Annotated in this window: 92 protein-coding genes, 6 tRNA genes and 2 pseudogenes (1 of these 100 running past the window's edge); 49 read left to right on the top strand and 51 right to left on the bottom strand. The window is 35.3% G+C overall.

What is annotated here, in order from left to right; translation table 11 throughout:
* Positions 1–1,493 carry the 5' portion of a sensor histidine kinase gene (locus DF185_RS21860; protein ID WP_110363688.1) on the bottom strand. The gene continues 1,231 nt to the left of window position 1, outside the view, so only the first 1,493 of its 2,724 coding nucleotides appear in the window; the start codon lies at positions 1,491–1,493; its stop codon lies off the left edge, out of view.
* 217 nt (positions 1,494–1,710) lie between these two features.
* Positions 1,711–3,351 carry a dipeptidyl-peptidase 3 family protein gene (locus DF185_RS21855; RefSeq protein ID WP_110363686.1) on the bottom strand — a complete coding sequence of 547 codons (1,641 nt, stop codon included), beginning with the start codon at positions 3,349–3,351 and terminating at the stop codon, positions 1,711–1,713.
* Positions 3,352–3,539: 188 nt separating this feature from the next.
* Here DF185_RS21855 and DF185_RS21850 point away from each other — a divergent pair, with 188 nt between their 5' ends.
* The gene (locus tag DF185_RS21850) at positions 3,540–4,733 is read left to right on the top strand and encodes a C1 family peptidase (RefSeq protein WP_110363684.1); all 1,194 of its coding nucleotides are present in this window, start codon (positions 3,540–3,542) and stop codon (positions 4,731–4,733) included.
* A gap of 400 nt (positions 4,734–5,133) precedes the next feature.
* Here DF185_RS21850 and DF185_RS21845 read toward each other — a convergent pair whose 3' ends face one another.
* On the bottom strand, positions 5,134–6,744 hold the full coding sequence (locus DF185_RS21845; protein ID WP_110363682.1) for a SulP family inorganic anion transporter: 1,611 nt from the start codon (positions 6,742–6,744) through the stop codon (positions 5,134–5,136).
* Positions 6,745–7,096: 352 nt separating this feature from the next.
* Between DF185_RS21845 and DF185_RS21840 the strand changes: the two genes are divergently transcribed.
* Positions 7,097–7,363: a hypothetical protein gene (locus DF185_RS21840; RefSeq protein WP_110363680.1), complete on the top strand. Its 267-nt coding sequence runs from the start codon at positions 7,097–7,099 to the stop codon at positions 7,361–7,363.
* Here the strand turns inward: DF185_RS21840 and dxs are convergent.
* Positions 7,360–9,273: a 1-deoxy-D-xylulose-5-phosphate synthase gene (dxs, locus tag DF185_RS21835; protein ID WP_110363678.1), complete on the bottom strand. Its 1,914-nt coding sequence runs from the start codon at positions 9,271–9,273 to the stop codon at positions 7,360–7,362. The genes DF185_RS21840 and dxs overlap by 4 nt on opposite strands.
* 154 nt (positions 9,274–9,427) lie before the next feature.
* Between dxs and DF185_RS21830 the strand changes: the two genes are divergently transcribed.
* The 8 genes from DF185_RS21830 (at position 9,428) to DF185_RS21795 (ending at position 15,554) form a co-directional block, all read left to right on the top strand.
* Positions 9,428–10,438: an OmpA/MotB family protein gene (locus DF185_RS21830; RefSeq protein ID WP_110363676.1), complete on the top strand. Its 1,011-nt coding sequence runs from the start codon at positions 9,428–9,430 to the stop codon at positions 10,436–10,438.
* A 61-nt stretch (positions 10,439–10,499) separates the two neighbouring features.
* Positions 10,500–10,850: a four helix bundle protein gene (locus DF185_RS21825; protein ID WP_110363674.1), complete on the top strand. Its 351-nt coding sequence runs from the start codon at positions 10,500–10,502 to the stop codon at positions 10,848–10,850.
* A gap of 76 nt (positions 10,851–10,926) precedes the next feature.
* Entirely contained in the window at positions 10,927–11,715 is a 789-nt protein-coding gene (locus DF185_RS21820; protein WP_110363672.1) for a BtpA/SgcQ family protein, read from the top strand.
* A gap of 229 nt (positions 11,716–11,944) precedes the next feature.
* On the top strand, positions 11,945–12,319 hold the full coding sequence (locus DF185_RS21815; RefSeq protein ID WP_110363670.1) for a BlaI/MecI/CopY family transcriptional regulator: 375 nt from the start codon (positions 11,945–11,947) through the stop codon (positions 12,317–12,319).
* A 12-nt stretch (positions 12,320–12,331) separates the two neighbouring features.
* Entirely contained in the window at positions 12,332–13,606 is a 1,275-nt protein-coding gene (locus tag DF185_RS21810; RefSeq protein ID WP_165836097.1) for a M56 family metallopeptidase, read from the top strand.
* A gap of 373 nt (positions 13,607–13,979) precedes the next feature.
* Complete coding sequence (locus DF185_RS21805) at positions 13,980–14,393, top strand: HU family DNA-binding protein (protein ID WP_110363666.1); 414 nt, start codon at positions 13,980–13,982, stop codon at positions 14,391–14,393.
* Between the two features lie 398 nt (positions 14,394–14,791).
* Complete coding sequence (locus DF185_RS21800) at positions 14,792–15,346, top strand: hypothetical protein (RefSeq protein ID WP_110363664.1); 555 nt, start codon at positions 14,792–14,794, stop codon at positions 15,344–15,346.
* Between the two features lie 25 nt (positions 15,347–15,371).
* Positions 15,372–15,554: a hypothetical protein gene (locus tag DF185_RS21795; RefSeq protein ID WP_110363662.1), complete on the top strand. Its 183-nt coding sequence runs from the start codon at positions 15,372–15,374 to the stop codon at positions 15,552–15,554.
* A gap of 72 nt (positions 15,555–15,626) precedes the next feature.
* Here the strand turns inward: DF185_RS21795 and frr are convergent, their stop codons facing one another.
* The 6 genes from frr to rplM form a co-directional block, all read right to left on the bottom strand.
* Positions 15,627–16,190: a ribosome recycling factor gene (gene frr / locus DF185_RS21790; RefSeq protein WP_110363660.1), complete on the bottom strand. Its 564-nt coding sequence runs from the start codon at positions 16,188–16,190 to the stop codon at positions 15,627–15,629.
* Between the two features lie 209 nt (positions 16,191–16,399).
* Positions 16,400–17,110 (bottom strand): UMP kinase, encoded by a 711-nt coding sequence (pyrH, locus tag DF185_RS21785; RefSeq protein ID WP_110363658.1) that lies wholly within the window; start codon positions 17,108–17,110, stop codon positions 16,400–16,402.
* 176 nt (positions 17,111–17,286) lie between these two features.
* A complete protein-coding gene (gene tsf, locus DF185_RS21780) occupies positions 17,287–18,111 on the bottom strand; it encodes a translation elongation factor Ts (RefSeq protein WP_110363656.1) in 825 nt (274 codons plus the stop codon).
* A gap of 29 nt (positions 18,112–18,140) precedes the next feature.
* Positions 18,141–18,950, bottom strand: coding sequence for a 30S ribosomal protein S2 (rpsB, locus tag DF185_RS21775; RefSeq protein ID WP_110363654.1), 810 nt, complete (start codon positions 18,948–18,950; stop codon positions 18,141–18,143).
* Between the two features lie 102 nt (positions 18,951–19,052).
* A complete protein-coding gene (rpsI, locus tag DF185_RS21770; RefSeq protein ID WP_054715526.1) occupies positions 19,053–19,439 on the bottom strand; it encodes a 30S ribosomal protein S9 in 387 nt (128 codons plus the stop codon).
* Between the two features lie 5 nt (positions 19,440–19,444).
* Entirely contained in the window at positions 19,445–19,900 is a 456-nt protein-coding gene (gene rplM / locus DF185_RS21765; protein WP_110363652.1) for a 50S ribosomal protein L13, read from the bottom strand.
* A gap of 415 nt (positions 19,901–20,315) precedes the next feature.
* Between rplM and DF185_RS21760 the strand changes: the two genes are divergently transcribed.
* Positions 20,316–20,828 carry a DNA-3-methyladenine glycosylase gene (locus DF185_RS21760; RefSeq protein WP_110363650.1) on the top strand — a complete coding sequence of 171 codons (513 nt, stop codon included), beginning with the start codon at positions 20,316–20,318 and terminating at the stop codon, positions 20,826–20,828.
* Positions 20,829–20,832: 4 nt separating this feature from the next.
* Here the strand turns inward: DF185_RS21760 and DF185_RS21755 are convergent, their stop codons facing one another.
* A complete protein-coding gene (locus DF185_RS21755; RefSeq protein ID WP_110363648.1) occupies positions 20,833–21,966 on the bottom strand; it encodes a lipid A deacylase in 1,134 nt (377 codons plus the stop codon).
* A gap of 307 nt (positions 21,967–22,273) precedes the next feature.
* Here DF185_RS21755 and DF185_RS21750 point away from each other — a divergent pair, with 307 nt between their 5' ends.
* The gene (locus tag DF185_RS21750) at positions 22,274–25,210 is read left to right on the top strand and encodes a M16 family metallopeptidase (protein ID WP_110363646.1); all 2,937 of its coding nucleotides are present in this window, start codon (positions 22,274–22,276) and stop codon (positions 25,208–25,210) included.
* A gap of 140 nt (positions 25,211–25,350) precedes the next feature.
* Here DF185_RS21750 and DF185_RS21745 read toward each other — a convergent pair whose 3' ends face one another.
* The 5 genes from DF185_RS21745 to DF185_RS21725 form a co-directional block, all read right to left on the bottom strand.
* On the bottom strand, positions 25,351–25,548 hold the full coding sequence (locus DF185_RS21745; RefSeq protein WP_110363644.1) for a PspC domain-containing protein: 198 nt from the start codon (positions 25,546–25,548) through the stop codon (positions 25,351–25,353).
* Positions 25,549–25,563: 15 nt separating this feature from the next.
* Positions 25,564–26,058, bottom strand: a complete 495-nt coding sequence (locus DF185_RS21740) for a DUF4252 domain-containing protein (protein WP_165836096.1) — start codon at positions 26,056–26,058, stop codon at positions 25,564–25,566.
* A gap of 91 nt (positions 26,059–26,149) precedes the next feature.
* Positions 26,150–27,727, bottom strand: coding sequence for a PspC domain-containing protein (locus tag DF185_RS21735; protein ID WP_110363640.1), 1,578 nt, complete (start codon positions 27,725–27,727; stop codon positions 26,150–26,152).
* Positions 27,728–27,747: 20 nt separating this feature from the next.
* Entirely contained in the window at positions 27,748–28,071 is a 324-nt protein-coding gene (locus DF185_RS21730; RefSeq protein WP_110363638.1) for a PadR family transcriptional regulator, read from the bottom strand.
* Between the two features lie 20 nt (positions 28,072–28,091).
* Entirely contained in the window at positions 28,092–28,508 is a 417-nt protein-coding gene (locus tag DF185_RS21725; protein ID WP_110363636.1) for a hypothetical protein, read from the bottom strand.
* 208 nt (positions 28,509–28,716) lie between these two features.
* On the opposite strand from DF185_RS21725, the gene DF185_RS24250 reads away from it, so the two are divergent.
* The 4 genes from DF185_RS24250 (at position 28,717) to DF185_RS21705 (ending at position 32,002) form a co-directional block, all read left to right on the top strand.
* On the top strand, positions 28,717–28,938 hold the full coding sequence (locus tag DF185_RS24250) for a ferredoxin (protein WP_110363634.1): 222 nt from the start codon (positions 28,717–28,719) through the stop codon (positions 28,936–28,938).
* Positions 28,939–29,069: 131 nt separating this feature from the next.
* Positions 29,070–29,897: an Omp28-related outer membrane protein gene (locus DF185_RS21715; protein WP_110363632.1), complete on the top strand. Its 828-nt coding sequence runs from the start codon at positions 29,070–29,072 to the stop codon at positions 29,895–29,897.
* Positions 29,898–29,912: 15 nt separating this feature from the next.
* Positions 29,913–30,410, top strand: coding sequence for a TlpA family protein disulfide reductase (locus DF185_RS21710; RefSeq protein WP_207784723.1), 498 nt, complete (start codon positions 29,913–29,915; stop codon positions 30,408–30,410).
* A complete protein-coding gene (locus DF185_RS21705; protein ID WP_110363630.1) occupies positions 30,407–32,002 on the top strand; it encodes a DUF6029 family protein in 1,596 nt (531 codons plus the stop codon). The genes DF185_RS21710 and DF185_RS21705 overlap by 4 nt, the downstream gene beginning before the upstream one ends.
* 76 nt (positions 32,003–32,078) lie before the next feature.
* Here DF185_RS21705 and typA read toward each other — a convergent pair whose 3' ends face one another.
* Positions 32,079–33,878, bottom strand: coding sequence for a translational GTPase TypA (gene typA / locus DF185_RS21700; RefSeq protein WP_110363628.1), 1,800 nt, complete (start codon positions 33,876–33,878; stop codon positions 32,079–32,081).
* 745 nt (positions 33,879–34,623) lie between these two features.
* Between typA and DF185_RS21695 the strand changes: the two genes are divergently transcribed.
* From DF185_RS21695 to DF185_RS24245, 4 genes and pseudogenes are all read left to right on the top strand, one after another.
* Positions 34,624–37,200, top strand: coding sequence for a TonB-dependent receptor (locus DF185_RS21695; protein WP_110363626.1), 2,577 nt, complete (start codon positions 34,624–34,626; stop codon positions 37,198–37,200).
* An 18-nt stretch (positions 37,201–37,218) separates the two neighbouring features.
* Positions 37,219–38,415, top strand: a complete 1,197-nt coding sequence (locus DF185_RS21690) for a hypothetical protein (RefSeq protein ID WP_133250124.1) — start codon at positions 37,219–37,221, stop codon at positions 38,413–38,415.
* 201 nt (positions 38,416–38,616) lie between these two features.
* Positions 38,617–39,330 (top strand): DNA-binding domain-containing protein, encoded by a 714-nt coding sequence (locus tag DF185_RS21685; protein WP_110363622.1) that lies wholly within the window; start codon positions 38,617–38,619, stop codon positions 39,328–39,330.
* 291 nt (positions 39,331–39,621) lie between these two features.
* Positions 39,622–39,672: pseudogene (locus DF185_RS24245) on the top strand (hypothetical protein); the annotation flags it as partial.
* Here DF185_RS24245 and DF185_RS23995 read toward each other — a convergent pair.
* Positions 39,661–40,644 (bottom strand): annotated as a pseudogene (locus DF185_RS23995) (endonuclease/exonuclease/phosphatase family protein); the annotation flags it as partial. The pseudogenes DF185_RS24245 and DF185_RS23995 overlap by 12 nt on opposite strands.
* Positions 40,645–41,293: 649 nt before the next feature.
* Here DF185_RS23995 and DF185_RS21675 point away from each other — a divergent pair.
* The 3 genes from DF185_RS21675 to DF185_RS21665 all read left to right on the top strand — a co-directional run bounded on the left by DF185_RS21675 (position 41,294) and on the right by DF185_RS21665 (position 47,466).
* Entirely contained in the window at positions 41,294–43,969 is a 2,676-nt protein-coding gene (locus DF185_RS21675) for a carboxypeptidase-like regulatory domain-containing protein (RefSeq protein ID WP_133250123.1), read from the top strand.
* A gap of 27 nt (positions 43,970–43,996) precedes the next feature.
* Positions 43,997–46,450 (top strand): DUF5689 domain-containing protein, encoded by a 2,454-nt coding sequence (locus DF185_RS21670; protein WP_110363619.1) that lies wholly within the window; start codon positions 43,997–43,999, stop codon positions 46,448–46,450.
* A gap of 71 nt (positions 46,451–46,521) precedes the next feature.
* A complete protein-coding gene (locus DF185_RS21665; RefSeq protein ID WP_110363617.1) occupies positions 46,522–47,466 on the top strand; it encodes an endonuclease I family protein in 945 nt (314 codons plus the stop codon).
* 83 nt (positions 47,467–47,549) lie between these two features.
* Here the strand turns inward: DF185_RS21665 and DF185_RS21660 are convergent, their stop codons facing one another.
* The 5 genes from DF185_RS21660 to DF185_RS21640 form a co-directional block, all read right to left on the bottom strand.
* Complete coding sequence (locus DF185_RS21660) at positions 47,550–48,194, bottom strand: hypothetical protein (protein ID WP_110363615.1); 645 nt, start codon at positions 48,192–48,194, stop codon at positions 47,550–47,552.
* A 79-nt stretch (positions 48,195–48,273) separates the two neighbouring features.
* Positions 48,274–49,998, bottom strand: a complete 1,725-nt coding sequence (locus DF185_RS21655; RefSeq protein WP_110363613.1) for an endonuclease — start codon at positions 49,996–49,998, stop codon at positions 48,274–48,276.
* A 235-nt stretch (positions 49,999–50,233) separates the two neighbouring features.
* On the bottom strand, positions 50,234–51,673 hold the full coding sequence (locus tag DF185_RS21650; RefSeq protein WP_110363611.1) for an MFS transporter: 1,440 nt from the start codon (positions 51,671–51,673) through the stop codon (positions 50,234–50,236).
* Positions 51,674–51,714: 41 nt separating this feature from the next.
* Positions 51,715–52,458, bottom strand: coding sequence for a phosphatase PAP2 family protein (locus DF185_RS21645; RefSeq protein ID WP_110363609.1), 744 nt, complete (start codon positions 52,456–52,458; stop codon positions 51,715–51,717).
* Between the two features lie 120 nt (positions 52,459–52,578).
* Positions 52,579–53,502 (bottom strand): helix-turn-helix domain-containing protein, encoded by a 924-nt coding sequence (locus DF185_RS21640; protein ID WP_110363607.1) that lies wholly within the window; start codon positions 53,500–53,502, stop codon positions 52,579–52,581.
* Between the two features lie 346 nt (positions 53,503–53,848).
* Here DF185_RS21640 and DF185_RS21635 point away from each other — a divergent pair, with 346 nt between their 5' ends.
* On the top strand, positions 53,849–55,183 hold the full coding sequence (locus tag DF185_RS21635) for an isocitrate lyase/phosphoenolpyruvate mutase family protein (RefSeq protein WP_110363605.1): 1,335 nt from the start codon (positions 53,849–53,851) through the stop codon (positions 55,181–55,183).
* Between the two features lie 128 nt (positions 55,184–55,311).
* Entirely contained in the window at positions 55,312–56,070 is a 759-nt protein-coding gene (locus tag DF185_RS21630) for an SPL family radical SAM protein (RefSeq protein WP_207784722.1), read from the top strand.
* A 49-nt stretch (positions 56,071–56,119) separates the two neighbouring features.
* On the opposite strand, the gene DF185_RS21625 is transcribed toward DF185_RS21630, so the two are convergent.
* The 3 genes from DF185_RS21625 to DF185_RS21615 form a co-directional block, all read right to left on the bottom strand.
* Positions 56,120–56,193: transfer RNA gene (locus DF185_RS21625), tRNA-Asn, on the bottom strand.
* Positions 56,194–56,242: 49 nt separating this feature from the next.
* Positions 56,243–56,316, bottom strand: a tRNA-Asn gene (locus tag DF185_RS21620).
* A gap of 48 nt (positions 56,317–56,364) precedes the next feature.
* A tRNA-Asn gene (locus DF185_RS21615) sits at positions 56,365–56,438 on the bottom strand.
* 380 nt (positions 56,439–56,818) lie between these two features.
* Between DF185_RS21615 and kbl the strand changes: the two genes are divergently transcribed.
* A complete protein-coding gene (kbl, locus tag DF185_RS21610; RefSeq protein WP_110363603.1) occupies positions 56,819–58,009 on the top strand; it encodes a glycine C-acetyltransferase in 1,191 nt (396 codons plus the stop codon).
* A gap of 86 nt (positions 58,010–58,095) precedes the next feature.
* Positions 58,096–58,752, top strand: coding sequence for an outer membrane beta-barrel protein (locus tag DF185_RS21605; RefSeq protein ID WP_110363601.1), 657 nt, complete (start codon positions 58,096–58,098; stop codon positions 58,750–58,752).
* Here DF185_RS21605 and DF185_RS21600 read toward each other — a convergent pair.
* The 4 genes from DF185_RS21600 to DF185_RS21585 all read right to left on the bottom strand — a co-directional run bounded on the left by DF185_RS21600 (position 58,749) and on the right by DF185_RS21585 (position 62,389).
* Positions 58,749–59,363: a deoxynucleoside kinase gene (locus DF185_RS21600; protein WP_110363599.1), complete on the bottom strand. Its 615-nt coding sequence runs from the start codon at positions 59,361–59,363 to the stop codon at positions 58,749–58,751. The genes DF185_RS21605 and DF185_RS21600 overlap by 4 nt on opposite strands.
* A 24-nt stretch (positions 59,364–59,387) precedes the next feature.
* Complete coding sequence (locus DF185_RS21595) at positions 59,388–60,002, bottom strand: deoxynucleoside kinase (protein ID WP_110363597.1); 615 nt, start codon at positions 60,000–60,002, stop codon at positions 59,388–59,390.
* Positions 60,003–60,103: 101 nt separating this feature from the next.
* Positions 60,104–60,874, bottom strand: a complete 771-nt coding sequence (locus DF185_RS21590; protein WP_110363595.1) for a hypothetical protein — start codon at positions 60,872–60,874, stop codon at positions 60,104–60,106.
* 3 nt (positions 60,875–60,877) lie between these two features.
* Positions 60,878–62,389, bottom strand: coding sequence for a GH3 auxin-responsive promoter family protein (locus DF185_RS21585; protein ID WP_110363593.1), 1,512 nt, complete (start codon positions 62,387–62,389; stop codon positions 60,878–60,880).
* A gap of 134 nt (positions 62,390–62,523) precedes the next feature.
* Between DF185_RS21585 and DF185_RS21580 the strand changes: the two genes are divergently transcribed.
* The 4 genes from DF185_RS21580 to DF185_RS21565 all read left to right on the top strand — a co-directional run bounded on the left by DF185_RS21580 (position 62,524) and on the right by DF185_RS21565 (position 66,012).
* Positions 62,524–63,066 (top strand): CvpA family protein, encoded by a 543-nt coding sequence (locus tag DF185_RS21580; protein WP_110363591.1) that lies wholly within the window; start codon positions 62,524–62,526, stop codon positions 63,064–63,066.
* Positions 63,066–64,085, top strand: coding sequence for a DUF3667 domain-containing protein (locus tag DF185_RS21575; RefSeq protein ID WP_110363589.1), 1,020 nt, complete (start codon positions 63,066–63,068; stop codon positions 64,083–64,085). Before DF185_RS21580 ends, DF185_RS21575 begins: the two co-directional genes overlap by 1 nt.
* Positions 64,086–64,186: 101 nt before the next feature.
* Entirely contained in the window at positions 64,187–65,479 is a 1,293-nt protein-coding gene (gene tyrS / locus DF185_RS21570) for a tyrosine--tRNA ligase (RefSeq protein WP_110363587.1), read from the top strand.
* Positions 65,480–65,553: 74 nt separating this feature from the next.
* A complete protein-coding gene (locus DF185_RS21565) occupies positions 65,554–66,012 on the top strand; it encodes a DUF4625 domain-containing protein (protein WP_110363585.1) in 459 nt (152 codons plus the stop codon).
* A gap of 48 nt (positions 66,013–66,060) precedes the next feature.
* Here DF185_RS21565 and DF185_RS21560 read toward each other — a convergent pair whose 3' ends face one another.
* The 9 genes from DF185_RS21560 to DF185_RS21520 all read right to left on the bottom strand — a co-directional run bounded on the left by DF185_RS21560 (position 66,061) and on the right by DF185_RS21520 (position 75,714).
* Positions 66,061–67,281, bottom strand: a complete 1,221-nt coding sequence (locus tag DF185_RS21560; RefSeq protein WP_110363583.1) for a GAF domain-containing SpoIIE family protein phosphatase — start codon at positions 67,279–67,281, stop codon at positions 66,061–66,063.
* Between the two features lie 129 nt (positions 67,282–67,410).
* The gene (gene efp / locus DF185_RS21555; protein WP_110363581.1) at positions 67,411–67,980 is read right to left on the bottom strand and encodes an elongation factor P; all 570 of its coding nucleotides are present in this window, start codon (positions 67,978–67,980) and stop codon (positions 67,411–67,413) included.
* 148 nt (positions 67,981–68,128) lie between these two features.
* Positions 68,129–68,893, bottom strand: coding sequence for a DUF3108 domain-containing protein (locus tag DF185_RS21550; RefSeq protein WP_165836095.1), 765 nt, complete (start codon positions 68,891–68,893; stop codon positions 68,129–68,131).
* A 17-nt stretch (positions 68,894–68,910) separates the two neighbouring features.
* A complete protein-coding gene (gene tsaB, locus DF185_RS21545) occupies positions 68,911–69,624 on the bottom strand; it encodes a tRNA (adenosine(37)-N6)-threonylcarbamoyltransferase complex dimerization subunit type 1 TsaB (RefSeq protein WP_110363577.1) in 714 nt (237 codons plus the stop codon).
* A gap of 207 nt (positions 69,625–69,831) precedes the next feature.
* Positions 69,832–71,181, bottom strand: a complete 1,350-nt coding sequence (locus DF185_RS21540) for a TolC family protein (RefSeq protein ID WP_110363575.1) — start codon at positions 71,179–71,181, stop codon at positions 69,832–69,834.
* A 99-nt stretch (positions 71,182–71,280) separates the two neighbouring features.
* Entirely contained in the window at positions 71,281–72,414 is a 1,134-nt protein-coding gene (locus DF185_RS21535) for an efflux RND transporter periplasmic adaptor subunit (protein ID WP_110363573.1), read from the bottom strand.
* 29 nt (positions 72,415–72,443) lie between these two features.
* Positions 72,444–73,694, bottom strand: coding sequence for an ABC transporter permease (locus DF185_RS21530; protein WP_110363571.1), 1,251 nt, complete (start codon positions 73,692–73,694; stop codon positions 72,444–72,446).
* Positions 73,695–73,719: 25 nt separating this feature from the next.
* Positions 73,720–74,973, bottom strand: a complete 1,254-nt coding sequence (locus tag DF185_RS21525; protein ID WP_110363569.1) for an ABC transporter permease — start codon at positions 74,971–74,973, stop codon at positions 73,720–73,722.
* A gap of 21 nt (positions 74,974–74,994) precedes the next feature.
* Positions 74,995–75,714, bottom strand: a complete 720-nt coding sequence (locus DF185_RS21520; RefSeq protein WP_110363567.1) for an ABC transporter ATP-binding protein — start codon at positions 75,712–75,714, stop codon at positions 74,995–74,997.
* Positions 75,715–76,114: 400 nt separating this feature from the next.
* On the opposite strand from DF185_RS21520, the gene DF185_RS21515 reads away from it, so the two are divergent.
* The 3 genes from DF185_RS21515 (at position 76,115) to DF185_RS23650 (ending at position 78,270) form a co-directional block, all read left to right on the top strand.
* Positions 76,115–77,458 (top strand): deoxyguanosinetriphosphate triphosphohydrolase, encoded by a 1,344-nt coding sequence (locus DF185_RS21515; RefSeq protein WP_110363565.1) that lies wholly within the window; start codon positions 76,115–76,117, stop codon positions 77,456–77,458.
* Positions 77,459–77,461: 3 nt separating this feature from the next.
* Positions 77,462–77,983, top strand: coding sequence for a hypothetical protein (locus DF185_RS21510; RefSeq protein WP_110363563.1), 522 nt, complete (start codon positions 77,462–77,464; stop codon positions 77,981–77,983).
* Positions 77,984–78,120: 137 nt separating this feature from the next.
* On the top strand, positions 78,121–78,270 hold the full coding sequence (locus DF185_RS23650) for a hypothetical protein (RefSeq protein WP_165836094.1): 150 nt from the start codon (positions 78,121–78,123) through the stop codon (positions 78,268–78,270).
* 94 nt (positions 78,271–78,364) lie between these two features.
* On the opposite strand, the gene DF185_RS21505 is transcribed toward DF185_RS23650, so the two are convergent.
* The 4 genes from DF185_RS21505 to DF185_RS21480 all read right to left on the bottom strand — a co-directional run bounded on the left by DF185_RS21505 (position 78,365) and on the right by DF185_RS21480 (position 84,212).
* Positions 78,365–79,468, bottom strand: a complete 1,104-nt coding sequence (locus DF185_RS21505) for a CotH kinase family protein (RefSeq protein ID WP_110363561.1) — start codon at positions 79,466–79,468, stop codon at positions 78,365–78,367.
* A 25-nt stretch (positions 79,469–79,493) separates the two neighbouring features.
* Positions 79,494–81,368 (bottom strand): metallophosphoesterase, encoded by a 1,875-nt coding sequence (locus DF185_RS21500; protein WP_110363559.1) that lies wholly within the window; start codon positions 81,366–81,368, stop codon positions 79,494–79,496.
* A gap of 230 nt (positions 81,369–81,598) precedes the next feature.
* Positions 81,599–82,306, bottom strand: coding sequence for a hypothetical protein (locus DF185_RS21495; protein ID WP_110363557.1), 708 nt, complete (start codon positions 82,304–82,306; stop codon positions 81,599–81,601).
* 1,033 nt (positions 82,307–83,339) lie between these two features.
* Positions 83,340–84,212: a mechanosensitive ion channel family protein gene (locus tag DF185_RS21480; RefSeq protein WP_207784721.1), complete on the bottom strand. Its 873-nt coding sequence runs from the start codon at positions 84,210–84,212 to the stop codon at positions 83,340–83,342.
* A gap of 77 nt (positions 84,213–84,289) precedes the next feature.
* Here DF185_RS21480 and corA point away from each other — a divergent pair, with 77 nt between their 5' ends.
* Positions 84,290–85,360 (top strand): magnesium/cobalt transporter CorA, encoded by a 1,071-nt coding sequence (gene corA, locus DF185_RS21475; protein WP_165836093.1) that lies wholly within the window; start codon positions 84,290–84,292, stop codon positions 85,358–85,360.
* 259 nt (positions 85,361–85,619) lie between these two features.
* Here the strand turns inward: corA and DF185_RS21470 are convergent, their stop codons facing one another.
* Complete coding sequence (locus DF185_RS21470; RefSeq protein WP_110363550.1) at positions 85,620–86,024, bottom strand: DUF2391 family protein; 405 nt, start codon at positions 86,022–86,024, stop codon at positions 85,620–85,622.
* 541 nt (positions 86,025–86,565) lie between these two features.
* On the opposite strand from DF185_RS21470, the gene DF185_RS21465 reads away from it, so the two are divergent.
* From DF185_RS21465 to DF185_RS21455, 3 genes are all read left to right on the top strand, one after another.
* Entirely contained in the window at positions 86,566–87,009 is a 444-nt protein-coding gene (locus DF185_RS21465) for an Hsp20/alpha crystallin family protein (RefSeq protein ID WP_110363548.1), read from the top strand.
* A 172-nt stretch (positions 87,010–87,181) separates the two neighbouring features.
* A complete protein-coding gene (locus DF185_RS21460; protein WP_110363546.1) occupies positions 87,182–88,699 on the top strand; it encodes a Do family serine endopeptidase in 1,518 nt (505 codons plus the stop codon).
* Between the two features lie 67 nt (positions 88,700–88,766).
* Entirely contained in the window at positions 88,767–88,964 is a 198-nt protein-coding gene (locus DF185_RS21455) for a hypothetical protein (protein WP_110363544.1), read from the top strand.
* A 66-nt stretch (positions 88,965–89,030) separates the two neighbouring features.
* Here DF185_RS21455 and DF185_RS21450 read toward each other — a convergent pair whose 3' ends face one another.
* Complete coding sequence (locus DF185_RS21450; RefSeq protein WP_110363541.1) at positions 89,031–89,909, bottom strand: radical SAM protein; 879 nt, start codon at positions 89,907–89,909, stop codon at positions 89,031–89,033.
* Between the two features lie 191 nt (positions 89,910–90,100).
* Here DF185_RS21450 and yccX point away from each other — a divergent pair, with 191 nt between their 5' ends.
* On the top strand, positions 90,101–90,373 hold the full coding sequence (yccX, locus tag DF185_RS21445) for an acylphosphatase (RefSeq protein ID WP_110363539.1): 273 nt from the start codon (positions 90,101–90,103) through the stop codon (positions 90,371–90,373).
* Between the two features lie 46 nt (positions 90,374–90,419).
* Here yccX and DF185_RS21440 read toward each other — a convergent pair.
* Positions 90,420–90,490: transfer RNA gene (locus tag DF185_RS21440), tRNA-Gln, on the bottom strand.
* A 155-nt stretch (positions 90,491–90,645) separates the two neighbouring features.
* Between DF185_RS21440 and DF185_RS21435 the strand changes: the two genes are divergently transcribed.
* The gene (locus DF185_RS21435; RefSeq protein WP_110363537.1) at positions 90,646–91,011 is read left to right on the top strand and encodes a hypothetical protein; all 366 of its coding nucleotides are present in this window, start codon (positions 90,646–90,648) and stop codon (positions 91,009–91,011) included.
* A 413-nt stretch (positions 91,012–91,424) separates the two neighbouring features.
* Here DF185_RS21435 and DF185_RS21430 read toward each other — a convergent pair.
* Positions 91,425–91,495, bottom strand: a tRNA-Gln gene (locus DF185_RS21430).
* 170 nt (positions 91,496–91,665) lie between these two features.
* On the opposite strand from DF185_RS21430, the gene DF185_RS21425 reads away from it, so the two are divergent.
* From DF185_RS21425 to DF185_RS21405, 5 genes are all read left to right on the top strand, one after another.
* Positions 91,666–94,719 carry a glycosyltransferase family 117 protein gene (locus DF185_RS21425; protein WP_110363535.1) on the top strand — a complete coding sequence of 1,018 codons (3,054 nt, stop codon included), beginning with the start codon at positions 91,666–91,668 and terminating at the stop codon, positions 94,717–94,719.
* 237 nt (positions 94,720–94,956) lie between these two features.
* Entirely contained in the window at positions 94,957–98,019 is a 3,063-nt protein-coding gene (locus DF185_RS21420; protein ID WP_110363533.1) for a glycosyltransferase family 117 protein, read from the top strand.
* Positions 98,019–98,636: a polysaccharide deacetylase family protein gene (locus tag DF185_RS21415; RefSeq protein ID WP_110363531.1), complete on the top strand. Its 618-nt coding sequence runs from the start codon at positions 98,019–98,021 to the stop codon at positions 98,634–98,636. Before DF185_RS21420 ends, DF185_RS21415 begins: the two co-directional genes overlap by 1 nt.
* A 148-nt stretch (positions 98,637–98,784) precedes the next feature.
* Positions 98,785–100,053: a phosphoribosylamine--glycine ligase gene (gene purD, locus DF185_RS21410; protein WP_110363529.1), complete on the top strand. Its 1,269-nt coding sequence runs from the start codon at positions 98,785–98,787 to the stop codon at positions 100,051–100,053.
* A 56-nt stretch (positions 100,054–100,109) separates the two neighbouring features.
* Positions 100,110–101,084 (top strand): hypothetical protein, encoded by a 975-nt coding sequence (locus DF185_RS21405; protein ID WP_133250122.1) that lies wholly within the window; start codon positions 100,110–100,112, stop codon positions 101,082–101,084.
* Between the two features lie 52 nt (positions 101,085–101,136).
* Here DF185_RS21405 and DF185_RS21400 read toward each other — a convergent pair whose 3' ends face one another.
* Together DF185_RS21400 and DF185_RS21395 are read right to left on the bottom strand one after the other, a co-directional pair.
* Positions 101,137–103,011: a DUF4114 domain-containing protein gene (locus DF185_RS21400; RefSeq protein WP_110363526.1), complete on the bottom strand. Its 1,875-nt coding sequence runs from the start codon at positions 103,009–103,011 to the stop codon at positions 101,137–101,139.
* Between the two features lie 156 nt (positions 103,012–103,167).
* Complete coding sequence (locus tag DF185_RS21395) at positions 103,168–104,250, bottom strand: lysylphosphatidylglycerol synthase transmembrane domain-containing protein (protein ID WP_110363524.1); 1,083 nt, start codon at positions 104,248–104,250, stop codon at positions 103,168–103,170.
* Positions 104,251–104,400: 150 nt separating this feature from the next.
* On the opposite strand from DF185_RS21395, the gene DF185_RS21390 reads away from it, so the two are divergent.
* Positions 104,401–106,623 carry an APC family permease gene (locus tag DF185_RS21390; RefSeq protein ID WP_110363522.1) on the top strand — a complete coding sequence of 741 codons (2,223 nt, stop codon included), beginning with the start codon at positions 104,401–104,403 and terminating at the stop codon, positions 106,621–106,623.
* Positions 106,624–106,932: 309 nt separating this feature from the next.
* Here DF185_RS21390 and DF185_RS21385 read toward each other — a convergent pair.
* Positions 106,933–107,006: transfer RNA gene (locus DF185_RS21385), tRNA-Ala, on the bottom strand.
* A gap of 558 nt (positions 107,007–107,564) precedes the next feature.
* On the opposite strand from DF185_RS21385, the gene DF185_RS21380 reads away from it, so the two are divergent.
* Both DF185_RS21380 and hflX read left to right on the top strand, forming a co-directional pair.
* Positions 107,565–108,248 carry an energy transducer TonB gene (locus tag DF185_RS21380; RefSeq protein WP_110363520.1) on the top strand — a complete coding sequence of 228 codons (684 nt, stop codon included), beginning with the start codon at positions 107,565–107,567 and terminating at the stop codon, positions 108,246–108,248.
* A 197-nt stretch (positions 108,249–108,445) separates the two neighbouring features.
* Positions 108,446–109,672, top strand: a complete 1,227-nt coding sequence (hflX, locus tag DF185_RS21375; RefSeq protein ID WP_110363518.1) for a GTPase HflX — start codon at positions 108,446–108,448, stop codon at positions 109,670–109,672.
* A gap of 56 nt (positions 109,673–109,728) precedes the next feature.
* Here hflX and DF185_RS21370 read toward each other — a convergent pair whose 3' ends face one another.
* The gene (locus tag DF185_RS21370; protein WP_110363516.1) at positions 109,729–110,718 is read right to left on the bottom strand and encodes an aspartate-semialdehyde dehydrogenase; all 990 of its coding nucleotides are present in this window, start codon (positions 110,716–110,718) and stop codon (positions 109,729–109,731) included.
* A 95-nt stretch (positions 110,719–110,813) separates the two neighbouring features.
* On the opposite strand from DF185_RS21370, the gene DF185_RS21365 reads away from it, so the two are divergent.
* Positions 110,814–115,343: lamin tail domain-containing protein (locus DF185_RS21365; RefSeq protein WP_133250121.1), on the top strand; the 4,530-nt coding region annotated here is incomplete at its 3' end.

Here is a 115,343-nt window from a genome sequence, read left to right as displayed (position 1 = left end):
AGATCTTCCGGATGAATTACCTTACATAGCAATTCTCGAGTATCTTTTTGGGTTACTGAATGGTAACCAAGTTTGTCCCAAATGGTTTTACTAATGAAAATCTCACCAGTCTTAAAATTGTGTTCCCATACACCATCCGAATTGGAATCGAGCATGTGAAGCAATCTATTCCTACTGCTTTTTAATTCCTCATTGGCATGTTCAAGGTTTTCGGTTCGTTCCTTTACCAACTCCAGGAGGTTATGACGGTGATGTTCAAGTTCTTTGTTTTGTTTTATAATTTGTTCTGTCTGTAATTCCAGTTTCTCATTAGCAAAAATGATTTCCTTGGTGCGTATGGCAACTCTTCTATCCAGTTCCTCATTTATTTTTTTCAACCTTCTTTCATTTCTTTCTCGCTTAATGGTTGTGTATCTAAGAATGAAAATAATTACAACAATAAAAATGGCAATAACAACAAGAGAGGTTCTGTATTGCTTTATGATTGAGGGAGGTTGATTGCTAATAAAGCTACCTTTTGGCAGTTGTTTGGGTAGGATTTTAAATCGCTTCATCTGTTCAAAATCAAACTTGAATTGATTATAGCCTTCCCTTACAATGGGGATATTCGAAGCATTTTTACCATTTAAAATCTTTAAGGCTGACTTAGCTGCCAGTTCTCCTTGTTTAAATCCGCTGGTGATCATTCCACCAACAATACCTTCGTTAAAATAAAATTCCCAGCTACTGTATATTGGTAAACTTGTGACTTCGCGTATGATTTCTATACTCTCCTGGTAGGAGATATAGTTTCCTTCTTTATCGCGACTAAAATTGATAAGGTATATGATGCTATTCGGATCAAGGTTTTTTACATTTTTAACCAGTTCATCTATTGATAAATTTTCAAGGAAAACGAGTTTAGCATTAGTGTCAACCTCAGGCCAGATATCTCGTACATTATTTCTGTTTAGAATTGCAGATCTGGTTTGGTTATCGTTGATCACCACCAATTGTTTGGTTTTTGGATGCAATTGAAGGGCAATTTCAATGGTTTTTTTGGAGTCAATTTCTTCGGTAACCCCTGTAACCTGATCGAAGCCACTAATTAATTTGGATGAAAATTGATCGACACCACAAAAAACAATTGGGATGTTATCAAAGTAATTCTGGTAATAACTCCTCACAAAATCGAGGGCATTGTTATCACAAACAATAATAACATCGAATAAGTTTTTTTGATGTTTTAAATCGTAAAGTTTTGCAAACTCGGCTAGGTATTCAGCTTCGGAATGCCTTTTTGTGTCCATGTATTCAAAGATGATTTCTATGTCATCATCTTGATCGAGAACGGACAAAATTCCTTCACTAATATTATCTGTCCAATTTAATCCCTGGTGATAGGAATGAAGTACCAGAACTTGTTTCTTTCTGGCAGCAGTTTCAAAACTGCAAAGCAATACACAAATGCATATTAGCAGAACCCCGATTGATATATTTTTAAAATACTTCATTCTCTTTATACAGAACAACACATCAATTTAGTTGAATGTTTGGAAAGATACTAAGCTTAACGCTGTTTTACAATGTTGTAAAATACCCATTTTTATGATCCAGTACAGGTATTACTAGTCCTAAAATAATAAAAGGCTGATCCTTATTAAAGAATCAGCCTTTATATCTGTTATGGGTAATCAATTATTCATTACCAATTACTCATTGTTAATTGACTTATAGTCCAAGTACTTTAGTGCCTTGCTTGAATACTACATCTTTAGGAATACCTGCAGAGTTTACACGATCAAGATCTTTTTGTAAATCTTCGCGGATGAAACCTCTATCAGCAATCATTTGTTTTGCCAATTCGTAGTTACCGTCACCTTGAACAATTAGGATTTGTCTTCCCAATTCGTTCATAGCAGCTTTCATTTTTTCGAAATCTACTTTATAAGTTCCAGTTGCAGCATCTCTTGTGAAAGCACCTTGCTCTTCGAAGAAATAGAAACGCATCATGTTTGCTTTACCATGAGCACTTGCAGCACCAAAACGAACCGAGCGGAAGATACCAGCCATGAAAGTTACATAGTTATCCATTAGCTTGCTCTTGTCCATTTCGCCCCACTCAGCCATTTGAGTAATCATGTATAAACCTAAAATATCAGCTTTACCTTCCTCGATAGAAGTGTAAGTATCTTTAAGAGCCTTACGAACGCTAACTTTATCTTTTAAAGTGTAGTTGATTCCTAAACCATGAGCTACTTCGTGGAACATTACATTTTCGAAGAATGCATCGAAAGTAACGTTTTTACGCTGGCTTTCGTCAATCAATAAATCAGAAATAGGAACCAAAATCTTGTCGAATTTAGCTTGCATAGCATTTTTCAACTGAAGCTTTCTACTGCCTTTTGCAGCGTGTACACGAGGATCATTTGGTAGGTTAATTGCAATGTTTTTGCTACCTGCGTTGCAATCACCAGCGTAGTAAATTACATCGTAAGCATTCATGTCAGCATTTGCATTTGCTTTTTCAGCTTTGTATTCAGGAGGTACAGGAAGACCTTCTTGTAAACGTGGCAATAATGAAGCAAACTTTGATAGTTTTTCACTCCAAGCTTTGTCTTTCACCAAAATCTGACCAGAGTGAGAAGCTTTGTATCCGTAAAGAGCATCTTCATAAGTTTCGATAGGACCAACAACAAAATCAATTGTATTCGATTTCATATCCATCCAAGCCAAATCAGAAGCCAAATAGTCATCTGTTAAAAGAGCTTCTGCACGAAGTTCTAAGTATTTCTTTAAACCTGCGTCTTCAGCTAATTCAGCAGCTTTCTTTAACAAGTCAGATGCTTTTTTAATTTCTTCAGGATATACTTCATGATAAGGAGCAACTCTTAATGTGCCATCTTCATCACGAACGATTTTAGTATACCAGTCAGTTTTCATTTCATCCTTGATTGCATCAAATTCTTCAGCAGTCATATCTTTTGGATAGAAATTAGCTCCTTTTGGTTTAGCTCCAAATCCATCAATGAAAGCTTTGTTATCATCTAATCTGTCCCAAGGACCATAGTTAATTTTTGAGTAAGCAACAGCTGCTGGATCAGTTAATTTAGAAAGGAATTCTGATTTGTCACCAATTGCATCTTTCCAGAACAATTCTTCCATGATATCAGCTACCTCAATTAAAATAGGAAGCATTTGTTTTTCCTTCTCAGTAAGAAGATTCAAATCAGTAGTGAGCTCGAATTCAGCATACTGATCTACCAACTTTTGAGTTGGAGAAACCACTACTTCTTTTTTTTCTTTTTGGTTACAAGCTACTAAACCAATAATTAGGCCTAACAACAAAGTAACAGATGCGAGTTTTTTCATTTTTGCAATGATATTAGTTAGAAAATGTTGTTTATGATATTTGAAATCAGGGCAAAAGTTGTTTGATTATTTTTACCTTGCATGATCTTTCAAAACACTCAAAAGTACAAGCAAAGAATTGCATTATCAAGATTTATGCATGGAAAGCTGGCAGTTTTGATTTTTTATAAACAACAAACAAAATTACCATGAATTTAAGATTCGTTTTATCGGCTTTACTGGCAGTAGCCTTAATATTGCCTGTAAGTGCAAAAAAGAAAAAAGAAGAAAAGAAATCTTACCAATTTACCATTGAAAAACAGTTGGATGCGACCTCGGTAAAAGATCAGCACAGATCGGGAACTTGTTGGTCCTTTGCAACCATTTCATTCATCGAATCGGAACTTTTGAGAATGGGCAAAGGAGAGTTTGATTTATCGGAAATGTTTATTGTGAACAGAAACTATCACCTTAGAGCAAAAGATTACATTCGTTTCCATGGAAAGAAAAGCTTTTCGGCCGGAGCAGAAGGTTGGGATGCCATGAATGTGGTGAAAAAGTTTGGAATGATTCCTCAGGAAGCTTATTCTGGAAATACATTCGATGAAACATTGCCTGTTCATGGAGAAATGGATGCCGTTTTAAAAGCTTATGTGGATGCTGTAGTTAAGAACAGAAACCGTAAACTTACTCCTGTTTGGATGAAAGGATTCAATGGAATTCTAGATGCTTACCTGGGTGAGATTCCTGAGACTTTCAACTATAAAGGAAAGGAATATAGTCCAAAATCATTTGGTGAAGAATTGGGGATTAATCCAGATGAGTATATTACCATCACATCATATAATCATCACCCATTTTATGAGTCTTTCATTTTCGAAGGTCCTGATAACTGGTCGTTAGGAGAGGTGTACAACCTGCCAATGGATGAAATGATGCAATGTGTGGATAATGCCATTGAAAATGGATACAGTATTGCCTGGGGGAGTGATGTAAGCGAAAAAGGATTTGCGTTTAGAAAAGGAGTTGCAGTTGTTCCTGATACGGAAGTGAAAAACATGGCTGATTCGGAAATTTCGAAATGGCAAAACATGAGCCGTGATCAGAAATCTGCTTATGGAACAGAGTATCCTGTAAAAGAAAAAGCAATTACCCAGGAAATGCGCCAAGTTGCTTTCGATAATTATCAGTCAACTGAGGATCATTTGATGCACATGACTGGTGTTGCAAAAGATCAGAACGGAAGCAAGTATTATTTAATCAAGAACTCTTGGGGAACCGATTTGAATAATCATGAAGGATATTTTTATGCTTCGAAAGCATTTGTACAGTATAAAACTGTAGGATTAATGATGCACAAGGATGCACTTCCTGCTGCCATTAAAAAGAAGTTAGGATTGTAAGAATTATGAATTCTTAATTACGATTTAAGATATAAATGCGCTTCATTTAGGAGCGCATTTTTTAGTTGGATGGATAAATTGAGCTCCAGATTGATGTTTTGCATGGTAGAATCGATAAATCAAGCGGTAGAATTGATTCTGCAAGCTCCAAATCGATATATTCCTCGGTAGAATTGACATATTCACTGGTAGAATCGGCAAATCTGCCGTTCGGATCGATACTTCATGCTTCGATTGGATTCCGCAGTCGGTTTTATGCTCCCGCAAGTGGTAAAATAGATGTTTTCTACGAATAGGTTCCTTACAATTATCAGTCTAAAAAAACACCTCCTCCCAGCGTGGGAAGGAGGTGAAAAAAAAGTCTGAGGAAAGGCTTCCTCAAACAGGTGTTTTCAATATTTTATTCAATTTTTGCTTTATCGGTTACAACATAGTAACGAGGATCATCAATATCGCGAACAATTACAGTTCTAAAATGATCATCAGCACGATTCAACAACTTAATACAGTCTTCACTTAAGTGCTTCAACTTAATGGTTTTTCCCGCATCTTCGTATTTCTTTACCAAATTGCTAATGGCTTCAATTCCCGAGTGATCAGAAACTCTTGATTCAATAAAATCAATTTCTACTGATTCAGGATCATTTGCTACATCAAACTTGTTCATAAAGGTAGTAATTGATCCGAAAAACAAAGGTCCCCAAATCTCATAAACTTTAGTTCCATCTTCTTTAACAGCTTTACGAGCACGAATTCTTCTGGCATTTTCCCAAGAGAAAACCAGTGCGCTAACAATTACACCCACAAGAACTGCAATAGCCAAATCGAAAATAACGGTTAAACCGGATACCAAAATCAAAACAAAAGCATCAGATTTTGGAATTTTATTTAGAATACGGAAGCTCGACCATGCAAAGGTTCCGATAACTACCATAAACATTACACCAACCAGTGCAGCAATTGGTACCATTTCGATATATGAGGCAGCAAAAAGAATGAACGCCAATAATGTTAAGGCAGCTACAATTCCTGATAATCTTCCACGACCACCAGATTTCACGTTGATTAATGACTGTCCAATCATGGCACAACCACCCATTCCACCGAAAAATCCGGTAACGATATTAGCTGCACCCTGTGCCATACACTCGCGGTTACCATTACCACGGCTATTTGTAATTTCATCCAATAGGTTCAGAGTCATCAAAGATTCGATCAAACCAATTGCTGCCAGAATAGAAGCGTAAGGCAATACAAATTTGATGGTTTCCCATGTGAAAGGAACCATGGTGAATAGTTGAGTCTGGAATGTTGGTAAACCACCTTTTAAACCTGAACCACCACCATCTCTAATGAAAGATCCAACGGTACTAACATCTAATCCTCCAAAAATTACAATGGCAGAAACCACTACAATACCTGTTAAGGCTGCAGGAATTTTTGAAGTTAGTTTTGGTAGGAAGTACATGATAGCCATGGTTAAAACAACCAATCCAATCATGGTATAAAGTTCGGCGCCGTGTAACCAGGCTGTTTCGCCTGCAATTTTTTCGGTAAACATTCCCAACTGAGAAAGGAAAATTACAATTGCTAATCCGTTTACGAATCCCATCATTACTGGATGAGGAATCAAACGAACGAACTTACCAAATTTGAACACACCAGCTAAAAACTGAATGATACCTGTAAGAACAATTGTAGCGAACAAGTAATTCAGTCCCATATTTTCGACAGGAGTAGCCATTGCCATTCCCATTTCGTTTCCTTCTTTTACAAGGTTAACCAATACCACAGCCATTGCTCCGGTTGCTCCAGAAATCATACCTGGACGACCTCCAAATACCGAAGTAATTAATCCGATCATAAAAGCGGCGTATAAACCAACCAGAGGATCAACACCGGCTACAAATGCGAATGCAACCGCCTCAGGAACCAAAGCAAGCGCAACGGTTAAACCGGATAAAATATCATCTTTAGAATTCTTAGCTTTCTTTTTGAAAAAATCTACCATGTTTTAAAACCTAAAATTTTGATTAAGGGCGCAAAAATAGGCTTTTGGTTTGAACTGGCATGCACTTTATATCAATAAATTGTAAATATTTTGAGCGAAAACGATGGAATAACAATTTATAATGAACAATGAGTAATTAATAATGAGTTTCTGGTAAAGAGATAAGTGCTAAAATTGAATTTGACATGGAAATCAGAACTACAATTTATCTTCAATAAGCACCAGAAAATATTTTTTTCTACTATTTCTAATTTCCTTAAATTGATGACAGCAAAACAATCCTGTTGTTCAAACTCTTGCCCGAAAGGGATTACTTGATTTTAGATTGATAAAAACTTTTTATCGGTAAGTGATGAAGCGAGTTATAAAGGACTACAAAAGTATTGGAATGGATTTGTTGCAGTTGTTGATCAAATCGTATCCTGATGGTATTTATGAAGAGGATTTAATAAAGATTACAAAACCTGATGGTAAAAAAATTAATGTTGTGGAATTGCGAACCGATGATACCATCTATTTAATTAAAATGGATCGTGAAATGCAATCACAAATGGATTCTTTTACCGGAGATTTTGAAGGCTTAGATCCTTATTCGGATGGATACAGTGGTGGAGTTTAGCTTGTGTGTTTCGCTAACACTTTATTGATAGTAGCTATAATTCCTTCTTTGTCGTAACCACATTCTTTGTAGAGTTCTTGCTGGGTTCCTTGTTCAACCCATTTGTCAGGAACTCCAAGTCGGGTTATTCTACTTTGATATCCATTATCACTCATAAATTCAAGAACTGCCGATCCCAATCCACCAACAATACAACCATCTTCAAGAGTAATGATGTTATTGTGTTTCGAGAATACTTCATGTAGCAATTCTTCATCAAGAGGTTTCAAATATCTCATGTCGTAATGAGCGATAGACATTCCTTCTTTTTCCAATTCTTCAATGGCATCTATTGCTTCTGTTCCAATTGCTCCAATTGATAGAATTGCTAAATCATCTCCATCTTTAAGTTTTTGACCTTTTCCAACGGGAAGAATTTCAAATTCTTGCTTCCAATCAATAATTCTACCTCTTCCGCGAGGATAACGAATAGAAAATGCTCCCATATTTTCCTGTTGAGCGGTATACATGAGATTACGCAATTCAATTTCGTTTAATGGAGCTGCTATAGTTAAGTTTGGAACGCAACGCATAAATGCAAGATCATAAACACCATGGTGAGTTGCACCATCGGCGCCAACCAATCCACCTCTATCCAAACAGAAAACAACATTTACATCTTGCAAGGCAACATCATGAATTACCTGATCGTAGGCACGTTGCATAAATGATGAATAAATGGCACAAAATGGAATTTTTCCCTGAGCAGCCAATCCGCCTGAGAAAGTAACAGCATGTTGTTCTGCAATACCAACGTCGAATGCTCTTTCGGGCATTGCTTCCATCAGTTTGTTCATTGAACTACCTGTTGGCATTGCAGGAGTAATTCCAACAATCTTATCATTCATTTTGGCAAGATCAACCAATGTTTCTCCAAAAACATCTTGAAACTTTGGTGCTTGTGGTCCATTGTCCTTCGATTGAATAATTTCTCCGGTTTCCTTATCGAATTTACCAGGAGCATGCCAATAGGTTTGGTCGATTTCTGCTTGTTTAAATCCTTTGCCTTTTTTAGTAATACAGTGTAGGATTTTTGGTCCAGGAATCTTTTGTAAATCACTCAATACTTTTACCAAATGATTTACATCGTGTCCATCTACCGGACCGAAATATCTAAAATTAAGCGCTTCAAAAAGATTACTTTGCTTCAGTAAAATGGTTTTTACACCATTTTCAACCTTTTGAAACAACTTTTGAGTATTTGGATTTATTCTGTTGAATTTTCCAAGAAGTCTCCAAACGTCGTTTTTAACCTTGTTGTAGGTTTGCGATGTGGTGATATCCAGAAGATAATTATTCAAACCACCCGTATTAGGGTCGATGGCCATATTGTTATCATTTAAAATAACCAATAAGTCGGCGTTATTGCCAGCAGCATTGTTCAGGCCTTCGAAAGCCAAACCTGCGGTCATCGAACCATCACCAATTACAGCAACCGTTTTTCTATCAGTTTCCCCTTTTAATTGGGCAGCTACAGCCATTCCTAATGCTGCAGAGATGGAAGTAGAAGAGTGGCCTACAGTGAAAGAATCGTATTCACTTTCTTGTCTGTTTGGAAATCCACTGATTCCTTTAAACTGACGATTGGTATGGAAAACATCTTTTCTTCCTGTAAGGATTTTATGTCCGTAAGCCTGGTGGCCAACATCCCAAACCAAGTTGTCATATGGAGTATTCATGACATAATGAAGGGCAACAGTAAGTTCAACAACTCCCAGACTAGCACCAAAGTGACCTGGGTTATTTGATACCTGTTCAATAATTTCTTGTCGCAATTCAGAACATACTTGTATCAAATCATCTTCAGAAATCTTTTTAAGATCTTCCGGATAATTAATCTGATCCAATAACTTTTTATCTGATTGCGCCATGTACGAATTTCCCCCTTTTGTCGTTTAAAATATTGCACGAAGATAATAAATAATTAACAAGTAATGTTGGCAAGGTATTCGTGTTTAAAACCCTGTATTCTTATATTTGTTAATCTACGTGAAAGTTCCATTACTAATAAAAGTATTATTTAAAATGATTAAAAAATTAAGCCCATCAATAATCGCTTTATTGTTAGCGATAAGTCTTTTTTCATGTGTTCCAACCCGTCAGTTTCAAGAATTACAAAATAAACAGGCAAATTGTTTGGAAGAACTTGAAATGCAGAAAGAAAAAAACCTTGAATTGAGCGAAAGTAATAACGAGTTGAAAGGAAAACTGGATGTTTTAAAAGGGAAGTATGACAATATTCTTACCGATACTGTTGCTTTATCCAGAAGATTACAATCGGCGCGAGAAAGGTTAAGCCGAGCAGAACGAAGCAATCGTGATCTTATGGATCAATTGGCAGGAATGCAGGCTGGAAATGCTCGTGAAACAAAGGCTTTACTTGAACAAATCCGTAAAGCTCAAAACGATTTACAACTGAGAGAAGATGAGGTTTTGGCTCTTGAAAAGCAAATGGATGCAAGAAAGAGAAAGTTGGATGCATTACAGGCAGAATTGGGAAAAAGAGATCAAAAGCTTAGAGAGCTTGAATCAGCGTTAAGAAGAAAAGATGAGGCAGTAAAAGCTCTGAAAGATAAAGTGATGAGCGCATTGACCGGTTTTGAAGGTAATGGCTTGTCAATTAGTACGAAAAATGGAAAGGTATATGTTTCTATGGATGAGAAACTATTGTTTAGATCTGGGTCTTATACTGTCGACCAGCGCGGAGTTCAGGCATTGGGTCAATTGTCGAAAGTATTGGCTCAAAATAAGGATATCAATGTAATGATTGAAGGACATACCGACAATGTACCTTATAATGGAAGCGGTGTTTTAAAAGATAACTGGGATTTAAGTGTAAAAAGAGCAACTTCAATTGTAAGGATCATTATTAAGAATAAAGGCGTGGCTCCAAAACGATTAACGGTTGCAGGTCGTAGCAAGTATGTTCCGGTTGAGACCAATTCAACCTCGACAGGTCGAAGTAAAAATCGAAGAACGGAAATTATCTTGACTCCTAAGCTGGATGAGTTGTTTCAGATTTTGGAGAGTAATTAGAGTTGCAAGATTCAAGTCACAAGTTTCAAGTGTTTAAAAACGAGATACTAAATAAGGTAAAATGAAAGATTTTAAAAAGTTGATTGTTTGGCAAAAAAGTATGGCTCTGGTAAAGGATATTTATCTTCTTTCAAAACTATTACCACAAGAAGAAAAGTATGGACTTATTAGTCAAATTACTCGGGCTGCTATTTCAATTCCTAGTAATATAGCCGAGGGAAGTAGTAGGCATTCAGCTAAGGATTTTAAAAGATTTTTGGAAATAGCTTTAGGTTCTTCTTTTGAACTAGAAACTCAATTGTTATTAATAAGAGAGTTGGAATTGATCGATAAAGAACTAACGCTTATAGTTGAGCGAACTTGTGAGGTTCAAAAAATTCTTCAGGGATTAATGAGTAAATTAATTAAGTAGGGTTCATAAATAGAGCTTTATGCAAGTGCTAAGTTTCTTGTAACTTGCAGCTTAAAGCTTGCAACTTTTAAAAGATATGCAACTAAATAAAACAATCATCGGCATGGTGCACGTGCAAGCCTTGCCAGGAACACCCAATAATAAGCACAGTATAGAGGAAATTTGTGAAATTGCAGTTCAGGAGGCTAAAACCTATGAAGAAGTTGGCCTGGATGCTATCATGATTGAGAACATGCATGATGTTCCTTACCTTAAAGGAGCAGTTGGACCAGAAATTACTGCAAGCATGGCGGTAGTGGCCAAAGCCATTCGAGAAGCGGTTAATTTACCTTTGGGCATACAAATATTGGCCGGAGCCAATAAAGAAGCTTTAGCCGTGGCCAAGGCTGCAAATTTTCAGTTTATGCGAGCAGAAGGTTTTGTGTTCGGACATGTGGCAGATGAAGGTTATATCGATTCTTGCGCTGGTGAGTTGTTGAGATACCGTAAAGCAATTGGTGCCGAAGATGTGAAGATCTTTACCGATATAAAAAAGAAACACAGCTCGCATGCCCTTACTTCCGATGTTGACATTGATGAAACCGCAAAAGCTGCTGAATTTTTCTTGAGTGATGGGTTAATTGTAACTGGTTCTTCAACAGGGAAAGCAGTTTATCTTCACGAGTTAAAAAGCTTGAAAGATAAGGTTCAAATTCCGGTATTGATAGGATCGGGGATTACTGCTGAGAATTTGGAAGAATATTGGAATTATGCTGCGGGCTTTATTGTTGGCTCACATTTTAAAGAAAATGGTTTTTGGAAGAATTCAATATCGAAAGATCGTTTAAAGATATTTGTGGAGAAGGTGAAGCAACTTAGAAAGTAGACGTTCAGTAATTAATAATAGAATTGTAAAAGTCCAAGGGATAAGATCTCTTGGACTTTTTTTGTATTCATAATTTAATGTTTAAACAATTTTACACTATCGCAACTAGAAAACACGTTCTTTAACGAGAAAAATAGTTAAAGAACGAGGAAAGCAGTTGATGAAACGAAAAAAATAGTTACATTTGAATTGTCAACATTATTCATGGTATATAAAAAGGGTAATTTAAATGCATACAAAACGATTAACGAAACGGGAAGAAGATGTAATGAAGATATTGTGGAATGCAGGTAAAGGTTTTGTGAAAGACTTGCTAAAACAACATTCGGAACCTAAACCACACTACAATACTTTTAGTACTCTTATTCGCGGATTAGAGGAAAAAGGATTCGTATCTCATAATTCCTATGGTAATACACATGAATATTATCCGGTAATAACAAGAGAGGAGTATCGGAAGCTATTCATTAAAAATGTAGTATCGGATTATTTTGAATCTTCCTACAAAAGTGTGGTTTCATTTTTTGTGAAGGAAGAAAAACTAAATGTTGATGATCTTAAGGAACTCATTGATCTGATTGAAAAAAAAGAAGAAAAGGAGTAAACTATGGTCGAAATGTTTTGGGAATATCAAATTAAAGGAGGAATTGTACTGGCAGTATCAGTTCTTTTGTATGTGCTCGTATTGTCGAATGACAGCTTTTTTAAGCGTAATAGGTTATGGCTGGTTGGTAGCCTTTTATTACCATGGATAGTGCCATTAATTACCATGCCTGTTTGGATGAAAAAGATGTTGTTTACTGATATGGGTGCTATCGTACCTGTACATACTTTTGTATCGGTCGGTCAAATGAATACGAATACAGTTCAGGCAACAAATCACTTTTCTTTCTCGATAGAGTCATTAGGCATTGTGCTGTATGGGTTGATTAGTGTTGTATTCTTAATCAGACTTTTTTACGGCTATGCATCTATTTTAAGTTTAAAAAAGAGTGCAGAATGTAAATCCTATAAAGGATTTTCGCTAGCAGTTCTGCCAGACTCAAAGCTTGGTCCTTTTTCTTTTTTCAGAACCATTTTTATTCCAAAAGAATTGGAAAAAAGCAAAGAGAGTCAACTTATTTTAGAACATGAAAGAACGCATTGCGCCGGATGGCACTCTATCGATCTTACTTTAGTTGAATGTATGCTAATCTTTCAATGGTGGAATCCATTTGCATGGTGGTTACGAAATTTAATTGCCAATAATCATGAATTTTGTGTTGACAACATCATGTTAAAGAATCTGTCAGATCCGAAAGATTATCAATACTCCTTACTCAATATTGTACGTGGGCAAGGACAAAATCATTTGGTTCACAATTACAATCAAAGTCTTACTAAAAAAAGGATAATCATGATGAACAAATCAGATAAAAATAGAACGATACATAGATTAAAAGGATTACTCTTATTGCCTATATTGACTTTTAGCCTGTTGGCATTTACAAATCCTAAGCAGGATGAAGAAGTAAAGGTGGAAAAGAAAGCAGAACAGACAATCGCAAACATGTTGGATTTGCAGAAATATATTGCCAGAAATGTGAAGTATCCTGTAAAAGCTCAAGAGAGTAATTTACAAGCTGACATAGTAGCTCAAGTTACGGTAGATAAAAATGGGCAAGTAAAAGAGGTTAAAATAGCTCAGAAAAGACAGGATAATTGGGTGAAAATTGATGAGGTTGTAATTACAGCCTATAAAACTTCTGGTGCTACTCAAATTAATGCTCAGGTAGGTCTAAAGAGTTTGGAAAAAGAGACGATAAGGGTTCTGAAATCTTTACCACAATTGACCAATCAGAATTGGTTGGGACAGAAACTTGCATTTAGGTTTAGTTTTAATTTGCAGTAGTATTATAACATACATTTAAAGTACAATGTTAACCCATGAGAATTTGTTTTTCATGGGTTTTGTTTTTTTAATAAGATATGATTTTTTCTTCTGCCTATTTATTAAGTATGGGAAAAGTAAGGTGAGAATATTTGAAAAATAAGTAAAATAAAATAGAGAATTAATTACATCAGACGATCACTTGATAGGTTTGATTAAAGAATAAAAATACCTGATTAGAAACTCAAATGACGTGATTATAAATTGAAAATACGTATTTGTGAAATGTTGAAATAAAAATTTTGTGTTAATAAAAAAAAACAATTAAATTCGATTACGATTAATAAAAAATAATTATAACTCAATTCAATATTAACCCTAAAACCCCTAGGAAATGAGTATTAATTTTAAACCAGTAGGTCGTAAAAACCCAAGAGACCGACAAGCTCCGGCTAAGTATTATGCTTCAATTAATGCTAAAGGCAAAAGAAACATTCGTTTTATTGCTGAAGAAATTGCTGATCGTTCCAGTTTAAATCAAATGGACATCATGTCTGTAATTGAAGGCTTCCTTCAAATTGTTCCCAAAACCTTGCTCGATGGTTATACAGTAGATCTGGGTGAGTTTGGTAATATGGGATTAATTGCCAAGAGCGAAGGCGTAGAAAAGGAAGATGATTTAAACGCCAGCCATATTGATGGAGTAAAAGTAAAATTCCGCCCAGGAATATTGTTTAAAGATGAATTGGCAAGTGCTAAATTCGAGAAAATTGCCACTATACACGAAAATGAAGTGGTAAGCGAATAAATAAGATCAAGTATTTTTTTGAAAATAGTCTAGACTTTATTTAAAAAAGTCTAGACCTAAAAAAATAAAGTCAAGACCTTTTTGTAAAAAGGTTTAGATATTCCTGTATTAAGGTCTAAATCTGTATAATAAAGGCTTAGAGTGAAAATGAAGAGTGTTTTTTATTAGAAAAAGAAAGGAGGTTGGGTAAAAGGCAATAGTTTAAAGAGAATTGATTAAGAGACTTAAGAAGTGTTCTTAAAATGGGAGCCATCTCTAAAAAAAAATGGGACTGTACTGTCAGTTGAAGCAGTAAAAGCGCACAGTACAAATGCTTATGCGAAAGAACAAATGCACTGTGCATAATTAAATATAACATTGCAAAGTAAGGAAACTTGCTTTATTAACAAAAATTTAAAATGAAAAAAATATTTTTTATAGGATTAGTTTTGGCTATCCTTAGCGGTATTAGTTATTCTTGTGATAATGATCAAAATATATCAAAAGAGGAACAAGATACAGAAGGAACTCTATTATTAAAGGATAAGTTTGGTATTAATTCTATTGACAATGAGTTGATCAACCCATCAGATTTTATAGAATTTCCAGATAAAACTAAATCAACAGAAGAAGAGTATGTGTATGTGCTTAATTACGAAGATGGTGGAAAAGCATATATAATCCCACGTGAAGAAGAAAAATATACAATTGTTCTTTATGATGGAGAGAATAACCTGAAAGCAAAAAAAGATTTTGAAATTATTTATGATGAAGAAGGGCAAGTTATTAACTATGCTATTAAGGAACATGATCCAACAAATGTTAAATTCTACAGACTGGAAGGTGAATCATTTGCAGATTGTGTTGATCGTGCTTGGGATGATGTAATGGATACACTTTGGGGTAAAGCAGGTGCTTTAGTTCCTGGAGGTGCAGCATCTATTTTATCTGCATGTGCAGTATCTTGTATATAAAATTATAATTACAAAATAACAAATTATGAAAAAACAATATTTAGTATTAATATTCCTGATTGGTTTTATGTTGAAATTTTCGGCTATCATTGCTATTTCTCCAGTAAATGACTTATATAAAATTTTGATTTATATAGGATCATTTTTCGATGTGATTGGACTTATTGTATTATTCACTAGAGAAAAAAAGAAAAATACGATAAAATAATAACGATTATTAATATCTTAATATTGTTATTTAAAATAAAAAAAAAGCTGCCAATTGGCAGCTTTCTCTCTATTATATGGTCATTATATCTTTCTCTTTTTCTGCAAGCATAGCGTCAATTTTTTTACCGTAGCTATCGGTCATGTTTTGCACTTCTGCTTCAGCATCTTTTTCAAGATCTTCAGATAATCCTTCTTTAATCAATTTTTTCAGCTCTACGTTGGTGTCGCGGCGAGCGTTACGAATACTTACTTTAGCATTTTCACACTCTGCTTTCGATTGTTTTACCAAGTCACCACGACGTTCCTCAGTTAAAGCAGGAATATTAATACGGATAATTTCACCGTTATTATCAGGGTTGAAACCTAAATTTGCATTTAGAATTGCTTTTTCGATAGGAGAAATCATGGTTTTTTCCCAAGGTTGAACAGCAATTGTTCTAGGATCAGGAACACTTACGTTAGCAACCTGAGCTAAAGGAGTCATGCTTCCATAGTAGTCAACCATAACACCATTTAACATGCTAGGACTAGCTTTTCCTGCACGAATTTTAAGTAATTCTTTTTCAAGATGGTCTACTGCAGATTCCATCTTTTCCTTTGCATCATCCAGATACATTTGAACTTCTTCGGTCATAGGAGAAAGATTTTAATTGTAATTATTGATCAATGTATGTGTCTACAAAAATATAAATTTTTAGCTATTGGCTTTTAGTATTTAGCTATTAGCTTACATTCTAATTTATGAATGATTAAACTTTCTAACAAGCTAATTGCAGATCAAGAAATTAGACCTTACTAAAGATAATACTTTTTTCTAAATACCAATCTTAATGGCTAAAAGCTTTAGTTGTGCACTACAGTTCCAATGTTCTCTCCTTCAATCACTTTTTTCAAGTTTCCTTTGGTGTCCATATCGAACACTACAATGTTCAAATCGTTTTCTTTGCACATGGTTGTAGCAGTAAGGTCCATAATACGAAGATTGCGATTGTAAATTTCGTCGAAAGTAATATTTTCAAATTTAGTTGCTGATGGATCTTTTTCAGGATCTGCTGTGTAAATACCGTCAACACGAGTGCCTTTTAGCATTGCATCAGCTTCAATTTCGATACCTCTTAATGAAGATCCGGTATCGGTAGTAAAGTAAGGGTTACCTGTTCCTGCAGAGAAAATGGTAACATAGCCATCATTTAGGTAATCAATGGCTTTTTGCTTCGAATAAAACTCACCAATTGGCTCCATTCTAATGGCTGTAAGTACTCTTGATTTACATCCGATTGCATCAAGGGCAGAGTTTAGGGCTAAACTATTAATAACGGTTGCCATCATGCCCATTTGGTCTCCTTTAACACGATCGAAACCTTTGGCCGCTCCGCTTAAACCACGGAAAATATTTCCACCGCCAATAACAATTCCTACTTGAACGCCAAGTTCGGTGATTTCCTTAATTTGTTCTGCATAATCGTTCAAACGTTGCGAATCGATACCATATTGTTGTTCACCCATTAATGATTCGCCACTTAGCTTTAAAAGTACTCGTTTGTATTTTGCCATAATTTTATAAGCTGTAAGCTTCAAGCTTCAAGGCTCAAGCTTAGGTTATTGTTTTAATTAGCTACAAGCTTCAAGCAGTCAGCTTCAAGCTTTTTAAAGTTGAGAAAAATTATTCAAAAAGACATAAAAAAAAGAGTTCCGAAAAGGAACTCTTTTTATATGTAATAATAATTGTATTAAGCATTCAAAGTAAAACGCTTCATTGCTGTAACAGTAAGGTCTTTGTCAGCTTCAGCAAGATATTGCTTCACTGATTTCTTACCATCTTTTACGAAGTCTTGGTTCAATAAAGTAACCTCTTTGAAGAATTTACCTAAACGACCTTGAGCAATTTTGTCAAGAATTTGTTCTGGCTTACCTTCAAGACGAGCTTTTTCTTTACCAATCTCCAACTCTTTAGCTACAACGTCAGCAGGAACTGCATCTTCGTTAATAGCTATAGGAGCCATAGCTGCTGCTTGCATAGCAACGTCTTTACCCATTTGTTCTTCAACTTCTTTGTTGAATCCAATCAAAGTCGCCAATTTGTTACCTGCGTGGATATATGCAACTGCTGCTTCAGCTTCGATTGTTTCGTATGTACTCAAATCGATTTTTTCACCGATAACACCAGTTTGCTCAGTAACGTGCGCTTCAACTGTTCTACCATCCATTTCCAAAGCTTTCAAAGCTTCCAAATCAGCTGGCTTGTTTGCTAAAGCAAGATCAAGGATCTGAGTAGCGAAAGCTACAAAGTTTTCATTCTTTGCTACGAAGTCAGTTTCGCAGTTCAAAGTAATCAATGCACCTGTTTTCTTATCTTCTGAAACTTTTGCTAATACAACACCTTCAGTTGCTTCTCTGTCGGCACGTTTGTTAGCAATTGCCATACCTTTTTTACGAATGATTTCTACTGCTGCGTCAAAATCTCCTTCTGCTTCAGTAAGAGCTTTTTTACAATCCATCATTCCTGCGCCAGTTGCTTTACGCAATTTGGCTACGTCTGCTGCTTTAATAGACATGATATATCGAATTTTTTTGTGTGAATAAATTACTCCTTATCATTCTTTCCTGCTTCAGTAGCTGGGGCTTCTGGTGCAGCTGGAGCTTCTGCTTTAGTCGCTTTTTTAGCTTTAGCTGATTTCTTATCTGCAGATTCTTTTTCTTTCTCTACTTTTCTTTCAGCCAAACCGTCTTTAATAGCTCCGGTAACTTTATCAAGGATAATAGAAATTGAGTTAGAAGCATCATCATTCGCTGGAATTACGAAATCAACACCTTCTGGGCTTGAGTTAGTATCTACCATAGCAAATACAGGAATACCCAAACGGTTAGCTTCTTTAACTGCGATGTATTCTTTCATTACATCAACTACAAATAATGCCGCTGGTAATCTGGTCAGATCAGCAATAGAACCTAAGTTTTTCTCTAACTTAGCTCTCTGGCGAGATACCTGTAGTCTTTCTCTTTTAGAAAGGTGGTTTAAAGTTCCATCAGACTCCATTTTATCAATAGAAGTCATTTTCTTAACTGCCTTTCTGATAGTAGGGAAGTTAGTTAACATACCACCTGGCCAACGCTCAGTTACATATGGCATGTTTACAGCACTTACTTTTTCTGAAACGATAGCTTTAGCTTGCTTTTTCGTTGCAACAAAAAGAATTTTTCTTCCTGATTTAGCAATTTGTCTTAATGCTGCAGCAGCATCATCAACTTTAACCGCTGTTTTGTGTAGGTCAATAATGTGGATTCCATTACGCTCCATGAAAATATAAGGAGCCATTTTAGGATTCCATTTTCTTGTTAAGTGACCGAAGTGACATCCGGCTTCTAACAATTCTTCAAATGTAGTATTTGACATTTTTTTGTTTTTTTAATCGTTTACATTCATTTTATGGCAATTGTCAAGTAGTTCGAAAAACGAAGTCTTAACAATTTAGATACTAAACCTGCCACAAAAACATTAACGTTTACTAAATTGAAATCTTTTACGTGCTTTAGGCTGACCTGGCTTCTTACGTTCAACCTCACGAGGGTCACGTGTCATGAAACCTGCAGTTCTAAGAGCAGATTTTGATTCTGCATCAATTTTTACTAGAGCTCTAGCGATAGCCAAACGAAGTGCTTCTGCTTGACCTTTTACACCACCACCATCAAGGTTTACTTTGATGTCATACTTATCAGCAACCTCAAGAAGGTTTAATGGCTGAGTAACGATGTATTGTAGAGTTCCGGTAGTAAAGTACTCTTTAAGCTCTTTTTTATTGATGGTAATCTGACCCTTACCTTCGCTAACGTATACACGAGCAACTGCTGCTTTTCTACGTCCGATAGCATTAATTACTTCCATACCTCTTATTTAATAGTGTTTAAATCTAATTTCTTTGGCTGTTGTGCTTCGTGCTTGTGCTCACCACCTACGTAAACGTGAAGGTTAGTGTAAAGCTTTCTACCTAAACGGTTTTTAGGAAGCATACCTTTTACAGCTTTTTCAATCAATCTCTCCGGGTGCTTAGCCATAAGGTCAGCAGGAGATTTAATTCTTTGTCCACCTGGGTGTCCAGTGTAAGAGAAATACTGACGGTCAGTCATTTTGTTTCCAGTCAAACGAACCTTTTCAGCATTAATAATAACCACGTTGTCTCCACAATCAACATGAGGAGTGTAGTTAGGCTTGTATTTACCTCTAAGTAGTTTAGCTACTTTCGAAGCAAGTCTACCTAACACTTCATTTTCTGCATCGATAACAACCCACTCTTTGTTAGCAGTTGCTTCGTTAGCAGAAACAGTTTTGTAACTTAATGTATCCACTTCTAAAACTTTTAATAATTAATACTTTAATACAATTATTCCAATTTGGCTTGCAAAAGTACAAGAATCTCCCAAATACACCAATTTTTTTCTTGATTAATTGATGGATACTTAACCAGTTGTGGATAATCGGGATGATGTGGAGTGATTAAGTGTATCAAAAAATCAAAATTGATATATTACCCAGTATTGAATTTGGTACTTGCTAAGGGTAGTCAAATCAACATGTTGGGGAGGGATTCGTTCTCAAGAAAGCCCATCGTCACAATTTCACTGCAAAAGTATGAAATAATTTTTGCATCACCTGTAATTTTCTCTCTTTTTTTAATGCAAAATGATTTCTGATTCTTTGATATGCAGTTGGTAAGATGCGAAATTGTTATTTTGTAAACATCTAATTTCGAAATAGATTCTGATGATGGAAAAATTAGGAAAAGAATTTTTCACAAGAGATATAAGAGCAGTTGCTGAAGAACTGATTGGAAAATTGATTGTACAAAAGAAAATTGATGGAAGAATCGAAAAATTCAGAATTACTGAGATTGAAATGTATATCGGTGAAGAAGATTTGGCATGTCATGCAGCAAAGGGAAGAACAGCTCGTACAGAGGTAATGTATGCTGAAGGTGGTTTGGTGTACGTTTATTTGATTTATGGAATGTATTGGCTACTTAATATTGTGACTGGACCAATAAATAAACCTCAAGCCATTTTGATTAGGGGAGTAGAGAAAATAAATGGTCCTGGCAGAGTGGGGCGAACTCTAAATTTGGATAAGAGTTTTTATGGGGAGGATTTAGGTCTGTCCGAAAGATTATGGATTGAGGATGACGGGCAAAAATGTAGTTTTACGCGTCACCCTCGCATTAATATCGATTATGCAGGTGAAATCTGGAAAAATAAACCTTTCAGATATTTAATGAAGTAGAATGTTATTTATTCCATTTTACTTTCTTTAAAAAGAAATCACCATTAATTCTTAAGTAGATGGCAGCAGCCCAATTCTCCGAAGAATTTTTAAGATCATAGTAAACATCTAATTTGCCACCAAAATGAATTCCGCCGGTAATTTTATGCTCGTAGTAGTAATTAAGAGTTGCCAATTCTCTTCTGTCTTCAAAATATTCTGGAGAATCAATTGCAACAGATTGGAACAGTTTCGATCCGCGTGAAGATGCAAAATGATAAGCGTTCCAATAGCCTAAGTTTAGTTTCGATTTTTTTGTAGTAATACCCACTTGTGGATAAAAAGCATGTCCCTTATCAAATATGTAATCTGTTTCTGAAGAATTATCTGAAAAGAAATAGCCCATTGCTTTTACATACCATGATGTGATTTTTGAATTTGAGATGTTTTTCTCCAATACAAGTCCCGATCCATAATTGCCTACTGTTTGAACCGATCCTTCCGAATTATCGATTTCACCACCACGATGAGTAAAAATCGCTTCCAGCGGTATAGATAACTTCGTTTTTGAAGATTGGTTCAATTGCCAGTTTCCTGATAAACCAAATGTAAATCTTTCCTGAAATGGATCATTTTCTAAAATGAATTTTTCCCAGTTGATCCATGTTTGAAATTGTAGCTTTCGCGTATTGTATAGAAATTGAAATCCATTTTCAGCAGTTTCCATAAAATATCTTTCTGGTTCGAACATTGGTTCAGAAAGGTTATGGTTGTTGTTCTGATTTAAACTACCCATAATAAACTCAATTTCTTCAGAAGGTTTATAGATAGCTGAAAATATAGGTTCGGTTTCAGTAAAATCTTCTCTTCCCGAATATTTTTGAAGGCGAACACCAGCTTCAATTCTAAAATTAGAACTTGGATAATAAACTAACTTAGGTGTAGCAACATATCCAATCCAAGTGGCACCATCCGTAAACTCACCACTATATTCGTTGTTTTTTACAAAGTTTAGATTTTCAAAACGAAGAAATAGCTTGTTGCTATCAGCTACTTGAAACTTTTTATAGTGCATATAAGGAGTATTGACTTGTGCAAAAGAATTGTTAATAACTGCTGTAAGGCATAATAACAATAAAAGGGCATTTAATTTTTTCATCTGTGTAGTTTACTTATTTCGCTGCAAAAATACAATTATCTATCAGGATACATTGTTAATAATATATAAAAAAGTTCATGTGGCAGTAAAGTAACGAAAGCTTTAGTTAAAAAATGTAAAAAAAGATATGTAAATAGAAATTAATTATTACATTTAACATTTGTTGAATTATTTTATAATGTAATTCAGGAATTAATAAACTAAACCAAAACAGGTTATGCGAATCGCACAAGGTTAATGATCTTTTGCGAGTTGAGGGGTTGAGAATGTTGTGTGGTTGGCATGATCATTTAAAACCAAACAAACAATGAAGAAAGTTAATGTTCTTTTTGCCTTTATGCTGGGAGTAATTTTATTTGCTTGCACACCAAAGGAAAAGTATCAAACTGTTCAAAACACAGACAAGAATGGTTATCGGTACGAAACAGTTACCAATGATCCTATGGGGGTAAGAATTTATACTCTTGACAATGGATTAAAGGTGTATTTGTCCGTTAATCGAGATGCACCTCGAATTCAAACCTTTATTCCAGTAAAAGCTGGTTCAACCTATGATCCTTCAGAAACTACCGGACTTGCTCACTATTTAGAGCATATGATGTTTAAAGGTACTGATGATTTTGGTACAGTAGATTGGCAAAAGGAGGAAGAGTTAATCCAAGAGATTTCTGATTTGTATGAAGATCATAAGTTAGCATCTACAAAAGAGGCAAAAGCAAAGGTTTATGCAAAAATCGACAGTGTTTCTGCTTTGGCTTCAAAGTTTGCTGTAGCAAACGAGTATGATAAACTGGTGTCATCGATTGGTGCTAAGGGGACTAATGCTTATACTACTTACGAACGAACGGTTTATATGAATGATATTCCATCGAATGAACTTGAAAAATGGTTGAATATCGAAAAAGAAAGATTTAGTAAACTGGTTCTTCGTTTATTCCATACCGAATTGGAAACGGTTTATGAAGAGTTTAATATGTCTCAGGATAATGATTTTAGAAAGTTGAGTTATGCCTTAATGTCTGGTTTGTACAAAAAACACCCTTACGGAACACAGACTACTTTGGGAAGAGCTGAGCATCTTAAAAATCCATCGATGGAGAATATTCATAAGTATTTTGATACTTATTACGTTCCTAATAATATGGCAATTGCCATGTCTGGCGATTTGGATTTTGAAGAGACTATTAAATTAATTGATCAGACCTTCGGGAAACTTGAATCAAGAGAAGTTCCTAAGTTTGTTGCTCCAGTAGAAGATCCAATTACAAAGCCAATTGTTAAAGAAGTTTTTGGTCCTGATGCAGAAAGATTATCAATGGCATTCAGATTTGATGGAATTGGTTCGGAAGATCAGAAATTTGTAACTCTTATTGATGGGATCTTAAATAATTCAAAAGCAGGTTTAATAGATTTGAACCTGAATCAGAAACAAAAAGTACTAAGAGCTGGTTGTTACGCAAGTTTTAATATTGATTATGGAATGCATTCATTTTATGGAGTTCCTCGTCAAGGTCAAAAAATGGAAGATGTAACAGAGTTGATTCTTGGTGAAATCGAAAAAATCAAAAAAGGCGAGTTTGAGGATTGGATGCTAGAGGCTGTAATTAATGATTATCGTTTAGGTAAAATTAGAGGACAGGAATCAAATGGAAGAGCTCATGAATTTGCAGTTGCTTTTGCAAACAATGTAGCTTGGGCTGATAATCTAAAAATGCTTGATGAACTTGAATTGGTTACAAAAGAACAATTGGTTGAGTTTGCAAGCAAGCACTACAATAACAACTATGTTGTAGTTTATAAGAGAAAAGGTGAAGATAAAAAGGTTGTAAAAGTAGAAAAGCCAGCAATTACTCCAGTTAAAATCGACCGTAAAAAACAATCGGAATTTTATAAGGAACTAACAGCAAAAGAAACTCCTGCATTAAAACCTTTATGGGTTGATTTTGAAAAAGAAATTCAGTCAGAAGAATTAAAGCCTGGTGTAACTTACGATTACTTGGAAAACAAATCGAACGAGCTGTTCAAGTTGATTTACATTTACGAAATGGGTAAAAATCATGATAAAATGTTGCCTATTGCTTTAAATTACTTGCCATACATTGGAACCGATAAGTATTCGGCTGCTGAATTGCAAAAAGAATTGTTTAAGTATGGTTTATCATTTGGTGTTGAAGCTGGTGATGACAGATGTTATGTGTATATCTCCGGATTGAAAAAATCATTCGACAAAGGAGTAGAGTTAATGGAACATGTGTTGGCCAATGCAAAGGCTGATAGTGATTCTTACTCAAAGTATGTTGATGGTATTATTAAGGATCGTTCAGACAGTAAGCTGAATAAGGGTGAAATTTTGTGGGGAGCAATGTATAGTTACGCAAAATATGGAAAAAAATCGCCTTATACGGATATCTTGTTGGAAGATGAATTAAGAAGTGTGGATCCAAATCAGTTAACTGAAATGTTGTCACAGCTAAAAGACTATAAGCATAGAGTATTTTATTATGGAGCTGAAGGAAAACAACAAATTGCTGAGAATTTAAAGGCAAAGCATAAAGTTTCGGAGCAGTTAAAAGAAATTCCGGAACCAACAAAATATCCTGAATTGGATTATACCAAGAATGAAATCTTCTTTGTTAACTATGATATGGTGCAGGCAAACATTATCATGTTGGCAAAAGATGAAAAGTTGGATATGAACCTAATGCCAGAAATCAGATTGTTCAATGAATATTATGGTGGAAGTATGGCCTCAATTATTTTCCAAGAAATTCGCGAGTCAAGAGCTCTTGCATATTCTGCATTTTCATCTTACAGCACTCCTTCAAAATTGGATGATTATGGCTACTCATTCTCATATGTTGCAACAAGCGCTGATAAAGTGAAAGATGCTACTGAAGCATTGGTTGAGTTGTTGAATGAAATGCCTTACGAGGAGAAACAATTTAACGAAGCCAAAACAAACATGCTTAAAAAGATTCAATCTGAACGAATCACAAAAGAAAGAGTTTACTGGACATACTTGAGTAATCTTAGAAAAGGTGTGAAGCATGATTACAGAAAAGATGTTTACGAGAAGGTGAAGAATCAGAATATTGATGATTTGAACAAGTTCTTCAAGAAACATATTGCCAATAAAAACCATTGTTATTTGGTAGTTGGTAACAAGAAAGATATCAATATGAACGTACTTAAAAAATTAGGTAATGTTCATGAGTTGAGCTTGGAAGAAGTATTTAATTATTAATTAGGGTTTAGTGTTTATAATTAAATGAAAAGGCCTCTTCCGTTAATGGGAGAGGCCTTACTTTTTTGAATACTTTTGGTAAAGCAGGTGAAAAAGACAAACCCTTCTTCACCAAATTGGGGTAAAGATCGCATTCAAATTTATACCGTTTCGCAATTTGCGTCTGGCAGAACCATTGCAAGAATAAAATAAACCAGTAACATTAATGGATTGAATAATGTTAGGATTAAATATCCTGCTCTAATAATTACTGGATCGAGTTCTGGATTTATGTATTGAGAAATACCACCGCAAACACCAGCTATCTTTTTATCACTTGATCTGAATAATCGTTTCATAGTATATTATTTTAATTATTCTTCATCTTTGTCGATACTGTAATGCGACAAAGTTTTTAATTCGTCCACATGGAAGTCCCCAAAAAATGAAATCAATGATGTTCTGTGTTCATTGTAGTGAAGGATGTGGAATTCGCTAAACTTCTTTCCTTTTCCTTTGGCAAAGAAATGAACTTCGTCGCTATCTTTATCTCTTTCTTCGGTTAACACTTCTTTGTAAGAGTTTCCTTTCGAAAGCTGCGATACTACAATTTTTTTAAACTTAGATTCATCGCCAATTTCATGTTTAAAACTTAAGAGTTTAATAGATTTGCAATCGCCTGTTACGTTTTTCTCCAATTCATCCTCGTCGACATCAAAGTCCAGATTTTTTAAGAATGATCCTGCGAAACTAAAACTGTTGAAGCCATCAAGATTTGAATATTTGGCATGTAATTTTTCTCCTTTGGTTTGAGCCTGAGAAAGGATAGGTAAGGCTATTGCAATCAGAATTACTAATAATTTTCTCATAACGTTTGTTTTAAAATTAGCCATGTTTGCACCGATTGTTGTGTGTGATGAAAAAGGTATCGGTGCAAAACATGGATAGAACAACTATTTATTATTCAACTAGGCTTAAGCCTTCTTTTTTCATGATCCATTTTTCGCCAAGCATGTCGAAATCCCATGTGTTACTAACGTTGTCGATGTCGTGAATAATTTTACTCATTGATTCATCGAGGTAAACAACTTTTCCTTCCGGAACTTTAACCGTGATATGCAACCTTTGATTTCTCCATTTCGAATCATCGCCTAAGGTGAAAAATTGATTAAATACGATTACAGAATCATTTTGAACCCATTTGTAGTTAATTCCTTCTGCGTTTTCTACAGCTCTATCTAAAGTTCTTCCGCGTGCTTTTTTCTTTAGTTTGATCTCAAAATTATCTGAATAACTTCTTTCGATATCCAAAGTTGGTTCGCCTACAATAATTTCTTCATCATCGTTCATGTAAACCTTAACATTGTCTAGGTCAATATGGCCTTCGTACCAATGATCTCCAATATTATTTGTGCTTTGTAAATACAATGTGTCATTGTCGATTTTCTCGATTGGCTGATTTTCTGAGTATCTGGTACTACTATGCATGTAGCCTTTGATCTGAGAAAAGCTCAGACTGATTAAAAGAATAATTCCTGTAAGCCAAACTGCCAGAGCTGTAAAGCCTATAACTTTGTTGTTGGTTTTAAAGTTGAAAAGCAATTTAATTCCTGCAAAAATCAATAGCATTAAAGGAATTGCAATTACAACAATTATTCCAATGGTAAATAAAGTAATGCTTGTTCCATCAAGAAATAATTTAGGAAACATTGCACCTGGAAAATGGAAATCTGCAAAAGGACCAAAGAAGCTATGAGCAAAAATCATAGATCCAATAAAGCTTATAAGAGAAACAAATCCTGCAAAAATAAAACCTATACCCAGTAAAATGATAATCACTTTAAGTACCAAACGAAGTGCTGAACCGAGGAAGTCAACAGATCTGTCGAATCCATCTTTTACTTGAGGTCCATTTTTTTCTCTCATTTTATCGAAGTTTTCTTTTACTTCTTTGTATTCATCTTTTATCGATTCTTCGATATTGGATATGTTGACCTTTTTGCCTTTCATTTCAAGTTTTTGACTTGTGGTAGTTGCTTTAGGAACAACAATCCATAAAATGATGTATAGTAGGAAAGCGAAACCATAACCAAGGAAGAAGAAGAGAACGAATAGTAATCTGAATACGACTACATCAATACCAAAGTATGCAGATAAACCACTTGAAACACCTCCAAATACTCTTTTGTCTGGATCGCGATACAATCTACGTTTCTTTTTGCTGGTAGTTGTGGTTTGTGATTGACTTTGTGATTCTTCAGTAGTTTCATCATCGGTTTCGAAAATTTCTTCCGGTCTACCCATAATGGTTATTGCCTCTTCAACCATATCAACATTTACGACCTGATCTTTACTGCTTAGTTTTTCCTGGAAAATCTCGGCAATTCTGGATTCGATGTCAGAAATGATTTCTCTTCCTTCTTCACCTGAACCATAGTGACTGTTGATCGTTCGCAGGTAATCTTGTAATTTTTCAAAAGCATCTTCATCTATGTGAAATATACTTCCGCTTATATTAATTGTTAATGTCTTTTTCATAGTGTTAACAGTTTTTGGACTTACTTTTTAATCGTATTTACGGCATCAACCAATTCTTGCCAAGAACCATCTAGTTCTTTTAAAAAATCATTGCCTACTTCTGTACTTGTGTAATACTTTCTTGGAGGTCCTTGTGTCGACTCTTCCCATCTGTAGCTTAATAAACCAGCGTTTTTTAGCCTGGTTAGTAAGGGATAAAGCGTCCCTTCCACTACAATCATTTTGGCTTCTTTTAGTTCCTTAATGATGTCTGATGCATAAGCATCACTTTTTGAGAGAATGGAAAGAATACAATATTCCAGCACTCCTTTTCGCATTTGGGCTTTTGTGTTTTCTATTTTCATACTTGGAATATTTATATTGATTAAATTGTTGATCTAATGTTACCAGGGAGATTCCTGAAGTTTTTAGATCTTTTCTTTTTTGATGTTACTATTGTCGTGTTTTTCTTTACTGTGATCGTATCCTTACAGGTATTACATCTTATTGATGTATCCATATTTAGTTTTGGATTGTTGTAATTGTCTGAGTCTCCAGATACGATGTCTTTACAAACTTTAAGATTTTCTCTAAAGATCAAGATTCCATTATCAAGATATCCTTTCTCATTAGTTATTTCCTCTGCCGGAGATTCGCCTCCATTATTGGATTCGATTTTAAAGAATGGCACAAGAAACTGATCGATTGATAACAATTGAGCCTTTGACTCAATGGAGAAAGCAACTACTGTTAATGTCAGGAGTGAATATCTCAATATTTTGTCTTTTAATAAGGATTTCATTTGTCTATATTTTTTATAATACTATCTCTAACATATAAGTGTGTATTACAAATATACATAGAAAAAAAGGTAATATGCAATACATAGTACTAGATATTTTCAAAACAAGGGTATAACAACCTGTAAATCAGCAATAAAAATTTTAAAAATATTTTACACTATATTTGAGATTCTCTTAATTTTTTATTAAAACAGTAATTTTTGTGTTATGAAAAGGGTGTATCAAAGAAGGGGTAAGTGCATTGGATGTGCATATTGTGTTGGAGTAGCACCTGGTTTTTGGCTTATGAATGAGAGCGATGGGAAATGTGATTTATTGGGAGCGAATTTTATAAAAAATGAATTTGTACTTGATATTTTCGATGATGAGTTTGAACAAAATCAGAAAGCTGCAGAAATTTGTCCCGCCAATTGTATCAGGATAGAATGATATATCTGAACTAATTATTCAATTGAAGAAATATTTTATGAGAAAAGTGTCATTTTGGTGATCTGGCTCACATTTTTTTTCTATGTATAGTATGAACTTGCATATAGAAGTTGAATTAAAAATCAAAATCTATGAAAGCAAGAATTACTTACCAGATATTATTATCAATTATTGTTCTTAGTTTATCTGCTTGTTCTTCCGACGAAAAATTAATTGTGGAAGATAATCCGAATGAAACCTCTGAAGGGGAAAATGTAGAAAATGCAGATAGTGGAATTACTGTGACCAAACGTGTGTTGATTGAAGATTACGTTGCAACCTGGTGTGGCAATTGTATTTTAGCCATTGAAAAATCTGAGGATGCCGATAAGAATGTTTTTGTTCCAGTGGCCATCCATTTCTTAGGCTCACAGCTCGAAAATCAAACAGCCATTAATGTAGCTGCAGAAAATGCTGTTAGTTCCCAAACTACGGTTATTGTAGATAAACATACCAGTCATTCGTTCAGAAATGATTTTGATGCTACAGATTATTCTACAAGTTCAGCTGTTGCCATCGCCATGAATTCAGATGTAGATGGATCCAACATTAATGTGAATTTAAAGTTTAAATTCTATAAGGATTTTTCAAACCTGAATTATACCGTGTATTTATTGGAGAATAATATTATTTCAACTCAAACCAATTATCAGTTTGCTGGTTCCAAATACCAATCTTCGCCAAGAAGTATTACTGATTTTAATCACAATCACGTTCTTCAGCAAGCAATATTACAGCAGAATATTCCTAAGTCTGAAAGCGTAAGTGAAAATGTATTTGAAGTAAATCAAAGTTTTAATGTCACGGGTAAGAATTCAGCAAATTTGGAAGTGGTTGTGTTTGTAGAATCTTCTGATGAAGTTTTAAATACACAAATTGTAGCAGCAAGTGGACAAGTTGATTTTCATGCAGAACAATAACAAAACTTAAATCATATGAAACAAATAAAATACATTACGGGATTACTATTTATACTGGTATATAGTTTAAATGCTTTTTCACAAAAGCAAATTCCCAAAATCAACATTAAAGATTTAAACGGAAAGAGTATTGATATTAGAAACATAGTAAAAGACAAGCCTATTGTAATTTGTTTTTTCGCTACATGGTGTAAGCCTTGTTTAATTGAGATGAATGCTATTTCTGATGAATATGAGGACTGGCAGGATGAATCGGATTTTGAAATGATTGTCATTTCGGTAGATGATAGCAAATCGAATGCGAAGTTAAAAAGCCTTGTGAATGGTAACGATTGGCCATTTGAGGTATATTCTGATAGCAATAGTGAATTAAAACGTGCTTTGAATATATCATCAATTCCTTATTCGCTAATTGTGAATAAAGAGGGTGAAATAGTTTATGAAAAAACATCCTATACAGTAGGTGCAGAATATGAATTGTATCAGAAATTTAAAGAATTAAGCTCAAGATGAGAAAGTACTACTTATACATGCTATTACTTGCAACCTTTCCTTTGGTGGGATTTTCGCAGCAAAAAGGAATTTTAAATGCTTCTTTTGAGTCGAACTCACAATATTATTTTAATGATATCGCTAAAAATATTAGGGATAAAGATTTTGCTTCCAATAATTATTTAGACCTATCGTACCGATATGGAAAATTCGAAGCCGGAGGAACTTTTGAAAGTTACTTGCCAAACCCCTTGCTTGGTTACGCAACTGCCTACGATGATCATGGATTAACGAAGAAATATATCTCTTACCAATCAGAAAAGTTAAATGTGCGTCTGGGAGATTTCTATGAACAATTTGGTGGAGGATTAATTTATCGATCGTTTCGAGAAAGAGATATTGGTGTGGATCAGTCTACCTTTGGATTGGGTGTACATTATTCTCCTTTTGATTTTTTGCGCTTGAAAGCAATCGCAGGAAAGCCTAATTTTTACTTCGACACGCAGGACGTTACTTTGTATGGTGCCGATGCCGAGGTAAATTTCGATATTAAAAATGCAGGAGTGATTTTGGGTTTTTCAGCTCTGTTGAAACAGGAAGAATTTACAGATAAGAGAACAACACAACATGATAATGTGAAATTGTATTCAGGGCGAGTAGGGGTGAACTTCGGCAATTTTAACCTAAATACAGAATTTGCCTACAAAACTCCAGATGCCAATGTTCTAAATTTATATAGTAGAAGAAAAGGAAAGGCTTTACAAATTTCTCCATCTTATTCGGTGAAAGGATTTGGTGTAAATCTAAATTTTAGAGCAGTTGATAATATGCAGCTGCTTTACGAACGAGAGTTGGATGGAAATGGAGATGGGCGAAAGGATGAAGATGTATTTAATTACAAGATGAATTACCTGCCTAGTATTGCCAATATTCATAGCTATAATATTTATAACATCTACACCTATCAGTCGAAGGAGAATAACGAAATAGGCTTTAACGCTTCTGTTTTTTATAAGTTCAAAAAGAATAGTTTGTTGGGAGGGAAGTATGGTACTAAATTAAAATTGAATTCATCGGTGTTTTACAGTCAAAATGATTTGGAAAACAATAAAGGCAAATTTTTGTATTGGCGTGAAAAAATGTTGAGCGAACATGGATTACAAATCGAAAAGAAAATAAGTAAGCGATATAAACTAATAGTAGAATATACCTACCAGGAATACAATAAATTCTTGATAGAAGATGACATTCAAGGCAAAGAACTGGTGTATTCACATGTTTTTGTTGCCGATTTATTGACAAAAATTAATAGAAAACATTCCATAAAAACCGAACTGGGATTTATGGCTACCAAAAATGATTTGGGAAACTGGGGAACCTTTTTAATTGAATATGCCAACAGCAAAGGATTTTCAGTATTTGTTTCCGATCAGTATAATTTTGGAGAAGAGGAGAAACACTATTACTTGTTTGGTGCTGCCTATGCACATAAAAAGTCAAGAATCTCCTTATCTTATGGAGAAACCCGAGATGGCTATACTTGTGTAGGAGGAATTTGTAAATTTTTGCCAGGAGCGAAGGCTCTTAGTGTAAGTTTAGCCTGGAAACTATAGGATGATGATTATAAAGCATCATAAAAAAACCTGATAGATTTTATTTCTATCAGGTTTTATTTTAAGTTAAAATTATCTATGCTTTTGAAGCTCTTTTTCTATCGTGTTCAGAAAGTAAGATTTTACGAAGACGAATGTTGTTTGGCGTTACTTCAACATATTCATCACCTTGAATATACTCTAAAGCTTCTTCCAATGAGAAAATCACTGGAGGAGCCAATCTTATCTTATCATCAGTACCTGATGTACGCATGTTGGTTAGCTTCTTTGTTTTGGTAACATTGATATCCAAATCACCAGCACGAGTATTTTCACCCACAACCTGCCCTTTATAAATTTCGGTTTGAGGAGCTACGAAGAATCTACCACGATCCTGTAGTTTACCCAATGCATAAGCAAATGTAGTACCTGTTTCCATAGCAATTAATGAACCATTAATACGTCCTGGAATTTCACCTTTGAATGCTTGATATTCGTGAAAACGGTGCGACATTACAGCTTCACCTGCAGTTGCAGTCAAAATCTGGTTTCTTAATCCAATAATACCACGTGATGGAATGTGAAATTCAAGGTGAATGCGATCAGCTTTACGTTCCATGGTCAGCATTTCACCTTTTCGTTGAGTAATCAACTCAATAGCCTTACCTGAAACTTCTTCCGGTAGGTCTATATAAAGAATCTCAATAGGTTCGCATTTTTCACCTGCAATATCTTTAATAATTACCTGTGGCTGCCCAACCTGAAGTTCGTAACCTTCACGACGCATTGTTTCAATCAATACTGACAAGTGAAGAACACCACGACCAAATACATTGTATGAATCGGCAGAATCAGTAGGAACTACTCTCAGTGCAAGGTTCTTTTCTAATTCTAACTCTAAACGATCAATCAAGTGACGAGATGTTACAAATTTACCATCTTGTCCATAGAATGGAGAATTGTTAATGGTAAACAACATACTCATGGTTGGTTCATCAATTGCAATAGGATCCAGTGGTTCTGGATTCTCGATATCACAAATAGAATCACCTATATCAAATCCATCAATACCAACTAAGGCGCAAAGTTCACCAGACTGAACGCTGGAAACTCTCTCTTTACCTAAGCCTGTAAAGACATGTAGTTCTTTAATTCTTGATTTCTTAATACTACCATCACGCTTGGCAAGACTAACATCCATACCTTCTCTCAGTTCGCCTCTATGAACTCTACCTACGGCAATTCTACCTACATAGTTCGAGAAATCAAGAGATGTAATCAACATTTGAGGAGTACCTTCCAAAGTTTTTGGTTCTGGAATGTATTCAATAATCGCATCAAGAATTGCAGTGATGTCATTGGTTGGTTTTTTCCAATCTTTCGACATCCAACCTTCTTTAGCCGAACCGTAAATGGTTGGGAAATCAAGCTGCTCTTCTGTAGCTTCAAGGTTGAACATTAGTTCGAATACTTGTTCTTGTACTTCTTCAGGACGACAGTTTGGTTTGTCAACTTTGTTTACAACTACTACAGGTTTAAGACCTAATGCTAGCGCTTTAGACAATACGAAACGAGTTTGAGGCATGGTTCCTTCAAAGGCATCCACCAACAAAAGTACTCCATCTGCCATATTCAAAACACGCTCAACCTCTCCACCAAAGTCGGAGTGACCTGGGGTGTCAATGATGTTAATTTTTACATCCTTGTATTCAAGAGATACGTTTTTTGATAAAATGGTAATACCTCTCTCTCTTTCCAGGTCGTTGTTGTCAAGGATAAGGTCACCCGGATTTTCATTCTTTCTAAAAATGTTACTGTGCATTATCATTTTATCAACCAAGGTGGTTTTACCATGGTCAACGTGAGCGATAATCGCAATGTTTCTTAGTTTCTTCATCTCGTATCTTCTTTATGACTCTGTGTCTTCAAAATCAGTCAATATCACTGAAAAAGGATGCTTTCATAGTAAAGCTTCTCCCTGTAAATGTCAAGATTCGCACACTAAATTTGTGAATTAATTGTGGCAGAATCGATTGCGCTACTAAAAATGCGGCTGCAAAAGTACGGTTTATTTTTGTGAATCAATCTTTTTAGGTGGAATAATTTAATACTTAGGAAAATTACCTCTTTAACTTATCGCTTTATTAAAGATAACTTAACATGCAATTTGGATTTTGCAGATACTTTTGCTGCGCTTTAAAACAGGAGAAGGTAATTTAGAATCAAATCAATTAGACTAGTGATAAAAAGAAAAAACTGTACCTTCGCAGAATTATTGACGAGTTCAAGAATTACATTGTTTTATTGATAGAGTGGAATTGCTTTTAAACTAAATATTTGGGAGGTTTGAATTTGTGTAAATTGAATAAAAAGCACTATCTTCCGAATCCTAAATTTTAGAAGTGATGAACTTATAATTCGATATAAATTCTAGGTTTTTAGAAAAAATTGCCTCGGTATTTTAGGGTCAAAATATTTTTTCGACTAACGGCATAAATTATCGGATGAATCCTAAGCAAATGATTGTTGATTATTTGTTGATAAGTTTTAAACGAACCATTTTTGTAATCCTTTTCTCCAAGGAATGTGAGATGATTTTGTAGCAATTTTGCTACACTATTACTAACCTAACAATTCATTTTATGAAAAATGCAATGAGAAGTATTTTGACAATGGCGGCTGTATTGATGCTGTCCGTTGCAGCTATTGCTCAAACCACCGTAAAAGGTGTAGTCGTGGATGGAGGTTCTGGTGAGAGTTTACCAGGAGCTTCTATTGTTGTGCCAGGAACAACTTCAGGTACAGTTTCAGGTTTTGATGGTTCTTTTGCTTTGCAAGTGCCTCAAGGAACATCAAAAATTGTAGTTAGCTTCGTTGGTTTTCTTGACAAGGAAATCGCACTATCAGGAGCTCAGGATTTAGGTAACATTAAACTTGAGTCAGATGCTGTTGGCTTGAAAGAAGTTAGTGTAATGGCTTCTGTGGCGGTAGATCGTCAAACTCCAGTTGCTGTATCTACAATTTCTCCTGCCATTATCGCGGAAAAATTGGGTACTCAAGAATTTCCAGAAATGTTAAAATCTACTCCTGGTGTTTATGCTACTAAAGCAGGTGGTGGCTATGGTGATTCAAGAATTAACTTAAGAGGTTTTGAATCTAATAATATCGGTGTGATGATTAACGGAGTGCCGATTAATGGTATGGAGAATGGGAAAGTTTACTGGTCGAACTGGGCCGGACTTTCTGATGTTACTCGTAGCCAGCAAGTTCAGCGTGGTTTAGGAGCTTCGAAAGTAGCGACGCCAGCTGTTGGAGGTACGATTAATATCTTAACTAACTCGACTGATGCTAAAAAAGGAGGGTCTTTTGCTTATGGTATCGGTAATGATGGTATGGAAAAGCAATCGCTGACATTGTCTACTGGATTGATGGATAATGGCTGGGCTATTTCATTTTTAGGGTCGCGTAATACTGGTGATGGATATGTGAAATCTACAGACTATGAAGGATGGTCATATTTTTTATCAGTAGCTAAACAATTGAATGACGATCACCGTTTAACTTTCACTGTGTTTGGTGCTCCACAATGGCATAACCAAAGAAGCACAAGAGGTAAGATTGCAGATTATGAAAATCATAAAGATGGTATTAAACGTAACCTTGACTATGGGTACAGAAACGGAGAGCGTTACAATACTGCCTACAATTACTACCACAAGCCACAGGCTTCTTTAAATCACTATTGGCAAATTAACGAGAAGTCAACTTTATCGACTTCTGTGTATGCTTCTATTTCAGATGGTGGTGGACGAAGTACATATGGGGCAGATAAAAACTGGATGAGATATAATTCAGATGGTTCTATTGGTTCTACTAGAGTTACTCCTGAAGGGCATATTGATTTTGACGGAATTATTGCCGACAATGCTGCTTCAACATCTGGTTCTAGTGCAATTATCACAAACTCTATCAACTCTCACCAGTGGTATGGTGTGTTGTCTAACTACTCAACAGAATTAAATGAAAATTTAAAAATATCTGGTGGTGTAGACTTAAGATACTATATCGGAGAGCATCGTTCTGAAATTGAAGACTTGCTTGGAGGTTCATATTTTCTTGATGTTAATAGCAAAGGAGAAGGTGTTAATCTGAACAGAGATAAGGATCAAAGATTGAAGAAAGGTGATGCAGTATACTATAATAATGATGGCGAAATCATGTGGGGAGGATTATTTGCTCAAGCAGAATACCAAAAAGATGCTTTAAGTGCATTTGTGGCAACATCTGTGACTCAGAGTAGATATCGTCGTATTGATTATTTCCAATATAAGCCAGGAGAGCAGAAAACTTCTTGGCAAGATTTTTTAGGATATAGCGTTAAGGCAGGTGCAAATTACAACTTGAATGAGAAGCACAATGTGTTTGTTAATGTTGGTTATTTTGAGAAAGCACCATTTTTTAATAGTGTATTCTTAAATTACAAGAATGATATTAACCCAGATGCTGCAAATGAGAGAGTTTATTCTGCAGAGCTAGGTTACGGATATCGTTCTGGTGATTTGGCTATTAATATCAATGGATATTATACCAGATGGATGGATAAATCCTTAGCTACTACAGAAAAAAGAGGTGGTGATGATTGGAGATTTAATGTTTTAGGTCTGGATGCTCTTCACATGGGAGTTGAATTAGATTTAAGATATCAATTATCAGACAAGTTGACTTTAACGGGTATGGCTTCTGTAGGAGATTGGCAATGGGTTAGCGATGGTGTTGGAAATGGTGTAAACATGGATGACAGAGACGATACTTCAGAAGAAACCATTAATGTATATATTAAGGACCTTAAGGTAGGAGATGCAGCTCAAACAACTGCTGCTATCGGTCTAGATTATCAGGTTTTCAACAACCTTAAATTAGGAGTGAACTACAATTACTACGCTGATTTGTATTCTTACTTTAAAGTATCTGATAGAACAGACATCAATGACCGTAACCAAGCATGGAAAATGCCTGACTATGGCTTGTTTGATATGAATGTGAAATATGATTTCGAGATTGCAGGTTTAGAGTCGACTTTATACGGAAACGTATTTAACGTATTTAATACCGAATATCTTTCTGATGCTACTGATGGAGAAAATCACGATTGGAGATCAGCTTATGGTTATTATGGATTTGGCCGTACAGCTTCAATACGTTTAAAAGTTAGATTCTAAATTTTAAAATTGAATTAAATGAAGAAGTTACTATTATATATGGGATGTGCAGTTGCTTTATTGTCGGCTTGTGATCCTAACGATGAGTTTATTGATACATTAAACGAAGAGGCAAAAGCTGCTGGTATCGATATGCCTGAAACCTTAACTCTTGAAGAAGACGATTACAGTATTGTTGAAAAGACTGATATGTTTGCATCTAAAGAAGAAGCTGCAACATTAATTCCTCAGATTTTAACTGAGAAATATGCAGCTAATGCTAGTAATGATGGTAATCTGATTAATGTATTCTATACACTGGATGGTACCGCTCTCTTTGCAGATTTATATTCAGAAGATGATGAATATGAATTACAAGATGAGGATTACACTGTGGAATTCGGTCAGAAATACGCTAATTTTTCAAGTAAATCTAAAATGGATACTTATGTTTCTGTTTTCTTGAAAGATAAATTCAAATACTCACAGGAAGAGGGCGATGAAGTAGTGATTAAATATACGCTTCGTACAGCTGTGGATAAATATCAGGAATATCAATTTGATGGTACAGTTTGGACCAAAACCGATAAAACCAATGCAGGTTTTGATGTTGAAAATGCATATGAATTAGCTAGTGAGGATTATGATTCAATGGGTGATGGCCCTGGTAAATATGATAATTTTTCTAGTTATGATGATCCAGAAGATTATTTGCCTGATTTTCTTGTTGCAAAATATCCGGAAGCCGTGGCAGATGATATTGTTACTGTGAAGTATAAGTACTACGGAAACAACGAGGACAAAGTGGTTTATTTGTTCGATGGAACTGACTGGAGCTTGAAAGGATCGGTTTATTACGATTGGAATGCCGGAGATTATGCAGTGACTGATATTTCTGTTGAATCTGACGATAAGTTTGTTTTTAAAGCAAAGACCGGATGGGAAATAATTGTAATTACTACTTATGAATTTGCCGATGCAGACTATGAGTTGACAGGTGATGAGAAGTATAAGAACTTTGGTTATTACGATGATAAAGCTGGTACTTATCAGGATGTTGAGGTAGAGAATGTTCTTCAGGCCAAAATTAATCATGTTTTAAGTACTCGTTTCCCTGATGCAGAAGAAGGAGCCTTGTTTGAGGTTACTTATAAATTCTATAGCAGTGGAGCGACTAACAGTGTTAAGAAACGCTACCAAAAAGAAGGAGATAAATTTGTGCTTGTAGTAGAATAAATTTCTTTCATTAGATATATTAAATCCCGAACCTATTGTTGGTTCGGGATTTTTTTATGGATGCGCAACGAAATGATAAAATATTTATTGCATAAACCCCTGTGTTTAATGACATAATAAATATCCTTGACATTGTATGTAAACTGTATGAACTTGTTTAGTGTAAAATGAATATTAATCAAATCACTAAAACTTTAAGTTATGAATAGAATAGATTTATGGTTGCAAAACAATGTTTTAACTCCTCGTCCTAATGATTTTTATGCAAGGGTAAAGCCAATGGGCAACCTCAAACTTCAGGATATTGCCAGAGAGATTATAAAAGGTGGTTCGGAACTTAACGAAGCAACCATTGTTGATATCCTTACGCGCAGCAATCAGGTAATTATTGAAAAGATGGCGCAAGGCTATAGTGTGAATACAGGTGTGTTTCATGGTCACCTTACCGTAAATGGTGTTTTCAATGGAGTTACCGATCGATTCAATCCAGAAGAGCACCGATTAATTGCTTCTTTTACTTCTGGCACTGAATTGCGTGAAGAGTTAAAGAAAACCAATGTAGAAATTCTTGGGACTCTCACCAACGAGCCTGTAGTAGGAAAAGTAATTGATAGTTTAAGCGAGAGTGAAGACAGTAATATCACACCTAACAATGTGATAATTGTGAGAGGAAACCGTTTGAAAATTGTTGGTGATGATGCTTCTGTTGGTATTTACCTTATTAACCAAACAGATAATACACGTCACAAATGCGATCAGATTATATCCAACGAACCAAAACAATTAATGGTGATGGTTCCCTCTATAGAGGCAGGTAATTACGAGTTGGAGATTGTTACGCAATATTCATCAAACAATTCGGTAGTAAAAGAGCCAAGGAAAACGCAATTTGAGCATGTGCTAATTGTTGAATAGAACTTTGAAAAAGTTATTAGAGTAAATCCGGGTACTTGATTAAGTATCCGGATTTTTTTGTGGTAGAGTCCCACAAGTACTAGTGGTAAGCTCCCACCAGTACGAGTGGCGATCCCCCACTAGTGTTAGTGGCAACCTCCCACAAGTACTTGTGGCGATCCCCCACCAAAATATTTTAAATCGAACTCAGGTTAATAATATTGGCCTTTAAATATCACAACCTTTTTACCATTCAAACTTTTCAAACCTTTATAAAAAAAGCCGAACCCATTACGGATTCGGCCTTTCTAAATAAAAGTTATCAGTGTTTTATTTTTCCTTTACAAGGTAAACAAACACTGGCAAGTGATCGCTATAACCACCTACGTAGTTGTCAAATGAAAAAGTTCTTTTAGGATATCCCTTGTAACGTCCACTCTCGGTAAACATGAATTTCTCTCTTAATATTTCCGATTTTAGGTAAGTGAATCCACCTTTAGTGTGTACCAAAGGGTTTGAAAGAAGAATTTGATCGAACAAATTCCAGCTATCGCGGTATGCAAGGGTTCCAATACCATTCTTGTATAGATTTTCCCATGGGTTGTAGAATAAACCTCCTTGTACCTTCTTTTTGCTTGCTTTGGTACCAATTACTTTCTTCACACTTTCGTTGATTGGGTCGTCGTTTAAATCGCCCATGATAAAGATTTTTGCGTTGGCATCATCTTTTAAAAGTGAATCGGCAATAGAACGAGTAACTGCAGCAGCTCCATTTCTATTCGGACGGCTTTTCTTTTCACCACCATATCGCGATGGCCAGTGATTTACAATTACATGAACCTTGTCGCCAAATAGTAATCCGCTAACCAATAACTGATCGCGAGTGTAAAGCGTATCTCCATTTTCTTTAAGCGGTTGAAATTTGTATTTCTTCTGATCCAAAAGTTTAAAATGATCAGGGTTGTATAGTAAACCTACATCAATACCACGCTTATCAGGCGATTCGAAATGTGCAATTTGGTAGTTTCTGTTTTTAATTGGAGACTGTTGTACCAAATCTTCCAATACTCTGCGGTTTTCAATCTCCGAAACACCAAGAATTGACACCCCTTCTTGTACACCATTTTTACCCATTAGAGAAATGATGTGAGCCATATTGAATAGTTTGTCTTCGTATCTGGCTTTGCTCCATTTTCTTTTTCCTCCTGGCAGGTATTCTTCATCGCGTTTGTTTGGATCGTCAATTGTATCGAAAAGGTTCTCCAAATTATAAAAACCTACACAGGCCACTTGGTAGTCTTTCTTTTGTGCGAACGACTCACCAAATGAAACCATTAAAAAAGCCAATAATAAGGCTGCTATTGTTCTCATTCTTATCATGTGAATTCTGTAATTATGGCAGAAAAGCTTCTGCAATAGTTTGATTCTAAATTTCTATATAAAACAAGGGAATGGAAAATATCCCAATCAATCGGGGAGAATAGATTGATTTTACAGTCAAAATGGTTGGCAACGAATTGCGTTGCAATATTAAAGCTTTTTTGGCGATTATAAAAACGGAATTAGTTAGTAGCGGATCTAAAATCAGGAAAAGAAGAATTGCACTCTTATGACATCTTTGTCATTGTAAGTAAATTCTTGAAGGTTTTGGTGCAAAATAGAATAAGGACGAGGTATTAAATTATACATCTTAATAATGACTTCAGACTACATTAATCTTTGATATGTAGTTGTTAGTCAAAAGTTATGCTCTAAACGCCACTGTTGATAACAGATATTGTATTACTTAATCAAATTAACCTATTCTTAATATGAGATTGTAATTAATATTGTTAGTTTTGCAATCGTTAAAACACACCATTTTATAATCCCTCAACAAATACTTCGTTGAAAGCAAATTTGTGGTTTTTTGGAATTTGCTTTTACCAGGGGAGAGGTAGGTAGTTCCGAATACCTAACTGTACTAATCAAATTATTTAATTTCATGAAAAAGATTCTTCTGTTTCTACTAATGGGAGTACTGTCATCTTTTGCATTGCATGCCCAAACCGGGAATGTTAGTGGTAAGGTGAGAAACTCTGTAGACAGAAATTATCTATCTCAGGTAAAGGTTGAAGTATTGGGTACCAACTTAAGTACTTTTACCGATGCTGAGGGTAATTTTCTGATCTCTGAAGTTCCGCAAGGCAAACACTTGCTGGAGTTTATTTTACAAGATTTTAAAAGCGTGTCGATGGCAGTAAATGTTGTCGCAGGAAGCACAATTGACCTTAAGGTGGTTGAATTGGTGCCAAGCGCTTTGAGTCAATCCTTAAAGGATTTCGACTTTTCTTCCTTAACCGATGAGGAATTAGATGATGAAGGTTCGAAAGAGAACATCTCTGGCTTGTTGGCAAGTTCAAAAGATGTGTTTGTTTCGAATGCAGGTTATGTCTTCAGTCAGTTGCGATTCAAAACTCGTGGATACAGCACCGACAATACCAGCATCCGTATGAACGGAATGTTGATGAACGACATGGAGAATGGTAGAGGATACTGGTACAAGTGGGGTGGTTTGAACGATGCTACTCGTAACCAGGAAATATATTATGGCCTAGGTTCAAATGATTTTGGATTTGGCGGTGTTGGAGGAACAACAAACATCAACACTAGTGCAAAAGACCAGAGAGTAGGAACCAAATTGGTTTACTCTCGCTCGAACAAAAGTTACGCTAACCGTGTAATGGCTACTCATTCAACAGGATTAATGGAGAATGGATGGGCATTCACAGTATCTGGATCTCGCCGTTGGGGAGATGAAGGATATGTTGATGCTACTTTTTACGATGCATACAGCTATTTCCTATCTGCTTACAAGCAGTTGAATGATAATCATAGCATAAACTTTACTGTATTTGCAGCTCCTAGCGAAAGAGGTAAAGGCGGTGCATCAACTCAGGAAGTTTACGATCTTGTTGGCGATAACTACTACAACCCATACTGGGGATATCAGAATGGCGATAAGAGAAATTCAAGAGTGAGCAAGTCTCACCAACCAGTTTTCATGTTGAACCACGATTGGAAAATCAACGAGAAAAGCAATTTGAAAACAGGTGTTTCATATACATTTGGACGTAATGGTAGCACCAGATTAGGATGGTTTAATGCTCCTGATCCACGTCCGGACTACTACAATAAGTTACCTAGTAACTCAGCAAATCCTGAAGAGGTTGCAAGACTATGGAAAACTGATCCAAAAGTTCGTCACATCGATTGGGATAGAATGTACCAGGTGAATAGCAACGATCCTAATGCACAGTACTATGTGGAAGAGAATCGTTACGATGCTGAACAGTTAATGGCCAATACAACATATACCAAGGAAATTAACAACAACTGGAATTTAACAGCTGGATTGGATTACACTTACTACATTGGTAGCCGTTTTAATGTAATGGACGATTTGTTAGGTGCTGAATACTTATTGGATTACGACAAGTATGCTCCAACTTCAATGAGAGATAACGATTTGAATAATCCGGATAGAAAAGTAAAAGAAGGTGATACTTTTGGTTTCGATTACGATATTCATTTGAGAAAAGCAGGATTCTTTGCGCAAACTGATTTTGTTTACAACCAGTGGGAAGGTTACATTGGTGCTGAAGTTAGTCAGACAAAAATGTGGAGAGAAGGTAACATGAGAAAAGCTATCTTTGCTGATCAATCATACGGAGAAAGTAGTAAGAAAGATTTCACCAACTTTGGTGTTAAAGGAGGTTTAACCTACAAGTTAAACGGACGTAACTATTTTACTGCAAATGCTGCTTATCAAACCAGAGCTCCTTTCTTGAGAAATGCATTTGAATCAGCAAGAACTCGAAACAAATGGGTTGACAACTTGGAAGAAGAAAAAATTATGTCTTTCGATGCAGGTTACCAATTGCGTTCACCATTTGTTAAAGCAAGCATTAAAGGTTTCTACACTCGTTTCGAGGATCAAACTCAAGTTAGAAATTATTTTACAAGTAACTTCCAGAATGGACAAAGTGCTTTTGTAAATGCAATTTTAACAGGCATTGATAAAGAACACATGGGTGTTGAATTGGGTGTTGAAGCAAAATTAACTCCGACCTTAACAGCGATTTTCGCAGCATCTAAAGGTCAATATATTTATGATTCAAGACCTGAAATGAAAGAAGTTGCAGTAGATATTGACTTGGAAAGTGAAACCAATACAGTATATGCTAAGAACTTCTATGTTCCTGGAACTCCGCAAACAGCTGCTACTGTTGGATTAAAATACTCTTCACCTAAATACTGGTGGGCTGGTATTAATGCCAATTATTACGATGATACATACTTGGATTTCCATCCTGCAAGAAGAACTTCTAAAGCAGTTGAAGGTCTTACTCCAGGATCAGATGATTGGAATACTACGATCAATCAGCGTCAGCTTGATGAAGCTTTCACTTTAGATTTGAATGTTGGTAAATCATGGAAAATTAATGATTACTACATTTCTTTAAATGCAAGTGTAAACAATGTTTTGGATGATACAGATATTACTACCGGAGGATACGAACAGAGTAGATCGTCTGTAGATTCAGATCGTAATTTTGGAGATAAATTGTACTACTACTATGGTCGTACTTATTTCGTGAACCTAAGTGTTCGTTTTTAATCTAAATTCTATAAAAACTAAGATATAATGAAGAGCATTAAAAAGTTTTTCTACGCTGCATTAATTACAGCGGGTCTTGCAACCAGCTTTGTAGCTTGTGTTGACAATGATTTTGACCAACCAGAGATTATGGTACCTAAGTATGAAGGTACTTCAAATACAGCAATTGCTGATTTAAAAGCAAAACATACCAATGGTGAATTTGAAACTATTGAAGAAGATTTAGTAATTGAAGGGTACGTTGTATCTGACGATACTGAAGGAAACTTCTACAAACAAATCATTGTTCAGGATAGCCGCGAAGGTGCAACTGGTGGTATCGAAGTGAAAATTAATGAAAAAGGTCTTTCTTCAATGATGAAACCTGGACAGCAGGTATTCATTAAGGCAAAAGGTTTAGTTTTGGGTGATTACAATGGATTGGTTCAGCTTGGAGGAGGAACTTTTCAGAAAGGTAATTACACAAACCTTGCAGGTATCGATCCTGGTTTGATTAAAGATCACATCTTCTTGAATGGTCTACCAGTAGAGCTACAGCCAAAAGAAGTTTCTCTTGAGGAGCTTAAAGACAACGATTTGTACAATTCATTGGTAAGCACATTGGTAAAGATTACTGCTGCTCAGTTCGAAGATGCGGACGGTACTTTAACTTATGCTGAAAAGGATAAAAGTTCGAATCGTGATCTTGTTGGTCCAAAAGGAAACAAGTTAATTGTACGTAACAGTGGTTACAGTAACTTCTACGATGAAGTATTACCACAAGGTTCGGGTACCATTGTTGGTGTTTTAAGTAAGTTTGGTAATGACAAGCAGATGATGATTCGTTCTACTGAAGATGTTGACATGACTGGTGAGCGTTTCGATGGATCTACTGGTGGTGGATCTGCTGGTGAAGTTACTTTAGGAAACTCAGTTACCAGTTTAAATGAAGCTTTTGACGCAATTGTAAATTACGAAGATATTGCATTTGAAGGATGGAATAATGTATATACTGAAGGAACACGTAAGTGGCAAGGAAAAGAGTACAATGGTACTAAATATGCTCAGGCTTCGGAATACAATTCTAAAGATGCGAGAAATGTTTCTTGGTTGATTACTCCAGGTTTGGATGTTACCAATGCTGAGAATAAGGTTTTTAATTTCGAGACTAAGAATGGATACAATACTGGTGCTACTTTGAAGGTGTTGATTTCTACGGATTTGGCAACAGATGTGAATTCTGCTACATGGACAGAATTGTCTGCTAATATTGCCAGTGGAACAGCTGATAAGTATTCGGACTGGGTAAAATCGGGAGATATTGATCTTTCGGGATATAATGGTGTAGTATACATTGCATTCAAGTACGAAGCAGAAGTTGGTACAAAAGGTGGTACTTTCCAAATTGATAATGTGAAGTTTAATACCGCAGCAACTCCTCCTGCTGATATTACTGTAACAGAATTAAATGAGGCATTCGATAATGTTACTGCAGAGAGTGATGTGGCATTAGAAGGTTGGTTTGTTGGAGCTACAGCAGGTGATAGAAACTGGATTGGTAAAGAGTACAGTGGTAATAAGTACATTCAGGCATCAGGTTATAATTCAGAATTGGATGCTATGGAGGCTTGGGTTGTAACTCCAGGTTTAGATCTTGATGCTGCTGCTAATAAAAACTTTAGCTTCGAAACAAAGGCAGGTTATTCTAAGGAAGAAACTTTAGAAGTATTTATTGCAACAGATTTCGATAAGGATCTAACTGCTGCTAATTGGCAGCCACTAACTGTAACACTTGCTCCTAAAAATGCAACAGGTTACAGCAGTGAATTTACGAACTCGGGTGATATCGATCTTTCATCATATTCGGGAACAGTTCACATTGCTTTTAAGTATACAGGAAGCAAAGATAACAGCGGAACATGGCAACTTGATAACGTGAAATTCAATTATACAGAAGGTGGTGGCGACACTGGCGGTGGCGATAATGGAGGTGATATCAATGCAGCAAGCCTTTTCCCAGGTTCTGATTTTGAAAACTGGGATACCTTTACAGGTGCTTTAAATAGCTATGGTTTGAAAGATTATGCAACTCAAAGTACAGATGCGCATAATGGTTCTAATGCTTTACTACTTAAAGGTACTCCAACAAAGAATGATTATGTATTTACTGCTACTGTCCCAGAAGGATTTGATGCTACAGGGAAAACAAAAATTGTATTCTACATTAAAGGTACTTCTGGTAAATCTTTATCTCTAAATGTGTACAAAGCTGATGGATATGATAAATTTAATTTAGGAGATTATTCTGCAGCAGCAACTATTGAACCTTCTTCGTCTAATTCCTATACTGGAACTATTGATACAAGTGGAGAATGGGTTAAAGTTACATTAAACATTACTGATGTTGCTCTTCAAACAACAGCAGGAGAATCTCTATTTGCCTTAAAAGTTGGTAAAGAACAAGCTTACGATTTATTAGTTGATGATATTACAATTGAATAAGTAAGTTGATAAAATAATTTTAGGGCATTGTTCTTTAGCAATGCCCTATTTTTTAATAAATTGTTAGAACGATGAAAAAGATTTTATTACTGTTGTTAATGTTCAACTTCTTCTTGTTCTCTTGTGACTCGGGAAGCAGTGATGATTCAGCACCAGATACTGATATTGAACAACCAGATCAGCCTGGTGATGATAAGAACCCAGATAGAGAGAACTATTTGACTCCTAACGTAGACTCAGAAGGTAAGATTATAGTGAATTATACTCCAAAAGAGTATGTAGCAACAGTGGAAGAGGGACAGCACATGTTGTCGGTTCGTATTCCTGATAGTTATTATACTTCTGCATCTACTCTTAAGGGAAATGATTTGAGAGAGGAGTTGCAGGAAATTATTTCTACTGGCGCTATTAAATTGTCATATACCAGCAGTTCATCTTACGATGTTTGGGACATGTGCGAAGCAGGTGATCAGAATCCGGCGGATGAAAGACAAGTATGGCAGATTTATACAGAAACAGGAAGAGCTAAAAATGACCATAGCGCTGGTGTAAGCGACGAATGGAACAGAGAGCATGTTTGGGCCAAATCGCATGGCGATTTTGGAACCGATAAGGGAGCAGGTACCGATGGTCATCATTTAAGAGCATCATACAGTAAAGAAAACAGTACCAGAGGCAATAAAAATTTTGGCGATGTGAATGGCCCTAGAACATCTAATACTCAATTTTATGAACCGCCATTAAGCGCTAAAGGTGATGTTGCTCGTATGATTTTTTACATGGCAGTTCGTTACGACTTTAAAGTTGATAACTCAGGAGTTATTAATAAAGAAGCTCGTATGGGTAAGTTGGATGATTTGTTGAAGTGGAATGAATTGGATCCTGTAGATCCATATGAAATCAGAAGAAACAATATCATTTACGGTTTCCAGAAGAATCGTAATCCATTCATAGACCATCCTGAATTGGTGAAGTACGTATTCGGCGACAAGAAGGATGCGGCTTGGAAAGAGTAATGATCAATGAACAATTCGTAATTGTGATTTGATCGAAAACGAAAGCGGGTGTTCCAAAAATGCACTTTGGAACACCCGCTTTATTATTCATTTAGTTCAGGCAAATTGAGATCCTTGAATTTATCCCTTACCAAACCATCTTCCGGATAGAGTATCAGAATAAAAAAACTATCATTTCTTTTAAAAAACAGCATTGCAACATTGAAGGTTTTAAAAGGAAAATTAAATAGAACCTGATGGTAACCAGTTTTATCGCTAAGCGACATTTGTGAAACCTTGCCAATAATTCCTTTCACTTTGTCCTTATTAATGTACTCATAGATTTTAGAATCAGAATTTAAGTTGAGATTTAAGTCAATGTCTAAATCAGAATTGATTCTTACTGATGTTTCAAGAAAACCTTTTGTATTAAATATCTGGCCAGGATATGAATTAAAATTACTTAAATCTATATTCTCAAAAAAATTGATACTATCGATTGATGCATAGTTGTGATTTTTAAATTCCCAGATTACAAGTCTATTATTTTCATTATAACGGATAAAGTTAAAGCTTGCGTCTTTCTTATAGTACGTATAGCCTGAGTTTATATCATTTCTTACATTCTCATTAAGAATCCATTTGTACTTCTTCCATTTGTCCCAATCAGTTTTGTATCTTTTTTGAGCAAATTCGCATGAAGATAGAGCTAAGAAAGAAAGTAAGATTGTTAGTAAGCGATATTTCATTTGCTTGAACGAATTGCATTAGGTGATTGATGATAAAGTGAACCAATAGAAAAAGCGGTTGATGATTCAACCGCTTTTCTTATTTCTTGATTAGTTTTTTCGAGATTCTTGTTCCATCCTTCATGGCAAATGTAAGGATGTAAATGCCTTTTGGCAAGTTAGACAAGCTTAACGAAGTTTGCCCACTTTCTTCCAAAATTGGTTTTCCAGTTAGATTAATAATCCTAACTTTTTCTACATTTTGTTGATTGGTCAGGTAAATGGTTCCACTGCTTGGGTTGGGATAGAATGCTGGTTTTGCATCACTGATAAAAGGGCTATCAATACTTGTAGTTCTATCCGTTGTAAATGTCCATTCTGTTTTATCCGTAATTCCTACGAAATAATTGCCTGCAGCATCCTTTACAGCCTTTTCATCAATTAAAATGTAATAGCTTTCGCCTTCTTCCAATTCGTTGCTTAAACTTATTGTAATCACATTGTCGTCATACTCTATGCTAGTATTGGATGCGCCCAAATATTGTACCAGTTCATCTTCCGAATTGTAAACTTTAAATCCATCACTATCATTTCCAGCACTTACAGAATGATTAAAATCCATACTGATTTCAATATCAGTGTTAACATTTTCTGCTTCATTTAGAGGAACTCTGGCTGTAATTTCAAGTGGATCAAGCACCAAATTACCTGTTGAGAATGTCCATGTATAATTATTGTCTATGCCTTTAAAATATTCTCCATCGGCATTTTTAATGGCATTGGTTTCTATTTTAATATAGTAACTATTTCCCGCCTTAAAATTATTGTATGGGAGGACTTTAACAGTTTTACCATCGAAAGTAACCAATGAAGTATTATTCATTTTTATGGTTTCGAAAATACTATCATCATCCTTGTTGTGAATAATTAAATTTCCTTCTCCCGCCGAAACTTCTTGAGTAAAATTCACGATTAATTCAGCGTTCACTTCTACATTGGATGTGTTGTTTACAGGAACTGTAGAGGTAAGGTTGAGCTCATCAGGACTTTCGTTTAGCCAAATGTAATTGACATATTCCGGATGGTCTATAAATGGATTTCTATTCCCTTGAAGTCTGTAAATTGTGTTGTTTCGAGCAATCTCATTATCGCTAACCGGATCTTGCTTGTGCCACTCTAGCAATGCATCTTGTCTTCCATGATAGGATTGACCTGATCGATATAAACTCATATCATTAGTCATTTCGCAATCAGGTTCTCCGTTAGTTCCTTCATAGCGAACGGTCATGTAAAAAATCATACGAGCAACATCACCTTTCATTTCATCTCTAGGTTCCCATGAATCGTAATCGTATTTACACTCTGTTGCTTCATGGTGTGCTGTTCCTCCATTGTCGAAATATTTATTGCTTCTGTCTGTATTAACGCTGCCATCGCATGGTCGAAGACAATGAATATCCGTAGAGGCACCAGGATTATCGTATGGATCTCCTAAACCATAAGATTTGGCCCAAATGTGTTCACGATTCCATTCTTTGGAATTTTTAGATTCACTACGTCCAGTGTAAATTAAAATGACATTATTAGGATTATTGGGATCTTCATCAGTTTCTTTCATAGCATCCCAAACATCATACTTGCTCGATGTATAAGGTAAAACAGTATTGTTTTTAATGATATTGTGAAGAGCTGTTTTTAATTCAACTCCTGATTTACCCTCAGCATTCAGGTAATATTGCTCAACAGAAGTTTGAGCCAATGTAGTAAATACACTAGCTAAAAGAATAATTAATATATAGAGTTTTGTGCGTAGAATTCTAATCATATACAAATCCTTAGTACGTTGTTAATACCTTGGTTGAAAGCATAAAAATGGTTGTGGTTGTATATACTACGAACAAATCACAGAAAAGTGACTGCTGTTGCACGGAATATTGAGGCCAAATTATGAAATATCTGCTATATAGCCTTATTTTTCAATAATATTTTGATGAAAATGACACAAAAAAATCCCGCCAAAGCGGGATCATGAATTGTTAACCATTTTGCGATGGTAATTGTTAAGACTTTTTATTTAATAGTAATTTGTCGTAGAAATAAAGTGCAACAACGGCAAATAAACCAATTGCTAAAATCACATACCAGATATTATCTGGGTTGTATGTATTCCAAAGAAATTGAGTCAATTCATTTTGGTTCATACCCATTAATTCACCAGCTCTATTGAAATATTCTGTGGCTGAGAAATCTTTAGAGATAGCAGGAATATCTAAACCTCTTTTTTCAACTTCTTTTACCAGAAGGTTTACCTTATCTGACATGCTCCCGTATACATTACCTGAGATTACACCACCAAGAGTGCTACCTGCAAATACCGGTAAGAATGAACATCCCATGTATAAACCAACTTTATCTTTTGGAGCAATTCTGCCGATGTATTCTGTAATTTTTGGAGAACTAGCCATTTCTCCAATTGAGAAAATAAATATCGCTGTAATTACAAACAAAACATTTTGTGTGTAAAGGGTTAATGCCATACCAATTGTACAAACTAAAATTCCACCCATCATTGCCTTTAATGGCTTCAGCTTCATTACGATTGATGAAATGATAATCTGGAAGATGATGATGAACATGGCATCGAAATTCACGATGAATTCAGAATCCATTTGTCCACCTTTACCATAAGTTTCCGTTACTGCTGGCATAAAACCTTCAAAGAAATTGTAAACTGATGAAGTATCAACCCACTGAGTAATAAATACAGGCAAGGTAAAGAACAATTGATAGTACATGCTCCAGAATGCTGCAACTAGAAGGAGGAAAATCACAAATTTAAAATCGCTTAGTGCGGTTCCTATGTTTTTGAATACATTACCAATTGCTTCCCCTAATGATTCTTGTTTGATTTCTCTTTCAGGTTCTTTGTAGAATAGAATCAGGATAAAGTTGATTAATATTACACCAGCCGAAATGTAGAAAACAGTAGTATAACCACTGTCTTTGTATGCAAGTGTTACCAAAGGGCCAATAAATGCACCAATATTAACCATCATGTAAAAGATCCCAAATCCAATTGATGAGGTTTCTTCATCTGTTGTTTTTGCTACCGTAGCGGAAATAATAGGTTTAAATAAAGCTGCGCCTAATGCCAAATACAAATACATAGCAAATACTCCAGCAAATGTATTGAATAGAGGTAAAGCAATAAATGCTGTGCTGTATACAACGAATGAAATTCCTAATACACGTTTATAGCCATATTTATCAGCAATAGCACCAGTAATTACAGGAAGGAAATATAGAATTCCTGTTCCAACCCCCATGATAATTCCTTTCTGTGCTTGGGATAGTCCAAGAGCTCCAATATCTGTTGATCCCGTAAGGTAGTTGGCAAATAACATGAAAAAGCCATACCATGCCCATCGTTCGAAAAGCTCAATTGTGTTGGCTACCCAAAAGGTTCTGGGAAATTTTTTAAATACTTTAGTAATACTCATAACTAAAAATTTTTGGTTGTGTAGGTTGTTTGTGTTGTTATTTAAAATTTGATTACTATTCCATTTCCACTAAACAATACCCTTTGATTTTTGCGTTTGTGAAAATAAAGGCCTGCAAAATAGCCAATTCCTCCACCTAAAACAACATCTGAGAACCAGTGTCTGCTTCGATACATTCTGGCTAAACTTACCGATGCAGGAATTACATAGATCCATTTGCTATATTCTTCGGCAAAAGGAGTAAACACAGACCATGCCACAAATGAATGTCCCGAAGGAAATGATTTGGTATTATTGGTATTCCCTCCAAAAGCATCAAAGTGCATATTGCCTTGCATCTGATCAGGACGAGAACGGCCTGCAATAATTTTAATTCCTTCGGTTAAAATTGCTCCTGTAGCCAATGCTTTCGCTGAGTTTAGAGCTGTATTAGAAAGTCTTTCATCTTTAATAATCGTACCAATTGCCCAAGTTGCTACTATCGAAGGAGCAATGATCTTTTTTTCACCAAATTCATTAAAGAAATCTGTGTATTTGCCTCCAAAAGAAGATTGGTTGTCTTTAATTCTGTCGTTGGCCCATTCATCAATCAAGAAAGCACCTCCTAGCAAACCGCCAAATATAATGAGGTTCTTACTGCTAAAAACTTCTTTTCCCAAACCTGGATTTAAGATGTTTCTGGAGTTTTTAAAATAGGGAATGGAGTCTTGTTGAACAGGATTAAAACCTTTTGATTGAATTGATATGACCAAAAGGAATAGAAGTGTTAGTAGCTTATTTTTCACGGGTTATATTTTTAAACCCAACAAAAATAGAAGATTTTTTGAATAGGAGAGGAGGCATATGGAAAAAGCCACCTAATTTGGGTGGCTTCCTTATTAACCTTAAGTAATGGTATTACGAATTTAATTTTCTGCTTTCTGGATATAGTCTTTAGGACTCATTCCAGTTTTCTTTTTAAATAGCTTGCTAAAATATGGAGCGTGTTCAAAGCCAAGATCAAATGCAACCTGGCTAATTCCGTCTGCAGTATTTAATAAGTTGGTTTTTGCTTTTTCAATCACATAATGATGAATGTGATCGAGAGCATTTCGGCCAGTTTCTTTTCGTAGCAGATCACTCAGGTAGTTTGGTGACATTTGAAGTTCTTCCCCACAATACTTTACACTTGGAATGCCTAATTCCAGTTGTTTGTTTTGCTTGTAGTAATCTTTAAGAAGCTTTTCAAAACGACTTACAATATCTTTGTTTAGGTTTGTACGAGTATAGAGTTGTCTGTCGTAATAGCGTTTGCTATAATCTAGCAATAATTTCAGGTTTGTAATAATCAATTCATTGCTATGTTTGTCTATGATATGACAGTATTCCTGCTCAATGGTTTGTACTATATTTAAAATGAATTTTTTCTCCTTATCCGATAAATACAATGCTTCGTTTGCATCATAAGAGAAAAATGAATAATCATCGATTTTGTCTCCCAAGTCTGTTTTGCGAATCAGATCAGGATGAAAACTTAATGACCAGCCTTTGTTGTGATAACTTTTGTAGCTGCCATCACTATAAAACATTTGTCCAGGTTTCAGAAAAATAAGAGATCCTTCCTGAAAATCATATGTACTTCCTCCATATCTTAGTTTACCTTCTGCACCTTCCTCCAAAACGATTTGATACAATTCCAATACATATCTTTTATCTATTGAATTGCAACACGATTTTTCTGGTTTATTCAGGTCAAAATAATCTATTGAAATTAATGGGTGACTGGGTTTATCAGTTCCCATTAACTCATTCAATTGCGAAATTGTTTTTATGAATGTTATATCTCTCATGACTTGATCTCCTAACACTTACTATCATTCTAATTAGTACAAAAGTATAGAATTCTTGACACTTAAAAATTACTGGTTTTACTGTTTCTCTGATACAAATTACAGAAAAATACTATGCTACAATTTACTGTCTATCATTTATGAATGTTTTATAGCCAATTCATCTTTTGAATGCGATTTGTTACCCAATGGAAATGCTTCTGTAATCTGTATCTGACAAACTGTGATCTGTATAAAGTTTAGGGGATTGGACTATCTACTTTTGTTGTTGTAAGTTATTGAAGCAAGGATTGCTAGCTCTTTGTAAAATTTCAAAAATAGTAGAGTAAACAAGAAAGGAGTATAGATGAATTTTAAGGAATTACATTATCAAGACAAACCATTATTGCTAGGTAATGTGTGGGATGCATCAAGTGCTAAAGTGGCTGAAAAATTGGGGTTTCAGGCAATCGGAACAGCAAGTAGTGCATTTGCAGATATGTTTGGTTATGAGGATGGTAAAACAATGACTTTTGAAGAACAAAAGTTCATGATAGAACGCATTGTTAAATCTACCAGGCTGCCACTAACAGTAGATTTGGAAGCAGGTTATAGTGAAGATCCCATAGAAATAGCCAATAAGATTAAGGAATTAGCAGGATTAGGAGTTGTAGGTGTTAATTTGGAAGATAGTACAATCGTAAATGAACCTTTGTTAATTGAAGCAGAAGTTCAAGCACAAAAGCTTGCTGCCATTAAGAAAGAACTAGCACAAGTTCAAATTGAAATGTTTATTAATGCTAGAGTAGATACATACATTATGAGCTTTTTTGGCAGGGAACTTCAAAACACTCTTGAGGAAACTTTAAAGCGTGTAAAACTCTACGATCAGGCTGGAGTGGATGGCATTTTTGTGCCATTTATTAATGAATCAGATGATATTAAAGCTGTAACAAATGCCACAAGCTTGCCTGTTAATATGGTTCAAGATCCTAACAGTATTGATTTTGACAGATTAAATGATTTAGGCGTAAAACGTGTAAGTATGGGGAATTCATTATTGACAGCAATGAATCAAAACTTAGAATCAACTTTATCAGATTTAGTAAACAAACAAGAGCAAAATAGTATGGAAAATATAGATGCAAAGAAAGAGCAAATTCATAATGAAATTGATGATGTAATAAAGAAAAGAATCTACCAAAATGGTGTTAGTGGCATGACTGAAGAATTCCGTGAGAAACTGATTGGAATTCTTTCTTCAACAATGGATATGACAATAGCCACAACTCGAGAAGATGGATGGCCACAGGCAAACACTGTTGGTTTTGTTAATATGGGAGAGAATATTTATCTCGAAACTTTTAAAACATCATCGAAAGCAAAAAATATAACACGAGATCCACGTGTATCTATTACAATTGCACCACCATATGAGCTGGTAACTGAAGGGTGTGGTGTTTCATTTGCTGCTTATGCAGAAGTTGAAACTGATGTTGAAGTGATAAAGGAATTTCACAGATTGTTGCTGGAGAAATTTCCTGATATTGCAGAGGCAAAATACGGTGATGGAGATAAGGTTTATCCAGACCCGAATACCATTCTGTACCGTTTCCGTCCTGTAGTTGCTTCATTACTTGATTTCTCAAAAGGGTTCGGACATGCCGATTTCATCGTATATGAAGATGATTCTCAAAAATAAAACAATTTCCCTATCAATTGAATTCAAATTCTTTTGATAGGGGAATTCCTTTGTATAGACACTTTGCTGCTTTCTACAGATCTATAGTTTTGTAGAATAATTAAAAAACTTATTACTCTTCCTGATAAATGGCGGAATCTGATATTATAGTTCAAGAGAAAATAGCCAGAAGTATTCTGTCTAATTCAAAAGTTCATACCTATGCCTTAAATGCTTATACCGGATGTGAGCATGCTTGTTCGTATTGCTATGCCAATTTCATGATAAAGTACACAAAGCATGTGGAGCCTTGGGGACAATTTGTAGATGTAAAAACAAATGCAGCGGAACTATTGAAAAAGGAAATTGCGAAAAAACAAAAAGGGAAGGTATGGATTAGTGGAACTTGCGATCCTTATCAATCCTTGGAGAAAGAATATAAAATTACCCGATCCTGCCTGGAAGTTTTAGCAGCAGAAGATTGGCCGGTGATTATACAAACACGTTCACCACTTGTTTTAAGAGATCTGGATTTGTTTCACCAATTCAGTGATATTGAAATTGGTCTATCCATACCAACTGGTCACGATAGAGTAAGAGAAATATTTGAACCTTCAGCACCTCCAATTATAGACCGAATTAATGTGTTAAGAGAGTTAAAAGCAGCTGGTCTTAGAACTTATGCTATGATTGCTCCTCTTCTTCCCAGAACCGAAAATCTTGTAGAGTTATTGACAGGGGCGGTTGATTATATCATTGTAGACAAATTGAACTACCACTATGCCGATCATATTTTTAAGAAACTAAATAGGGAGCAGTATCTCACAAAAGAATATTCTAGAACGGCTTCTAATCAAATAAAAAAGGAATGCGAACGATTAAATATGGAATGTCAGGTTGTTTTTTAGGTGTATAAAACGAAAAAAGCCACCCAAATTGGATGGCTTCTTTTTTTTGCTCCCCCTCTAGGACTTGAACCTAGGACCCCCTGATTAACAGTCAGGTGCTCTAACCAGCTGAGCTAAGGAGGAGTGTATAACTCCTAATTTATTTTTAAACCCATTAAGAAAGGTTTTTTTGCTCCCCCTCTAGGACTTGAACCTAGGACCCCCTGATTAACAGTCAGGTGCTCTAACCAGCTGAGCTAAGGAGGAGTGTATAACTCCTAATATATTTTAAAACTCATTAAGAAAAGTTTTTTGCTCCCCCTCTAGGACTTGAACCTAGGACCCCCTGATTAACAGTCAGGTGCTCTAACCAGCTGAGCTAAGGAGGAGTATAACTCCTAATTTTCCTCTACACCTCACGTTTGAACTGTGTTTCTTGAGGAAAATTGCGATGCAAAACTAACAGGTTTTCCTCAATAATGCAACAGCTATTTCAATATTTTTTCAAAAAAGATTCATTTTTTTTCTTCCTCCTTTCTGTGGAATAATCAGGATTTGTTCCTATCTAATTGTTTATCAATATTGATGGGGATTGTAAGGTGGAAAAGTAAGATTGTAGTAAAAATTTGAGAAATACAGTAAAGATTACTTCCGTATGTTGAAAAAGGCATATAAAAAACAGAATTTCCCTGCTTTTAGAGACGAATTTTATTGTAATTTTGGATTGTAATTTTCAAACGATAATTCAAATATCTAAAACAACATACACATGTACGGAAAATTCAAAGACTATCTTGCTGAAGAGATACAAGGCATTAAAGATGCTGGTTTGTACAAAAACGAGAGAATCATTACAACTCCACAGGGAGCAGAAATTAAAGTGAATACTGGTGAGACAGTATTAAATTTCTGTGCTAACAATTACCTTGGATTATCATCACATCCACGTGTAATGGAAGGAGCTAAAAAAGCTTTAGATTCTCACGGTTATGGAATGTCTTCGGTTCGTTTTATTTGTGGAACTACTGATATTCATAAAGAATTAGAGCAAAAGATAGCTAAGTTCTTCGGAATGGAAGATACCATTTTGTATGCTGCTGCTTTCGATGCTAATGGTGGTGTTTTTGAGCCATTGTTTACAAAGGATGATGCAATTATTTCAGATGAGTTGAATCACGCTTCTATCATCGACGGTGTTCGTTTGTGTAAAGCTGCTCGTTACCGCTATAAGCATGCTGATATGGCTGATTTGGAAGAACAATTAAAAGTATCTCAAGCTCAGCGTTACCGTATCATTGTAACCGATGGTGTTTTCTCAATGGATGGTGATATTGCAAGATTAAACGAAATTTGCGATTTGGCTGACAAATACAATGCATTGGTAATGGTTGACGATAGCCATGCTTCAGGTTTCATTGGTGAAACTGGTCGTGGAACTCACGAATACCACAAATGTATGGATCGTGTAGATATCATTACTTCTACATTAGGAAAAGCATTAGGTGGAGCACTAGGTGGATTTACTACTGGTAAGGCTGAAATTATCGATATGTTGCGTCAACGTTCACGTCCTTATTTGTTCTCAAATTCATTGTCTCCTGTAATCGTAGGAGCTTCTATTGCTGTATTCGATATGTTGAGCGAATCAACTGAGTTGAGAGATAAAGTAATCTGGAATGCTCAATATTTCCGCGAAGGATTATTAAAAGCAGGTTTCGATGTGAAGCCATCTGATTCTGCAATTAATGCTTTGATGTTATACGATGCAGTACTTTCTCAACAATTTGCAGCTAAATTGTTGGATGAAGGAATTTATGTAATCGGATTCTATTATCCAGTTGTACCAAAAGGACAAGCTCGTATCCGTATCCAGCTTTCTGCTGCGCACGAAAAAGAGCACTTGGATAAAGCTTTGGAGGCATTTATCAAGATTGGTAAAGAGTTAAAAGTGATTGAATAGAACTCACAATAAAATATTGAAACCGGAGGCTCATTTGAGTTTCCGGTTTTTTTATAATTTAGTTCCAGCAAATTAATGTAGTGAAGATGATGAAACGATATTTATTTCTGGTTTTAGTTTTGATTTTTTCCTTTGAATCTTATTCGCAGTACTACAAAGATCAAAACTATTTTGTTGGTGGATCAATTGGTTATCAATTTCCTCTTGGCGATTTTGGCGATCAGGCAAATGGAGGTCCAAACTTTCGTTTGACCGGGAGAAAAATGCTGAACAAGAAATTAAGCGTTGGAGCAGAATTGTCTTTTAGTTTGCTAGGACAAGATAAATTTTGGGATGGAAGCCATTTGGGAAGCTATGATGTAAACTACAATATTGGTTCTGCGTTACTTCGAGCATCATACTATTTCGATGCCTGGGACCGAGATTTTAGACCTTATGCTTCACTTGCTTTCGGATATTTTTATTATCGGAATGAAATAGATTATACAGCTTCTTCTTCAGGTTCTAGTAACAGTAAGCGAACAATTACCGAAAATAAAGTAGGTTTGGCTCCAAATATTGGTTTTTTATATCACATATCCGATACATGGAGCTTTGATATGAACCTGAGGTATACCTTTATTCCTAATTTTCCTGATTCGGTAACGGCAAAGGATGAATATGGGGAGGAATATCCATATTATTTAGGATTCGATAAAATCTCACTCCCCGAATTATCAATAGGTTTCTTTTACAGATTTTAAAATAGTCCGTGGATCTTGGCTTCAACTTTGTCCACAATACTATTTAAATCAGCTGGATTTTCAAGGAAATCGATGTTATCAGCATCAACAATTAGCAAATTGCCATTTTTGTAGTTGGAAATCCAGTTTTCATATCTGTTGTTCAAGTTCTTCAAATAATCCAATCGGATCGTTTCTTCATAATCGCGACCTCTTTTTTGAATTTGATTAACAAGCGTAGGTACCGAAGAACGTAAATAGATTAATAAATCGGGTGCTTGAACCATCGAACTCATTAATTGAAACAGGTTACAATAGTTTTTAAAATCGCGTTCCGACATCAAACCCATATCGTATAGGTTAGGAGCAAAAATTTTGGCATCCTCGAAAATGGTACGATCCTGCACCACATTTTTTCCAGAATTACGGATATCCATTATTTGTGTAAAGCGACTCTTTAGGAAATAAATCTGCAAATTGAATGACCAACGTTGCATGTCATCGTAAAAATCATTCAAATACGGATTTTCATCCACATCCTCGTAATGAGCTTCCCATTTGTAATGTTTAGCTAATAATTCTGTTAAAGTAGTTTTTCCTGATCCGATGTTACCAGCTACGGCTATATGCATTGTGTTATAATTATCAGTTGTGAATTAAAAAAGCCCATGAAGTTGAGCATCAATCTTAGTGATTACGGAGCTCAAATCTTTAGGATTATTTAGGAAATCAATATCATCAACATCAATGATTAAAAGCTTTCCGTTTGTATAACCATTAATCCAGGCTTCGTACCTTTCATTCAATCTCTTTAAGTAATCCAGTCGAATCGTTTCTTCATAATCACGACCTCTGGCCTGAATGTGCTCAACTAAAGTTGAAATAGAAGCTCTCAGGTAGATCAACAAATCAGGAGGCTGAATTAATGAACTCATGATATCGAAAAGAGACAGGTAATTGTCAAAATCTCTTTTGGGCATCAAGTTCATTGATTCAAGGTTTGGAGCAAATATGTATGCGTCCTCATATATTGTTCTATCCTGAATGATATCTTTCCCAGATTCTCGTAAAGCCAGAACCTGATTGAATCTGCTATTTAAAAAATGGATTTGTAAGGCAAACGACCAACGATTCATATCATCGTAAAAATCATTTAAATATGGATTGTCGTCCACATCTTCGAAATGAGCTTCCCAGCCGTAATGTTTTGCCAATAATCCAGCCAGTGTTGTTTTCCCGGCACCAATGTTTCCCGCTACAGCAATGTGCATATTTATGTTTAGTTATTAGTGGAAAAATGCAACTAAAATTAGTAATATTTTTTTTGGATATCAATTCTTTATCAATGAGAATAAATGCACTTGGTTTTTAATCAGAAACTTAGAGTTTTAATTGATATGGAATTTTCATTTTTAATAAAAATTTTATCCTTTGTACATTGGATTATTTCCCTTGAAGGATCTTCTTTCGTATGGATTAATTGATCGGATTGATTTAAAGCTTGATAAAGATGGATGCCAGTTTTATCTTGATAATAAATTTGCTTGCCAATTAGCTGAAAGTCTTGAATATCTTGAAAAGATAGTTTTCGAACAAATTGACCATTTTGATCCAATTGTAAAATGCCTTTGTTTTCGTATAGTAAATACAGATCACTATTGTGTTCGAACATTTTAACAATCTCTGCATCTTCAAAAAAGGAACCCAATAAAATAGTTTGAGCTGCTATTTCGCCATTGTTGGTAATGTACGTGGCTTGATTTTCTATCGAATTGTACATCCAAAATCCGCCTTTCTGAGAATTGCATACAAATTCAGTTTCATTATCTGAAATATCGTAAAGATCGATTTCATTTCCAATGGTTGATAATTTATTGTTTAGATAAATAATCTGATTAAAATCTCGATAAAACAATAGAATTCTTAAAGGATCTGAAACATCAATAGAACTGATACTTCCCAATGAAGAATCTGAAAAATTACAAACTTGTTCTCCCTCGGAATTGTACTTTGATAATTGTGAACCATTTACCACATATACATTTCCCATGTGATCAATTTCGAAGAAATCACAAGGAGTATTAATATTTGTTGGTTCATATAAGTTAAGGACAGATAAAAACCAGATGAGTAAAATCTGCATGTGTTATTGATTGTCTTTAAGCAATTCTTCAATTAATGTTCTATTATTTGATAAACGCGGAACTTTATTTTGCCCACCAAGTTTTCCTTTCGATTTTAGCCAGTTGTAAAATAAACCTTTTTTGGCGATGCTTACAATTGGTTTTTCGAGTGTGATGTTTTTGTAACGCTTGGCCTCATAATCCGAATTCAAACTCATTAATGCATTATCCAGAACGTAATTAAATTCATCAATATTATGTGGAGCTTGCTCGAATTCGATCAACCACTGGTGTGTTCCTTTCTGGTTTTTATCCATAAAAACCGGAGCGGCAGTATATTCCTTAATCACCGAATTGGTTTTGGAGCATGCTATTTTCATTGCTTTTTCAGCATTGTCGATAATTAATTCTTCACCAAAAGCATTGATATATAATTTTGTTCTTCCTGTTATTTTAAATTTGAATGGCGATTTTGATGTAAAATGAATGGTATCTCCAATTTGATATCTCCAAAGTCCTCCATTGGTAGTAATAAGCATTGCATAATTTTTATGCAATTCAACATCTTCCAGACTAATGGCTTTAGGATGTTCGTCATTGACATTTTCCAACGGAATAAATTCATAATAAATTCCATAATCAAGCATTAATAACATGGCTTCATCATCCGGATTATCCTGAATTCCAAAAAATCCTTCCGAAGCATTGTAGGTTTCCAGATAATTCATCTGTGATGAAGGCAATATCTCTTTAAATTGTTCGCGGTAAGGTGTAAAACTTACACCTCCATGAACGAAAAGTTCAAGATTTGGCCAAATTTCATGAATATGATTTTTACCTGATACTTTTAGAATGTGTTTGAGTAAAACCAAAAACCATGATGGAACGCCAGAAAGACTGGTAACATTTTCGTTTAATGTTGCCTCAGTCATTTTGTGCAATTTCTCTTCCCACTCATCCAACAATACGATTGAGGTGTCAGGAGTACGAATAAAATCGGCCCAGAAAGGTAAATTCTGAATCAAGATGGCAGACAAATCCCCATAGTAAGAATCATTATTCATGTTGTTGATTTGATGGCTGCCTCCCAAAGTTAATCCTTTTCCGTATAGAATTCCTGTATCAGGATAAAGAGATGTATAAATGGCTAGAATATCTTTTCCCCCTCTAAAATGACAATCTTCTAGTGCTTCTTTACTAACCGGTATAAATTTACTTTTTGAATTGGTAGTACCCGATGATTTTGCAAACCATTTGATTTCTGATGGCCAAAAAACGTTTTGTTCTCCATTTCTCAGGCGTTCAATATGTTTTTCAATGTCTTCGTAGGTTTGTATAGGAAGTCTTTCTTTAAAGTCTTGCAAAGATTGCATGGACTTAAAGTCGTACTTTCGTCCCCACTCAGTATCAGATGCCTGATTTAGTAATTGAGTAAGAGTTTCTTTCTGTATTTCAATAGGATGCTCCTTGAAAAAATCTATTTGCGAAAGTCTTTTGGTATTTAACCAGCTGACAAGAGAGTTGATAAATGCCATTTTATTAACGTTTTTGCTGTCTTAAATATAAATATTTTTTAACAGGTATATTGCCTTAGTTCATTCTAAATTAAGGTCATTATGTTGATTTTTCTTATCTTTGATCGTCTATTGATAATTATAACTAACCCATTATGAACATACTTGATATCCTAATTGGTTTACCTTTAATTTATGCGATATATAAAGGATTTACCAAAGGGCTAATTATTGAAATTGCTACTCTACTGGCTTTAATTTTAGGAATTTATGGAGCAATCCACTTTTCAGATTTTACTGCAGAATTCATTGAAAACCAATTTGATTACCATTCAAATTACATGGGGATTATTGCTTTTATTTCTACATTTTTGATAATAGTGGTTGTGTTAAATGTTTTGGGCAAGATGCTGAATTCCTTAATTGAAGCAGTGGCCCTGGGAGTGGTAAATCGTTTGTTGGGAGCTGTGTTTGGATTGATAAAAGGGGTGTTGATTTTAAGTATATTGGTATACTTTGTGAATTTTTTAGATCAGAAATTTGATTTTATTTCTAAGGAGAAAAAGGAAGAAAGCTTGCTCTACCAGCCAATGGTACAAGTATCAAAAATCATTTTCGATGTATTTAATTCAGATTTAGGAGATACTACTGACAAAATAAAAGAAAAGGTCCAAAAACAACTACCTGTTGAAGTATAATGAAGCAAAGAATTAAGAAGTATCTAAGAAAATTACCCAAAAAAAGAGTTCAGCATTTCGAAGGATTTTGTCCCAATTGTGAATTTCCCGTTAATGGGAAGTTCTGCTCGAATTGTGGTCAATCAACAAAAAGTTTCCAACGTCCGTTTTGGACGGTTGTAAGTGAATCTGTAGGCGATGCGCTGTCTGTAGACAATAGATTAATACATACACTGATTCCCCTGTTTCTAAAGCCAGGTTATTTGACCAGGGAATTTATGCGGGGGAGAAGAGCTCGGTATACGCCTCCTTTTCGTTTGTACTTGTTTTTAACCTTTTTTGCCTTTTTACTATTGGCCTATAATCACAAACCAGAAAGTGCCGCAGCCAAAGAGTTAGCTGTTGAAACAGATGATGGTAAGAAACTGGATATGGTTTCTTTCCTTGAGGAAATTGTTAAGGACGATGAATTTGATCCTGATAATCTGAAACTGGATTCATTAGTAGAGAGTAATGAAAATACTACAGGTATTAAAATAAATTTAAATCCCAAAAATGTTGCTAAAGATTCTCTTACCGAAAATGAAAGAGATGAGGAAAGTTTGATTCAGGATAACGATATTAAAAAGCTTATCGAGATGTGGAAGTTAAATCCTTCTTTAATGATGGATAATGCTTTCAAGAAACTTTCACAAACACTGTTAATTATCCTGCCGCTTTTTGCTTTGACGTTGGCTTTTGTGTATATCAGAAGAAAATACTACATGCTGGAACATTTGTTGATTTCGCTCAATTTTCACGCATACATTTTTGTACTCGTCATTATAAGTGAACTGTTGCTGATGGTGAACATAGAGTTTATTAGTACACTGGCTTTGTACCTGTACTTTTTAATTCCGATTCAACTGTTTCTAACCATGAAATTTTACTACAAACAATCATGGGTAAAGACCTTTTTTAAGTTTGTATTTGTATCCTTTATCTATAACATTCTACTTTTCACGGGAATCATTATGAGTTTGGTGGCAATGGTAGCTTAAGAACCAATTTAATAGGAAAAAAGAAACGGCAAAATTCTTATCTTTGTCGTTCGATTAAAAATAGGATAAAATATATCCAAATAAGGAAAAAAATAGAAAACATGAATTTTATTGAGGAACTACAGTGGCGTGGCATGATTCACGATATGATGCCAGGAATAGAAGAACAACTTCAAAAAGAATTGACATCAGCATATGTGGGAATTGACCCAACTGCAGATTCTCTTCACATTGGTCACTTGGTTGGTGTAATGATGTTGAAGCACTTTCAGGTGGCAGGTCACAAGCCAATTGTGTTGGTTGGTGGTGCCACAGGTATGATTGGTGATCCTTCGGGAAAATCTCAGGAAAGAAATTTGTTAGACGAAGAAACTTTACGTCACAATCAGGAGTGTTTGCGTGCTCAGTTGTCAAAATTTATGGATTTTGATTCGAATGCTGATAATGCTGCCGAAATGGTAAACAATTACGATTGGATGAAAGATTTTTCATTCCTAGATTTCATTCGTGATATCGGAAAGCATATCACCGTGAATTACATGATGAGTAAGGATTCTGTGAAGAAAAGACTGAGTTCTGAATCAAAAGTCGGAATGTCTTTTACTGAGTTTACTTACCAGTTGGTTCAGGGAACTGACTTCTTGGAATTGTATCGTTCTAAGAACTGTAAATTGCAAATGGGAGGTTCGGATCAGTGGGGAAACATCACTACAGGAACTGAATTAATTCGTAGAAAAGAAGGAGGAACGGCTTGGGCCATTACTTGTCCATTGATTACTAAAGCAGATGGAGGTAAATTTGGAAAAACTGAATCAGGAAATATTTGGTTGGACCCTAAACGTACTTCTCCATATAAATTTTATCAATTTTGGTTAAATACTTCGGATGATGATGCAGAAAAGTATATCAAGATTTTCACATTGATTCCAAGAGAAGAAATTGCAGCTTTGGTAGAAGAACACAAAGAAGCTCCGCACTTGCGTAAGCTTCAGCAACGTTTGGCGAAAGAAGTAACCATCATGATTCACTCTGAAGAGGATTACAATACGGCAGTTGAAGCTTCACAAATTTTGTTTGGTAAAGCTACAGCCGATGTATTAAAAAAATTAGATGAAGATACCTTCTTGTCAGTTTTTGAAGGAGTTCCTCAATTTAATGTAGATAAATCGGAGTTCGAAGCAGGAGTTGATATTTTGGAACTTTTAGCGGTTAAGACTGAAGTATTTCCATCGAAAGGTGAATTAAGAAGATTGTTCAAAGGAAATGCTATTAGTATCAATAAGGAAAAGGTTCAGAATTCTGAATTAGTAGTAACAAAAGAACATCTTATTGCTGATAAGTATTTTCTTGTTCAGAAGGGCAAAAAGAATTATTTCTTAGTTGTGGCTTGTTAATTTAATGCTATTGCTTTATTTTTAAGGGATAAAGTAAAATCAAAAACCAAATCATAACCAAAAAATTAAAATTTATGAAACTATTAAAGTATGCCTTAATGGTATTGTTCTCTGTAGGAATGATGAGTTGTGGCGGCGGCGGAAGTGATCCTGTTGACGAGAATAAACCAACTGTAAGCATTACAAGTGCATCAACTGTAAAAGCAGGAGATAATTATACTGTGGCATTTTCGGCAAGTGATGATATGGAACTTGAATCATACAGAGTGCAAATTGTATTTTCAAATGCGATTGGTATGACGGTGAAAACTTATCAGGATTTCTCCTTTGATTCAAATTCTGATTTAACAGATGCTGAAGGAAATTCATTACCAAGCATTAAAGGTGAAAAATCTAAGACTGTAAGTTTTCCAGTTTCAACTCGTTTTGGCGAGAATACTGTTGCTAAAAAGGGGATGTACAAATTAACAGTTACATTAACCGATGCTTCGGGTAAAACAGGTTCTGCTGTGAAGGATTTTCAAATTCAATAATTTGAATTAAGAATATAATAAAGAAGGATCGGTAACCCGATCCTTTTTTTATGCTTTAAATTCTATTCCAAAGAGTGAAATATCATCCACAACAGCTTTGTTCTTTTTGCCAAGCTCTATGTGTCTGGTTAAATCAAGAAATGTATCTCTCAGGTTTTTATTGTTTGAAAATAAACTGCTTATTAATTGCATACCAACTTCCATTTTATCACCTACCTCTAATTCAACTAATCCATCGGTAAAGCAAAGTAATTTTGAGTGATCTTTAATGGTAACTTCTCCTACCGATACCATGGGGATTTCATCCAGCATTCCCAAACCAATGCATCCTTTTTTTAATTGTACCGTTTCTTTGGTGTTATAGTTGTACAAAATAGGAGGATGATGACTTGCGTTTACATATCGAAGTTTTCGGGTAGTATAGTTGTAAACACCTATGAATAGCGTTAAGAATTTTTCATCGCTAGAGCTTTCACAAACCTTCTGATTCAATGTATTCATCAATTCATCCAATGGAGTGTCTGGGTTAAATAGAGCTCGTAGGGTAGCCTGGAAATTAGACATGATTAAGGCAGCAGGAATACCTTTTCCCGAAACATCGCCAATACAAAATCCCAATTCCTGATCATTAAAATTGATAAAGTCATAATAATCCCCCCCAATTTCGAAGTGGGGTTGATAATACCCTTGAGTTGAAATGAATTGATTTTGTGGCAGAGCATTTTGATTTGGAATTAGTAGATTTTGAATTTTAGAAGCCAATTCCATTTCTTTTTTTATAGCCTCCTGAACAAGCAATTGTTTGTGCATTCGCTTATTCTCCATAGCTACAATTATAATGTTAGAAATGGTTTGAATAAAGGCTAGGTGCTTAATAGCGGGACTCATGCCTTCCATTTCTTCATCCAAATCGCCAATAAGAATATAGGCAAGAACTGATTTTTTATGAAATACCGGAATTAAGAAATCAAATATTCTTAGATGTTCAGGAAAGTCTGTTGAAATATAGGTAATTTCATCATGCTTTGCTAAATCATTTTCAATTTTGATATTATTAATAGTACCATTGGTAACACCAGAAATTAGCAACTTCTCCCAAGTAGAATTGAATTTAAAAACGACAATTTTACCAATTTTCAGCTCATTAAATAGGATGTCTTCATATTGTTTTAGCAGATCTTCAACGGATAAATTTTCGTTGATTGCTTGTGTGATTTTTAAGATTAGATCTAGCTTAAACTTACTGTTTACGGCTTGTTGCTTAATCACTATAGTGGGGTTTTTAGAGAATTAGGTTTCCTCTAAATTAGTAAATATTGATTCTTCAGACAATTTGAGAGAGGGGAATAAAAAAAGGATTCCATGAAGAATCCTTTTTATATGATAAGATTACAGATATTAAGCTTTTACACGCTCAACATAGCTGTGATCACGAGTGTCAACTTTAATTACATCGTCGGTATTAATAAACAATGGAACCATGATTGTTGCTCCTGTTTCAATTGTAGCAGGTTTTAATGAGTTTGTTGAAGAAGTGTCACCTCTAAGACCTGGCTCAGTGTAAGTTACTTGCATTGTTACGTGAGCAGGTAATTCTGCATATAGAGGAGTTTCTGTATCAGCGTGTACTACAACTTCAACTGGATCTCCATCTTTCAATAAATCTGGAGCATTAAATAGAGATTCTTCAAGTGCAATTTGCTCATAAGTTTCAGTGTGCATTAGGTTGTAACCCATGTCATCTTTATAAAGAAACGTATGTGGACGTCTTTCAATTCTTGCAACATCAACTTTAACTCCAGAGTTAAAAGTGTTGTCGATAATTTTACCAGTTTTAACGTTTTTAAGCTTAGTTCTTACGAAAGCTGGACCTTTACCTGGTTTAACGTGTTGAAATTGAACAATTGTATATAAATCATCCTTATAATGGATACACATTCCATTCTTAAAATCTGCAGTACTTGCCATGATATTATGAATTTAATTTTATAATCGATTTCAATTTATAATGAGCATTCCATCTCATTAATTTTGTGCAAAAGTAATCGAAACAATTAATAATCTAAAATATTAAGTGTTTTTGTTTGATATAGATAGCTATGAGAAATAAAGAATTTTAGTTCTTACGAAGCGAACTTGTGGAAAAATTTGAAAAATTTATCAGATCGCAACGAAGAGATCCTAAAAACAGATCAAACTGTACACGCACTGGAACTTTGTTGGCATCTGCTGAAATCCAAATTTTCATATCATCTTCATCCTCAAAAGCACGTCCGGTTTGAACAATTGGAATAAACTTGTAACATTTGACATTTCCAATTTTGCTGTTTACATTTTCGTATCCCATAAATCTAAATTGCAAAAGAAATTCTTCATCTGCGAAATAAGTTTGGATTTTAACTACCTGACCAATTTCTAAATCTGAATTAAAATAATACGCCCTTGCAAAGTAAAATGCAGAAAGGATATCATGAATGCCAACAGGAACATCTTTAATTCCCGAACGTTGACTGTTGATTTGATTTTTTTCACGGTCAAAAGTAACCTCGTTATATCTTTTGTAACTTCCTTCCCTAATGTTTCGGATGGCTTTTACCGGAAGTAAGGTTTCTTTGTCAAAAAAGCTTTCGTAGGTATCTTTAACACGATAAAGGGTATTAAATAACCCAACAGTTCGTCCCGTTAAAGTGGCATGATATACTTCTTTGCCATTAATTTTATCTGATTTAAGTTTCAAGCTGGCTTTTCCACCTCTCACAATGCCATAGTGGATTACATATTTTAAATGTTCCCCTTTATCAGCTGATTTTACAGGTGAATTAGAATATGTACTTATTGACAGTACAAATAAGGAAATTAAAAATAGTGTAAATCTCAGCATACGCATTGTTTTAGTTCTTAATTAAAGATATTCTTTTTAGGTGTTGTTGCTACAAAATCTTTTAAATAAAATGGTTCAAAATAAGCAACATCTTCCAGTTCATTTTTGTTGAATTTATCTTCTGCCAACTCAATCATTCCAACAGCAGTTGCATTTATATCATCAAGAAAGATGCCATTTTCATTTGTGATAACATCTTTACATTTACCTGAACCATCACCAAAGAAAACAATTTCTTGTTCTGAAAGTTCATTTGTAAATGAGTTTTCATCGATAATGTCAGCAGAGATATCTTTTACCAATTCAGCTTTTGCATTGTAGAAAGCAGTATAAACTTCCATCCTTCTGGCATCAATCATAGGGCAAAATAGAACTTTTTCCTGATTCTTTATTACAGATGATAAATCAGAATTGTTTTGCAAAGCTTTTGTCATTGATTGTAATGTGCTGACAGCGATTAAAGGAATTCCTGCACCATAGCAAATGCCTTTAGCTGTTGATACACCAATTCGCAAACCAGTATATGAACCAGGCCCCATGCTAATTGCTACACCGTCTAAATCAGCTGTGCTTAAATTGTTTTCTTTTAAGATATTTTCGATGAAGACAGTAAGATGGCTTGCATGTTTCATGCCTTCTTTGTTTTCTTTTAAAGCCAATAATTTCCCGTCTTTCCCTAATGCAACAGAACAAATTGCTGTTGATGTTTCGATATTTAAAAGTAATGCCATGTTCTAATTTTTTAAATCACTGCAAAATAAATGATAAAATGCGAAAACTAAATGAATTACATCAGTAAATTGCACATTAGTTTGTTAGATCAAAATTTGAACCTATCATTATTAAGACAATTGAGATTTATCAGACACGTAAAGAGAATAAAAAACTCTCAACCGAAACCAGTTGAGAGTTTTTAGAGTTGTTATATTTAAACTTGATTATAATTTTATCTCTATGCCATTGTAAAAGTCAAGAATCTTGGTTCTGAAAATGTATTCGTATTTTGCTTGAAGCAGGTTTGATTTAGATTGAAATAAATTGTTTTTTTCTTGGTTATAATCAACTGAATTTACCAAGCCTAAGTTGAATTTTTCTTCGGTATAACGGAATGCTTCTTCCGTAGAAGAAACTGCTGTTTCACTTGAGAAATATTTGTTCATTGCTGCTTTGGCATTCGCATGAGCTTGTTGAATTTCTTTTCTCAAAATATTCTTAGAATTTTCCATATTCAACTTGTAACGGTTGATGTTAATCTTGGCATTCGAAATATTTCTATTTACTTGACCACCGTTGAAGATCGGAATGCTCAAGTTGAAACCAATACTCTTGTATTCAAATAGTTTTAATTGATCATTTAGCTTCATTTCATTTCTAATAAGATTACCAGCACCATCAAATTCTGCAAAATCTTTTCTATAACTAGACCCCCAAGAACCAGACAATGAAAGAGAGGGAGCTCTTTGGCCTTTTGCTATTACCAATCCTTTTTCAGAACTCTCTAATCTGTATCTTGCAGCTTTCATTTCAGGTCTGAATTCCAAAGCATTAATAAAAACTGACTCAGGATCAACCATTGAGCGAGTTGCATTCAAAACAGGCAATTCGGGAATGCTGATATCGAATTCAGAAGGGTTTTCAAGATCTAGTAATTGTGCAAGATCAAGTAAAGCCAAATCTAAGTTGTTGGATGAATTTACTACCTCTAACTCTTCTCTGGCTGCTTGAGCATTTTGTTCCATTAAAGTTCCTTTAGGAAGTGTTCCAGCTTCAACCAAAGCTTCGGTTCTCTTAATTTGAAGCTTCGTAACTTTCAGTTTTTCCTGCGCTACTTGCAACAATTCTTTGTTGAAAAGAATATTCAAATAGGAAGAAGTAATATTCAAAGCTAAATCTTCTTTAGCCTTTTCAACATCTTGCAGGCTAGCTTGTAGGTCAAGCTGATTTTGCTTTATTGAATTATATTTCTGAAAGCCATTAAACAAGGTGACACTTGATGATACTCCTAATGATCCAGATTGACTATCATCATTGGAATAAGTATCAGCTGCAGTTTTTGTACGGCCAAATCCAAAATTATAGCCCATACTACCATTTAAATTTGGTAGAAGGTTATATTTAGACTGCTTTGTGTTATTGGCTTGAACTTCAGCATCAAGTTTTCGAAGTTGTAAATCAATATTGTGTTCTTTCGCATAGTTGATGCATTTCTCTAAGCTCCATTTTTCCTGAGCATTTGCTGAAGAGAATGTAAATGCAATTGCAATTAGCGGTAATAATAATTTTTTCATTTGTTTTTTGTTTTATAATCCGTACTACGGTTTAGGCAATTATAAAAACGATTTTGATATGATAAATATGAGTAATATTAAACTCTTTACAAAGTTTGTTTAATCTTTCTTTTCCTTTTTCTTATCCTCTTTAATCATATCTGATTTTTTCTTCTTCTCACCTTTTAGCTTGTCATCTTTGGTAATACCCTCAATAACCTCGATATTGATTCCATCAGACAATCCTGTTTTGATGAATCGTCTTTCAAATTCTTGAGGAGAAGTTTCTACTTCAACAAAAGTTGAGTCATTCTCAAACTCTAACAAGCTTTCGTTTACAGCAAGTACTTTTTCTCTTTTGTCCAATACGATTTCAGCATTTGCACTATAACCTGAACGAATAAAATACTTATCATTTAGTTCAACTGAAGCTTTAATTTCAAATTGAATTGCACCATTTTCTTCAACACCTTTTGGAGAAATGTATTCAAGGTTTGCGTCAAATTTAACGTCCTCAATAGCACCAATAGTAAGCTTAAGGTTCATTCCTTGGTTAATCTTTCCAACTTCAGTTTCATCAACTTTACCTTGAAAAATCATTTCACCCATATCAGCTACGATAGCTACAGTTGTACCATCGTTAAAAGTATTGGATTGAATTACAGAATTACCTTCCTTAATTGGAATATCCAAAATCATACCTTCAATAGTTGAGCGAATGATTGTGTTTGTTGCATTTGCTGATTTTTTGGTAACCCCTTCTTTAATCAACTGTAAATTATCTTTTGCAGATTGCAATTCTTCGCGAGAATTGCGGTAAGCCAATTGTGTTTTTTGGAAATCTGATTCGGAAATTACTTTTTTATCGTACAAAGCTTTATCACGATTGTAGTTAATTTCAGAATCTTCGAAATTAATTTTTGCAACATTAACACGTGATTCAGCACTGTTAAGGTTAATCATGTCAGGAATGATCTTAATTTTTGCAATCGGATCACCTTTTTTCAACATTTCACCAGCTTCAACATATAAAGTTTCGATAATACCAGAAACACCTTGAGGTTTAATTTCAATTTCTTTTCTAGGCACAACCGAACCCGTTGCAATTGTTTTTTTAACAATGTCAGTAATCTCAGGAGATTTAGTGTTGTAAACTACAGGTTTATCCTGCGACTTTTTATAAAGGAAAAAAATGGTTCCTACAAAAAGGACGATTAATCCTACAACCATTAAGATTCTTAGAACTTTTTTCATGACTTGTATTATTTTCAGATTTATGACTTTTATTCGTATCTCAATGCATCAACAGGTTTGATTTTAATGGCTCTTTGTGCTGGTAAAAGCCCAGCCAGAACTCCAAAAAATACCAAAACACCGAGTGCTATAAATGCAACATTAATATCAACGTAAGGATTTAATATTTGAGGATTAGGACTACCTTCGGTTGCTTTGCCAATTAATTCAACAATTACAACACCGAATACCAATCCCCAAAATCCTGCAAAGGAGGTTAAGAATACCGATTCGTTAATGATTTGACCAACTACCAAGGCTGGTTTTGCTCCTATGGCACGTTTAATTCCTAACTCTTTGGTTCTTTCTTTTACAACTACGTGCATGATGTTACTAACACCAATTACTCCAGTAATCAGAACTCCGAATCCAATTACCCAAAACAAGAACCCAATGCTATTGAAAAGGCCAAATATCTTATTGAACATTTTGGCAATATTAAAGTTCCCAATAGCTTGTTTATCTTCCGGGTGAATAGAGTGGCGGCGTGCCAGAATTTCAAATATCTTATCTTCCAATTCAGCAACAGATTCACCTACTTTAGCAGTTGCAAGGAATACATAGAATTTGTCTCCATAATTATACAATTGTTGCAGAGTTGTAAAAGGCAACTGTATAATATCATCTCGATTACCCATGTTATTGCTCAAAGGTTTAATCTCACCAATAATTTTGAAGTAAATTCCATTTACTTTTAGAAATTGCCCAATAGGATCTTCATCTTCCTCAAACATCAACTCCTTAACACGTGGACCAATGGTGATTACTTTTCTGAATTCTTTAAGGTCATTTTCATTGATAAATCTTCCAGAAACTACTTCAACAGGGTTTACCATATTCATTTCAGGAGATGTACCTTTAATTCTAAAATTCCCTTTCTTCTCATTACGAAAAGTATTGTGAGTTGCACCGCCACTCCAACCATTAATATCGGGAGCAATGTGTTCCAATTCAGGAATTCCTTTTTTTAATGCAACTAAATCATCATTTGTAAACTGATAAAATCTGTTCCGAGGTAAGCCTTTGTAGGCTTTGGTTGTTCTTTCTACCCAAAATACTGTCGAGTTGGTTGCAAAGTTTCCTAAAGAAGATTGAATGTTGTTTTGAAATCCTCTTCCTATTCCCAGAAGAGTTACCAAAATAAGAATCCCAAACATCACACCCAATCCTGTAAGAAAGGTGCGAAGTTTATTCTTTTTTAGTGCGGCAGTAATTTCCTGCCATTTATCTAGATCGAACATTTTAATGTCGTTTAGTAAGTTCGTATTATTCGTCTCTTAAAGCTTCTATTGGTCTAATGGCTGCAGCTTTTCTTGCTGGGAAAAAACCAGCCAAAGCACCAGTAATTACCAATACAATAGTTGCACCTACTGCAATGCCAAGATCAACCTGTGGATTTAAAAAGTATATTGCAGCTGGAGCATAAACCTTTTCGATAATGTCAAATTGGTTTATCGCTTCTAATAATCCCACACCTGCAATTAATCCTACATAACCCGATGCAGCAGTAATAAATATTGCTTCCATAAGAATTAAGCCAACAACAGATCTTGGAGAAGCACCAATTGCTTTTCGAACACCAATTTCTTTGGTCCGTTCTTTTACCACAATCATCATGATATTGAAAACACCAATCACACCTAGTACAATTGTGAATATGCCTATGATCCAAACAAACATTTCGATTGCACTAAATAAACCTGCAAATGTTTGAGAGTTCTCAATATTATTTTGAATCCATAGCGCATTTTTATCTTCTTTGCTGAAATTGTGTCGGGCAGCCATTTTATAGGTAATCTGCCTTTCAATATTCTTACTCTCTTCAACCGAAACATTATTTAATGTGAAAGAGATTCTACGGATATGATCGTTGTTATTGAATATTTTTTGAGCTACGGTAATTGGAATGTAAATATCCCTTGAGTTTTCATCGAAACTTTGCTGGTGAAAAACACCAACGACTTTAAATTTTATATCGTTAATATTGATGAATTTGTTAAGAGCGGTTTCTTTTGGGAAAAGCACTTTTTTTACTTCATCCTGAATGGCCACAACCTTTCTGTGTTCATCTAGGTCGTTCTGGTTTAGAAACCTTCCTTTTACAATTTCAAAATTTTTAATTTCTTTATAAGTATCATGTACAGGTGATACATTAAAATTCCCGAAGTTATTTTTATAGGAAATTGTTTCAGCACCAGGAATGTATGACATAGCTGAAATCGCATCAATTTTTTGAATTGATTTTTTCAGATTCAGGAAATCATCATTTACCATTTGAATCCTTTTTCCTTCTGGAGTTCCTTTATATGCTTTAGTAGTTCTGCCACCATATATTTGCATACTGTTTGTAGCATCTTGAGCAAATACAGAAGTCATACCATTACGTAAACCTCTGCCTGCTCCCAATAGGAAAATCAACATAAAAATTCCGGTAGCTACCGAAAAACCCGTTAAAATAGTACGAGTCTTATTTTTCCTGATGGTGCTAAATATTTCTTGCCACTTATCTCTGTCGAACATAGCTTGATATTAGGGTTTGGTTTATTCCTGGATAGAAATTTTAACCGATTCGGTATTGTTAATTTTGTTATTCTCTACGATTGATTCAATAAGTCCATCCTTTAAGTTGATGATTCTATCAGTCATATGAGCAATGTCGTTTTCGTGAGTAACAATAATTACAGTAATTCCCGATTTGTTGATTTTTTTTAAGAGTTCCATCACCTCTACTGAAGTTTTAGAGTCAAGAGCTCCGGTCGGCTCATCAGCTAGAATAATTTTAGGTTGAGTAATCATTGCACGAGCTACAGCAACTCTCTGCTTTTGTCCACCTGAAAGTTCGTTTGGCATGTGGTGTGCCCATTCTTTCAAACCCATTTTATCAAGATATTCCAAGGCTAGTTTGTTTCTCTTTTTTCTGGATACCTTTTGATAGTATAGTGGAAGTGCCACGTTTTCCATGGCATTTTTAAAAGAAATCAGATTAAATGATTGAAATACAAAACCCAACAAATTATTGCGAAGCTTAGCAGCTTTTGTTTCGCTCATCGATTTGATTTCCTCGTTGTTTAGTTCGTAAACTCCATCGTCATGATTGTCTAAAAGTCCGAGAATATTCAATAATGTTGACTTTCCAGAGCCGGAAGATCCCATGATTGATACCAATTCACCTTCTTTAATATGCAAATCGATACCTTTAAGTACATGCAACTTGTTGGTTCCGGTGATGTACGATTTGTGAATGTTTTGTAATCGGATCATAATATTGATGTATTTTAAAAATCTATATACAATAATAAATTTATGTGGTTTGATCTCAAATTAATTTAGACCAACGCACACAATTATCGACAAAACTGTATTATCAACTGATAATGTCGAAATAAATAAGCATAATAATAAAACAGAAAATCTTCACCCCAATGCTACATTTATTTTCAATACTCGTGCCACTAAGTGGAACTTTCATTAAATCAGTAAAATATGTGCTTTATTAATTCTTTTTTAACGATTTTTGTGTACGATGTTATTACATAGGTTGTACGAATGCGTACAATTCGATACACTAATATAACAGCTAAAGTGGTGAATTGTTAATAATTGCTAAACAAATCGGGCAACGAGAATTTTTAATGTAATTTAGGTGCTTTAAATCTAAATTATGGATTGGATAAAATTACTTTCAACGAAAAGATTCGGACAAGAAGACAAATACTCACCAGCAAGTGTTGATGTGAGAACTCAATTTCAAAGGGATTACGACAGGTTGATATTTTCATCACCATTTCGTCGTTTACAAAATAAAACACAAGTATTTCCGCTGCCAGGAAGTATTTTTGTACACAATCGCTTAACTCATAGCTTGGAAGTTTCTAGTGTTGGAAGATCGCTGGGGAATTTGTTGGCTGAGAAATTAATTGAGAATAAAAAAGTAGATCCTGAATCAGGGATTAGGGAAATAGGTAGCATTGTTGCCGCAGCATGTTTAGCTCATGATTTGGGCAATCCTCCTTTTGGACATTCTGGAGAGAAAGCCTTGTCACATTATTTTGAAAAAGGTGAAGGGGCAGATCTTAAAGATCGATTTAGCGATGAAGAATGGTTCGACCTGACCAATTTCGAGGGCAATGCAAATGCACTACGATTATTGACTCATGCTTTTAATGGAAGAAGAAAAGGTGGATTTGCACTTACCTATTCTTCCATTGCATCAATTGTAAAGTATCCTTGGGAATCCAATAAAATACCTGAAGTTGGAAAGAAAAAGTATGGATACTTTCAGGTTGAAAAAGAATCTTATTATAAGATTGCCAAAGAACTCGAAATTCCAGAAGTGAGTGAAGGAATATATGCGCGTTTTCCTTTGGTTTACCTGGTTGAGGCAGCCGATGATATTTGTTACCAAATTATGGACATCGAAGATGCTCATAAATTAAATATTCTGAGTACTGCAGAAACGAAGGAACTTCTTTTAAATTTTTATGATCCAGAAAAAGACAAATCAAGTCTTGATAGGATTGATGAAACTTGCCAGGAAGTAACTGATACAAATGAACAAATTGCATTTATAAGAGCCAGTGTAATTGGCAAACTGGTGGGAGAGTGTGTTAATGTTTTTCTTGATAATTACGATGATATTTTAAGTGGAGCATTTAATGGAGCATTAATTAAGGAGGTAGAGCCAACTTGCAAACAAGCATATAAAATCTGCACAGGAGTTGCTGTTCAGAGAATTTATCGACACCGATCGGTTATAGAAATTGAATTGGCTGGTTATAAAATTTTGGGAACCTTATTGGAGGAATTTGTTTCGGCAGTGATGGAGCCAGATAATTTTTATTCGAAAAATTTACTATCCTTAATTCCTCAGCAGTACGATGTTTCGGGAGAGAACGATTACAAGAAAATCATGTCGGTTCTGGATTTCGTATCTGGTATGACTGATGTTTTTGCTCTTGATTTGTATCGAAAAATAAAAGGAATTGAGTTGCCAGAAATAAAATAAAGTATGAGAAAGTTAATATTATTCTCTATCCTTTGCTTAGGATGGATATCAGGTGTTGTTGCACAGGAAGAATGGAAAAAGATAGAGTCAGAAAAATCAAAAATTAAATTTTCTATTCCTGATCAACCCATTGTTCAAAATAAAGAACTCAATGGAATTTCAATAGAGGTTTTCAGTTTTAAAGATGCAGTTACGGTATTTGGGATTGTTGCTTCTGATTTTTCAGGAGTTGGAATAGATTTTACCTATTCAGATCCAACCGAGTATTATGAAGAAATGAAAGAGGGAAGTTTGGTAAGTAATGGAACAATTCTGTTAGAGGAAAGGTCTGTGGCGTATCAGAAAATGCTGGGAAAAGAAATTGTCTATACCCAAATGGTAGGCAAACATGAGTATACCTATTTTAAACGATTCTTCTTTCGAGGAAAATACATTTATCAAATTGCGATTGGTGGACCATCGAGAATGAAAAGAATACTTCTCGACAAAAAGAATATATACTTTAATTCGGTGGAATTTTTATAAGATTTTACGTAAATATTAATTGATATTACGTAATCGTGAATTCATATTACGTAATCGTTAAACCGTACAAAACCAGCTTGAAAATTACTCGTATTCCTATTAAATTTAAGGTAGTAAAACAGTAAACTTTAGGGGATATGAAACTTTTTAAAAAACTAAAAGATTTGTTCTACACGGTAGACGACGATTTCGTAGTTGTTGATCTTACTACGAAGATGATTCAATCGATGAATGCAAGAGAGTGGAATCGGTTAAAAAACAAGAAAAACTTCATGGTTATTAAGTAGTTTTTGTTGTAAAAAGAAAAGAGATGGGCTGGAATGATTTTGGCAAATCGTTTCAGCTTGAGGCTTTGGCGACCTTATGAAAAAATGATTTCGACTATTTGTCGGAATTTTTTTTGCCATTTTCTTTGTATTTCTTCAATCCACGAAGAATAACATTACCTGTTCCGTTTGGGTTGCATGGATATTGAAAATCTCTTTTGCTTAGTTTTTTATCATTGATGATTTCATAAAACCTGTCGAGGTATCTAATTGTATTTTTCCTGTAATTCTTATCAATTAAAGTGCTTTTTTGGTAAATGGCATAAATTTCACTCTTCAATTCATTAAATAACTGGAAAGTAGGTTCAAATTCACTCATGTCGTCTATACAATATCCTCTATATCTTCTATCGCGCACAGAATTTAATTGAAGAGCTTCTGCAGGTGCTGCATAAGATGTATTTACTATACCCGACATGTCAAAATCGTAAGGAACAGCATACAGGGATGAGGTTTTTTCGTTGTTCAGGATTTTAATATTGTGAAGGTATTGGATAGACCAATCTGTATTGCCGATCAGAAATTGAAATACAGACATCTTAAGAAAATATTCCCTGTCGATTGTTTCGGGATCAATATCTAGTTGCTTTCTAATAGCAGAATGGTTACGCCTTGCCATTTTATTCTGATCTTCCAAAAGAATACCAAACCTGGCAGTTCTGGTTTTATTTCTTTTTGTGTCTTCAAATATTACTTTCACCAATCTTACCCGAAAGCTTTTCTCAGTAATTAGTTGGTAGACTTTGTAAACTAAGTATTCTTGCACAACAAAACTTTCATCAGAACAAGTTGTAACCAGTTTTAGTTTATTTTGCCCTTTAAATATTGTGTTGTTTTGTTCTGGTGAAGAATCAAAATTTAAAAGTAAAGGAGGAGTTACACAGTTTACTCTCAATTTGCGAAAATGTCCTCTTGTTTTTACTCTAATATTCAGTGAATGCTGTAGGTTGTTGATTTCATATGAGATAACAAAAGGATGATATTTTGCATTCTCTTTCCTGTCGTTAATCAATTTTCTGATATCTCCTTTGAGTTTGATTTCAACCACTTCGTCACTATTGAAAAGAGGCAATGGCTCATGAGAGTTGCTTGCATCATTTTGAGCACCAACTTCCCAGGTGAGAAACAAGGATGATATCAGGAGGAAATAGAATCTCATATTAATAATTTGTAGTGCTTGTAGATTATTCCCGAAGGGTATATTCATCAATCAATTCCAATGAGTCAGGATTCTTAACCCGAACACTGATTTTAATTCCGTCAACATCAATCAGGACAAGAGCATTTTGAGTAGAGAAATTTCGAACATTTTCCGACCATGGTGTTTTTTCCTGTGCATAATAGGGAGCACCAGCTGCACCATTGTTAATTTGGTAGAAAGTTCGGCTTAATTCCAGCTTTTCATGCTTATAATCCTGAGGATAGCGTACCATTTTATTGGTAATGGTAAGTAGGTTATAGTTGTGTTCATCGCCACTTAGAATAGCCACCGTTTTTTTACTCTTGTTAACGATGAGGTCAAGCAATTCATCGCGTCTTTCTATGATTCCTTTCTCGTAATACTGACCGTTTACCACCGCTCTAAAACTGTTATTGCCATGGTACCACATATCATCTTTCACATGTCCGCCGTTGGGGAAGAAAGGAGTGTGAATGGTGATAAAAATATGGTCGATATCTTTATTTTTTTCCAGTTGCTTTAAGATTTTTTGGAGCCACCTCATTTGGTTATCCATGATAAATGCATGCAAATTACCGCTGGTGGTTGGTATACCGCTTGGCGTGTAAAAATAGTCTGAGTTAAGAGCTACCATGGCCACATTATCGTATGTATACCAGTATACATTTTCTTTGTAGGAAGGAAAATCTATTTTATCGGGATTCGGATCGTATTTTGAATTGTCTTCGCTTCGTGGACCATTTTCTGGCAACACAAAATTATCTTGGAACAAGGATTCACCTGAATCATCTTTAAATGGAAAATGATTGATGGAATGATAAGTGCCTCCTTTGATATCGTTGAATACAAAATTATATGCTTCGTGATTTCCAAAACCAGGAACAAAAGGAATGTAGTGCCACCATGCTTCAACTGCACGTTTCCAGTTTGCATATTGCAGGTTCATGCGTTCGCGACTAGTGTCATAACCATCAATCAAATCGCCTGTAAACTGAACAAACTTGGCATTTTCTGACATTGCCAAAGCTGCAATCTTTTTCATGATGTAAGCATTAGCACCAAAAATATTTCGTTCGCCACCACCTTTTCCAGCGCGCGAATCGCTTCCATAAGCAAAGGTAAAGGGCTTTCTGCTTCCAGGGGTTGGAGCGGTTTCAAAATTAAATTCGTATTTAAAATCATCCACTAAAACCGAGTAAGTATACTCTTTGGAAGACTGTACATCATCAATTCTTATTTCATGAATTTTTGCTGGTTTCTTGTTTTTATAGGTTTTGCCATTTATTTGAATGCTTGCCTCTACTTCCGCAGATGTAGTAAAAGAAATTACAGCACCTTTGTGCGAAAGTTGATTGACAAAAGGGCCTTCAACAATGGTAGGTTCTGCTTTAAACATCCCATTGGAATAGGAAAATGCCACTCTGCCATCGTAAAGTATATTGCCCTTATCATTTACAATTCGATAGCCAATTACACCTTTTCCTGTATTCTCCCAATCGATCATATCATACTTGCCCGATAAAAACCTTTTGATTGGGATATGACAAATGCCAATTTTTATGGGCGAACTTTCACGAAAATAAACGGGTTGAGGATGCTTACCATCATTGTAATTGATAAAACCATAGTACAGGGTTCCATTCAGTTCCGGAAATTTAAAATTAAAGCTTAATCCTGCCTTTGTTCCGATGGCAGCCGTGTATAAATCTTCAAATTTGAATTGATCATCTGCTTTTAATGCATAAACCCTTCTGTCTTCCAATTGAAGAAAAACACCATTTTCATCGGAGCCAATATTGCTGTAAACAGCTGGAATTTCCTGTGCAAGGGTAATAGAGAAGCTTGTCAGTAGTAGGGCAATTGTATTCAGAATCTTCATGTTGTATGCCTATTTAAAATGATTCTATTAAATATACAACATGAATTGAAGCAGTAAAAATTTTTGTTTCGGTGAACTTCTGATAAAAAATTCTCTGCTGGTTAATTATACTTCAGTTTTGACATTTTGGACTTTTCAATACTTCCAACCATTCAAGACTTTCAAAAAAAAGCGAACCCCAAATATTCTTGAGATTCGCCCCGGTAAATATATCAACTAAACACTATTTTTTATTCTTCGTTTGTTGTTTCTTCAACTACTTCTTCATTCTCTTCGGCCTGTGTGGTAGATTTGCTCGAAGCATAAAGCACATAGTCGTTGTAAAAAGCTTCGTTTTTGTGCTCCCAAATTCTTTTGCCAACGTCGCACAACTCAACAATTAAGTCGTAAAGCTCGTTACCCATTGCCAAACGCTCCACACTTTTCTGTTCACGAATCGATATGGCTTCGGCCTGTGCATCAATGGCATCGTCTAAAGCAATGGTAGCATTGGTAGTTTGGGTGATTAACTCAGCAGTTACATTTCGTGTGCTCAACTTATCGATAAAGAAGTTGGCAGTTTGGCAAACGTGCTTGGAGTAAGCCACCAATTCATTGTCCGTTTTGCGATCTACTCCACTAAAACGGAAGGTTGCATACTCCTTGCTTCCATTTCCCAAAGCCAATTTGGCTTTAAAGGCAATTTCTCCTAAAAGTCCCACCAAAGAGCTTCTGCATTCGTCCTTGGCATTGGTCTTTAAGGTCTTTTGTCCTTCCCAATACATATCGGGCAAGATATCCTTAAACTGTTTGGTTTTTTCTGCCACCTTGGTAGGGATGGTTTCTTCGTAACCAAACTTAACGAATTCGGCCACATCACGAGCAACAACAACTTGAACTCTATCGCCACGCTGTCCCAACTCAGGGTAGGCCATTGTAAATTTTTTAGTCTGTTTCATTGTTTAATGATTTTAGGGTGATTGATATATTTTACCGCTAGAACTAATATGTTGTAAAAACATAGATTTAAATTAATAATATTATGCTTTCAATCGCATTAAAATATGTTAAAAGTAATGGAGGGTTGCTGAAATGCCGATTAATAGTGGCTTTGCGGTTGTTTTGTTAGATGGGATTTCGGGTATTAGCTTATAATCAGCAGCTAAAATGGCTTTTTATTTGGGTGTGAAAAAGGCGAAAATAATAACTGATATGTCATTTTTTTTGTAAGACCTGCCAATGTTAGCGTGAGACTTGCCAATGTTTCCCTCAATGTTAACAAGTGCACGCTCATACCAGCCATCTGCACCGTGAGACCTGCGAACCGCACGCTCAATGTTGATATCTGCGCCGTCAATGTTAATAAATGCACCGTGAGACCTGCCATCTGCATCGAGAGACCTGCCATCTGCACGCTCAATGTTAATAACCGCACGCTCATTGTTAATAAGTGCAATGCATTTGGCAGGAATGACTCAAACATTGGCAGGTGGGAGCATGCATTTGCTCACTCACACAAGCCCAATGGCAGGTAGAAGCATACCGATGAGGAGAATGAACGTACCAATAACAGGAGTGAGGCAAACAAAAACAGAAATGAGTGTGCAGTTGTGGGGTGGAAGGGAGTCAAAGGGGAATCTTGGGTGAAGGATATTATTAATGAAAGACTAAAAGTCTTGCAGCAATAACAAAGGGCATGGTTTTTTGTGTTTTGAACAGATGATACCAATCCCTGAAAGAGCCAGAGTTTATTCTTTTCAATTTAGCTTATTTACCTTCCCTTGGTTATTATGCAATTAACAACTTTAAGAATAGAAGCATTAATATTTATTAAACTTTCTGCTAGGGGTGCCGTTAAGGATATAGTGTATATTATATGAATTTGCATTTAAGAGCGAATGAACGGAAAGAGTTATTCATGAACTTTTAAAAGAAGGATTCGTTTCTAGTATTAATTATTGAATTCAAAATATTCAGTAATTAGGTGATGTATTAATTTTTGTTCTCATCTTTTCTCAAATAAAGTGTTTGATGAGGAAAAGGAATTTCGATGTCATTTTTCTCAAAGCTTTCTTTAATAGATTTAAGCAAATCACATTTCATAACGAAGGCTTTGCCAGTATTCTCAGCCCAAACATATGCCCTTAAAACTACACTCGAATCAGCCAATTGAATAACTCGAATTACTACTTTTTCAACACCTTCTTCAACTTCTGTTTCCGATCTGGTATCAATAAGGTTAGGATGATTTTCTGCTTCTGATCGCATAATCGAAATGGCAGCATCTATGGATGAAAAATAACTTATTCCAATTTCCACAAATGCACATACTTTTGGATCAGCAATTGATGAATTCAGAATCGTTTCAGAACTAATAACAGAATTTGGAATAATAACTCTTCTGTTTTCAGGATTTTTGATAACAGTATGCCTTAAGGTTATGTCTTCAACTGTTCCGAAATGAAAATCTCCAATCTTAATGTAATCTCCAACCCTGAAGGGTTTAAAAATAACAACAAAAATACCACTAACGATATTCGAAAAAGCTTGCTGTGATGCAAAACCTACAATGGCTGCAAGAATCCCAGCACTGGCTAATAAGCTAACACCAATACTTTTTAATTCAGGAATAGAATAAAAAACGATAATGATAACAACGATGAATATTAGAAAACTTACCGCGTTTTTTAGAAAGTTATAATTCGTAGGGTCGGCATTTAATTTTTTTGCAGATCTTAACACCATGCGATGCATAAAGAAACGAATTACTTTTGAGGCTATGAATCCAACAATTATGGCAAAAAGTACAAACAAAACTTTATAGCCAACGCCCAAATCCTTTAAAATAATTTCAATAGCAGCCATCTTAAGTAAGTAATATTGAGTAAATTTATTTGATAGAAATAAAAATAAATATAGTACAATTTGTTACAGCTTGTATGATGGGAAATAAAAAAATAAAAAGAAATTCCACGAAGAAGGGAATGTCGCCAGGATCACTAGTTCATATAGGAAAACAGCGTGTTACGAATGCATCAATTCAAATTGTAACATATAACGATGATATAATCCAATTAGAGGAATTTGTGAATGAGCTCTCCAACATTAATTTTCCAAAACCATCAAAAGATCACGTAACCTGGATAAACTTTAAAGGTGTTGACATACCAGCATTGGAAAATATTGGTAAACAATTTAATATACATGATTTGGTTTTGGAAGATATTTTGAATAATTCTTTAAGACCTAAATTTGAAGCTTTCGAGGATTATTATTTCTTATCCATTAAAATGGTGTTAACAGATCGAGATGAGTTAAGCTATGGATCTGTTCCTGTTCATTTTATACTTGGGGAGAGATATATTTTGTCCTTTGTTGATTTTGAAGATCCTATTTTTGATGCAGCATTGTTTAGACTTAGAAATCAACCCAAAAAAATAAGAAGTAAAGGGCCAGACTATCTTCTTTTTGCATTAGCAGATGTGGTGATTGATAATTATTTTGAACTTATTGAAACTGGTAATGACAAACTGGAAGAGCTTGATGATGACATTTCAAACCTGTCAAATGAAGATATTCCAAATTTGATTCGGGAATATCGGCGAGTTTTGCTCAGAGCTAGAAGAGGAATTACACCCGTGAAAGAAGCCTATGCAATTCTGGTGAATGATGATCTTCATTTAATAAGAGAAGAGAACGTTAAGTACTTTAGTGATACCAAAGACCATATACTTTTTATAATTGACCAAATGGATTTTTTACGAGATAATTTGTCTGCAATTAATGAATCCTATCAGTCCATTCAGGACAATCAGTTGAATCAGGTGATGAAACTGCTAACTTTAATAGCCACGATTTTTATTCCCTTAACTTTCTTGGCTGGTATTTATGGAATGAACTTTTCAAATATGCCAGAGCTTAATTATAAATATGGATATTATACCTTATTGGGAGTAATGATTGTAGTGGCCATGTTTATGATTGTTTGGTTCAAACGAAAAAAGTGGATGTGAATAAGAGGATGTTATTATTCAACAGCCAATACTCATCTTTATAAGGTAATTTCGGTTGAAAAGATTTTGGTTATAGCATTAGTAATTGTTCTTTCTGCGAAAGTAATAACCAAAATTATAAGAAAAGAAGAAGATGTGAATGGCCAAATAACCTCAGCTCTTTATGAAATAGGATTGACTACCAAAATACTATACAAGCTTAAGCAGGATAATTAAAATGGAATTTTTCGATATAATAAATTTCTATCACTTAAAGATACTATTCTTTATCAAATCCATCTACAATAACTCCACCCATTGATGCGGGAAATGAGAGGATTATGATTCTTTTGATAGCAATAAGAGGTTCCTCCAATATTGGCATCCTATTTAGCGCAAACAATATAATAAATACAACAATAAAGGTAACTCCGTAGTCGATTAAGGTACGAAATAAAAAATGCTGTAATCTATGTTTTATATGCCCCTGGAATATCCCTTGAAAAGAGTAAATATTTATAAAAAGCAAGGATAATATAACAATTACAATAAGATTTAAAGTTGGTAAAGTTTCACTTAATCTCCATGATTCCTCTGAAAATGCCACAGGAATTGTTAAAGCTGATGAACCAACAATAACTTGTATAATATCCTCTAAGTTAATTGTATCCTTGTCCATTGTCATTGTTAGGTTTCGGTTAATAATTACTATTGATCACCTATTAACTCGCAGGTGTGTGACTGTAATGTCAATTAGATACCTAAAATTAATAGATCATATTTAGATAACAATAGATGTGTGATGATAAAAAAGTTATTATGAATTTATTTTATCCAGCTTAAGGAGCTTTAATTGAAATTATTACTGAATGATGGATTTATATTTCCAAATACTTCTACACAATTTACTTTTGATTAATTGCTTACCTCTTTCGATAATTTTGCAATACTCTTCGTTATTTATTGTATCGGGATATTAAGATTTAATATCTGTCATAATGACTTAGTTAATAGTGTTTTGTGTCAAAAAATCAGAAATTAAATTTTAAAGAATGAAAAAATGTCAGTTAACAGTAGTTTGTGAATTTTAAAGAACTTTTGATTTTCAGTACTCTACGAAAATTGAATGGATTTGGCATTTAATTTGAACGGGGTAAAGTGAATCGCGATTCTAATTTTATTGAGAATATAAGAATGTATTAATTTAAATTAGGGAGGGTATAATTATGACTTTAGTTAAGAAAAATACCGATAATTTTTTCCCATCCTTCTTTGATAACTTTTTCTCCAGAGATTGGATGGATTGGAATACCACAAATTTCTCTACCACAAACACCACTTTACCTGCGGTGAATGTAAAAGAGGATAAAAATGAATTCACTATTGAGGTTGCCGCACCGGGAATGGATAAGAAGGACTTCAATATTAATTTAGACAACAATCAGTTGACAATTTCTTCTGAAAGGAAGAGTGAGATTGAAAATAAGGGAGACAAGTATACCAGGAAAGAATTCTCTTATTGTTCGTTCCAGCGTTCGTTTCAATTGCCTTCGGATGTAGTGGATGGTGATAAAATTAAGGCCAATTATTCTGATGGAATTTTGGTGATTCACTTGCCTAAGAAAGAAGAAGCGAAACCAAAGCCAGCCAGAATTATTAAGATTTCCTAAGATAATAAGACTGTTTATTAAAGAATGTGCTTGCCACTTACCCTCTAAAAGGTAGGTGGTAGGCTTATGGTTTGGATTGTGATGCTTGCTAACTATTTGTTGCATTTAGAAGTGGTTTAAGAGCTTTCACATTTTAATATCAAGCTAGTAGTAAAATTTTAAAGTATTTATTATGAAGAAAATTGCTCAATTATTTATAGTTGCATTCATTGCCAGTGTAATTACATCTTTTGGATTTATTTTTTTTAATCAGGAAGATAAAACCTATACCATTAAGCATATAGATTCTGCACCCGTTGTTGGTGCAGCATACACGGTAAACCATAATGGAGAAGTGGTTCCCTTGCAATTTACTGATGTATCCAAGAAGGTGATGGATGCAGTGGTGCATATTAAATCGACTCATATTCAGGGATCTCAAAGCAGGCAGAAAGTTCCATCGCCTTTTAGAGACTTTTTCAACGATAATATGCTGAAAGATTTTTTTGGTCCACACTTCAAGTTTGAACAAAGAACACCACAGCAACGAGGTCCATATACACGGGTAGGAACTGGCTCGGGAGTAATTATTAGCTCTGGTGGGTATATTGTTACCAATAACCATGTGATTGATGGAGCTGAAGATATTGAAGTGAGTTTACATGATAATAGGGTGTATAAAGCAAAGGTGATCGGAACTGATCCAACAACTGATTTGGCTGTGATACAAATTAAGGAAAGGAAATTGGCACATGTCCCTTTTGTAAATTCTGATGATGTAGAAATTGGAGAGTGGGTTTTGGCAGTTGGAAACCCTTTTAATTTAAACTCGACTGTAACAGCTGGTATTGTTAGTGCAAAAGGCAGAAATATTAATATTCTGCAGTCGCAATCAGCTATAGAATCCTTCATCCAAACCGATGCGGCAATCAACCCTGGTAATAGTGGTGGAGCATTGGTAAATTTAAAAGGAGGGTTAATTGGTATTAATACTGCTATTGCAAGTCCAACAGGTTCTTATTCAGGTTATGGTTTTGCAATTCCATCGAATATTGTGAGTAAGGTTGTAGAAGATATTATAGAATACGGATTTGTACAACGTGGTTATATGGGAATTACCATCCGAAGCGTAGATGGAAATTTTGCCAAAGAAAAAGACTTGGATGTTACTGAGGGGGTTTATGTTGATAGTTTAATGACTAAAAGTTCAGCAAAAGAGGCAGGTCTTCAAAAAGGAGATGTGATTGTTAAAGTGAACAAGAATAAGATAAAGACATCTTCTGATTTACTCGAAATTATAGGTCAACACCGTCCGGGAGATCAATTGTTGGTAGGAGTAAATCGTCTTGGAAAAGACAAAGAGTTTGAGATTACTTTGAAGAATGAGCAAGGCGAAAGTAAAATTAATAGTATCAATCAAAAAGATATACTTTATAAACTTGGAGCTGAAATCATTGAAGTGGACAAAGAAAAAGCTTCAAAACTGGATGTGCCAACAGGCTTAATGATTAGAAAGCTGAATTCAGGCATATTGAGATCACAAACCAATATTAAAGAAGGATTTGTAATTACACATGTTAATGGCAAAAGAGTAGAAAGTTTGAAAGAGTTAAAAACTATCTTGAAAGGGAAATCGGGAGGTGTGATGCTTAAAGGAGTTTATCCTGATTATCCTGGCCAGTATTATTACGCCTTTGGTATTGATGAATAGGTACAATTGATTTAGATGTAATTATAGATATTAAGTAGATTTTCTAATATTTAAATAATTATCAGATATGTTAGAACATCAAAAGTTTGTTTTGCAGGCTGTTGCCGATCAGGAAAACTTATTTCGAAAAGAGTTGATTAAATCTATGAATTGGCTGGATGAAAATGATCAGGAAAAGTTATTAAACTGGTTGAAGGAGCGTTTTAACAATCGAAAAGATATCATCGATGAGATAGTCAATACTAGCTTGGTTCCATTGTCATAGTCTCTTTGCCTATTTTCTGAAAAGAGTCTATCTGGTGTATACTGGATAGACTCTTATTTGTGATTTTTACAATCCCCGCATCCATTCCTCACGCAATTTTGCATTGGCAGGATCGTTGAGAACTGTATTAATTCTGTTGAGCATTTCCTGTTTGTCGCGAGGGAAATTGCCACGAAGAACAAGGTAGTTGGAAGCATGGTCGCTGCGGAAAACAGTCGATTCCAGTTCCAGGTTTTCGATAAAGACTTTCATTTCGGCAATCAGCTCTACGGTGTTGAGTGGAATGAATTCCCCATCGAACTTTTTGGCAAAATGTTCTTCTCCATACGGATAACTCAAAACCAATGTAGATAGGAATTCGGGTTGAATTTCGTTCACCACTTTGGCAGAATTCAAAGCATGCTGGTGGGAGTAATTTTTACCACCCAGTCCGTTTAAAATCATTACCGAAAGTTTGATTCCTGCCGCACGAGCTCTTTTTAAAGCTTTGGCAGTGCTTTCGTAGTTTTCCGATTTGTTGATTCTGCCCAATAATTCATCATCGCCCGATTCGATTCCTACGTACAGGAGTTTTAATCCTTTGGCAGCCAATTGCTGTAGTTCTTCGTCGGTTTTTGCTTCAATGTCTTTAGGCAAAGCATAAGCCGAAACGCGAGTCAATCTTGGGAATTTCTCGTTTAATCTGTCCAATATGCGCGAAAGCTTGTCGAAAGAAAGCACCATGGCATTACCGTCGGCCAGGAACACCTTGCGATAGTGATTGGCATAGGGCTGCATAGAATCGATATCAGCAAATATATCTTCCTCTTTGCGAGTGCGAAATTGTTTGCTGCTATACATTTCGCAAAATGCACACTTGTTCCAGGCGCATCCTAGTGTTACCTGCAATATAAATGAATAGGCCTCGCTTGGCGGGCGGAATAGTGGTTCGTCGTATTGGATCATGAGGCAAAAATAATCAAGTTCAAAGTAATAAGTGTAAAGTTTAAAGTGAAAAGTATAGAGAAGAAATTTAATTTTGTGCTAACAGCTAACAGCTAACAGCTAACAGCTAACAGCTAACAGCTAACAGCTAACAGCTAACAGCTAACAGCTAATGGAGATTATTTTCTATCTTGCAAAAAAATCAGAACAAAATGAGCGAAAAGGCTGTAAGTATAACAGTGTATGGTAAAGTACAAGGTGTTGGATTTCGTTATCATACACGAAAGGCGGCGCAGCGTTTTGGTGTGAATGGTTTTGTAAAGAACCAGGTAAACGGTACGGTTTATGTAGAAGCAGAAGGGGATGAATTGGCTGTTGATTTGTTTTGCGAGTGGTGTAAGAAAGGACCAGACTGGGCCAGGGTTGATCGCATTAATATTTGCGATGCTGGTGTGAAGGATTATTCGGGATTCGAAATCAGGTAATGGTATAAAATAAAAAAAGCTCCGAAATAATTTCGAAGCTTTTAAGTTGACCCATAAGGACTCGAACCTTAAACGTCTGGACCAAAACCAGATGTGTTACCATTACACCATGGGTCAATACCATACAGTCATTTTCTGACTAAGACGCTGCAAATATAGTGGAAATATTTTTACGTCAAAACGAAAAATTACAAAAATATTGCGAAGTTTTTTGCGTTAGGAAACAGGAGCGCTTGAATGCTTCTCATTGTCAATTTAAAAGGGGTTTTGTGATGGAAGAAAAAAAAATTGAATCTTTAACTGGAAAATGGATTTACGAAGAGGATTATGGCTATGGAACGGCCCAGGGAGAATTAATTTTGGTACAGGAAGGGAAGAAATTATCTGGCAAAATTATTTTTTCGGAGAATGCCGATTCCAATGAGACTTTCATGATTCAGGAAAAGATAGAAGGAGAAATCAACCAAAATAGAATAAAAATTAGGGCAACGGAATATGATATCATCCATGCCGATTACGATATCCGATACGAATTGGACTCCTGGGAAGGAATGATGATTAATGAAACCATGATTGAAGGAGAAAGTTTGGATGATCAGGGAATAGCCGGAAGTTTTAGATTTACGAAAATAGTATAAGGGCCTAAAAGTCCAATAGTCTAAAAGTCTTGAAAAGAAAATAAGGTTTTAAATATTTTGAGGTACTAAGATCGAATTAAATTCTCCCCTTCTAGGGGATCCGCGTCAACTATCGGGAGGCTACAGCCAGAGGGGTGCATTTTTGACTATATTTCTTCCTTTTCCTTATCAGGATTTTTCCTAAAAGGAAAAAATTCTATCACGGCCTATAATTATAGAAATTGAATAGCTCCGAGTTTTAACTCGGAGATTTTTATAATGGGATGATGAATTCAAAGTTGTGAAATTCAATTGCCGAATTTCATTTAGACTTGGTTTGGAATCCAAAGAAATAGAATTGCTCCGAGTTCAGATATGGTACATAAGTAGGGATACAAAAAAAGCTTCGAAAGTTATTTCGAAGCTTTTTTAAGTTGACCCATAAGGACTCGAACCTTAAACGTCTGGACCAAAACCAGATGTGTTACCATTACACCATGGGTCAATCATAATGCGTCTTTTCGTAAAGACTCTGCAAATGTAGTAATTTTTTTTTGTGTGCAAACAAAATCGGAAAAATATTCTGCAGGAATTCAAGGGAAACACTGAAATTTGACTATTTTCGTTCAGATTATTTTACTGCAAATCAAATAAAAAAACGAAAATACACACAAGATGAAGTCGAATTACAAATTGGTTAATAATGCGTTAGGATGGGTGGCTTTTGTTATTGCTGCCATTACTTACCTATTAACTATCGAACCAACTACCAGTTTATGGGATTGTGGAGAATTTATTACCACAGCTTATGGTTTAGAGGTTGGTCACCCACCAGGAGCCCCTCTTTTCATGATTATGGCTCGATTTTTTGCACTTTTTGCACCAAGTCCTTCCGAAGCTGCCTTAATGGTAAATGTAATGTCTGCTTTGGCTTCGGCATTTACAATTCTGTTTTTGTTCTGGACCATTACTCATCTTGCGAAAAAACTAGTTGACAAAAACGAAGAGCTTTCGAAAGGAAATCTATTTGCAATTATGGGAACCGGTATGGTAGGAGCTTTGGCTTATACTTTTTCTGATACCTTTTGGTTCTCGGCAGTAGAAGGTGAAGTTTATGCTTTATCATCACTGTTTACAGCAATTGTTTTCTGGGCAATCCTGAAATGGGAAGATGTTGCTCACGAGAAACACGCCAACCGCTGGATTATTCTGATTGCTTACCTAATGGGATTGTCGATTGGGGTTCACTTATTGAACTTGCTTGCCATTCCTGCCATTGTTTTTGTGTATTACTTTAAAAAGCATGAGCCAACTCGAAATGGAATTATCGCAGCAGGAGCTATTGCTGTCGCCATTTTAGGAGTTGTGATGTATGGTGTAATTCCTGGGGTTGTTAAAGTGGCATCCTGGTTCGAACTCATGTTTGTGAATGGATTTGGTCTGCCATATAATACAGGTGTAATGGTGTATGCGGTGCTGTTAATTTCTTTTGTGATTTGGGCCATTAACTACACCATTAAAAAGAACTATGTAATTCTGAATACCATTGTTACCGTATTTATGGTAATTGTGATTGGTTACTCATCATTTGCAATGATTGTAATTCGTTCATCGGCCAATCCGCCAATGGATGAGAATAATCCGGATAATGTATTCGCATTGCTTTCTTATTTGAATCGTGAGCAGTATGGCGACAGACCATTGATGTTTGGTGAGTATTACAATGCTCCGGCTGTTGATTTGGTAGAAACCAAACCAAATTACATTCAGAAAAACAACAAGTATGTAATTGCATCGCGCAAGCAAAAATATGAGTTCGATCCTCGTTTCGAAACTCTTTTCCCACGTATGTACTCTTCTCGCGACAATCATGTTAGAGAGTATGAGTTTTGGGGTGATGTGAAAAAGAATAATCCAATTGCATTGGGCAATGGCGAAGTGGTTTACAAACCAAGCTTTGGGTCGAACCTTCAGTTTTTCTTTAAATACCAGGTTGGATGGATGTATTGGCGATACTTTATGTGGAACTTTGTTGGTCGTCAGAACGACATTCAGGGCCATGGCGGAATTTTGCATGGGAACTGGGTATCGGGTATTCCATTTATCGACAGAGCAAAAGTTGGAAATGAAGATAAATTGTATCCGGAGTTGAAGAATAAGAAATCGCGCAATAACTATTTCTTCTTACCATTTATATTGGGATTAATTGGTTTGATATATCAGTTTAGATCGGGTAAGAAAGGAAAGCAGAATTTCTCTGTTGTTATGTTGTTGTTCTTCTTTACAGGATTAGCCATTGTGGTTTACCTGAATCAGTATCCACATCAGCCACGTGAGCGTGATTATGCTTATGCCGGTTCGTTCTACGCTTTCGCGATATGGATTGGTTTTGGTGTAATGGGCTTGTATCAAACTTTGAAGAAGAAAATGCCTGAAGTTTTGAGTGCAGGATTAATAACTGGTTTGTGCCTGGTAGCCGTTCCTGGATTAATGGCGCAGCAAAACTGGGATGATCATGATCGTTCGGGACGTTATGCTACTTTGGCTTATGCAAAGAACTATTTGAATTCTTGTGCGCCAAATGCCATCTTGTTTACTTATGGAGATAACGATACTTTCCCATTGTGGTATGCACAGGAAGTGGAAGGAATTCGTCGAGATATTCGAATTGTGAACCTGAGTCTTTTGGCTGGCGATTGGTACATTAACCAAATGCGAAACAAGGCTTACGATTCAGATCCTATCCCAATGAGTTTTGGGCCAGAAAAAATTGAGCCTGGAAAGCGTGATCAAGTACCTATTTTGGAACGTTTGGAAGGTGAAGAATCATTAAAGCAAATGCTTGACTTTGTAGCCAGCGACAATAAGGCTTCGAAGGTTGAAATGCAAACCGGAAGAAAATTGGATTACTTCCCTGGAAGAAATGTTTACATACCGGTTGATTCTGCTAAGGTGGTGAACAATGGTACAGTTCGCCCTGAAGATGCACACTTGATCAAGAAAAAATTAGATTGGAAAATCAAGAGAAATTACCTGTATAAGAATGATATCATGGTTTATGATATTATTGCCAGCAACAACTGGGAACGACCAATTTATTTCTCGGTTGGTATGGGTGCAAGCAGTTTCTTAGGTTTGGAAAAATATTTCCAGTTAGAAGGAGCAGCTTACCGTTTGGTGCCAATCGAAAGCAAATCGAATAGTTTGGAGATCGGACGAATTGATACTGATATTCTGTATGATAATTTCATGAACAAGTTCGAATTTGGTCGTATCAAAGAAGCAGATGTTTATATGGATCAATTCCATATCTTAACCATTAATATCATGAGTTTCCGTTCTAACTACGGTCGTTTGGCAAGTCAGTTAAACGATGAGGGGCAGACGGGAAAAGCCGTAAAAGTATTGGATAGATGTATGGAAGAATTGCCAACCAGCAAAATTCCATATGACAATAGTTTGGTTGGATTTATTCAGGAATATTACAGAGCTGATGCAATTGATAAGGCAAATGCTTTGTTCGAAGAAATGGCACAGCAATGCTACGATAAATTGGATTATTACTTCTCGTTACAACCAGCATTGGCTAAGAGTTTCCGTAATGAACAGGAGAGAGAGATTAGAGTTGTACAAATGTTGTTAGGCTTGGCTGAAATGGGTGAGCAAACAGATTTGAAAGACAAAACACAACAGAAGTTTGAACTTTTGTTTAAATCCTACGCTGAATAATATCTAAACATTTTATAGAGAATGGCCGTCACAGAAATGACGGCCATTTTTTTTGCCTTGGGCTTAATCATTAAAATGTTTGGTTTGATAAGGGAAAAGTACTAGTCGGTATCAGATTTACAATAAGTCACTGTTTTATTTTAAGTTTTTTTCACATAATTAAAAACAATACTTTTTTCGGAAAGTAGTATCTTCGATGCTTAATCACCATTTAATAAAACCCTTATTTCGCCTGATATGAACAAATATCAAAAAATCAATGTGCTTTTTGGTTGGTTGTCATTTGCAATAGCAGCCATCGTTTACCTCTTAACCCTTGAACCGACAGTTAGTTTTTGGGATTGTGGAGAGTTTATTACAGCTTCATATAAACTGGAAATTGGTCATCCTCCGGGAGCACCATTTTTTATGTTGTTGGCACGATTTTTTGCCTTGTTTGCAGGGGGAACTGAAAATGTAGCATTCATGATTAATGCACTTTCGGGCATGGTGAGTGCGTTTACAATTCTCTTCTTGTTTTGGACCATAACTCATTTGGCAAAAAAACTTGTTTCCAATAGCGAAGAGCCTGTTGGAATGCAGGTTTGGAAGATAATTGGTGCAGGTTTTATTGGAGCAATGGCTTATACTTTTTCCGATACATTCTGGTTTTCGGCAGTAGAAGGAGAGGTGTATGCGACATCATCCTTGTTTACCGCAGTTGTTTTCTGGTGTATTTTAAAATGGGAGAACGAATCGGATAAGGCTTATGCCAACCGATGGATTATTTTGATTGCTTACCTAATGGGGCTTTCAATTGGAGTTCACCTATTGAATCTATTGGCGATACCAGCCATTGTTATGGTGTACTACTTTAAGAATTATACACCTACACGAAATGGAGTTATTAAGGCTTTAGGTTTAGCAGTATTGCTTCTTGGTGGAGCTATGTATGTAATCATCCCGGGAGTTGTGAAGTTTGCATTCTTGTTCGATCTGTTCTTTGTAAATGTAATTGGATTGCCATTTAATTCTGGCTTAATCATATTCATATTGGCTGTAATTGCTGCAATTGTTTGGGGTGTTCGATATACCATTCAAAAGCAAAAAGTTCTTGCCAATACAATTCTAATGGCATTTACGGTTGTATTAATTGGTTATTCATCCTATGCAGTCATCATGATTCGATCCAATGCAAATCCTAGTTTGGATCAGAATAACCCTGAGGACTTACAAACCTTACTGTCTTACCTGAATCGTGAGCAATATGGTGATACCCCATTAATTTATGGGCAGTATTTTAATGCCCCATTAGATGAGAATGACCGATTTGTAAAGGATAAGAATGTTTACATCAAGAAGGATGGAAAATATGTGGTGTCGTATGAAAAAACGAAAGCAAATTTTAAAGATTCGCACAAATCGATTTTCCCAAGAATGCACACCAAAGGGATGACTGGAAATAATCCAGTCGAGTATGCCAAATGGACTGGTATTAATCCTGATCAGAAAGAAAAACCGAGCTTTGGTCAGAATCTGAAATTCTTTTTCTCTTACCAGGTGAACTACATGTATGTTCGCTATTTCTTGTGGAACTTTGCCGGAAGACAATCGGATAAGCAATCGTATGGAGGAGTAGTAGAAGGAAACTGGATATCTGGAATTCCATTTATCGACAATATGCGATTGGGAGATCAATCTCTTCGTCCGGATCACATGAAAAACAATAGAGGAAGCAACAAGTATTATTTCCTGCCATTGTTATTGGGAATTGCGGGATTGCTTTATCAATATCGAAAAAACAGTACTGGTCAGAAAGACTTTTGGGTAATCATGCTTTTGTTTGTGTTTACCGGAATTGCCATTGTGTTGTACTTGAATCAACCTCCTTTGCAACCTCGTGAAAGAGATTATGCCTATGCCGGATCGTTTTATGCTTTTGCCATTTGGATTGGCCTGGGCTTTTTAGCTGTGTTGGAAGCTAGCAAGAAGGTTCTGAAATCAGAGAAAATTACTGTTCCAGCTTTATTCGTGCTTTGTTTTGTTGCTGTTCCGGGTTTAATGGCTCAACAAAATTGGAATGATCACGACAGATCTGGAAGATATTTGGCTCGCGATATGGCTTACAACTATTTGAACTCTTGTGAACCCAATGCCATTTTATTCACCATGGGCGATAATGATACTTTCCCACTTTGGTATTTGCAGGAGGTAGAAGGAATTCGCACCGATGTTCGTGTGTGTAATTTGAGCTATCTGTCTACCGATTGGTATATCGATCAAATGAAGCAGCAGAACTATGATTCGGCACCACTTCCAATATCGATGAAGAAAGATAAATACCTGGAAGGAAAACGAGATGTGGTTTATCTTGTAGATGATCCAAGACTGAAAGCTTATGTAGAGAAGAACAATGGTTTGGATATCAAAGATGCCTTGGAGTATGTTTTAAGCGATAAGGAAAGCACGAAAAATATTTATGGTTACGATGAAAGAATTGATCACTTTCCTGCCAGTAAGTTCAGGATGGTAGTTGATAAGGAGCAAATTCTAAAAACGGGTACAGTAAGTGAGAAAGATTCTGCTTTGATTGTGGATCAGTTAGAGTGGGAGGCAAAAGGAAACTATATCGAGAAAGCTGGATTAACCTTGTACAATATGCTGTTGGAAAATAATTGGAAAAGACCAATGTATTTTGCAATTACAGTTCCATCTAATGGTTATTACGGACTGGAAAAATATTTCCAGCTGGAAGGATTTGCTTATCGATTGGTGCCAATAAAAACAGAAAATGAAGATGGGCAAGTTGGTAGAGTTAACGGAACGAACATGTATACCAACATGCTTGAAAAATTTAGATGGGGAAATATTGAGGATCCTGATGTATATTTGGATGAAACTTGTTCGAGAATGACTTTGAGTATGCGCAATAATTATTTGCGATTGGCAGAGACGTTAATGGATGAGGGAAAAAGAGATTCGGCTGTTATGGCACTTGATAAGTGTGTGGAGTTGATTCCAAATGATAGAGTCCCTATGGATTATTGGGGAGTTTTGATTGCAAAAGCTTATTATCGCGCTGCTGAATATGAAAAGGCAAATCACTTGGTTCAAGAGATTTCGGAACGTTTGGTGCAAGAGTTGGATTATTATGCCAGCCTAACTCCAGTTTCTACATCGGAATATCCTCGTTGGCAAAATAGAAATTTATACTTGATACAGGAGCTGTATCAAATTACGACACGATACGAACAAGAAGATTTGAACAAGAAAATTGAATTGGAATTTAAGAGGTTGTTAGGGAATTATAGGAAGGGATAATGAAGTTAAGGTGGTTGAGAGCGCCGGGAATAATCAGAAGGTTATTTCCCGACTTTGTGTGGCGGTACAATTCGGGTGAAAAAAAGGTTTACCTGACCTTTGATGATGGACCAATTCCAGAATCTACCATGTGGACATTAGACCTGCTAAAGGAGAAAGGCATAAAGGCAACCTTCTTTTGCGTGGGAGACAATGTTCGTAAATATCCCAATTTGTATCAAAGGATTGTAGATGATGGTCATGCAGTTGGGAATCATACTCACAATCACCTTAAGGGATGGTACAACAATACACAAAAGTATGTGGAGAATGTTATTTTGGCTTCTGAATTCATAGAATCCAAACTGTTTCGTCCTCCGTATGGATTAATAAAGCGTTCGCAAGCCAAATACCTGCAAACCGATTATAAAATTGTGATGTGGGATGTATTAAGCGGCGATTACAGGCAAGATATTTCTCCTGAGAGATGTTATAGAGATGTAATGAAAAATGTACGTCCTGGTTCAATACTTCTTTTTCACAATCACCTAAAATCCGAAAAGAATATGCGTTATACAATTCCACGTTTAATCGATGAATTACACGCTCAAGGATATGAATTTGGGGTTTGTCATTAGAAAAATACAAATTCATTGCATATCACTCAGGATAACTGCAATTGAATCCTTAAATTTGCTGTCGATCAATACCATTTTATAACAAAATCATCTTTACTGATCATGCTTTACAGTTTGTATTGATGATGATATTCAATTTATTTGACACATGAAAGTACTTCTTTTGGGGTCTGGAGGCCGAGAGCATGCGTTCGCATGGAAATTCAATCAAAGCGAAAAACTGGAAAAACTTTTTGTTGCACCTGGAAATGCAGGAACGGCAGAAATTGCAGAAAATGTAAATCTTAATCCAAATGATTTTGATGGTGTTAAGAAGTTTGTTTTGGACAACGATATCAATATGGTGGTTGTTGGCCCTGAAGATCCATTGGTGAACGGAATTCACGATTTCTTTTTGAATGATGAGGAGATTAAAGAGATTCCTGTGATTGGACCAGAAAAATTGGGAGCTCAATTAGAAGGAAGTAAGGATTTTGCAAAAGAATTCATGTTCCGACACAATATTCCAACTGCAGCTTACAAAAGTATTACCACGGAAAACTTAGAGGAAGGATTGGCTTTTTTGGAGACAATGAAAGCTCCGTATGTGTTAAAAGCTGATGGTTTGGCAGCAGGTAAAGGGGTTTTGATTATTGAAGATCTTGATGAGGCCAAGAATTCATTGAAAGAGATGTTGGGCGGAATGTTCGGCGATGCAGGAAACCGTGTAGTAATCGAAGAATTCTTATCTGGAATTGAATTATCTGTATTTGTTTTAACGGATGGTAAATCATACCGAACTCTTGCCGAAGCTAAGGATTACAAGAGAATTGGTGAGGGAGATACAGGATTGAATACAGGTGGTATGGGAGCTATTTCTCCGGTTCCATTTGCAAAGGGTGACTTCATGCAAAAAGTTGAAGAGCGTGTAATTGCTCCAACAATTGAGGGGCTGCAAAAAGACAATATCCCTTACAAAGGATTTGTATTTATTGGGTTGATGAATGTTGAGGGAGATCCTTATGTAATTGAGTACAATGTGCGAATGGGTGATCCAGAAACAGAAGTGATTATGCCTAGAGTAAAATCAGATCTTTTGGAATTAATGGAAGCTGTATCTAAGCAAGAGTTAGAGCAGGCTGATTTTGAAATGGACTCAAGAACTGTTTCAACTGTTATGTTGGTATCTGGAGGATATCCGGAGGCTTACGAAAAAGGAAAAGAGATTAAGAATCTTGAAAAAGTGGAAGGAAGTATCGTTTTCCATGCGGGAACAACACACTCTAATGGAGATGTTGTTACCAATGGTGGTAGAGTAATTTCGGTTAGCTCTTACGGAGATAATATGAATGAAGCTTTGACATCATCTTTTAAAAATGCTGAATTAATCGATTTTGAAGGTAAATACTACCGTAAAGATATCGGTTTTGACTTATAAAAAATCATCTATTGCGGTTTCTGGAAGATCTGGAAACCGCAATCAAATATTTCTACATGCTGCTAAAAACGCTTAAAGGAAGGCACTATTTGTTATTGTTTTTGGTGCCGGTTTTACTCCTGTTGTTATGGATGAAGGCATTTATTTCTCCAGTGTCTTTAACTCTAGGACAAGATCAAATGCCACTTTATGAATTACTTCAACAACTTACCGGGGGCAGCATTATTGCATTAAACATTGTAGGAGCAGTCATCTTAATTCTCTTGTCGCTCTTGGTAGTGCGATTAAACGAGCGATATGTTTTTATCAGGCAAAGAACCGATTTGCCAGCTTTTGTTTTTGCTTTAATAGCAACAGGGACAGTTTCATTGTATGGAATGCATCCAGCATTGTTGGCAAGTTTCTTACTGTTTTTTGCAATTGACTGTGTATTTGCAATATATCACGGATCAAGAACTTTGGCTAAATCTTTCGAAGCCGGATTATTTATAGGATTAGCTACAACTACTTACCTTTTATCAGGTGTATACCTATTATGGTTTTGGATAGCTTTGGCCTTTTTGGGATATTTTAGACCTCGTGAGATTCTTGCAGGTTTGATGGGATTTATATTGCCTGTATTTGTTGTATTAAGTTGGTATTTTCTTAATGACAAATTGACTGGATTACTTCAAACGGTAGGTTCGTTATACAGTTTTGAATTTAGTGCTGAGTATTCAATGTTTCAGAAAGTATACTGGGGTATTTTAGCGGCTTTTGTTTTGATAGCTTCAGCTTTTATGACCAATGTAGTGGAAGAGAAAAAAATCAGTTCGAGAAAATACTTTATGATTTTGTTTGTATTCTTTTTAACTGCAATTGGGAATTATTTTATTTTTTCTTCAGCAGGCACAGAATTGTACTTTCTTCTTTTAATACCAACAACTTTCATTATTAGTCATTATTTTGTTTTGAGTAGATATTCCTGGATAAAAGAAATTCTGTTTGTGGCTTTCGTGTTAGCCAGTGTTATGATTCATTTTCTAGGATAAAAAAATACCAACTCAAAAATGAGCTGGCATCTTCATAACAAAGTGGTTGTGATTATTTCTCGATAATGTTTTCGGTATCAAATGCAGTTGCAACAAGATTATCCTCTTCATTATCGGTTATTGCGAATATAATATCGTTGTAGTCCTTATCACCGTTTGGTAGTTTGATATCTTCAAAACAAAGTACTATATCCTTACAGTTCTTCTCTATGAACAAAACATGCTGTTGGTTTCCAAACTCATTAAATTCGGTATTGGTATAATGCTTGTAAATACCATCTGTGGTTGCACCATTTTTCCATCCTTTAGCAACAAGACAGAAGCCAATAACAGTGTTAGCAGGGAAAGTATTATCGCCTAATTGAACCCTATCTCCTGATTTTAACCCTCCGCCTGAACTTTCTTTTGAAGCATTAGGGAATAACATATGAAGTTCAATTTCATCTTTACCTGTTGGTGGATTTTCAGCATCGTATGTGTAGTAAGCCAATGAATTCTTCCATCCAGCACCTTCATCAATAAAAGTAAGGTATACAGGCGATTCTTTTTTCAGTTTCAGAATCAGTTTGCTTTCATCTGTGAATAAATCCGCGTGATCGTCACGATTATCTTTACCGGAAGGGAACATGGCAATAATGTTCTCAATTAATGTTGGGCAAGGTTTAGTAGGGATGATGTCATCAGGAATACCTTCATCCAATTCAATGCTTAAAATTTTAAGACCACCAGTTCCTGCAGCAACAAAAATGCATTCCTCTTTTGATTCAACAAAATTTACAGAAGCATCAAAATACATACTACCCATTAGAAATACTTCATCATCCATTTCAGGAACGATTGCTCCAACATAAAGTCCAGCACCACCATTACCAATCAATAATAACTCTTCGTTTAAAGCTACGGAATTGGTTACGTAGTTTTCATCTAATCTTCCTTCTGGAGTTGGAGGTCTATCGAAATGTTCAAGAAGTTCACCTTCTAAATTTCTTATATCAAGTCCACCTTCATTTAAAGCTGCCAACAATAAATTATCAGTAACGTCGATTTCTGTTTTCGATTCTGCAGTAACAGGTCCATTCAGACCAATAAATTCAGGGCCTGATAAATCTGTAATGGAGAATTTATGCAACTGAGGGGTTGTTCCTTCTAGAACATAGATATGATCAGTATTGATTGCAACAGATCTTGCATCAATAATATCCTTGTATCCAGCTAAAGTGAAATTGTGATTTAAAACGGTAAGCTTTCCGTTTGACCCACTGGTTACATAGATATAATCTTCATCAACTTTAACATCTGTAGCTACGTAGGAGGCTATATCGTATGTGTTCGAAACATACATGATTTGTCCTGATGGAGTAAGTTCCATTTCAATAAGAATTGCTGGTGATTCGTATACAAACCCTGGAATGTCAGGATCGTGAGCACCTGCCAAATAGAGCTTCCCATTGTAATAATCAACAGCACTAATGTCAACATCGTGAAACATTGCTTGTGCCTGAAGAATAGGCTTTGTTTTGTCGGTTACATCGAACAATTCAATACCACCATTGTATTCAGGACCTTTAGTATTGTATGTCACAAATGCCATATCGTCAACGATTTTAACGTGTGTCGCCTGAACGTATTCACCTTTAACTTTTGGAGCTTCAACTTCGGCTCTTAATTTGAAGGCATAGTTTTTGGTTGGATCAATTTCAAAATCTGATTCTAATGATTTTGTTGTTCCAGCTGGAATATCGTTGACAATCACCAATTTATCACTGTAAGTAACACGGGAGCTTAAATCAGCGGCATTATTGGTAATATTAACCGATTGAATTACATCATCTTTTTTCTGTGGCTTTTCAGTCTCTTTAAAACTATCTTCTGAGCAAGATGAAACCATGGTAGCCAATAAGATAAAGAAGAACAAATATCTTTTCATAATTATTGAGGTTTTAATATGTGACTTGATTTAATTATAAGCAAGTTACATTCTTTAATTGAAACCTAATTATTGATTATGGTAGAATATGAAAAAGCTTTGATGAAATCATGTTTTTCTTTTGTCAAAATTTGCAATAGCTTGTTTGTGATGTGTTTAGGATTTATTGTTTTTAAAATGCTTTTTAATCCATCTTGGAAGTAGGTAAACTCCGATAAATAAGTAAGGATAATATGATATTAGGCGCCAGATTAAGGCCATGCTGGCAGCTAATCCTGCAGTAGGCAAGAAGTCACCAAGATACTGCGTGAAAACCCATTCAGAAAATCCACTTCCTCCTGGAGTTGGACTTACCAACATCATGATCCACATTACCAACTGTCTTGCAAATATCATGATGTGATCAGCAAAACCATAACCTTCCAGCATAAATGCAACCAGCATTGCATTTACCACCCAATATCTGGCGGTCCAGGACCAAAAAGTAGCCATAAAAGCTTTAAACCAAAACAGGAATGGTTTTCTTCTTAGTTCTTTTGAACTTTCTATGATATCACTACCAGCTTTATTGGCTCCATGTTTCCATTTGCGCAGAACAGGAAGTTTAAATATCCATAAAAGCAACCACTTTAGACCTCTTGGATTCCAGAAAAGACCGTAGGTAAGTACAACCAGATAAACGAGTTTTACCAAATATCCACCAAGTGCGAAATACAATAAAGAATCAAGCCAGATGGAGTGCTCAGGAGATTCTATCATGAACAACTGTTTTACATTTAAAAGTAAAATCAGTAATGGAAACATGATGATAAAGTAGAGCTCATCTAAAAATGACGTAGACATTACTACCGCAGAACTTCTTCCTACTTTAAGTCCCTCTTTGTTGAGATAAAGAATGGCAACCGATGTTCCTCCAATTGCGGAAGGCGTGATTGCAGATGTAAACTCCCATAGCATGATGATACGAAATGCTTTGCCCCAGGAGAATTTCCTGTCGGTAAGAATTCTTAGGCGAGCCATATAACCAAGATCACGAATTACCATCATTAAAAGTGCAATGCAGAGCCAAAAAACAGTATACCAGGTAAACTCTATTAAAGAGAATGTATTGGCATCAACTTCTTTTACCAGCATGTAGATAACTACTGCCAATCCAATTAAAATTGGATAGATTATTCTGCTTGGTCGTACGCCATGCAATAATTTTTTCGATGAACTTTGTTTCTCAGTTGTTTCCATGCTACTTTTTGTGGAAAATAAATTTACACAAATAAAAAACTTAAATCACATGTATTGGTGAACTATTTGTTAAAAATATCTAAATATAACAAGTATTAAATATTCCATCCTTTTTTCTATTTTTATTAAACTAACTATACAAAGTTTACTATGTCGACAAATCATACAGCTCAAAAATTTGGAACTGCTCCAGTATTTTTTACTGCAATTTCTACCATTTTAGGTGCCATATTGTTTTTACGATTTGGTTATGCGGTAGGAAGTGTTGGTTTCTGGGGTGTAATATTTATTATTTTATTAGGGCATGCTGTTACCATACCCACTGCTTTTGCAATATCCGAAATTGCCACCAATAAACGTGTTGAAGGAGGAGGAGAGTACTTTATTATATCCAGATCTTTCGGACTAAATATTGGGGCAACAATTGGTTTGGCTTTGTTTATGTCGCAAGCCATAAGTGTTGCATTTTATATTATTGCATTTACCGAAGCTTTTGAACCTGTTTTTAATTGGGTACGCGAAACATATGGTTATCACCTGCCACGACAAGTTGTAAGTATTCCAGCCATGTTAATGCTTTCCGCATTGATCTTGAAAAAGGGTGCGAACCTTGGCGTTAAAGCGCTTTATTTTGTGGTGGCAATTCTATTTATTTCACTGATCTTATTTTTTCTGGGCTCCACAGAATATTCCATGACTAGTGATTTTAACTTATGGAATGCAGATTTTAAGAATCCAGATAATTTTTTCATTGTATTTGCAATAATATTCCCTGCATTTACAGGAATGACTGCCGGAGTTGGCTTATCTGGAGATTTGAAGAATCCTTCAAAATCTATCCCTTTGGGAACTACTGCTGCCACTTTGATAGGAATGATAATCTATTTCTTTATCGTATATAAATTGGCAGGATCGGCAAGTAGCGAAGATTTGGTTGGCGATCAATTAATCATGTCAAGAATAGCATTAGGAGGAGCTATTGTAATTCCACTTGGATTAGCAGCATCAACAATTTCCTCGGCAATCGGATCTGTTATGGTTGCACCAAGAACATTGCAAGCACTTTCGATAGATAAATCTTTTCCTTCAAAGGCATTAAACAAATGGTTAGCAAAAGGGCGCAATAAGGATGGAGAACCAATTAATGCATCATTAATTACATGTGCTATTGCCTTGGTTTTTGTAGCTCTTGGCGATGTAAATGCTGTTGCAGAAATTATTTCAATGTTTTTCATGCTTACTTATGGGGCTTTGTGTTTAATCTCTTTTTTGAATCATTTTGGATCATCACCTAGCTATCGTCCTTCCTTTAAATCAAAGTGGTTGTTATCGCTCATCGGATTTTTCATTTCCATTTGGGTAATGTTCAAAATCAATACGCTTTATGCATTTAGTGCAGTTGTTTTAATGAGTTTGATTTATTTGTTTATCAACCGATATCATAAACACAGGAATGGATTGGAATCCATCTTTTTGAATTCTCTTTATCAGCTAAATAGAAATATGCAGGTTTTCTTGCAAAAAGCAGGTAAGAGGAAAACAAGAGAATGGCGACCTAGTGCAATTTGTATCTCGAAAGATTCGTTTGAGCGAGATACAGCATTTAAATTATTAAATTGGATATCCTATAAATATGGGTTCGGAACCTACCTGCATCGAATTGAGGGATATTATTCCAAGGCAACTTATCAGCAATCACAAGAGGAATTGGATAAGTTAATTAGCAGTTTTGATAAAATTGAGAATCATGTTTATGTAGATACAATAATATCACCATCATATACTTCTGCCATTGCTCAAGCCATTCAGTTGCCAGGAATTGCCGGAATGGAAAATAATATGGTGATTTTTGAATTTGATAAGGAAGATCCCGAGCGTTTGGATTTGATTATCGAGAATTACTCACTTGCAAGAGCTGGAAATTTTGATTTCTGTATTTTGGGAAGTTCAAGAAGAAAATTCAATTATAATAACAATATTCATGTTTGGATCAAATCTTCAGATACCGATAATGCAAATCTCATGATACTGTTGAGTTTTATTATAGGTGGACACCCAGACTGGAACAAAGCGGATATTAAAATTTTCAACATCTGTAAGGAACATCATGCTGATGAAACCAGGAAGAAATTGGATGAGTTGGTGGTTAGTGGCAGATTGCCAATTACCAACTCGAATATCGAAATCATACACGAACAGGAAGATGTCGCTTCTCGCGAGATTATTAATGAGAAATCGGCTGATGCAGGATTAACAATTCTTGGATTTAGAGGAGAAACTTTGAAGCATGAGAAATCCGAACTATTTAAAGGATACGATGCGTTGGGGAATATTCTTTTTATAAATTCTAACAGCAGAAAAGATATTGATTAAAATAAAAAAGTCAGGGAACCACCCCTGACTTTACTCTAACCCATTTTAATCTATGAAAACCTAATCCTCTCGGAAAGGACACTACAAATGTATGGAATCCTGTTCTACCGACATTAGAAAAAGTGTTAAAGAAGGTTAAAAGCTAAGTTAATTAATGTTTTACTGATTTTTCCTTTACATTCAGGTTTGGTCTTTTGCTAGGTAATATTCCAAGTATTAGGGACAGTAGGAGTATAATTGCTTATGTGGAAATGTATAAAATGAAAAAGCGGCTACAGCATAATTGCCACAACCGCCTTGATTTGAGGGTGGAGAGTACCGGAATCGAACCGGTGACCTTTTGACTGCCAGTCAAACGCTCTAGCCAACTGAGCTAACCCCCCATTAAAAAATTGAGAATTCCAAAATCAATTTTTAATGGTTAGGAATTCGCTTGCAAATATAAATTAAAATTAAACACACGAAACTACTTGATAATGAATTTTTACAGAAAGCAAACATTTTTAATTCTTATACGTAAGGGAATTTAGAGTGAGGAATCTATTTTAGTTCGAAAAATTGTTTGTCAATAGACAATTGATTGGTAGCAATGTATAGTGTGTGTATAGGTAGGATGAGTTCGGACAATATGGATTTTTCACTCTTCTTCGTTAAAAAATCTAATTTAGAATGGCTTTAAAGAAAAAAATGTACTAAATTTATAGTTGATTTATTTACAGTAGGTTTATCTATATTCAAATTAGAGCATTTTTTATAATTATCATTAAATTTTAAGACGATCTTACGTGTTGAAAATCAAAAAATACCATTAGAAAAAAATGATTGCTCGTTATTTTTATATCTTTATGCCTCAAATATTTTCGCAGAGAATAGAATTTTGATTATAAAATTGAATTACTTACTTTTAAACGCTGAATTTAAAAGAAAATTAAAAGAAGATTATGGAAGTTAAGAAGTCACCTAAAGCAGATCTTGAAAATAAGAGAGGTCTCTTTCTTGAGATTGGTCTGGCGCTGACTCTGCTTTTTGTCTTTGCTGCCTTCGAATGGCGTGTAGATTCTTCTGAAGCTACAGGATTAGAAGATCAGCAAGAAATGGAAGCTGAGGAGGAGATTATTCCGATTACCAGACAGGAACAGATTAAGCCACCACCACCACCACCACCAGCACCTAAAGTAGCTGAGGTATTGGATATTGTGGATAACGATGAAGAGATCGAAGATGAGCTTGAAATTGAAGACTCGGATGCTGATATGGATGAAGAAGTTGAAATCCAAGTGGTAGAAGAAGAGGAAGAAGAAGATGAAGCTCAGGTATTCGTTATTGTAGAGGATATGCCTGAATTCCCAGGTGGACAGCTTGAATTACAGAAATGGATAGCAAGATCTATCAAGTATCCTGTAATTGCTCAAGAAAATGGTATCACAGGCCGTGTATTTGTTACTTTCGTAGTAAATAAGGTTGGTGGTGTTGAGAATGTTCGCGTTGTTCGTGGAGTTGATCCATCTTTGGATAAAGAAGCGATTCGCGTAATCAACAAGATGCCAAAATGGAAGCCAGGAAAACAGCGTGGAAAACCAGTAAAGGTTTCTTATACTGTGCCAATCAACTTCCAATTGCAGTAGATCAATACTATACAATTATATAAGAGGTTTCGATTTTTCGAAACCTCTTTTTTTATGCCTTGAAGAAAGCATTGCAGAATATTGTGTATTTTTGCCTTACAATTCATCTTTTTCTAATCATTGAGAGAGAGTTTGATATTGTAACAAATAGAATCAAATACAGGCGAATTGTCTGTTGTTATTCCTAAAGAAAATAAATGGGAGACTATCTAAGAACAAAAAAGGAGCAAGAAAAAGCAGTTTTAATCGGAGTGATTGATCAGTCTAAGAGTATGACTGTTCAGGAAGTTGAGGAATATTTGGCTGAGTTGGACTTTTTGGCTTTAACAGCAGGAGCAAAAACAGTAAAAAGATTTACTCAGAAGTTAGATTATCCTAATCCAAAAACTTTTGTTGGAGCAGGAAAACTTGAGCAAATACAAGATTACCTGGAAGCCAATGAGGATGTTGGTATGGTGATTTTCGATGATGAACTATCTCCGACTCAACTTCGAAATGTTGAGAGAATCTTGAAAAGAAAAATTTTGGATAGAACCAATTTGATTCTTGACATCTTCGCCAGTAGAGCTCAAACTGCACATGCTAAAACTCAGGTAGAGTTGGCTCAATATCAATATATGTTGCCACGACTTACAAGAATGTGGACTCACCTTGAGCGTCAGCGAGGAGGGATTGGAATGCGTGGTCCTGGGGAAACCCAGATTGAAACTGACCGTCGAATTATCTTAGATAAGATTGCTAAGCTGAAAGAAGATCTGAAAAAGATTGATAAACAAAAGGCAACTCAGCGAAAGAATCGTGGAAAATTGGTACGTGTTGCTTTGGTGGGATATACCAATGTGGGTAAATCTACCATTATGAATATGCTTAGTAAATCAGAGGTTTTTGCCGAAAACAAATTGTTTGCAACTCTTGATACTACTGTTCGCAAGGTTGTAATTCAGAATGTTCCTTTTCTATTGGCTGATACAGTAGGATTTATTCGAAAATTACCTCACCATTTGGTGGAATCTTTTAAATCAACTTTAGATGAGGTACGCGAGGCAGATGTTATTCTACATGTTGTTGATATCTCACATCCTAATTTCGAAGATCATATTAAAGTGGTAAACGAAACCATGGCTGAAATTGATAATAGAGAAAAGCCTTCTTTCCTTGTGTTCAATAAGATTGATGCATTTACCTATGTGAAAAAGGATGAAGATGATTTGTTACCAAAAACTCGTGAAAATTACAGCTTGGATGAGTTGAAGCAGATGTGGGTTGCCAAAGGAGATACTCCTTGTTTGTTTATTTCAGCAATTGAGAAACAAAACATAGAAGAATTTAGAGAGAAAGTGTATGGTGTTATTCGTGAAATTCATTCGGCACGATTCCCATACAATGATTTCCTTTATCAGGATTATTCAAATTTGATGGATTAAAAGAACAATGATATAAAAAGAAAACCCGATGTTTTGCATCGGGTTTTTTTATTGTGTTACACCAATTCTTGTTGTGCTAAACATTCTGCAATTTGAACAGCATTGGTTGCAGCTCCCTTTCTAAGGTTATCAGCAACAACCCACATGTTTAAACTGTTTGGATTTGAGTAATCACGTCGAATACGTCCAACAAATACTTCATCTCGTTCATGTGAGTATTTTGGCATAGGGTATTCATTATTATCCAGATTATCCTGAACAATTACACCTTCGGTCTCATTTAGAAGTTGTTTTACCTCTTCAACATCAAAATCATTAGCAAATTCAATGTTTAAAGATTCACTATGACCTCCAACAACTGGGACTCTTACCGCAGTAGCAGTAACTCTGATGTTGTCATCCTTCAAAATTTTTCTGGTTTCATTCACCAGTTTCATTTCTTCTTTTGTGTAACCATTTTCAGTAAAAACATCGCAATGTGGAAGACAATTTTTATCTATCTCGTGTGGATAGGCTTTTTCTCCATCAACTCCTGAGCGCTCATCTTCAAATTGCTTCACTGCCTTAACACCAGTGCCAGTAATCGACTGGTAAGTTGAAACTACCAAGCGTTCAATTTTGTATTTCTTATGAAGAGGAGCCAATGCAACTACCATCTGAATTGTTGAACAATTCGGATTTGCAATAATCTTGTCCTCTTTGGTTAATTCTGTAGCATTAATTTCAGGAACAACTAATTTTTTGCTCACATCCATTCTCCAAGCCGAAGAATTATCTACTACAGTGGTGCCAACTTTGGCAAATTCAGGAGCCCATTTTAATGACGTGCCGCCACCTGCAGAGAAGATTGCAATTTGTGGTTTTAGATTAATTGCATCTTCCATACTGATAACTTTGTACAGGTTGCCTTTAAAAGCAACCTCTTTACCCACAGATCTTTCACTTGCGACTGGGTATAAATCGCTAACCGGAAAATTTCTTTCCTCCAGAACATCCAGTATTTTCTGGCCTACCAGGCCTGTAGCTCCTACAATTGCTATTCTCATAACATAATAAAGCTTTAATTCCTTGTTAATAAAATCGATTATAGTTAAATTAGCTTTTACTCAGAAAAGCAAATCAAAGTTAAAGTTAATTTCCTATGAAAAAAACACTTTCCCAGAAATTGTTCATACTCTTGGTTTTACTGATAAATACAAACCTATATGCAGAAGATATATGGACAAAAAACTTCTCAGATGAAGTAGATTTAAATAAAGGTTATTGGGGTTCAAATGTTGATATGGAGGGAGTTGTTGATTGGAGTTTGGATGTCACTAATTGTTCTCTTACCGATAATTCGGATTACGTTAAGGTTGTAGAAACTAGCGGAGGAAGGTTAGAAGCCGTCGATTGCGATGGTGAGGCTGTTTGGATGAGTAAATCAATTGATATTAGCAGTTTTACCAATTGTACTGTTTCTGTATTGTCGGCCGAGACTGGTACTTCAACAAATGAAAACAAATATATAAAACTGTATTATAAAATTGATGGAGGACCTGAGCAAGCATTTGCTGTAAATGGAGAAAATACTGGTAATTGGGGAAGTAAACAGGCGTCTAGTAGTGGAATTTCTGGTAATGAATTGGTAATTGTAATTCGACTCAATAATCCGCTATCGAGTAATAAAGTTTATTGCGACAATATTGTTGTTAGTGGTGATCTTATTGTAGTTGAAAATGATAAGAATACTATATTAAAAGAATCAGATAACCAAGTTGGAGAATTAACAATTAACACGGATGTTGATACAGAATCAGAAGCTTTACCTTGTTTTCGATTCATAATTGACGAAACAGATTCTGCGAGCGATGGTGTTCCTACCAAAATTTCCAGAATGACATTTTATAATTCCAATCCTGAAAATGGATTAGATTGGGAGAGCCAATTAGGAGGTGTTAGCATCTATTTGCAAGGTAATTTGGTAAATTATCAATCTATAACCATAAATTCTGACTCTTTATTTTTTGATTTTGCAGAAGATCAATTATCAATTCCTGATGGTTCAAAGCGCGAATTTGAATTAAGGGCATACCTTAATTCAGCTAATGAATTGAATGATGGACTAAAACTTCAATTTACTATAGGTAAGGGAGCAAGTGGATTTTTATCATTTGCAAGTGGATCGGGTTTTGCTGATAGTAATGACCCTATAGTTTCTGAGGTTCATAGCATAAATGTAGAAGCAGCTAAATTGGCCTTGATTGGTATTCCGGAAAATGTTGTAAGAAATAATTTGTTTCAATTTTCTGTTAATGCCGAAGATCAATTTGGAAATCTGGATGTTGATCAGGAAGAGCAAATTAGTTTGTCGCTGCAAATAGGAAAGGGTGAATTGATAGCCGCTAATGGTTTAAGTAAAAAATTAGTGAAAGGTAGCTTGGAGTTTGATGCTTTAAAGTACCAAATGGTAGATACGATTCAATTAAAGGTGGAAGGAGAAAGTTTGTCAGAACAGATTTCTCCTAAAATTGTTATAGAAAACACATATGAATCTCAAGCCGTTTCAACTTCATGGATTCCAGGCCAAACAATTTTATCAGCTCTAAATACTCATAAGGCTAGTGCCTTTAAGTTATTCGAATTTGCAATAAGAGATTCAGGAGATGATGATGTTTCGACTGTTCTTAAGAAAATTTCAATTACAAGTAGTGAAAGTAATCAAGTAGATTTTAAGAAAACTTTAGCTGGTTTGTATCTTATGCGAGATAATCACGAATTGGATGTTGATTTCGAGGTTTCAAAGGATAAAATAGATATCCTTTTTCAGCAATCGGAATTAGCAGCAATTGTCGATAGTGAAAGTGAGGCGACCTATTCTTTGTTCGCCTATTTTAAGGAAGGTGCTTGTTTAGACAAAGAAATAATTCAACTGAGAATTGAAAAGTCCAGTGAAAACTGGGAAATATCAGAAGAGGATAGTGGACTAAAACCTCAGTTTGATACTGAGGTATTGGGACCAATTCTAGAATGTGAAGTGAAGGCTGTACAAATGCAGTTTGCCACGATTCCCAAATCTGTAAGGCCAAATGAATCGTTTACTATTGAGGTAGAAATGCTTGATGAATTGGGAAATTTGGACATAGATTCAGATAAGCAGGTGGAAATTAGCCTAGCTGCTGGAACAGGAGAATTGACTTCGGTTTCAGGATTGAGGAAAACTATGGAGAGTGGTAAATTAATCTGGGCTGATTTGGTGTACGATAAAGCTGAGCATTTTACCATTCAGGCAGAAACCGAAGGTTTTGAAACCATTCTTTCTGAAGATATTTCGAGTGTTGATCAGAATTCTGTGCTATTGGAAGGTGAGAAAATTTTAAATCATCAATTAACATCTTTATCTGTTTCAGAGGAAACAGCAAGTGCTGTTTTAAATTTTACGATTGTGGATTCGGCTTTATTCGATGATCTGCCAACCATTATCAATACTGCTATATTCTATAAAAAAGAACTTGCAAATTCCTTTGATTGGGAAAAACATATTGCTGGAGCCTTAATAAAAAGTGAAGGAGAAATTCTCGCACACAGCGATGATATTGACAATGAACGCATAAAATTTAATTCAAGTAAAGGTTTATTTGAGGTGACTAATGGTACAATTCAGAAGTTTGAATTGGTCATATATTTCAAGGAAACCTGTTTGCCTGACAAAATGGAATTTCAGGTTTTTATTCCAAAATCTGGTTCTGGTTGGAAAAATGGAATAAATAGCTCTGAATTAAAGGCAAACATGCTTAAGGATATAAATTCTGAAATTTTCAATATAAATGTAGAAGCAGACAGGCTGATTATCGCTTCATCACCTTTATTTGTTAGGGGTAATTCAGAGCAGTTTAATTTAAAAGTACTTGCTTGCGATCAATATCAGAATATCGATACAGATTATACAGGTGAAATTAGTTTGGAATTGATTGAGGCAGATGGAGAACTGATTCATGATAATGAGTTGTATCTTAATAAAGGTAGTGTGGATTTGAATTCGATTAGCTATTCTGGAAAAGAAGATTTTAAGCTAATAGTCAATTCGAGTTTAGGTTCGGATAATTGTAGCATTTTATTTGGACAGAGTTTATCAGATCTTAACTATGATTTTGAAGAGCATTCTTTGAGTGAATTTATACATTCTTCAGATTGGTCTATTTCTTCATATCAGCCAATTCATGGAAACAAATCTCTAAAGCACAATTTAAGTAATCAGGTTGGAGGTAGCTATATCTCTTGTAAGTTAGAGGATTGGGGAAGTGAGAATGGAATAACAAGGTGGAGTTTTGTTTTGCGAAATGGCGATTGGGATCCGAGTTCTGGAAATAACTTTGTGTTTCACCTTTGTATGGATGATGAAAATCCTGCCAAAGCTAAAGAAAAGTATTCTGTGGGAGTTAATTTAAAAGGTTCTACAGACATGTTAAGTCTTTGGAAAACAAATGGTGGTGAAACATCAGAAATATTAGCACAAACGAAATTTGATTGGAATGAAAATGAAGTAATTGCTATTCTGGCAGAATATAATGCCAATGGAAAATGGAATTTGGCTTACAATAGAATGGGAGAATATAATTCTTGGTATGAATCGGAAGAATTCTCTTCTGAAATTATAAGTGAAAGTGAAGAATTTTATTGTGGTTTGGAGTTTAATTTCGGGTCAGCAACCAGAGCTGGAGAATTGTGGTTTGATGATTTACGAGTGCAATCTGTAAGTTCTGCTCCTTTTATTAAGTCGTATCAGATTATAGGACAAGATTCCATTTTAATTGCTTTTTCTGAAGCTCTTAATGTGGATCAGGAATTGACTCATGATAATTTCAACATTAGCTGTAATGATGAAGAATTGAGAAACTTTAAGACATCATTCTCAGATTCAAATATAGAGATTCTAATCATTATGAACTCAGAATTAAAGGCTGGTAATTATCAAGTAGAAGTATTAAACATTACAGATGAAGATGGTTCGACATTGGCTTCTGATTCAATCACCTTTGAATACTTGGCTCCAGCAAATGTTTTTGATGTGGTCATCAATGAAATCATGGCAGATGAAAGCCCAGCGCAAGGATTGCCAGAATATGAATATATCGAGCTATACAATACCAAAAGCTATCCAATTTCAGTTGAAGGATGGAAGCTGCAAATAGGCAGCAAGGAATTGTTGTTTTCTTCGGATACCATTCAAGCAAATTCCTATTTGATTCTTTGTTCTAATTCAGCAGCTGAATCATTTTCTGGATATTGCAATGCTTTGGGTATAGCAAATTTTACTGGTTTAACCAACTCAGGAAACAATTTGAAGTTGTTGTCTGCTAAAGGAGAATCAATTGATGAAATCACCTATTCCGATATTTGGTATCAATCAGAAGAAAAAAGTAATGGAGGTTGGAGTATTGAGAGGATTGATCCTTCAAATACGTGCAGTAGTCGAAGCAATTGGTCAGCTTCAGTAAATGAAAATGGCGGAACACCTGGAAAAATCAATTCAATTCATGCTGCAAATATAGATGAAGAAGCACCTAAGGTAATTTCTTTTAGACTGAAATCAGAAAATCATTTGTCTTTGGAGTTTAGTGAAATGATTAATGAATTAACACTACTGAATCCTGAGAATTATAAATTACAAGCCAACGTTTTAAAGGAGATT

Source organism: Marinifilum breve, from assembly GCF_003202155.1.
In the GTDB taxonomy this organism is placed as follows: Bacteria; Bacteroidota; Bacteroidia; order Bacteroidales; family Marinifilaceae; genus Marinifilum; species Marinifilum breve.
The sequence above is the reverse complement of the archived record's forward strand: the minus strand, read 5'-3'. Positions and strand labels throughout refer to the sequence as shown.

What these genes read in the sequence shown, in the direction of transcription:
- DF185_RS21855 (WP_110363686.1), bottom strand. Translation starts at nt 3,351, where the DNA reads ATGAAAAAACTCGCATCTGTTACTTTGTTGTTAGGCCTAATTATTGGT.
- DF185_RS21850 (WP_110363684.1), top strand. Translation starts at nt 3,540, where the DNA reads ATGAATTTAAGATTCGTTTTATCGGCTTTACTGGCAGTAGCCTTAATA.
- DF185_RS21845 (WP_110363682.1), bottom strand. Translation starts at nt 6,744, where the DNA reads ATGGTAGATTTTTTCAAAAAGAAAGCTAAGAATTCTAAAGATGATATT.
- DF185_RS21840 (WP_110363680.1), top strand. Translation starts at nt 7,097, where the DNA reads ATGAAGCGAGTTATAAAGGACTACAAAAGTATTGGAATGGATTTGTTG.
- dxs (WP_110363678.1), bottom strand. Translation starts at nt 9,273, where the DNA reads ATGGCGCAATCAGATAAAAAGTTATTGGATCAGATTAATTATCCGGAA.
- DF185_RS21830 (WP_110363676.1), top strand. Translation starts at nt 9,428, where the DNA reads ATGATTAAAAAATTAAGCCCATCAATAATCGCTTTATTGTTAGCGATA.
- DF185_RS21825 (WP_110363674.1), top strand. Translation starts at nt 10,500, where the DNA reads ATGAAAGATTTTAAAAAGTTGATTGTTTGGCAAAAAAGTATGGCTCTG.
- DF185_RS21820 (WP_110363672.1), top strand. Translation starts at nt 10,927, where the DNA reads ATGCAACTAAATAAAACAATCATCGGCATGGTGCACGTGCAAGCCTTG.
- DF185_RS21815 (WP_110363670.1), top strand. Translation starts at nt 11,945, where the DNA reads ATGCATACAAAACGATTAACGAAACGGGAAGAAGATGTAATGAAGATA.
- DF185_RS21810 (WP_165836097.1), top strand. Translation starts at nt 12,332, where the DNA reads ATGTTTTGGGAATATCAAATTAAAGGAGGAATTGTACTGGCAGTATCA.
- DF185_RS21805 (WP_110363666.1), top strand. Translation starts at nt 13,980, where the DNA reads ATGAGTATTAATTTTAAACCAGTAGGTCGTAAAAACCCAAGAGACCGA.
- DF185_RS21800 (WP_110363664.1), top strand. Translation starts at nt 14,792, where the DNA reads ATGAAAAAAATATTTTTTATAGGATTAGTTTTGGCTATCCTTAGCGGT.
- DF185_RS21795 (WP_110363662.1), top strand. Translation starts at nt 15,372, where the DNA reads ATGAAAAAACAATATTTAGTATTAATATTCCTGATTGGTTTTATGTTG.
- frr (WP_110363660.1), bottom strand. Translation starts at nt 16,190, where the DNA reads ATGACCGAAGAAGTTCAAATGTATCTGGATGATGCAAAGGAAAAGATG.
- pyrH (WP_110363658.1), bottom strand. Translation starts at nt 17,110, where the DNA reads ATGGCAAAATACAAACGAGTACTTTTAAAGCTAAGTGGCGAATCATTA.
- tsf (WP_110363656.1), bottom strand. Translation starts at nt 18,111, where the DNA reads ATGTCTATTAAAGCAGCAGACGTAGCCAAATTGCGTAAAGCAACTGGC.
- rpsB (WP_110363654.1), bottom strand. Translation starts at nt 18,950, where the DNA reads ATGTCAAATACTACATTTGAAGAATTGTTAGAAGCCGGATGTCACTTC.
- rpsI (WP_054715526.1), bottom strand. Translation starts at nt 19,439, where the DNA reads ATGGAAGTAATTAATGCTATCGGACGTAGAAAAGCAGCAGTTGCTCGT.
- DF185_RS21760 (WP_110363650.1), top strand. Translation starts at nt 20,316, where the DNA reads ATGATGGAAAAATTAGGAAAAGAATTTTTCACAAGAGATATAAGAGCA.
- DF185_RS21755 (WP_110363648.1), bottom strand. Translation starts at nt 21,966, where the DNA reads ATGAAAAAATTAAATGCCCTTTTATTGTTATTATGCCTTACAGCAGTT.
- DF185_RS21750 (WP_110363646.1), top strand. Translation starts at nt 22,274, where the DNA reads ATGAAGAAAGTTAATGTTCTTTTTGCCTTTATGCTGGGAGTAATTTTA.
- DF185_RS21745 (WP_110363644.1), bottom strand. Translation starts at nt 25,548, where the DNA reads ATGAAACGATTATTCAGATCAAGTGATAAAAAGATAGCTGGTGTTTGC.
- DF185_RS21740 (WP_165836096.1), bottom strand. Translation starts at nt 26,058, where the DNA reads ATGAGAAAATTATTAGTAATTCTGATTGCAATAGCCTTACCTATCCTT.
- DF185_RS21735 (WP_110363640.1), bottom strand. Translation starts at nt 27,727, where the DNA reads ATGAAAAAGACATTAACAATTAATATAAGCGGAAGTATATTTCACATA.
- DF185_RS21730 (WP_110363638.1), bottom strand. Translation starts at nt 28,071, where the DNA reads ATGAAAATAGAAAACACAAAAGCCCAAATGCGAAAAGGAGTGCTGGAA.
- DF185_RS21725 (WP_110363636.1), bottom strand. Translation starts at nt 28,508, where the DNA reads ATGAAATCCTTATTAAAAGACAAAATATTGAGATATTCACTCCTGACA.
- DF185_RS24250 (WP_110363634.1), top strand. Translation starts at nt 28,717, where the DNA reads ATGAAAAGGGTGTATCAAAGAAGGGGTAAGTGCATTGGATGTGCATAT.
- DF185_RS21715 (WP_110363632.1), top strand. Translation starts at nt 29,070, where the DNA reads ATGAAAGCAAGAATTACTTACCAGATATTATTATCAATTATTGTTCTT.
- DF185_RS21710 (WP_207784723.1), top strand. Translation starts at nt 29,913, where the DNA reads ATGAAACAAATAAAATACATTACGGGATTACTATTTATACTGGTATAT.
- DF185_RS21705 (WP_110363630.1), top strand. Translation starts at nt 30,407, where the DNA reads ATGAGAAAGTACTACTTATACATGCTATTACTTGCAACCTTTCCTTTG.
- typA (WP_110363628.1), bottom strand. Translation starts at nt 33,878, where the DNA reads ATGAAGAAACTAAGAAACATTGCGATTATCGCTCACGTTGACCATGGT.
- DF185_RS21695 (WP_110363626.1), top strand. Translation starts at nt 34,624, where the DNA reads ATGAAAAATGCAATGAGAAGTATTTTGACAATGGCGGCTGTATTGATG.
- DF185_RS21690 (WP_133250124.1), top strand. Translation starts at nt 37,219, where the DNA reads ATGAAGAAGTTACTATTATATATGGGATGTGCAGTTGCTTTATTGTCG.
- DF185_RS21685 (WP_110363622.1), top strand. Translation starts at nt 38,617, where the DNA reads ATGAATAGAATAGATTTATGGTTGCAAAACAATGTTTTAACTCCTCGT.
- DF185_RS21675 (WP_133250123.1), top strand. Translation starts at nt 41,294, where the DNA reads ATGAAAAAGATTCTTCTGTTTCTACTAATGGGAGTACTGTCATCTTTT.
- DF185_RS21670 (WP_110363619.1), top strand. Translation starts at nt 43,997, where the DNA reads ATGAAGAGCATTAAAAAGTTTTTCTACGCTGCATTAATTACAGCGGGT.
- DF185_RS21665 (WP_110363617.1), top strand. Translation starts at nt 46,522, where the DNA reads ATGAAAAAGATTTTATTACTGTTGTTAATGTTCAACTTCTTCTTGTTC.
- DF185_RS21660 (WP_110363615.1), bottom strand. Translation starts at nt 48,194, where the DNA reads ATGAAATATCGCTTACTAACAATCTTACTTTCTTTCTTAGCTCTATCT.
- DF185_RS21655 (WP_110363613.1), bottom strand. Translation starts at nt 49,998, where the DNA reads ATGATTAGAATTCTACGCACAAAACTCTATATATTAATTATTCTTTTA.
- DF185_RS21650 (WP_110363611.1), bottom strand. Translation starts at nt 51,673, where the DNA reads ATGAGTATTACTAAAGTATTTAAAAAATTTCCCAGAACCTTTTGGGTA.
- DF185_RS21640 (WP_110363607.1), bottom strand. Translation starts at nt 53,502, where the DNA reads ATGAGAGATATAACATTCATAAAAACAATTTCGCAATTGAATGAGTTA.
- DF185_RS21635 (WP_110363605.1), top strand. Translation starts at nt 53,849, where the DNA reads ATGAATTTTAAGGAATTACATTATCAAGACAAACCATTATTGCTAGGT.
- DF185_RS21630 (WP_207784722.1), top strand. Translation starts at nt 55,312, where the DNA reads ATGGCGGAATCTGATATTATAGTTCAAGAGAAAATAGCCAGAAGTATT.
- kbl (WP_110363603.1), top strand. Translation starts at nt 56,819, where the DNA reads ATGTACGGAAAATTCAAAGACTATCTTGCTGAAGAGATACAAGGCATT.
- DF185_RS21605 (WP_110363601.1), top strand. Translation starts at nt 58,096, where the DNA reads ATGATGAAACGATATTTATTTCTGGTTTTAGTTTTGATTTTTTCCTTT.
- DF185_RS21600 (WP_110363599.1), bottom strand. Translation starts at nt 59,363, where the DNA reads ATGCATATAGCCGTAGCTGGTAACATCGGATCAGGAAAAACTACTTTA.
- DF185_RS21595 (WP_110363597.1), bottom strand. Translation starts at nt 60,002, where the DNA reads ATGCACATTGCTGTAGCGGGAAACATTGGTGCCGGGAAAACAACACTG.
- DF185_RS21590 (WP_110363595.1), bottom strand. Translation starts at nt 60,874, where the DNA reads ATGCAGATTTTACTCATCTGGTTTTTATCTGTCCTTAACTTATATGAA.
- DF185_RS21585 (WP_110363593.1), bottom strand. Translation starts at nt 62,389, where the DNA reads ATGGCATTTATCAACTCTCTTGTCAGCTGGTTAAATACCAAAAGACTT.
- DF185_RS21580 (WP_110363591.1), top strand. Translation starts at nt 62,524, where the DNA reads ATGAACATACTTGATATCCTAATTGGTTTACCTTTAATTTATGCGATA.
- DF185_RS21575 (WP_110363589.1), top strand. Translation starts at nt 63,066, where the DNA reads ATGAAGCAAAGAATTAAGAAGTATCTAAGAAAATTACCCAAAAAAAGA.
- tyrS (WP_110363587.1), top strand. Translation starts at nt 64,187, where the DNA reads ATGAATTTTATTGAGGAACTACAGTGGCGTGGCATGATTCACGATATG.
- DF185_RS21565 (WP_110363585.1), top strand. Translation starts at nt 65,554, where the DNA reads ATGAAACTATTAAAGTATGCCTTAATGGTATTGTTCTCTGTAGGAATG.
- efp (WP_110363581.1), bottom strand. Translation starts at nt 67,980, where the DNA reads ATGGCAAGTACTGCAGATTTTAAGAATGGAATGTGTATCCATTATAAG.
- DF185_RS21550 (WP_165836095.1), bottom strand. Translation starts at nt 68,893, where the DNA reads ATGCTGAGATTTACACTATTTTTAATTTCCTTATTTGTACTGTCAATA.
- tsaB (WP_110363577.1), bottom strand. Translation starts at nt 69,624, where the DNA reads ATGGCATTACTTTTAAATATCGAAACATCAACAGCAATTTGTTCTGTT.
- DF185_RS21540 (WP_110363575.1), bottom strand. Translation starts at nt 71,181, where the DNA reads ATGAAAAAATTATTATTACCGCTAATTGCAATTGCATTTACATTCTCT.
- DF185_RS21535 (WP_110363573.1), bottom strand. Translation starts at nt 72,414, where the DNA reads ATGAAAAAAGTTCTAAGAATCTTAATGGTTGTAGGATTAATCGTCCTT.
- DF185_RS21530 (WP_110363571.1), bottom strand. Translation starts at nt 73,694, where the DNA reads ATGTTCGATCTAGATAAATGGCAGGAAATTACTGCCGCACTAAAAAAG.
- DF185_RS21525 (WP_110363569.1), bottom strand. Translation starts at nt 74,973, where the DNA reads ATGTTCGACAGAGATAAGTGGCAAGAAATATTTAGCACCATCAGGAAA.
- DF185_RS21520 (WP_110363567.1), bottom strand. Translation starts at nt 75,714, where the DNA reads ATGATCCGATTACAAAACATTCACAAATCGTACATCACCGGAACCAAC.
- DF185_RS21515 (WP_110363565.1), top strand. Translation starts at nt 76,115, where the DNA reads ATGGATTGGATAAAATTACTTTCAACGAAAAGATTCGGACAAGAAGAC.
- DF185_RS21510 (WP_110363563.1), top strand. Translation starts at nt 77,462, where the DNA reads ATGAGAAAGTTAATATTATTCTCTATCCTTTGCTTAGGATGGATATCA.
- DF185_RS23650 (WP_165836094.1), top strand. Translation starts at nt 78,121, where the DNA reads ATGAAACTTTTTAAAAAACTAAAAGATTTGTTCTACACGGTAGACGAC.
- DF185_RS21505 (WP_110363561.1), bottom strand. Translation starts at nt 79,468, where the DNA reads ATGAGATTCTATTTCCTCCTGATATCATCCTTGTTTCTCACCTGGGAA.
- DF185_RS21500 (WP_110363559.1), bottom strand. Translation starts at nt 81,368, where the DNA reads ATGAAGATTCTGAATACAATTGCCCTACTACTGACAAGCTTCTCTATT.
- DF185_RS21495 (WP_110363557.1), bottom strand. Translation starts at nt 82,306, where the DNA reads ATGAAACAGACTAAAAAATTTACAATGGCCTACCCTGAGTTGGGACAG.
- DF185_RS21480 (WP_207784721.1), bottom strand. Translation starts at nt 84,212, where the DNA reads ATGGCTGCTATTGAAATTATTTTAAAGGATTTGGGCGTTGGCTATAAA.
- corA (WP_165836093.1), top strand. Translation starts at nt 84,290, where the DNA reads ATGGGAAATAAAAAAATAAAAAGAAATTCCACGAAGAAGGGAATGTCG.
- DF185_RS21470 (WP_110363550.1), bottom strand. Translation starts at nt 86,024, where the DNA reads ATGACAATGGACAAGGATACAATTAACTTAGAGGATATTATACAAGTT.
- DF185_RS21465 (WP_110363548.1), top strand. Translation starts at nt 86,566, where the DNA reads ATGACTTTAGTTAAGAAAAATACCGATAATTTTTTCCCATCCTTCTTT.
- DF185_RS21460 (WP_110363546.1), top strand. Translation starts at nt 87,182, where the DNA reads ATGAAGAAAATTGCTCAATTATTTATAGTTGCATTCATTGCCAGTGTA.
- DF185_RS21455 (WP_110363544.1), top strand. Translation starts at nt 88,767, where the DNA reads ATGTTAGAACATCAAAAGTTTGTTTTGCAGGCTGTTGCCGATCAGGAA.
- DF185_RS21450 (WP_110363541.1), bottom strand. Translation starts at nt 89,909, where the DNA reads ATGATCCAATACGACGAACCACTATTCCGCCCGCCAAGCGAGGCCTAT.
- yccX (WP_110363539.1), top strand. Translation starts at nt 90,101, where the DNA reads ATGAGCGAAAAGGCTGTAAGTATAACAGTGTATGGTAAAGTACAAGGT.
- DF185_RS21435 (WP_110363537.1), top strand. Translation starts at nt 90,646, where the DNA reads ATGGAAGAAAAAAAAATTGAATCTTTAACTGGAAAATGGATTTACGAA.
- DF185_RS21425 (WP_110363535.1), top strand. Translation starts at nt 91,666, where the DNA reads ATGAAGTCGAATTACAAATTGGTTAATAATGCGTTAGGATGGGTGGCT.
- DF185_RS21420 (WP_110363533.1), top strand. Translation starts at nt 94,957, where the DNA reads ATGAACAAATATCAAAAAATCAATGTGCTTTTTGGTTGGTTGTCATTT.
- DF185_RS21415 (WP_110363531.1), top strand. Translation starts at nt 98,019, where the DNA reads ATGAAGTTAAGGTGGTTGAGAGCGCCGGGAATAATCAGAAGGTTATTT.
- purD (WP_110363529.1), top strand. Translation starts at nt 98,785, where the DNA reads ATGAAAGTACTTCTTTTGGGGTCTGGAGGCCGAGAGCATGCGTTCGCA.
- DF185_RS21405 (WP_133250122.1), top strand. Translation starts at nt 100,110, where the DNA reads ATGCTGCTAAAAACGCTTAAAGGAAGGCACTATTTGTTATTGTTTTTG.
- DF185_RS21400 (WP_110363526.1), bottom strand. Translation starts at nt 103,011, where the DNA reads ATGAAAAGATATTTGTTCTTCTTTATCTTATTGGCTACCATGGTTTCA.
- DF185_RS21395 (WP_110363524.1), bottom strand. Translation starts at nt 104,250, where the DNA reads ATGGAAACAACTGAGAAACAAAGTTCATCGAAAAAATTATTGCATGGC.
- DF185_RS21390 (WP_110363522.1), top strand. Translation starts at nt 104,401, where the DNA reads ATGTCGACAAATCATACAGCTCAAAAATTTGGAACTGCTCCAGTATTT.
- DF185_RS21380 (WP_110363520.1), top strand. Translation starts at nt 107,565, where the DNA reads ATGGAAGTTAAGAAGTCACCTAAAGCAGATCTTGAAAATAAGAGAGGT.
- hflX (WP_110363518.1), top strand. Translation starts at nt 108,446, where the DNA reads ATGGGAGACTATCTAAGAACAAAAAAGGAGCAAGAAAAAGCAGTTTTA.
- DF185_RS21370 (WP_110363516.1), bottom strand. Translation starts at nt 110,718, where the DNA reads ATGAGAATAGCAATTGTAGGAGCTACAGGCCTGGTAGGCCAGAAAATA.